Genomic DNA, 111,428 nt, shown 5'->3' with positions numbered 1-111,428 from the left:
TTGGTGTCGGAAATGAACTGGAACACCGGCACCGCCATGTTCTCGGGCGCCGGCCCCTTCCGGATGCGGCCGGCGGTATCGTATACGGAACCGTGGCACGGGCAGAACCAGCCGCCGAAATCGCCTTCCTGGCCGAGCGGGATGCAGCCGAGATGGGTGCAGACCTGGACCATCACCATCCAGGCTTCCTTGCCCGGCGTGGTGCGGTTGGCGTCGGTTGCCGGGGCGTCGGCCGGCAAATTGGCGTTGCGGGCGATTGGATCCTTGAGCTCGGCGAGATTGACCGCCTCGCCGTCCTTCATCTCTTGCTCGGTGCGGTTGCGAACGACCACCGGCTTGCCCCGCCACTTCACAACGAGCGACATTCCTGGCGTCAGCGAAGATACGTCGACCTCAACCGAGGCAAGGGCCAGCGTCGAGGCATCCGGACGCATCTGATCGATGAACGGCCAGGCAACAGCGCCCGCGCCGACCACCGCCGCCATGCCAGTGGCGACGTAGAGAAAATCACGACGGTTGGGATCCTGGGTGTCGGTTGCGCTCACGGGTGCCTGATCCTTTCGCCTCTTCCGTGCCGGCGGCCGAGCCTTGTTCCCCGCTCAATCGCGCCGGCCCGACTGCGCATGGCGAACAGGCTAGCGAATTCCTCCGGCATTTGGGACTTGGGTTTATGCGTGAAGCCTGTTTTTGTCCAGACGGGTGAAGGCACAAGGGCAGATTGTCGCGGGGACGTCATTTGCCCGATGGAATGATTGGAAAATCGCAGGAAAACCAATCGGCTGCGTTCGCCTCGACAGCGGGCGCTGGCCCGGTTTATCCTCGGCCTATGGCGCATGTCATAGACCGCGACAAGTGGGCCGAAGCGCCCGACCACTGGCCCGACCACTGGCAGGGCGAGCTGCAATGCGGCGCCTACGGCTCCAGCATCTGCCTGATCTTCAACTACCTGCCTGAGATCGGCGGCGGCCCCAGGCTGCACAGCCACCCCTATTGCGAGATTTTTATCGTCCGGACCGGGACCGGCCTGTTCACCGTCGGCGACCGGCAGATCGAGGCCACAGCCGGCCAGATCCTGATCGTACCGCCGGACACGCCGCACAAATTCACCAATCTCGGGCCAGGCCCGCTGGAAACCACCGACATACACGAGAACGGCAGCTTCATCACCGAGTGGCTGGAATAGCGCCTCCCAAACCGATTTCGGTTCGGATCATACGCTGGCGCCGAGCCTGGCCAGCACGGCCTTGGGAATGCTGTATTCCCGGATCACCGCGTCGTGCTTGCGCAGGCCGCAGAGTTCGCGCTGGATGAAATACCCGTGCACCGCTTCGGCTGCATCCCTGAGCAGCCGGGCACGGTCGACACTGTCGCAATTCTCGCGCAGCCTCGTCAATGTTTCCTCGACGCGCCGGCCGGCGCGGCCGAGCGCGGCCGCCTTCTCGCCGAGGATTTCATGGCCAAGCAGGTCCAACGCGCTCTCCTGCGCGCCGGACCGTCCGAAATTCGATGGCATTCTCACCGCCATGGTCTACTCCGGTCTTTAGAAACTACTCCGCCGGCCGGGTCTCGGCCAGCGCGCTCTCCTCGTTGAACAGGAAACCGCCGGACTGCCGCTTCCACAGCCTGGCATAAAGCCCGTCGAGCCCGACCAGCTCGTCATGCGTGCCTTGCTCGATGATGCGGCCCTCGTCGAGCACCACCAGCCGGTCGAGTGCCGCAATGGTCGACAGCCGATGCGCGATGGCGATGACCGTCTTGCCTTCCATCAGCCTTGCCAGATTTTCCTGGATCGCCGCCTCGATGTCGGAATCGAGCGCCGAGGTCGCCTCATCGAGCACCAGGATCGGTGCATCCTTGAGGAAGACGCGGGCGATCGCCACGCGCTGGCGCTGGCCGCCGGAGAGCTTGACGCCGCGCTCGCCGACATAGGCCTCGTAGCCGATACGATCGCGATTGTCGCGCAGACCGAGGATGAACTCGTGCGCCTCGGCCTTCTTCGCTGCCGCGACCACCTCGGCGTCGGTCGCTTCCGGCATGCCGAGCTTGATGTTGTCGCGCAGCGAGCGGTGGAAAAGTGCCGTATCCTGGCTGACGACGCCGATATTGGCGCGCAGCGAATTCTGCGTGACCCTGGAGACGTCCTGCCCGTCAATGGTGATCTTGCCGCTCTCGAGGTCGTAGAGGCGCAGGATCAGATTGACCAAGGTCGTCTTGCCGGCGCCGGACGGGCCGACCAGGCCGACCTTTTCGCCCGGCCGCACGACGAGGTCGATGCCGTTGAGCACGCCGGACCCCTTGCCGTAGTGGAACTCGACATTGCTGACGTTGATGCGCCCGCCGCCGACGACAAGCTCTTTCGCGTCCGGCGCATCGGTCAGGCCGAGCGGCTGTGAGATCAGCGCCTTGGAATTCTCCAGCACGCCGAGGTTCCGCAAGATGCCGTTGAGCTGCATCATCAGCCGGCCGAGCAGCATGTTCAGCCGCAGCACCAAAGACAGCGTGAAAGCCACGGCGCCGACTGTGATCGAACCCTCGACCCAGAGATAAACGGCAAAGCAGGCGATCGCCGTGATCATAATGCCCGACAGCATCGTCAGTGCCATGCGCACGCCGGTCAGCCTGCGGGTGAACGGGCGCAGCGCGTCGAGATAGATGTCGAAGCCGTTCCTGATGTAGCGGTCGTCGCCATCGGCCGAGAACAGTTTCAGCGTCTGGACGTTCGAATAGGAATCGACAAGGCGGCCGGTGATCATCGAGCCGGCTTCGGCGGTGGCTTCGGCATGCTTGCGGATCGCCGGCAAATAGCGCCTGGCCAGCAAGCCGAAGGCGGTAATCCAGATCACCACCAGCACCGCCAGCCGGAGATCGAGCCCGGCGACCAGCGCCAGCGTCGTTACCGTATAGACGACCATGAACCAGACGACCTCGATGAAGCTTTCCATCAGATCGCCGGTCGCCTGTCCCGCCTGCCAGACCTTGGTCGCGATACGTCCGGCAAAGTCGTTCTGGAAGAAGGCGTAGGATTGGCGCGAGACATGGCGATGCGCCTGCCAGCGCACCAGATTATAGAAACCCGGCGTGATCGTCTGCTCGTCGACCAGCGCCGACAGGCCGACGACGATGGTGCGGATGACCAGCACCACCGCGATCATGAAGACAAGTTCCGGGCCGGCGGCAGTCCACAGGGCGTGCCAGCTGCGTTCGCCGGGAAGCTGATCGAGGATGTCGACCAGCCGCCCGACGAAATAGAACAGTCCGGCTTCGACTAACGGCGCGATGCCGCCGATCAGCAGCATGGCGAAGAAGGCGATCTTCGCCTGCCCGACATAATGCCAGAGAAAACCCCTGACGCCGGCAGGTGGCCGAAGGTCCGCAGGCTCCCGGAATGGATAGACCCAGTTCTCGAACCAGCGGTAGATGGCAGTCATTCGGCGGCTTCACCCTTGACGAGTGCATCGTTGGCGGCTGCATCGTTGACAGAGGGGCCGTCGTCGAGCAGGAAGCCGCCCGACTGGCGCTGCCAGAGCTGGGCGTAGAGCCCGCCGCTGGCAACCAGTTCCTCATGCGAACCTTCCTCGATGACCCGGCCCTTGTCCATGACGACGAGCCGGTCCATGGCCGCGATCGTCGACAGCCGGTGCGCAATGGCGATGACGGTCTTGCCTTGCATCAGTCTGTAGAGGTTCTCCTGGATGGCCGCCTCGGCCTCGGAATCGAGGGCGGAGGTCGCTTCGTCGAGGATAAGGATTGGTGCGTCCTTCAGCATAACACGGGCTATGGCGATGCGTTGCCGCTGGCCGCCGGACAATTTGACGCCGCGATCACCGACATGCGCGTCGAAACCCTTTCGACCGTTAGAATCCGACAATCCGGCGATGAAATCCAGCGCCTCGGCGCGCCGCGCCGCCTCGATCAGCATCTGGTCACTGGCGTCCGGCCGGCCATAGAGGATATTCTCGCGCACCGAGCGATGCAGCAGCGAGGTGTCCTGCGTGACCATGCCGATCTGCGCGCGCAGCGAGTCCTGCGTCACCGCCGCAATGTCCTGGCCGTCGATCAGGACCTTGCCGCTTTCGAGGTCATAGAAGCGCAACAGAAGATTGACCAGCGTCGACTTGCCGGCACCCGAACGGCCAACGATGCCGACCTTCTCGCCCGGCTTCACCGTCAGCGACAGGCTTTCGATCACGCCCTTCTGCTTGCCATAATGGAAGCGGATGTCCTCAAAACGGATCTCGCCCTTGGTCACGGCAATATCCTTGGCGCCAGGCCGGTCTTCGACTAGGCGCGGCAGCGAGATCGAGGCGATGCCGTCCTGCACCGTGCCGATATTCTCGAACAGCGTGGACATCTCCCACATGATCCATTGCGACATGCCCCAGAGCCGAAGCACGAGGCCGATGACCAGGGCGACGGCGCCGATCGTCACGGCTTGGCCGAGCCACAGCCATAGCGAGATTGCGGTGACCGAAAACAACAGCAGCGAATTCAGGACGTAGAGCAGGCCGTAGAGCTGTGTCACCAGCCGCATCGACCGGTAGACTGTATCGAGAAAGCCGGCCATACCGTCCTTGGCGAAGGATGCCTCGCGCCGCGCATGCGAGAACAGCTTGACCGTCTGGATGTTGGAGTAGCTGTCGACGACACGGCCGGTCATGGTTGAGCGCGCATTGGCCTGCTCCTCGCCGACCTTGCCCAGCCGCGGGATGAAATAGCGCAACAGCAGGACATATCCGGCAAGCCAGACGGCAAGCGGCGCAGCCAGCCGCCAGTCTGCCGAGCCGACGATGAACAGCATGCCAAGAAAATAGACGACGATATAGTTGAGCACATCGATGAGCTTGATGACGCACTCGCGCACCGCGAGCGCGGTCTGCATCAGCTTGGTCGCGATGCGCCCGGCAAACTCGTCCTGATAGAAGCTCATCGACTGCTTGAGCAGGTAACGATGCACCTGCCAGCGGATACGCATCGGATAATTACCCATCAGCGTCTGCTGGTTGAGCAGCGAATGGAACCAGACCGTCGCCGGCAGCGCGAAAACCACGATGAAGGCCATGCCGACCAGCTTCAAGCCTTCGGTCTGCAGGAACGTCTCGCGATTCTGTCCGGACAGCCAGTCGACGATCCGGCCCATGAAGCCGAACATCCACACCTCGGCAAGGGCGATGGCCGTCACCAGTACCGCATCGAGAGCGATGTAGGGCCATGCGCCGCGCGTATAATGCACGCAGAAGGCGATCAGTGTCCGCGGCGGCTCGACCGGCTCCTTGGCAGGGAACGGATCGAGCCTTTTTTCAAACCAGCTAAACATAGAGATGCTCACAATACCTGTTTCCGCTCACGCGGCACGCGAACGGTCGAAGTGCCCAGACCGCATGGCGTCAAGGACCGGCGATACGGAATCGTCCGCCTCGCCGGTCCTGCTTCGCGCTATATAGGTTGTCGCGGGCCTTTCGCCGACAGTCTCGTTTGACGATGCTGACGACGTTTTGACGATCCGGATTTTCGCGCCGGTTTTTGCACCAGGCCGGATCAGCCTGATGATCCGGCGCACCAGCGACGGCCGGCTATAGTCCGGAACGGCGCGTGAGAAATCGACGTCCGGCAGCATGCCGCGATGCGGACGCCGGCGGGCCTCGGCGTGAACCGCCGACGAGTAGGTCTCGCCGATCAAAAGCGCCCAGGTCGCAGTCTTGCGCTCGTGCAGGCTTCTTGAGCCGGGTATTCTACAGGGATCGAACATCGGTCCGTCCTCCAGTTGAAGATGCAGGTAGAAGGGTGAACCAACCCAGGCCGCGGGCACGCGCGGCGCGGCAAAGGTGGCATCGGTCGAAGCGTGTTCAGGTGGGGCGTTCAGCCCCTTCCACAGCTTGAAAAACATCGCAGGATTCCTTCAAAGGCCGAAAAAGGTTTCGGCGGGAATCGGTGCGATTGAAGTCTAGAAGGTCAGGAGAATCGTCGTACCGAAACCGCCGTCGGGCTGCTAAGCCCACGAGAGGGGTGGTGGATGTGCATGGCCATCATGAATTACCCCTCCATCGGTTCGGGTTGACAATGCTGGCCGTATAACCGACTTCGCAGAAAATGACCACCCGCCAGTCCAGGAATTTCCAAAACCGCGAGAGCTCTGTGGCTGATCTGCCACTTATTAGAAAGACGCGGAAATGAACGACCGTCTCCGCATCGCGCTCTACCAGCCTGATATCGCCGGCAACACCGGGACAATCCTGCGCTTCGCCGCTTGCCTCGGTCTCGGCGTCGACATCATCGAACCGACGGGCTTCCCGCTCTCCGACCGTACGCTGAAACGGGCCGGCATGGACTACCTCGAAATGGCGGCGCTGACCCGCCATGTCGACTGGCACGCCTTTGAGGACTGGCGCAGACTCGGCAACCGACGGCTGGTGCTGCTTTCGACCAAAGCCACGACCGCCTACACGGATTTCGCCTTTGCCGGCGACGACATTCTCTTGTTCGGCCGTGAATCCGCAGGCGTGCCGGACGCCGTCCACGAGGCGGCGGATGCGCGACTGATCATCCCGATGCAGCCCGGCGCGCGCAGCATCAACGTCGCGCTTTCCGTTGCGATGGTGGCGGCCGAGGCGATCCGGCAGCTCCGCTAGGATGTGTACGCGATCGCCGGCCGCAGCGACCAAGGCGTCGTCCTCACGCAACACTGCGTCCTCTCCGGTCATTCTCATCCAGACGCCCATCGCCTTCTCCTGCCGTTTGCATCTTCGAGGCTTCTTCGCTACAAGCTCAACTTAACTTGAGGTCAAGCGGAAAATCGGAGATGGCTGCGGCAACGGAATTAACAGTCGGCCAGGTGGCGATGCGCAGCGGCGTGGCGGTGTCGGCGCTACATTTCTACGAAGCACGCGGGCTGATCCGCAGCCACCGCACATCAGGCAACCAGCGGCGTTACGGCCGCGACGTGCTGCGACGGGTGGCGATCATCAAGGTAGCGCAGGAGGTCGGCATTTCGCTGGCCGAGATCGGCACAGCCCTTCGATCATTGCCTGAAGGCCGGACGCCGACGCGCGAGGATTGGAACCTGCTTTCGACTGCTTGGCGCGACGACCTCGACCAGAAAATTAGTCAGCTCAAGAAGCTGCGCGACGGGCTGAGCGACTGCATCGGCTGCGGCTGCATGTCGATCGACAAATGTCCGCTGCGGAATAAGAACGACAGGCTGGCAAGGGACGGCGCGGGCGCCCGCAGGCTGGTCGTGCGTTGAAGCCATGACGGGTCTGGACGGGTTCAGCGAACTTATCCTGTCCGTTAGTCACTATACAGTCTTGTGAAGTTCATGTGCCCGTGCTTGATACGCCCCTGCAACTAACCTTGGGGGGCAGAATTGAAATTTGCATACAAGACTTACGCCGCGTTGCTTGGCGCCATTGTGTTGGCTGGATGCATGCCGAGCGAAGGTGAATGGAATACGGCAAGGACTTTGGTTCAGGGCAGTCCTGCCATGTATAAGAAAGTGCTTACGGAATGCATCAGGCATTCGGAGCAATCGCCTCTCAGTTCGAAGCAGGAAGCTGGCAAGATCATGAATGTCAGCGCAGCCGCGGCGCCACGTGTCTGGTGCGGAAGAACCGTGCGGGCCTTCGCGAATGGGCGCCTGACGTATGCCGAGATGAAAAGAGCGCATCTTGGAACGGGCGACAGAAGCGTGTTTATCAAGATCGTTCAGGGCAGATGAACTAGCCCTGATACGTTCAGCCTCGAGACCGGAGCGTTAATCCGCCGCCGGCAGCCGCCTGATGGTGAATTCGATGACGTCGCCCGGCCGCTCGAACCAGCTTTCGATCTCGGTCCAATAGGCCTGCTTAGGAAAGCGCTCGAACCATTCCTTCGCCTTGAGACGAGCATCGGCGCGCGGCAGCACGAAGGTCTCGCGCAGGAAGCCGTCGCGCGGCATGCGCGCGTTCTCGGCGCGCGAACGGTCGAGCCTCTTCTTCAGGCCATCCAGCGGCGGTCTTGCCGGGGTGCGCACGAAAGAACTACATTCACACTTGACCCTTGCACCCAAGAGATTAGGGATCGCGGCCGGAAAAGACGAGTCATTTGTCGGGCGCGCCCGCAACCGGAGACAGGATTTGCAACGACCCGAGATACCGGCGGGGCTGCCAGCCGACATCGAACAGAAGAAGACGAAGGCACGGCTGTGGTTCGAGACGTTGCGCGAGCGCATCTGTGCCAGCTTCGAGCAGATCGAGCAGGACCTGCAGGGGCCGCAGGCTAGCTGGTCGCCCGGCCGCTTCGAAAAGACGCCGTGGCAACGCGATGCCGGCAAGGGCGGCGGCGGTATCATGTCGATGATGCACGGCCGCGTCTTCGAGAAGGTCGGCGTCCACACCTCGACCGTCCACGGCGAGTTCTCGCCCGAATTCAGGAAGCAGATGCCGGGCGCCGAAGAGGACCCCTCCTTCTGGGCAAGCGGCATTTCGCTGATCGCCCATCCGTGGAACCCCAACGTGCCGGCCGTGCATATGAACACGCGCATGGTCGTCACCTCGCGCCAGTGGTTCGGCGGCGGCGCCGACCTGACACCGGTGCTCGACCGCCGCCGTAGCCAGGACGACCCCGACACGATCGCCTTCCACAGAGCGATGCAATTTGCCTGCGAGAAGAACGCGGCGATCGCCGATTACGTGAAATTCAAAGCCTGGTGCAACGAGTACTTCTACCTGCCGCACCGCGACGAGCCACGCGGTACCGGCGGTATCTTCTTCGACTGGCTGCATTCGGATGAGGACAAAGGCGGCTGGGACGCCGATTTCAACTTCGTCCAGGACGTCGGGCGATCTTTTCTCGTCGTCTACGGACATCTGGTGCGCGCCAACTTCAATGACAACTGGACCGATGGCGACCGTGACGAGCAGCTCATCCGCCGCGGCCGTTATGTCGAATTCAACTTGCTTCACGATCGCGGCACCATCTTCGGGCTGAAGACCGGCGGCAATGTCGCCTCGATCCTGTCCAGCCTGCCGCCAGAAGCGAAATGGCCGTAAAATCTCGGTGAGCACGACGTGAGCCGCAATCGGGTCCAAATCCCCAGAATTTGACGGCGAATGTGGCGCAAGGCGCGCCAGAAAATATCTTTTTCGTCTAATATGCCATTGTAAAGATTGGGCTATTTGTCGCGTCGGGCCGGGAAACGCCGGCGGTTCTTTACTCCCGAGAACCGCGACCCGACGTGACCGGACGGCCCATGATTGAATGGGGCACCTTTCCCAAGCGGTGCCCGCATTTTCCAGGAGAGCATGCCATGCGCAAGCTTATTATGACCGCAGCCGCCGCTGCCGTTCTCGCCTCTGGTACTGCCGCATTCGCTGCGGTCAAGCACACCACCGGCACGATCAAAAGCTTTGATGGAACGGCGATGAGCCTAGTTCTGGATAACGGAGCCACCTTTACGTTGCCCCAGACCTTCAAGGATCCTGGCCTGAAGGTCGGCGAAAAGGTCCGCGTCACGTGGGATATGAGCGGCAAGGATAAAATTGCCGAGGCAGTCAAGATCGTGAAGTGATGTCCTGCCCGCTGGAGCAAGACGAGGTCTTACTCCTGGGTAGCGTAAGAGGGCGGAGCAGCGATGCTCCGCCTTTTCGCAACCCGATCACTAGAGGGTCGCGTGTCGGCTTGGACGCACGGCACTCTAAGGCAACCAAAACCGTTCGATCGTGTTATGCTTAGCTGGCCAGCGTGTAGCCCGGATACCGTACGCGGTTTCCGGATCGCGCAATCAAAGGTCTGGAGCTTCCGTGTCAGTGCGCTGTGCGGCGCTCCAAGGAGGAGATGAGGAGAAGCCGATGAAGGAATTCCATTGCGGGTCGCTCGTACCCGGCTGCGAGTGGCACACACGCGCCGAGGAGGAGGCTGAGGTCATGCGCCGTGCCGTCGAGCATCTGCGCGAGACGCACGGCGAGACGGTGATCCGCGAGACGATGATCGAGGCGATCCGCTCGCGCATCGAAAAGGTCCGCGACGCAGCGTGACGGTCAGGATTCGAGTGCCTCCGCGGCGCGCTTGAGCAGCGCGCCGCGATCAAGCGCAAAACCGGACTCGACCCATTCCTTTTCGAGATTCTTCAACGTTGCACCAAGCTTCGGCCCCGGTGATGCGCCAAGCGTCGTCAGATCGGCGCCCTTGACCGGAAAAACAGGGTTTTGCCATTTTGCAGCGAAGGCAAGCAGGCGCGAGAAGCCGCCGGCTTCGAGCAGTGCGTCATTGTCTTCGACCGCGCGGGCTCGAGCGGAAGCGAGCAACAGCCGCAACCGATCGACAAAGCCTTGGCGGTCGCCAAAATAAAGCCTTTTCGCCAACTCTCCTTCGGTCGTTTTCGGATCGACGGCAGCCGTGATCGCCCAATTCCGCAGCCGGCTTGCTTCGCTCACGGAAAGCCTCAATCTCTCGGCAAGCGTTTTCATGCGCGCGGCATCCGGCGGCACGATGGCTTCCAGCCTGAGCAGCGGGTCCGGCGCCCAGGCCAGGTCCTTCTCGGTCTTGGTCAGCCCGTGGATGGCATCGATGCCCCATTTCTCGCTTTCCGGCAAAACGGCGGTCAGAACGCCGGCCTGGCGCATCCACAGCAGCGCCCGCGACGGATCCGGCGCCGACAGCAATTTCTTCAATTCCCACCAGACGCGCTCGACCGAAAGCTGGTCGAGCCCCTGCTTCAGCCGGGCACAAGCCTTCAACCCTTCGGCATCCGGCCTGCCGTCGCCATACCATGCGAAGAAACGGAAGAAACGCAGGATGCGCAGATAATCCTCGCGGATACGCGCTTCCGGATCGCCGATGAATCGCAGCCTCCGCGCTTCGATATCGGCGATACCGCCGACCAGATCGACGACCGTTCCATCGGCCTCGGCATAGAGTGCATTGATGGTGAAATCACGCCGCTCAGCGTCGGCTTTCCAGTCGCGGCCGAACGACACTTTGGCGCGCCGGCCGTCGGTTTCGATATCGGCACGGAGCGTGGTGACCTCATAGGCCTTGCCGTGGCCGACCGCGGTGACTGTGCCATGCTCGATGCCGGTCGGTACCGTCTTGAAGCCTGCCGCCTCGGCGCGCCGGATGGTTTCCTCGGGCACCGTGGTGGTGGCGATGTCGATGTCGGCGACCGGCTGGCCGATGAGCGCGTTGCGCACCGCACCGCCGGCGATACGCGCCTCCTCGCCGCCATCAGTCAGAGCTGCGAGCAGGCGCTGCAGGTGGTGTTCGCCGAGCCACCCGGCCTTGCCCGCGATCGACACTGGATCGCTCACGAATAGAGCCTTTCATAAAGCGTACGGATGATGCCCGCGGTGACGCCCCAGATGCGCTGGCCGCCATAGGGCATCTCGTAATAGAACCATTCGAGGTCGTTCCACATGCGACTGTCTCTGGTGTGGTTGGCGGGGTCCATCAGAAAGCCCAGCGGCACCTCGAAGACGGCATCGACTTCGTCGGAATTCAGCGTCAGGCTGAAACCGGGCCGCACAATCCCGAGCACCGGGGCGATGCGATAGCCGCTACCGGAAACGTAGTCCGGCAGACGGCCGATGATCTCGATGTAATCACTATCGAGACCGATCTCCTCGGATGTCTCGCGCAACGCCGCCGCTTCCGGGCTCGCATCGGTTGGATCGATGGTACCACCGGGGAAAGCCACCTGCCCCGAATGGTTGCGCAGCTTTTCCGCCCGCCTGCTCAAAAGGACCGTGGCTTCATGGCCATGATCGACCACCGGGATCAGCACGGCGGCATCGCGCAGCGCCTTGGCCAGCTTCAGCCTGGGATGGCCCGGATTGAAGCGGTGGTCGCCAAAATCGTCGCCGGCATGCGCCAGCGGCTGCGCCGCGACGCGCTGGCGAAACCCGGCAGCGGAAAACCGCAACGGCATCACCTGATCCATCATAGGCGGTCCATCATACGCTCAGCCGTTTCAGTTTCTCAGCCGGCATGATCGGATAGACCTCGCCTTTGGAACGGACGGCAAACATCGTCTTGCCACCGATGTCGATCTCTTCGCCGTGCTCGACCAGCTCGTACATCACCGGCCGTGCCACCAGCGCTTCCAGCCGCCCGCGCACCAGCACATAAGGCTTCAGGCCACCTGTCTCGTCCTCATCGACGAAGCGCAGCGGGTGTCCCGCCCCAGCCTCTACCACGTCGCCGACATTGGTGCGAAAGGTGACGATTTGTCCGTCGCCGGCGCCTGACACGTCCATCTCGACGGCAATGAAGGGCGCGTCGGCGACGCGGATGCCGACCTTTTCCACCGGCGTCACCAGGTAGGTTCTACCGTCCGCGTCCTTGCGCAGCACTGAGGAAAAAAGCTGCACCAGCGGCATCCGGCCGATCGGCGTTCCCAGATAGAACCAGGTGCCGTCCTGCTTGATTTCCATGTCGAGATCGCCGCAAAATGCCGGATCCCAGCGTTCCACCGGCGCCGGCCCCTTGCCAGCGCGCGTCGCGCGCGAGACCAGCGCCTCCAGCCCGCGCGCCTCGGTCGCGGCCGTCAGCCTCTCTTCACGATAGTCGGCGGCTTCCGTCATGGTCACGAAATAGTCACTGTTGTTCCGCTTGTCAGCCTAAGTCTGTGATTTAAGTTCATTGCAGGCGCCATGCGAGGCCGAATCGCGGCATTCTCTGCGGCACCAAGGTGCCAAGCGGATTTCCAACCAGAAGGATCGATGCTGCATGAGCGTTATGATCAAGGAAAGCCCGATCAGCGAAAAGGACATGGTGGCGCAGGCCGAGAAAGCGCTGGCCGACATTTCGAAGGTCCGTGACGGCGTCGGCCGGGTCATTTTCGGCCAGGAAAGCGTCGTCGAGCGCACGCTCGTCGCATTGCTGGCCGGCGGCCATGCACTGCTGGTCGGCGTGCCCGGCCTCGCCAAGACCAAGCTGGTCGAAACGCTGGGCATCGTGCTCGGCCTCGATTCGCGCCGCATCCAGTTCACGCCCGACCTGATGCCATCGGACATTCTCGGCTCCGAGGTGATGGAGCAGGATGAATTCGGCAAGCGCTCCTTCCGCTTCATTTCCGGGCCGATCTTTGCGCAACTGCTGATGGCCGACGAGATCAACCGCGCCTCGCCACGCACCCAGTCGGCGCTGCTGCAGTCGATGCAGGAATACCACGTCACCATTGCCGGCGTGCGCCATGATCTGCCGTCACCGTTCCACGTTCTGGCGACGCAGAACCCGCTGGAGCAGGAAGGCACCTATCCGCTGCCGGAAGCGCAGCTCGACCGCTTCCTGATGCAGGTCGATATCCTCTACCCCGAGATCGAGGCGGAGCGCCGCATCCTGCTGGAAACCACCGGTATCGAGGATGCCAAGGCTGAAAACGTGCTGCAGCCGGCGCGGCTGAAGGACATCCAGACGCTCATCCGCCGCATACCGGTGCCGGAAAGCGTCGTCGAGGCGATCCTCAAGCTGGTGCGCTCAGCGCGCCCCGGCCAGGGCAACGCCGATACCGACAAGCACGTCGCCTGGGGCCCAGGCCCGCGCGCCAGCCAGGCGCTGACGCTGTGCACCCGCGCCCGCGCCCTCTATGACGGCCGGCTGGCGCCGTCGGTCGACGACGTCCGCGCGCTCGCCGAGCCGGTGCTGCAGCACCGCATGGCGCTGACCTTCGCCGCCCGCGCCGAGGGCACCACGGTTCGCGATGTCGTGGCGAAGCTCGCGAAAGGGATTTGATGGCGCGCATCGGTGAAGCGCAGGCACCGGCAGCGACGCGCGATGCGCTCGCCAGAGGCCGGTTGCGGGCTTCGTTGGTGCCGGACCTGCTGGTCGAGGCGCGCCGCATCGTCAACACGGTAATTGCCGGCTGGCATGGCCGCCGCAAGCGCGGTATCGGCGAGAATTTCTGGCAGTTCCGGCCCTATGTCGAAGGCGATTCCTCGCGCATTGACTGGCGCCGTTCCGCCCGCGACGATCACACCTATGTCCGCGACCGTGAATGGGAGGCCGCCCACACGGTGTGGCTGTGGGCCGATCCCTCGCCTTCCATGCTCTACAAATCGACCGGAGCCAGCGTTCCCAAGGAATCGCGCGCGCTGGTGCTGGCGCTGGCCATGGCCGAGCTTTTGTCGCGCAGCGGCGAGCGCATTGCCTGGCCGGGCCTGACCGACCCGTTCACCGCCCGCAATGGCGCCGAGCGCATCGCGGCGCAACTGATGCACGCCGGCGACCTGCCGGCAAAGCCCGACCTATCCGGCATTCGCCGGTTCTGCGACATCGTCCTCGTCAGCGATTTCCTCGACCCGGTCGAGGACACCATGGCGTGGCTGGACGTGCTCGCCCGCCACGGCGTGCGCGCGCATCTGGTCGAGGTCGCCGATCCGGCCGAGGAAAGCTTCCCCTATGCCGGGCGCACCGAATTCACCGATCCTGAGACCGGCGACAAGCTGACCGCCGGCCGCGCCGAAATGCTGGGCGAGGAATATCGCCTGCTTTATGCCGCCCGCCGCCAGGAACTGGCCGCCTGGTGCAAACGGCTTGGCTGGAGCTTTACCGTCAATCATACCGACCGTCTTGCCTCCGAGGCGCTGGTGCGCATCCACATGGCGATGACCGGCGAAGGCGCCTTTGCCGGGAGGGCCCGCGCATGAGTTGGCTGCCGCTCTCCTTCGGGGCGCCGATGGTGCTGTGGGGCCTGCTGGCGCTGCCGGTGATCTGGTGGCTTCTGCGGCTGACCCCGCCCAGGCCGCAAACCGAGGTGTTTCCGCCGCTGAGGATTCTCGCCCGCGTGCTGAGGCGCGAAGAAACGCCGCAGCAGAGCCCTTGGTGGCTGACGCTGCTTAGGCTGCTGATGGCCGCGCTTGTCGTGGCAGCACTTGCCGAACCGGTCTTCAATCCGCGCGAAAAGCTGCCGGCCGAGGGCGCTGCCCTGGCGCTGGTGATCGACAATGACTGGGCAAGTGCCGCCGACTGGGGCAAGCGCGTCGCCACCGCCGAGCGGCTGATCGCCGATGCCAATTCGAACGGCGTGCCGGTGCTCATCGCTTTCACCGCCGAGAAGCCGAATGCCGAGATCGGTCCCTTCGATGCCGCTGCCGCGCTCGACCGGCTGCGCGCGGCAAAGCCGCGGCCGATCCCGACCGACCGCCCCGCCGTCTATGCCCGCGTCGCTTCAGCCTTGGAGTCGCTGCCTGGCGCCAGCGTCGCGGTGCTCGCCGATGGTCTGGCGGCGCAAGGCGACGAAGCCGCGTTCAACACGCTGTTGTCGAAGAACGCAGCACGCGTCGTCTGGGCCGTCTCCGACCGGCTGTCGCTGACCGGCCTGACCGGCGCCGACAACCAGGTCGACGGCTTCGCCCTGACCGCCATCCGCGCACCGGGCGATCCGGCACCTGCACAGGTGACGGCCGGCGCCTTCGACGACAAGGGCCGCCGCATTGCCGACGCGACGCTGACCTTTGCCCCGGGCGGATCCACCGCCACCGGCACGATGGCAGTGCCGTTCGAACTGCGCAACGATTTCGCCTATATCGCGCTCGATGGCGAGCGCCAGGCCGGCGCCGTCCGCGTGCTGGATGAGAGTTCAAAACGCCGCCGCGTCGGGCTGCTGTCGCAGGCCGAGGCCGACCAGGCGCAACCGCTGCTGTCGCCGCTCTATTACATCCGCCGCGCCCTGCAGCCTTTCGCCGATCTGGTCGAGCCGTCGAGCGTCGATCTCGCCGACGCCATCCCGCAACTGCTCGACCAGAAGCCGGCGATGATCCTCATGGCCGATGTCGGCACCATTCCGGAACAAGCGCGGCAAAGGCTGGTTGACTGGGTCGACAAGGGCGGCACGCTGGTGCGTTTTGCCGGTTCGCGGCTGGCCGCTGCCGGCAATGACGACGACCTGCTGCCAGTTCGGCTGCGCACGGGCGAACGATCGCTTGGCGGCGCGCTGTCATGGACGGCGCCGCAGCCGGTCACCGAATTCCCGAAAACCGGTCCCTTCGCCGACCTCGCGCCGCCCACCGAGGTCACCGTCACCAGGCAGGTGCTGGCCGAACCGACGCCCGACATCGTCGAGCGCACCTGGGCCACGCTTGCCGACGGTACGCCGCTGGTGACCGGGATGAAGAAGGACAAGGGCACCCTCGTACTGTTCCACGTCACCCCCGAGGCGACGTGGTCCAACCTGCCGATCTCCGGCAGCTTCGTCGAGATGCTGCGGCGCATCGTGCAATTGTCGCGCAACCAGGGCGCGGCTGTCGCCAATGCCGAGGCCGCCGCCACGTCGCTGGCACCCTATCGTATGATCGCCGCCGACGGCACGCTGGTGCCGCCGACGCCGGATGCCAGGCCGCTGGTGCCCGGCGCCGGCCCGCTGCCGGTGACGCTGGAAAACCCGCCCGGCCTCTACGGCTCCGAGACAGGAGTGTTCGCTCACAATCTGCTCGGCGGCGACAGCGCATTCAGGCCGCTGGCCCGGCCTGAAATCACGGTGCCGGTCACCACCATCCAGTATGCCTTCGACGAGCAACACAACCTCAAAGGTCCGCTTGTCACGGCCGCCCTGGTGCTGATGGTGCTCGACACGCTTGCCGTATTCTGGATGGGCGGCCTGTTGTCGCGCCGGCCGCGCCGTGCCGGCGCTGCGGCGACGGCAGCCGTCCTGCTGATTGCGCTCGGCGCCTTGATTGGCCACGCGGACGTCGCGCGTGCCGACGACGCCAAACCGGGAGATACGGAGGCGATCGGGGACATTTCAAAGACCCGGATCGCCTACGTGCTGACCGGCGAGCCGGGTGTCGATTCGATCAGCCGCGCCGGGCTCGAAGGCCTGACCCGCTTTCTTATCGAAAAAACCGCGCTCGAACCCGGAGCACCGGCCGGCGTCGACATCTCGAAGGACGAACTTTCCTTCTATCCGCTGATCTACTGGCCGATCGATCCCTCGGCCCCGATGCCCAGCGAGGCCGCCATCGCCCGCATCGACGCCTACATGCAGCAGGGCGGAACGGTCTTGTTCGACACCCGCGACCAGTTCGCCAATGGCATTGGTGCGGATTCGACCAGCCCGGCGACGGAGCGGCTGCGCGACATCCTCGGCAACCTCAACGTGCCACCGCTTGAACCGGTGCCGTCGGATCACGTGCTGACCAAATCCTTCTACATTCTTCCGGAGTTTCCCGGCCGTTTTGCCGGCAGCCCGCTTTGGGTCGAGGCATCGCTCGAAGCCAGCAACACCGAGAACCGCCCGGTGCGCACCGGCGACGGCGTTTCGCCGATCATGATCACCGCCAATGATTTCGCCGGCGCTTGGGCCGTCGACGAGAATGGCGACCCGCTATTGCCGACGGTGCCTTCGGATCCGATGCAGCGCATCTATGCGCTGCGCGCCGGCGTCAACATCATGATGTATATGCTGACCGGCAACTACAAATCCGACCAGGTGCACGTCCCGGTGCTGCTCGAACGGTTGGGGCAATAGACCATGAACTGGTCGCTCGCCTTCGAACCGCTCATCACCTGGCCGCTGCTCGCCGTGGTTCTGGTGCCGCTGCTGCTGCTGTCCCTCGCCGGCCTTTGGTTTCGCCAGCGCGGCGCGGTCTTCCGCCTGGCAGCCCTGATTGCGCTGGCTGCGGCGCTGCTCAATCCGGTGTTCCTCGACGAAGAGCGCGAGCCGCTGAAAAGCATCGTCGCCGTCGTCGTCGATCGCAGCCAGAGCCAGGATATAGGCGACCGCACCAAGCAGACCGACGCGGCATTGGCCGGGCTTCAGCAGCGTCTCGGCCGCTTCAAGCAGTTCGACGTCCGTGTCGTCGAGGCCGGCAAGTCCGAAGCCGCCGACGAGCGCACCGAGACGCGGTTGTTTTCCTCGCTCGAAAATGCTTTCCGCGACGTGCCGCCATCGCGCATCGCCGGCGCCATCATGATCACCGATGGCGAGGTGCATGACGCGCCGCTTGGCGCACCTGACTTCAATGCCCCGCTGCATGCGCTGATTACCGGCAACGAGCATGAGAAGGACCGCCGCATCCGCTTCGAGAATGCGCCGCGATTCGGGCTGGTCGGCAAGCCGCTCGAAATGACGTATCGCGTCATCGCCACCAACAACGAAACCGGCCCGGTCGATGTCCGCGTATCGGTCAACGGCGAGCAGGTATCGGTCGAGCACGCCAACATCGGCCAGGCGATGCCGCTGCAGGTGACCATTCCCAGCGCCGGGCGAAACATCGTCGAACTCGCCATCAACCACGAGCCGGGCGAACTCACCGACACCAACAACCGCGCCATCGCGCTGATCGACGGCATCCGCGAAAATCTGCGCGTGCTGCTTGTTTCCGGCGAACCGCATGCCGGCGAGCGCACCTGGCGCAATTTGCTGAAATCCGACGCTTCGGTCGACCTCGTGCACTTCACCATCCTGCGCCCGCCGGAAAAGCAGGACGGCACGCCGATCAACGAATTGTCGCTGATCGCCTTCCCGACGCGCGAGCTGTTCGTCGAGAAGATCAAGGATTTCGACCTGATCATCTTCGACCGCTATCAGCACCGCGACGTGCTGCCGATCCTCTATTACGACTACATCTCCGAGTATGTCGAAAAGGGCGGCGCGCTACTGATCGCGGCAGGCCCCGAATATGCCGGCGAAAGCTCGATCGCCCGCACGCCGCTGATGTCGGCGCTGCCGGCAATGCCGACCGGCGAGGTCATCGACAAGGCCTTCTATCCGCGCCTCACCGATACCGGCCAGCGTCATCCGGTAACGCGCGGGCTCGATGGCTCCGCGACCGAGCCGCCGCACTGGAGCCGCTGGTTCCGCACCATCGGCGTTGAGAACCCCGAGGGCGAGGTGGTGATGAAGGGCGCCGACAACCGGCCGCTGCTACTGCTCGATCGCAAGGGCGAAGGCCGCGTCGGCATGCTTCTGTCCGACCAGGGCTGGCTGTGGGCGCGCGGCTTCGAGGGCGGTGGGCCGCATGTCCAGCTCTACCGGCGCATCGCCCACTGGCTGATGAAGGAGCCCGAACTCGAGGAAGAGCGGCTGACCGCCGACGGCCGCGGCATGGTGCTGGAAATCCGCCGCCAGACGATGAGCGACGATCCCGGCCCGGCGCAAGTCATCACGCCGTCCGGCAAGGCACTGATCGTCAGGCTCGAGAAATCCGAACCAGGCGTCTTCCTCGGCAGCGTCGAGACCAACGAAATCGGTCTCTATCAGGTCGGCAATGGCGACCTGACGGCATTGGCCCATGTCGGGCCGGTCAACGCCCCGGAATTCACCGACGTCGTCTCCACCGAGAACCGGCTGAAACCACCGGCTGAGGCAACCGGCGGCAGCGTTCGCCGGCTGGCGCCGGCATCGGCCATTGGCAACCTGACCAGCACCGTCACGCTGCCATCCGTAGTCCCGGTCCGTTCCTCGGGCGCGGCTTCCGGCAATGACTGGATCGGCCTGCGCACCACCGACGACAGCGTACTCAAGGCCGTCTCGCGCGTGCCGCTGTTCGGTGGCTTCTTGGGGCTCGGCCTGCTGCTTCTGGCGATGGGCTCGATGTGGTACCGCGAAGGGCGGTAACGCGGTTTATCCTTCTCCCCTTGTGGGAGAAGGTGGATTGGCGCGCAGCGCCAAGACGGTTGAGGGGTGCTGGACGGAGTGCCGTCCTTGCCAAGCTGGAACACCCCTCATCCGACCGAGCTTCGCTCGGCCACCTTCTCCCACAAGGGGAGAAGGAAGAAAGCGAACCGCCCTACTCCTCCGGCTCCGTCGTGAACATCAGCGGGTAGCCCTTGGCCTTGCCGGCATCGGTTGCCCGCGCCGCCTTGGTCTCGGCGACATCCCTGGTGAAGACGGCGACAACGCAGACGCCGCGCCGGTGCGCGGTGATCATTATCCTATGCGCCTGGTCTTCGCTGAGCTTGAACTCGGCCTTCAGCACCGTCACGACGAACTCGCGCGGAGTGAAATCGTCATTGACCAGGATGACCTTGTAGAGCTTCGGCCGTTCGACCTTCGGCTTCGTGCTGGTACGGGGTTTTGTCGTGATTTCAGGCATTGGACCGGCAATTGCGTACGACAGCTTTGCGGTCATTTTGACATGGGCAAAAGCGGTCGTCCATTCAACCGCGCGCGATCGGCTTCCCGGCAGGCGCAGTTCAAAAGTCCGTGCCTATGTGGGAACTGCCGTCTGGCGTTCAACGGGGGTGTGGGCCGGGACTGGCCCTACTGTCTGCACGCAACAAAAAAGACGACCGCTCCAGGCAAATCGCAACTGGAGCGGTCTTCTCATAGGGTAGAAAGATGTCGCTTGATCAGGCCTTGGGAGCTGCCTTGACCGCGTGCTTCTTGTGCTTCTTGACGGTCTTCTTGGCAGCGACCTTCTTCACGGCCTTGGCCGGCGCAGCGGTCGTCGTTGTCGTCGCAGCCGGGGTGGTGGTCGCGGCATTGGCGCTGCTGGCGCCGAGAACCGGCATCGAGACGGCCAGCGCGATGGCGAGACCGAGGGCGGAGAGGAGGGACTTTTTCATGGCTTCACTTCCTTTTTGTGCAGATCGGATTGTGTCACTGAACGGGATCGATCGGTGTCACTCCAAGCAGCTTCAAAGCGTTCGCGAGCATCCGGATTCCCTGTGCCTGTTTCTTGTTGGCGCAGAACCGGTTTCCCTTTCTTTGAAGTGCTTTCGCCGCGGTGACCTGCGTTGCCGCGGCATGGGTTTCGAGGGCTTCGTCAAACTGGCGGTTCAGATCGATGCAACGCTCGCTGCGGGTGGTCGCCACCTTTGCATCGGCCGCCTTTGCATTGGCCACCTTCGCATCGGCCAGTTTTGCATCGGCATGTTCGACCGCGACCGTGACGAGCGAAATGGAAAGCAACGCACCCATCAGACTGATCGAGAACCTTTGCATTGGTCTGTCCGTAATCCCGTAACGCGTGTCGCAGCCGATGACCTGACCGCCACGGCACCACTTATGCCTTTGATTTTTTTCGGCAGTTTTTCCGGATTGTAGAATTTTGTTTCTGGATTGTTTCTGGGCAGCCCGGATCGGGCCGCCGATCTCCACTGGCCAACTTATGGCCTGAATTCTATCGTCTGGCTGACGGCCGAAGCAGCGCTTGGGCGATCCACAAATGACAGGTTCCCTGTGAAATCCGACCCCCACATACTGATCGTCGACGACGACAAGGGCATTCGCGACCTGCTTCAGGAATTCTTCCAGAAGCGAGGGCTGCACACATCGGTCGCCGCCGACGGCACCGAGATGGAGACCATCCTGCGCCGCGCCCAGGTCGACCTGATCGTCCTGGACGTCATGCTGCCCGGCAAGAGCGGGCTGGAGCTCTGCCGCGAGTTGCGCGCCAATTATTCGACGCCGATCATCATGCTGACCGCGGTTACCGAAACTACCGACCGCGTGGTTGGGCTAGAGATGGGCGCCGACGACTACGTGCCGAAACCCTTCGATCCGCGCGAGCTGCTCGCACGTATTCGTGCCGTCTTGAGACGCAATGGCGCCGCCGAACCGCGACGCGCCGCCTCGCGGCAGATCTACCATTTCGCCGGCTGGACGATGGACTGTTCGCGCCGCCGGCTGATGGCGCCCGGCGACGTCAGGATCGAGCTGACGATGGCCGAATTCAATCTCCTGCAGACCTTCGTCAAGAGCGCGCAGCGCGTACTGAGCCGCGAGCAGCTGATCGAGCTGTCCGGCGGCGACAGCGGCTACAGCTTCGACCGCAGCGTCGACATTCTGGTCAGCCGGCTGCGGCGCAAGATGGAGGACGACCCGAAAACGCCGAAGCTGATCTTGACGGTGCGCAGCGGCGGCTACCAGTTCCTGCCTGAGACGACCTCCGAATGAGACGCATTCTGCCGCAAACGCTGCCGGTCTGGGTGCTGCTCATCGTCATCGCCGGCCTGCTGATCAGCCAGATCGCGACCCTTTACATCGTTTCGCGCGACCGTGCCGCCGCCAATGACGTCGTCGATCTCTACCGGCTGAACGACCGCGCCTTCTCGCTGGTGCAGCTGATGCATGATGCTACGCCGGAACAGCGCAAGGCGACGGCCTCCGGCCTGTTCAACGCCACTTATGCGCTCACCGTCTCCGACACGCCCGCCGTTACTTCGTCGATAGCCGGCGACGACGAACTGGCCGAATTGGAAGACATATTGGTCGGTCGGCTATCGAAGTTCGGCATCACCGACGCGCGGGTCCGCCGCGACCCGGCAACGCACGAAGCCGACGCTCCCGGTGGGACGGTCGCCGGTCCCGATATCGGCCAGGTCGAGCGCGACCTGCTGGTGCTGGCGGCCGATTTCGCCCAGAGCGACAAGCTGACCGCTTCGCTTCGCTTTGCCGACGGCCAATGGCTGAATTTCACCGAGCCGAACACACCGGCCGGACCGATACTGAGCTTCGATAGCCTGCCGCTCTATGCCTTGATCGCCGGGCTGGTGGTGGCTTCCTCGATTTGGTCGCTGCGCCGGCTGACGGCGCCCTACCGGATGATGGAGACCGCGGTGAAGCGGATCGGCGAGGACCTGAAAAGCCCGCCGATCGCCGAGAGCGGCAGCCGCGAGGTGCGTACCGCGGCAAAGGCGGTCAATGCCATGCAGGCGAGGCTGCGCGCCTACGTCGAGGACCGCGAGCATCTTGCGGCCGCACTGGCGCACGACCTGCGCACGCCGCTGACCAGGATGCGGCTGCGCCTCGAACTGCTGAGGAATTCGTCCGTGCGCGCCGCATTGGCGCACGACCTCGCCGACATCGAAGGCATTGCCAGCTCGGTCATCGACTTCGCCACTTTCGAGGTGACCGAGGAGAAGAGCGAGAGGATCGATTTCTGGTCGCTGGTAGAATCGATCGCCGACGGCTTCGACGAGGTCTCCTTCGACAATGAGGACGCGCGCTCGCGCGGCCTGATCTGCGTCGCGCGGCCGGTTGCGCTACGGCGCTGTGTCACCAACCTCGTCCAGAACGCGGTGACCTATGGCAAGAGGGCGCATCTCAGCCTGCGTCAATCAGGCAAGACAATCACGCTGGCGATCCATGACGAGGGTCCGGGCATACCGCAAGCCGAGCTCGACGCCGTGTTCGGCTCGTTCGTGCGCCTGGAACAGTCGCGCAACCGTCAGACCGGCGGCCTCGGCCTCGGCTTGACCATCGCCCGCAACATCGCCCGTAGCGCCGGCGGCGAAGTCAGCCTGTCCAACCATCCCGATGGCGGCCTGATGACGGAGCTGCGCCTGCCGCTGGCGGTTTAGACTAGCTTGCGGTATCGGGCTAAGCCGGCGTTCCTTCGCGCCCCCTCTGTTCTGCTGGACACCTCCTCCACAGGTGGGGAGATTGGCCGTCGTCGCCGATTTCGCCAATTACAAACGTTGGAATGTGAGAGCCGTCCGCGAAACCGCCGATCTCCCCCCAAGTGGGAGAGATGTCCGACAGGACAGAGGCGGGCGCGACAGAACTCGGCGTTTGGTCTTGGTTCTCTCCCCAAGGAGAAAAACTATCTTCGCAGCACCGCGCTCAGCACATCCCTGACGCCGATGGCGCCGACGAAGCGCGACTGGTCGTCGAACAGCGCCACCGGTGCGGTCTGCGAGCGATGCATGGCCAGCATCACGGTCTTCAGCGAGGTGCCGGGATTGGCCCAGAATACCTGAGCCGTCTCCTCCGGCTGGGCTTCGACATCGGCGCAGGACACCCAGACCGCCGGCTTGCCGTCGCGCTCGGCCGCCGCCACCAGCCCATGCTCGTCGATCTTGAAACGCGTCGTCCTGCGCCGGTCGAGCCACACCCAGCCGTTCTCGCCATGTTCGAGGTCGCGTCGGTCGCGCATGACGTTCCACGCGGTCAGCACCGAGAGCGGGTTCACATTGGCGATGAAGTCGCGGACATAGTCGTTGGCGGGCCGCAGCACGATGTCTTCCGGCGCGCCGGTTTGCACGATGCGCCCGCCTTCCATGATGGTGATATGGGTGCCGATCTTCAGCGCCTCCTCGAGGTCGTGGCTGACGAAGATGATGGTCTTCTTCAGCTCGGCCTGGAGCTGCAGCAACTCGTCCTGCAGCTTGGTCCGGATCAGCGGATCGAGCGCCGAGAACGGCTCGTCCATGAGCAGGATCGGCGCCTCGGTGGCAAAGGCGCGCGCCAGGCCGACGCGCTGCTGCATGCCGCCGGAAAGCTCATGCGCATATTTCTTCGACCACTGGTCGAGATGAACCAGCTTCAGTTGCCTGTTCACCCGCTCCTTGCGCTCGGCTTCGGGTACGCCGGCGAGCTCGAGGCCAAGGCCGACATTTTCCTCCACCGTGCGCCACGGCAGCAGGCCGAACTGCTGGAACACCATCGCCACCTGTTTCTGCCGCAACCGCCGAAGCGTCGCCTCGTCGCAGGTGACGACGTCGACCGTGCCGTCGCCGTCCTTGACCAGCACCTGGCCGCGCGAGACGACGTTCAGCCGGTTGACGGCTCTGAGCAGCGTCGATTTGCCGGAGCCGGAAAGCCCCATCAGCACCGAGATCTCGCCCTCGTTCACGGTGAGGCTGGCGCCGGCGCAGCCCAGCACGTTGCCGGTCTGTTCGAGGATCTCGGCGCGGGTGGCGCCGCTGTCGATCAGCGCCAGCGAGCCGGCCTGGTCGGCGCCGAAGACGATGTCGACATTCCTGAAATCGACGGCGACGGTCATTTCTTGCCTCCCACGCCGATGCGCGTCATCCGGTCGAGCACGATGGCGAGCACGACGATCGCCAGCCCTGCCTCAAGCCCGAGGTCGATTTTCCTGGAACCCAACGCGCGGTTGATCTCGGTGCCGAGGCCGCCGGCGCCGATGAGAGCGGCGAACACCACCATCGACAGCGACAGCATGATCGACTGGGTCAAGCCGGCCATGATGGTGGGCAGCGCCGAAGGCAATTCGACCTTCCACAGCAGCTGGCGCCTGGTGGCACCGAAGGCCTCGCCGGCCTCGATGATCGATTTCGGCACCGAGGTGACGCCGAGATGGGTGAGACGGACCGAGGTCGGGATGACGAAGATGATGGTGACGATCAGGCCGGGCGCGTTGCCGAGCCCGAACAATGTCAGCACCGGGATCAGGTAGACGAAGGTCGGTAGCGTCTGCATCAGGTCGAGCACCGGCAGCATGATGCGGTAGACCTTCGGCTTGTGCGCGGCCCAGATGCCGAGCGGCACGCCGATGGCCATCGAGGTGGCGGCGGCGGCAACCACCAGCACCAGCGTCTCCACCGTCTGCTTCCACAGGTTCTGGTTGAGGATGAACAGCAGTCCGAGGAAGACGGCCAATGCCAGCCCCTTCGAACGCTGCAGGGCATAGGCGAGCAATGCGATCAGCGCGATGAGCAGGACGGGCGGCAACAGAAGAAGTCCGTCGACCATCCCGTCGAGCAGGAAATTTAGACCATTGGAAAAGGCCCTCAAGACGGTGTTGAAATTGTCGGTGAGGAAGGTGAAAAACGCCTTCCCCCATGCCCCGATGGGAATCTTGTAACTGACCAGGAATTTGGAGATCGGATCCATCTAGCCCCTCTTCTGCCGGCGCCGTCCTTCGCCGGACGGTCATCTTGTCACAGGATATGAAAAAGGGCAGCCATTTCTACCGTGGCTGCCCCTTGTCTCGTCATGCCAGATGGTCGGGTCAGCTTCCGAGCGCCGTTTTCACCGCAGCCGCCGCATCGCCGCCGTCGAAGGTGGTGACGCCGGCGATCCAGGGAGCGACCGCGTCCGGGTGCTTCTTCAGCCAGTCGGTCGCGACCGTATTGGCGTCGCCGCCCTTCAGGATCGCGTCCATCATCTCGCCTTCCATGTCCAGGTTGAACTTCAGATTGGCGATGAACTTGCCGGCGTTCGGGCATTCGCTCATGTAGCCCTTGCGTACATTGGTATGCACGGTGGCAGCACCAAAGCCGCTATCTCCCATCCCCTCGAGATAGGTGATCTTCATGGCGCCCATCACCGGATGCGGCGTCCAGCCGAGGAAGGCGATCCATTCATTGTTCTTCATCGACTGGTCGGCCTGGGTGAGCATGCCGGCCTCGGAAGATTCGACCAGTTCGAAGCCTTCGAGATTGGTCTTCGGATCCTTGATCATGTCGAGGATGATGCGGTTGCCGTCATTGCCGGCCTCGATGCCGTAGATCTTGCCGTCGAACTTGTCCTTGAACTTGCCGAGATCGGTCAGCGTCTTGACACCGGCATCGGCGACATAGGTCGGAACGACGATGCCGTAGCCGGCACCGCTGAGATTTTCGCTGACGGTCTCGACCGAGCCTTCGGCGGCATAGTCCTTGATGTCGTTGGTCATCGACGGCATCCAGTTTCCGAGGAACACGTCGAGATCTTTGTTCTTCAGGGACGCATAGGTCACCGGCACCGAAAGCTGGATCACCTGCGGCTCGTAGCCGAGCGCCGTGAGCAGCACCGAGGCGACGCCGGTGGTCGCCTGGATGTCGGTCCAGCCGACATCGGACAGACGCACCGTCTTGCAGCTTTCCGGATCGCCGGCGAAGGCCCCAGTCGTGGATAGAAAAGCCGCCAGGCCGAGGCCGGCGACGAATGAACTCATACGCGACATGAAAATTCTCCCATTTTCAGTTCTCGGTGAAGCGAAGCGACGGTTTTATCTCCGCCTTTGTTCTGTCAGCCAAACATCATTCTGCTGCGGTTTCAAGCACTAAGGCAATCACGAACAACGGCGCAGGCTGGCCGATCAGCGACACGCCCGCCGCTTTCCGGATGGAAGTCGCCTTTTCCCGGTGGAATGTAGGCGCTCCCCCTCCCCGCTTTGTTGCAACTCGGCTTAAAAGGACGGTATGGCCAAGCTGTACTTCCATTATGCGACGATGAATGCCGGCAAGACGACGATGCTGTTGCAGGCCTCGTATAATTACCGCGAGCGCGGCATGACGACGATGCTGTTCATCGCCGGCCACTACCGCAAGGGCGATACCGGGCTGATCTCGTCGCGCATCGGCCTGGAGACGGAAGCCGAGATGTTCCGCGACGGCGACGATCTGTTTGCCCGGGTCGCCGAGCATCACGACCACGCCACGGTCCATTGCGTCTTCGTCGATGAGGCGCAGTTCCTCGAAGAGGAGCAAGTCTGGCAACTCGCCCGCATCGCCGACCGGCTGAACATCCCGGTCATGTGCTACGGCCTGCGCACCGATTTCCAAGGCAAGCTGTTTTCCGGATCGCGCACCCTGCTGGCAATCGCCGACGACCTGCGCGAGGTGCGCACCATCTGCCGTTGCGGCCGCAAGGCGACGATGGTGGTGCGCCTCGGCGCCGACGGCAAGGTGGCGAAACAGGGCGAACAGGTGGCGATCGGCAAGGATGTCTATGTCTCGCTCTGCCGCCGCCATTGGGAAGAAGAAATGGGCCGCGCCGTGCCCGACGATTTCATCGGCTTCACCAAAACCTGACCAGCGCTATTGCTTTCATCCGACCTCCCGGCCGACATTCGTTCGCCAATCGCGCCATCATGCGGCGCTTGTTTAAGGCCTGCTTCCTATTTCAGAACCTCTCAGCCAGAGCCGTCGGGGAGTTCCCATGCTTCGAGCCATTTCGTCTGCCGCTGCTTTCCTCATCGCCGGCGCTCTTGCCGCGCATGCCGACGGCGATGCCGCTCTCGGCAAGAAAGTCTTCAACAGATGCATGGCCTGTCATGAGGCAACGAGCGACCACGACAAGGTCGGCCCGCATCTGCTGGGTGTCGTCGGCCGCACCGCCGGCACCGCGGACAGTTATCTCAGCCGCTACTCGCAGGGGATGAAGGACGCCGGCGCCGCCGGCCTGGTCTGGGACGAAGCAAACCTCGCCGAATACCTGCGCGCGCCGCGGCAGAAGGTCCCCGGCAACAAAATGGCCTTCTCCGGCCTGACCAGCGACGATGACGTCGCCAATGTCATCGCCTACCTCAAGGCCGATCCCAAGCCCTGAGCGTCGCTCCCGACCTAAAGTCCAGCCGCGGTTGAAGCGGTGTCTGACCGGACGGCAGTTACACCGTAATCATTGCCTGACTATCCTGCGGTCGGCCTCCTGAAATTCTTTTGTTTTCCTGTAATCCCATGTCTTCCGTCTTTCATTCGCCAAACCCGGCACATATATTCGCGGCGGTTTGCGAAACGAAACCGATGCCGAAGCGGGAGGCCCCAATGGCGACATTGCAGAATTTCGATGCCGAGATTGCCAAGACCAAGCAGGTCGTAGAGGACATGCGCACCAAGATCGAGCAGTCCGGTAGCGTGCTCGACACGCTCGCCACCGCCGACAAGAAGATCGGCGACGCCAATTTCGACATCGAGAATGCCCGCATTGAGGATGTGCTGAAGCAGCAGAAGGTGATGGAAGGCAATATCGCCGACCTGATCATCGGCCTGGAGGACGCCACCAACGTCTTCGGCGCCGAATTCGAGAGCATGAAGAACTACACCGGCTGGGAGAATTTCGTCGGCGTCTTCTCCAGCCAGCGCAAGCAGCGCCTGCGCACCGACCGCGTCCGCAACATGTCGCTGGCCGGCAATCTGCAGGAGCTGCTGGCGAAATCCGACACCATCGTCGGCATCCTCAAGGCGCAGAAGCAGGTTCTCGACACGCGCTACAAGACCTCCGAGGCCAGCCTGTCGCAGGTGATCGAGCGCCGCAAGACCACCATGTCCAATCTCGAGACCGTGCAGAAACGCATCGAAGAACTCAACCCGATGCTGCTCGACATCGAGAACAAGATCGCCGCCTCGACCAGCCAGAAGGAGCGCACGCAGCTGGAAGGCGAACGCTCGAAACTAGCCACGGAATACAACGAGAAGCAGGCCAAGGAGCAGGAATTGCTGGCCGAAAGCCAGACGCTGGAGCGCTACACCTCGATGTTCCAGACCTTCGTCGATTCGCTCAACAACCAGATCGCGGCGCAATCGACGCTGATCAACAAGCTGACCATCGATACCGAGCAGCGCATCGTTCTGTACAAGGCGCTGGAAGATTCGCTGAAGACCGCCGCCCAACAGGATGTCGCCCACAAGATCAACACGCTGGGCAGCCAGGTCGACAACACCGCCGAAGAGACCATGGCCGGCATTGGTGCCGCCTCGCAAAAGCACATCGGCGATCTGCTTGAAATGCACGAGAAGAACATGGTCGCCACCGCCGACATCCAGCGCCGCAAGAAGCTCGCCGACGATGCCTTCGCCCGCCGCTTCGACGATGTGATGAAGAAGCACAATTCGGCAAATTACGTGCAATCGTAATTGCTGCACGTGCACTGCTCCCAAGGGCTGGCAGCATGACCCCCGAAAACGAAGCGGCGGCGCGCTATTTCTCGGCGATCGCGGCGGCACTTGGCGGCCTCGAAGTGTTCATGCGCGACGATCGCTCGCCGCTCTACCGGCACGGCATCGTCGCCAAGGTCGTGGCCGAATATATTGCGCGGCTCGACAAGTCGTTCTCGTGCTGGCGCAACCGGCTGGGCTTCACCGAGACGTTCCGCATCTCGCGCGCCGAAAGCGGTTTTCCGGTCTTCCAGAACCTGCTCGAGTTGGAGAACGACCGGCTCCAGGCCGATGCGCGACTCGCCAACCTTCCGCTGGCCGATGAGTTGCGCGAGGAAATGGCGGACTTCATCCTGCGCCACAAGGAATTTCCCGAAGCGCTGCAGAAGTCGATGGCCGAGCGGCTTTACCTCGAGGACGTCAAGAGCGAGACCACCTTCGGCCCGTTCACGCTGGCCCAGACGGTCAAGGTGTCGGTCAATCCGAAGACGTTGCGGCCCTATTATCTGGTCCACTGGGCCTGCTTCGACGGCAGCGCCAACCTGCCGCTTGTGTATATGGTGACGGTCGAGGATTCCTCGGACGACATGATCCGGCAGCTTGTCGACTCCAGCGGCAAACTTAATGAGAGGGTCGACATTCCGCTGCCGGTCGACGGCTTGCTCAATCCCGAGCTTGCCCACCGTTTCGACGATTTCACCGAGAAGAATTCCGCCTACGCGCTGTCGCCGGCGACCATCGCGGTCAACCTCGACAAGGATTTCGAGCCGCTGCATCCCAAGCAGCTGCGTCGCGTCGTGCTCGGCCCGTTCTATTCTGCAGGGATTACCGATAACAATTCGACGGTGAGCGAAGTGCTGGCCAAAGTGCGCAAGCCGGAAAACGCCTGGCTGCTGACCTGGACCATCCAGGAGGTCTTTTCCAAGGCCGAAAAGCCAGGCCGCAAGGGGCTGTTTTCGAGCGAAAAGACGACGCAGGAATTCTTCATCAATACCGACGATCTCGAGGCCGCGCGGCAAGGCGTGTCGAGCTATGAGAACCATGCGCTGATTCCGCACGAGGCCTATCAGGCGCTCTATGCCGCTGGCGAGGCGCAGAAGATCTTTTCGGGCTACAAGGTCCACATCCTGTCCAAAGGGCAGGTCATCAGCGACGTCTGACCGTCAAATCGCGGAGCATCCTCCATGGACACCGGCCTGACCACCATCCCGGAAGCGGCAATTGAAAAGCACCGTGCCACTGCGCAAAGTTTCATCACTCGCATCGTCGTGCTGGAGGACCCATCGCGCGAGTCCGGCACCGCGCTTGCCGGCACCAACCGCCGCTTCGTCTCTACCGTCTCGGTCGGCTCGGTGCGCCGCACGCGCGAGGTCGAGCTCTCCAAAACCGTCGCCGCCGTCCATTCCGACGACCAGTTGCTGACCATCCCGCAGCACACGCTGTTGTTTCGCGCCCGGCGCGGCACAGCGATAGCGCTGGCCATATCGGATGTCTTCGCCGAGGGCTCGGACCTCGAAAGTCTGCAGGCGAAAAACGCCCGCGCGCCGCTCGAAGGCGATGAAGCTGCCACCTTCAAGAAGCTGCTGTCGGCCTCTGCCTACATCTCCGCCTTCAGCCTTGCCTCCTATTTGTTCCAGCTGATCGACAGCGACGGCGAGGCGCCGAACGACACGCCCGAGCCGGACTTTCTGTTCGACACGCCACAGGATGCGGTGAAGTCGATCGTGGCCGGGCTCGACAGGGCGATAGCAGGTTCGAAGGACGATGCCGACCTGATGACCCGCGCCCGCGCCTTTGCCCGCGTCGCCATCGACGGGCTGTTGGCGCGAAAGGGCCGCTTCGACGGCATCGGTCCGTTCGAGAACGCGCATATCCGCATCGACGTCGACGATTTTACCCTTGACGGCTTCGACGTCGCGCCGGGTAAGCGGGCAAAGCCGCTGGTGATGACCTTCAAAAAACCGGAAGAGGTCGTCGGCAACCACATCGCCAAATACCAGTCGGTCAAGCTTGCCAAGATGCTGATGGCCTATGACTTCGAGCGCGAGCTGAACCCGTTCCTCGAGCTCGGCGGCTTCCTGTTCACTTTTATCGGCGATGGCGCGCCCGGCACCGGCAAGACAACGTTGATCCAGATGATCGCCGGTCTTCTCAATGGTTATTGCCAGGTCGCCGGCTATCCCTTCGCCTACGAGAATTTCGGCGTCGACCAGATCTCCTCCTACCAGGGCAAGTCGGGCCAGAACTGCCGCCAGTTCATCAACAATGTGCTGAACCCGCGCGTCATCGGCTTCGGCACCATCGACGATATCGACCAGGTGGCGGCACGCCGGTCCGACGACCGCGCCTCGGCCGGCCAGCAGGAAATCACCGGCGTCCTGATGGACGCCTTTGGAGGTGCGGCGACCGTGGTGCGCGGCAACTGCTCGTTCGGCATGTTCTCCAACTATCCCGAAAACGTCGACGACGCGCTACGCCAGCGCGCCGGCGCGCGCTGGCTGGTCGACGGCCCGCAGAGCCGCGACGACTACATCGACATCTTCGTTCTGCTCGCCGGCAAGAACCACAAGATCCCGCTCGGCGACCACAAGCTCTATGTGGCGCAAGAGATCCAGCGCGCGGTGATGGAAGCTTACGAGGAGCATGAGAAGCCACAGGAAGACGGGTTGATGAAGGTCTATGAGCGCTACATGAAGGAGAATGGCGCGCCAAAGACGATGGCCGACATCGGCACTTATCTGCATATGATCAAGGATGCCGAGCCGCGCTTTACCGGTCGCGCCATCAAGAACGTCACCGATGCCATCAAGATGCGCGCCATGGACATCGAATTGCCGGACGAGTGGTTCGAAAAGCCGGAAGCCTTCATGCACAAGGGTTACGACGACAAGAAAGCGATGATCGAGGAGCTGCGCGGGCCATTCTCGATGGACATGGTCATGCAGGAGATCAACCGCTACGCGGATTCCGAGTTCCGCTATTCCGACAAGTCCGATGATGCGGCGGTGACCAAGATGATCCGCGACACCCGTCTGCGGGAGCGTGCCGTCCGCGAGATCGAGGATATGAAGAAAAAGGGGCTGTGGAATGCGTGAGATGCGCCGACGCCCCCTTCTCCCCTTGTGGGAGAAGGTGTCGCCGAAGGCGACGGATGAGGGGTATTCGTCAAGCTGGAACACCCCTCATCCGACCGAGCTTCGCTCGGCCACCTTCTCCCACAAGGGGAGAAGGAGCGTTCGCGCCCCTCATCCGCCGTTCGGACACCTTCTCCCCGTGAACGGGAAGAAGAAAGCATGAGCCCCGCCAAGAAACCCGATTTGTTGCGCGACAACGAGCTGATCTACGGCCGGCTGCTGACGATCGACGAGCCGCACCTGATCCAGCGCTACAACAAGGCGATGGTCGCGTTCGGCTTGAAGCCGACCAAGTTGAAAAGCTTCGAGATCGATCGCACCGGCTTCTCGCCGCAGGTCGCCGAGGAATGCGGCGACTACAGCTACCTCGATCCGAACGAGGTCAACCGTCGCTTCATCATCCTGACGCCGTCGCAGATCGACCTGCCGGTGGTGCACACGGCGTTCTCCAACACTTCGCTGCTGATGTACGAGTTCATGTCCAAGAACCAGCGCGCCATCGATGCGCTGACGATCAAGGACGTCATCTACGGCGAGATCGAGGATTCGGTCCCCAAGGTCGACGACATCGAGGACCTGCTGTCGATCAATCAGGTCGAATTCAAGGTGCTGTCGGCCGAGGATGTGCTCGGCAAGGCCGCTGAACTCGGCAAGCTGGTCGACCGGCTGAAGCAGGAACCGGATGCCTGGCGCGACAACGCCATGCTTGCCCACATGGTCGAGCTGGCGAAGATCTGCGGCGACATCCGCGAGAATGCGCTGGTGCCGGACCAGGTGATCTTCCGCCACAATGCCTATTGGACCAGCCATTTCGGCGGACTTTATGTGTTCGTCGATCCCGACGTGACGACGGTGATCAGCGACCCGGCAGCGCCGGGTTTCCGCCGTTCGCGGCCCTGGCAGGTGAGCTACCTCTCGATCCACGACGCCGACAAGGTGTTCAAATTCCTCGCTTCGACCGGCCGCATCGAGCTGCCGCGCGCCTCATGGATCGAAACCTCCGGCTATCTCGAGCATCGCGCCGAAATGGTGGTGCGCGCGCTGATCCGCGACGCCGAGCCCGACCGCAATCTGACCGACGTCGATAAGGTCTGGCTGCAGACCTGGATCCACGGCCATACCGATCTGATCACCAGGGACGGCAATTTTCCCTTCCTCAACGCCGCCAAGCGCGAGATCGCCCAGCTCGGCCATCTCAAGATCGAGGATGTCTTCCCGCAGCAGCGCTTCCTGGTCATCCGCGCCAAGCCGGACCATCCCGACGCCTGGCTGACCAACCAGCTGATCTCGGACTTCGTGCCGCAGGACTTCGTTTCGCGTTACGTCTTCAACAAGCCGGGCCTCTACAGAGACTATGAAGGCTTCAGCGACGCCTGGCGATCGCATGTTGTGGACGTTCTGAAAACCACATATCTGAAGGACAAGGTGGCGTTTCGCACACGCCTCTACGGCTTGACTGACTGAGGGGGTGACATCGCCATGCTTGATCCGATCGTGAATTTCTTCACCCGGATTTTCCAGTGGATTGGCCGCGGCATCGGCCTGCTTATCGGCGCGATCCTGTGGCCGTTCCTGTGGGCGGGGCGCTGGTACACGCAACGCGGCTGGATCCTGAAGGCGGTGCTCGGCCTGGCTGTGCTCGTGCTGATCGGTCTCTATGTCAACTTCTTCTACGCCACTCAGTGGTGGAACAATTTCGACCCGAATTACGTCGACAAATACACGTTCGAAAAACGCAACAGCTCCGCCGGTGAACAGGTTTCCGCCGGCGCCGGCACCGACACGGCCAAGACCTGCGGAAATTCAGCCATTGCCCAGGTCGCTGCCGACCTGACCGACTTCAACGTCAACCAGAATGCCTGGGTGTCGTCGATGATCCTCTACAAGCTCGGCCTGTTCGGCATCGACTGGGACCACACGCCGTTCATGGACAACAAGGCGTCGTTCCAGCGCGGCATCAACCAGGCGGTACGGCGCACGGCGACCGAGCTTGCCGACAATCTCGGCCGCGTCCGCACCACCTCGCAGATCGACGCCGACCTGCAGGACGCCCGCGGCAATCTGCAGTTCGATGAGGAAACCTGGTATTTCGGCTTGAACCCGTTCGGGCCCAAGACGCCGACGCCGAGCTACTATCGCGACGCGGTGCGCAAGCTGCGTTCCTTCAACGCCCGCCTCGCAGCCTGCCAGGCGACGTTCGATGCCCGCGCCGACAATCTCAAGCAGTATATCGACCGCATTTCGTCCGATATCGGTTCGACCTCGGCGATCCTCAAGGAGCGTGCCGAAAACCACAATAATGGCTGGTTCGACACACGCGCCGACGACCGCTTCTGGTTCGCCTATGGCCAGCTCTATGCCTATTACGGGCTGATGAAGGGCGCACAGGCCGACTTCGAGGACGTCATCAAGGAAAAGCACCTGCAGAACCTGTGGGATACGATGGACGCGCAATTCGTCTCGGCGCTGCGCATCCAGCCCTTCATCATCGCCAATGGCCGCGAGGACGGCTGGCTGTTGCCGACACATCTGACGACGATGGGGTTTTACATACTCAGGGTGCGCTCGAACATGGTCGAGATCAGCAACGTGCTGACGCAGTAGCGGATCGTCCCGCACAGCCGGCGCTGGTGAATTTGCGCCGTTGCTTCTGTCGCTTTTCGCGTATTGCGCGGCTGTTTTGAGACGGCGGAACCGCGCCTGCTCTGGCTTCTATACGGCGCGGCAACCGGCGCGAAAAGAACCTGTAGCAGGGCAGCCGGCCGCAGAGGCATTTTCTTCGTAGGAAACATAGTTGCATGAAAGTTGACGTCGCGGCAGCGACAGAGGTAGAACATGCCCGCGCCTGCAATGCCGGGCTATTCTTGCGACCACACTAGTCAAATCCGTCCAATTCAGAGGGAAGTCGTCCATGGCCGAAGTGAAGTCCGACATCGAGATCGCGCGCGGCGCCAGGAAGAAGCAGATCCAGGAGATCGGCCAGAAGATCGGCATTCCGAGCGAACATCTTCTGCCCTACGGCCACGACAAGGCGAAGATCTCGGCCGAGTTCATCAAGTCGGTGAAGGGCAACAAGGATGGCAAGCTGATCCTCGTCACCGCCATCAACCCGACACCGGCCGGCGAAGGCAAGACGACGACGACGGTGGGCTTGGGCGATGGCCTCAACCGCCTCGGCAAGAAGGCCATCGTCTGCATCCGTGAGGCTTCGCTCGGACCGAATTTCGGCGTCAAGGGCGGTGCCGCCGGCGGTGGCTACGCGCAGGTCGTGCCGATGGAGGACATGAACCTCCACTTCACCGGCGATTTCCACGCCATCACCACCGCCCATAACTTGCTGTCGGCGCTGATCGACAACCACATCTACTGGGGCAACGAGCTCGGCATCGACACCCGCCGTGTCGTCTGGCGCCGCGTCATGGACATGAACGACCGGTCGCTGCGCGAGATCATCTGTTCGCTCGGCGGCGTCGCCAACGGTTTCCCGCGCGAGGCCGGTTTCGACATCACAGTCGCCTCGGAAGTCATGGCCATCCTGTGCCTGTCGACCGACCTGAAGGACCTGGAAAAGCGCCTCGGCGACATCATCGTCGCCTATCGTCGCGACAAGTCGGCCGTCTATGCCCGCGACCTCAAGGCCGACGGCGCCATGGCCGTACTCTTGAAGGACGCCATGCAGCCCAATCTCGTGCAGACGCTGGAGAACAACCCGGCTTTCGTCCATGGCGGCCCCTTCGCCAACATCGCGCATGGCTGCAACTCCGTCGTTGCCACGACGACGGCGCTGAAGCTTGCCGACTACGTCGTCACCGAAGCCGGTTTCGGCGCCGATCTCGGTGCCGAAAAGTTCTTCGACATCAAATGCCGCAAGGCCGGCCTGAGGCCCGCCGCGGCGGTCATCGTCGCCACGGTTCGCGCCATGAAGATGAACGGCGGCGTCAAGAAGGAGGACCTCGGCAAGGAGAACGTCGAGGCGGTCAAGAAGGGATGTGCGAATCTCGGCCGCCACATCGAGAACATCCGCCAGTTCGGTGTGCCGGCAGTGGTCGCCATCAACCATTTCTACTCCGATACCGAGGCCGAGGTCCAGGCGATGAAGGACTACGTCGCCTCGATGGGCGAAGAGGCGATCCTGTGCAAGCACTGGGCTCAGGGATCGGCCGGCATCGAGGAACTGGCCAAAAGAGTCGTGGCGTTGGCCGAATCCGGCGCGTCGCAATTCGCCCCGCTCTATCCGGACGCCATGCCGCTGTTCGAGAAGATCAACACCATCGTCCAGCGCATCTATCGCGGTTCCGAAGCGATCGCCGACAAATCGGTGCGCGACCAACTCCACGCCTGGGAGCACGCCGGCTACGGTCATTTGCCGGTCTGCATGGCCAAGACGCAATATTCCTTCTCCACCGATCCGAATCTGCGCGGCGCGCCGACCGGCCACACCGTACCGGTGCGCGAGGTCAGGCTGTCTGCCGGCGCCGGCTTCGTCGTCATCATCTGCGGCGAGGTGATGACCATGCCCGGCCTGCCCAAAGCGCCATCCTCGGAAAAGATTTTCCTGAACGAAATGGGCCAGATCGAAGGCCTGTTTTAGGGATAATCAAGCTTGAACGGCAAAGGGCGCCGCAACGCTGTGGCGCCCTTCTGCCTGTTCGCAACAGTCTCCTACGCCGCGCTTCGCGCCAGCGCGCGCTGGTTGGAGGCATAGGGTGTGTCGTGCTGGGGTACCACGCCGGTCTTCAGGCAATCGATCCACTCGGCGGTTTTGAGAACGGCCGCGAAGCGCGACTGCAATACGATCGTCACGACGCGATGGATTTCCTCCCCCGAAGCGTAGCCGGCGCTGTTGGCGTACGGCAACGACCCCGTTGCGTCCGACAGGAACTCGACCTCAAAACCCATATGCACGGCGTGGATGACCGTCGACAGATCGCAATTGTGCGTCATGTAGCCGATGACTGTGATCGTATCGATAGAGTTGGCGCGCAGCCACTCCTCGAGGTCCGTGCCGGTGAAGGCGCTGGGCAAGTTCTTTTCGATGTAGTGGTCGCGGTTTCGCCTGGCGATTTCCGGGTGCAACTCGGCGCCATGGCTGCCCTTGGCGAAGACCGGTGAGGTTTCCGGCGCCAACTGTTTGATGACCACCACCTTGACGCCTGCCTCGGTGGCCGCATCCATCGCTCGCGCTACATTGACGACGCTGTCGCGGAAGGGCGGATGGTGGATGGCGAGGTTGCCGCCGTCATAGTCGTTTTGAACATCGATGACGATGAGGGCGCGGCGTGGAGCTTTGCCTTTGGCTGGTTGCGACATGGGGTTTTCCTTTCCCGTTCGACATTGACGGGTGGACGATAAGCTTGGCACCGGATTGCAAAAAGTGTCCCGATTGACATTATTCGAAAGAATTGGGACAATCGGCCTCACCCGTTGCTGGAGCTCCCATGACCGATCCTGCCGTTGCCGCTATCGCCTTCGATGGCATCAGCCCGTTTCATCTCTCCGTGCCGTGTCTCGTGTTCGGCGCGGATCGCACGGAGCTCGGCCTGCCGCGCTTCGACTTCCGGGTCTGCGCGATTGAGGACGGGCCGATCCGCACCGATGCCGGGCTGACCATCAGCGTCCCGCACGGGCTTTCCGCGCTCGATGACGCCGACATCGTCATCGTGCCAAGCTGGAAGGATCTCGGGAGCTCGCCTCCAGCCGCATTGATCGACGCGTTGCTTGGCGCGCACGAGCGCGGCGCGCTGATCGTCGGACTGTGCTTGGGAACGTTCGCTGTTGCGGCGACCGGACTGCTTTCGGGGCGGCGAGCGGCGACGCACTGGGCCTACGCGGATCAGCTGCAGGAACTCTATCCCGACATTCTCGTCGAACCGGAAGTGCTCTACATCGACAATGGCGATGTCGTGACATCCGCCGGCGTCGCCGCCGGGCTCGACTGCTGCCTGCACGTCGTACGGGCTCGTTACGGCGCCGAGGCGGCACTTCGCCTTGCCCGGCAGATCGTGCTTTCTCCGCATAGGCAGGGTGGGCAGGCGCAATTCATCGAACGTCCCATCGCCAGGACCGGCAATGCGGACCGCTTTACCCAGGCTCTCGAAACGGTGCGCAAAACCCTGGGTGAGCCGCACAGTCTGGACAGCGTTGCCGGTCTCGCCGGCCTCACCCGCCGGACGTTCACGCGCCGTTTCCAGAAAACGATCGGCACCAGTTTCGGCGACTGGCTGACCGACCAGCGCGTCCAGCTGGCGCAGCGGCTGCTGGAAGCAACGGAAAAATCGATGGACACGGTTGCCTTCGAGGCCGGCTTCGGCAGCGCTACCTCGCTGCGCCAGCATTTCGCAGCGCGCCTCAGAACCTCGCCGGCGCAATACCGGCGCGAATTCTCGAAGAGTGCTCAGGAGGAGCGCGTGGCGCACATGCCGAGGTGAAATTCGGCTCGCGCTCGATTCCAGGGCAATCGCTTCAGTGCCGACGTTGGACTGCCATCTGGCCCGAGTAGGCTATCTTTTCTCTCGAAGCGATTGCCCTGCTCTCGATCCTGTCGTGCTTGAAAGGCTCTGCGTCATCTGTCATATATTAAAGCGACAGATGACGCGAAGAGGGCTCGCCGTGGCGATGGCATTGGAAAAGGCTGCGCCAGCAGCAAAAAACAATGAACTTCAGAAGGTGGCGAAATTGCTAGGCGGCAGCCGCATTCTGGCAAGGCGCCTCAGCAGCGCTTTGGATGCCCACGAGTTGCTTCTGCACGGCCTGCCGGCTTCAGCGCTGGACCATCTTATCGGGCAACTCGTCTTCATCCAGAAGACCGATTCGCTGGAGAAGGCCGTCGGCATGAGCCTGCGCACCTACCAGCGCCGCAAGGATGCTCCGTCCAAGCCTCTCAGTCAGGACCAGAGCGGACGCACCTGGAAGTTCGCGGAGATCCTGTCGAAAGCGACCGACGTGTTCGGTTCGCAGGCGGAGGCAGAGCAATGGCTGGAGCGCCCGGCGATTGGGCTCGACCAGCGTCGTCCAATCGACCTTCTGGCGACGCCGGCGGGGATCGAGCTTGTAGAAGACTATCTGGAACGGCTTGAATATGGCGTTTATGCATGACGCCGCTGCCGGCGGCGCTTGGTGGCTCCGACCTCATCGGATGGCGCCTCGATCGAGCCGCGTTTGCGCCTACATGGGATAGTGGCGAGGGCGCATACAGGGTGGGCGGACGCTGGAACAGCAAGGGCGTGCGCGCCGTCTACTGCTCGATCGATCCGTCGACTGCGATCCTCGAGGTTGCGGTCCATAAGGGCTTCAGGGCGCTCGACACGATAGCGCATGTCATGACGGCAGCGATCGTCAGCGATGTCGCGGATGTGCATATCGTCGACCCCGCCGCCGTGCCCAACCCCAACTGGTTGCGCCCGGGCATTCCGAGCTCCGGGCAACAGGCGTTTGGCGACGATCTTCTGCAACGGCATCGGTTCGTGGTAATTCCGAGCGCGGTATCGCAGCATAGCTGGAACCTGATCTTCGACGCGAGCCTCGCCAGAGGGGCATACGCCATGAAGACCCAGGAGGCGTTTGCGCTCGACACACGGTTGCATCCACCTCCGGCCAAGTGACATAGCCGCCCCCATGTCCATCAGAACGAGGACGTGACCGGCGACAGAAGCACGGTGCTCAGTTGTTGCTGATTACCCGTGCCGGATTGCCGACCACCGTGGTGTTCGCCGCCACGTCGCGCGTCACCACAGCACCGGCGCCGACGATGGCGCCATCGCCGATCCTGACTCCGCCGAGGATGACGGCACTGCCGCCGATCCAGGCATTGTCGCCGATCTCGACCGGCTTGGCGATCTCCAGCCCTGCCCGTCGCCCGGCAGCCTCCTTGTGGTGCTCGGCGCAATAGATCTGCACATTCGGGCCGAGCAGCGTTCCCTTACCGATGCGCACTGGCGCCGTGTCGAGAATGATGCAGCCGGCATTGAGAAAAACGCGGTCGCCGAGAAAGATGTTGAACCCATAAGCGCAGTGGAACTGCGCCTCGATCCGGGCGCCCTCGCCCGCAGCGCCGAGCAGCGTCCGCAATCCAGGCCCGATGTCGCGACGCTGCCGGGGCGGCAGGCTGTTGTGCTCGAACACCGCGTCTCGCGCCGTGATGCGCAACGCCTCCAGTTCCGGATCGAGGCAGCAATACCACTCGCCCGCCGCCATTTTCATGCGTTCGCTTCCGGCCATGGCTGCAACTCCAGTTTCAACTTTGCCAAAGCACAAGTGGTGAAAATACGGAAGCGCCGGCGGCGACACCACCTCTGGTCAAATACCGGACCTATGGTAGCTTGCTCTCTCGGACCTGTCCCAAGCCGGCCATCGAGGGGATCAATCATGCTGTACATTTTTGCACTCCTGATTGGCATCGTTGCCGGGCTTCGCGCCATGACCGCGCCCGCCGCCGTCGCCTGGGGCGCCTGGCTTGGCTGGTTGCCGGTCGCGGACACCTGGGCGAGCTTCATGGGCCACTGGATCGCCGTCGGCATCTTCACCATCCTGGCCATCGCCGAACTGGTCACCGACCAGCTGCCCTCGGCGCCGAGCCGCAAGGTGCCGCAGCAATTCGGCACGCGTATCGTCTTGGGCGCTTTCACCGGCGCGGTGATCGGAGCGACCGGCGGCGCCACCATCGGCGGCCTGATCGCCGGCGCCGTTGGCGCGGTGATCGGCACGCTGGGCGGCGCCGAGGCGCGTAAACGCCTGGCCGCCGCCTTCGGCAAGGACCCGCCCGCCGCCTTCATCGAGGACGCGGTGGCGATCGTCGGCGGGCTTCTGATCGTGGCGGCGGTGGCATGACGGCAAAGACATTCGACGCCATTATCGTCGGTGCCGGGCAGGCCGGCCCACCGCTCGCCGGCAGGCTGAATGCGGCCGGCATGAGCGTGGCGCTGATCGAGCGAAAGCTGGTCGGCGGCACTTGCGTCAACACCGGCTGCACGCCGACCAAAACGATGGTGGCAAGCGCCTATGCCACGCATCTCGCCCGCTCCGCCGCGGATTACGGGGTAACGCTATCCGGTCCCGTCGGCGTAAACTACAAGGCGATCAAGGCGCGCAAGGACAAGGTCTCCAACGACGCCCGCGGCAATCTCGAAGACTGGATTGCCGGCATGGACAAATGCACGCTCTATCGCGGCCATGCGCGCTTCGTAAGCGCCAACACGGTGCGCGTCGGCGACGATCTGCTGAGCGCCGAAAAGATATTCCTCAACACCGGCGGGCGCGCCTCGGTGCCCGACCTGCCCGGCATCGACGGCATTTCTTACCTGACCAATTCCTCGATGATGGATCTCGACGTGCTGCCGCGCCATCTCATTGTTGTCGGCGGCAGCTACGTCTCGCTCGAATTCGCGCAGATGTTCCGCCGCTTCGGTTCCGAAGTTACGGTCATCGAAAAAGGCCCGCGTCTGATCGGTCGCGAGGACGAGGATGTCTCGGACGCCATTTTGTCGATCCTCGAAAACGAAGCCATTGCCGTCCATCTCGGCGCCGACGACATCCGCTTCGCCAGGCGAGGCAACGAAATCGCCGTGACCTTCTCGCCAGGCAAGGCGGCTGCGGTCGGCTCGCATGTGCTGCTGGCGCTCGGCCGCACGCCAAACACCGACGATCTCGGCCTCGACAAAGCCGGCGTCGAGGTCGACAAACGCGGCTTCATCGTCGTCGACGACCAGTTGCGCACCAGCGTGCCCGGCATCTGGGCGATGGGCGACTGCAACGGCAAGGGCGCCTTCACCCACACCTCGTACAACGATTACGAGATCGTCGCCGCCAACCTGCTCGACAACGATCCGCGCAAGGTCAGCGACCGCATCGAGGCCTATGCGCTCTATATCGACCCACCACTCGGCCGCTGCGGCATGACCGAAGCCGCGGTAAGGAAATCCGGCCGCCGCGCCTTGGTCGGCCAGCGGCCAATGACCCGCGTCAGCCGTGCAGTCGAAAAAGGTGAGACGCAAGGCTTCATGAAGATCCTGGTCGATGCCGACACCAAGGAGATCCTCGGCTGTTCGGTGCTCGGCCCGGGCGGCGACGAGGCGGTGCACTGCGTGCTCGACCTGATGTATGCCAAGGCGCCGGTCAGCACGCTGGCGCGCGCCGTGCACATCCACCCGAATGTCTCGGAGCTTCTGCCGACCATCGCCCAGGAACTCAAGCCGCTGGTGTGACGGCCGGGTAGAATCGTGCGCCCATGGCGGCAGCGGCTGGACCAATCGACAGCCCAGCGGCAAAAGGGCATGTGTTCCGCCTCTTCTCCCGGAGGCATCCCATGCAGAAGTCCATCGAACGCGTCGCCGGCGACAGCGAAGGCGTTTCCTACGAATTCCCCGTCTTCCGCTTCGCCGGAACGGACAAGACGGCGCCTTCCGTCTATCTGCAGGCGGCACTTCATGCCGGCGAATTGCCGGGCGTCGTCGCCATCGACACGCTGATGCCGATGCTCAGCAAGGCGGAAGCCGAAGGCCGCATCACCGGCAATATGACCATCGTGCCCTGGGCTAATCCGATCGGCCGCGCGCAATATCTTTACGGCGACCATCAGGGCCGCTTTCATCTGGGCACGCGCACCAATTTCAATCGCGGCTTTCCGCGGCTCGCCGCGCCCGACCTCACGCTGCTGCCGGCGCACGGCACGGTCGACCAGCGGCTGAAAACGCGGCTGCTGCAGCTCTCCATCGGCCACGACATCGTGCTCGACCTGCATTGCGACGATGAGGGCCTCGCCTATCTCTACGTCCACACCAGCCTGTGGCCGGCCATGGCGGATTGTGCAGCGGCCATGGGCGTCGACGCGGTGATGCTGTGGGACGAAGACCCCGACGGCACCTTCGAAGGCGCCTCGATCATGCCGTATCAGAACGTTCCCGCCGACGTCGCGTGCCTCGACCGGCGCGTCGCCACCACCGTCGAATATCGCGGCATACTCGATGTCGACGGCGCCCTCGCCGGCGCCGATGCCGAAGGGCTCTACCGGCTGCTGGTGGCGCGCGACGTAATCCAGGATCAGGCGCTGCCCGCGCCTGGCAGCTTCGTTGGGCTCGTCGCGCCGCTCGAAAACATCGAGATGATGCCGGCGCCCCGCTCGGGCGCGATCCTTTACGACGTAAAGCCGGGCGACCGCGTCACCAAGGGTGCGCGCCTTGCCACCATCGTCCACGCGCCGGGCGAGCCCGACGGCCGCACGGAAGTGTTGGCGCCGCAGGCGGGCCTCATCCTGACGCGGCGTTCCCGCCGCATCATCCGCGCCGGCGAAGACCTCTTGAAGCTGGTCGGCGACGGGACGAGCGCCGATGCAAGGTCGGGAACGCTGGAGGACTGACGCACCCCGCCAGGCTACCCCGAAATCGCCTGTCGCGCCTTGGCCTCCAGCCATTCGGCCATCTGCCGGTACGGCACCGGACCATGGCTCACGCGGGCGACGCCGAGTTCGGCAAGCCTCTGGCGCGGCGGCACATGCGCCAGGGCAATGATGTTGACCGGCAATGCCGTTGCCTCGCAGAGCGCCTCGATCAGGCCTTCATCGGCAAGCCCCGGCGCAAAGAAGCCATGCGCTCCGGCCCTTTCGTAGGCGTGCGCCCGCTCGATCGCCTGATCGAGAAGAGCCTTGTCGTGCGCATTCGGTTTAGTCTTCAGGAAAATGTCGGTTCGGGTGTTAATGAAGGCCGGAATACCCGACGTCTTCACCGCCGCTGCAGCCGCTTCGATCCGCCTCACCTGTATGGCGATGTCGTGCAGCCCACTGCCGCCGACGATCTGATCCTCGAAATTAAAGCCGACGGCTCCAGCCTGCACGGCGAGCGTCACGCTGCGGGCGACAACCTCCGGAGCGACCCCGTAACCCCCCTCGAGGTCCATGGTTACCGGCACATCCACCGCCGCAACGATGCGTTTGATGTTTTCGAGCGCCAGTTCCAACGGGATTTTCTCGCCATCGGCGAATCCGAAAGCGGCCGCGACCGGCCAGCTTCCGGTGGCGATGGCCTTGGCCCCTGCTTTCTCGATGACCTTGGCGGAGCCTGGGTCCCAGGCATTGTAGAGGACAATCGGGTTTCCCTTGACATGGAGGGAATGGAACGTCCGTGCGCGGTCGAACTGCTGGGTCATTTGATGTTTTCCCGTCTTCCTGCTGTTTGATGCAGAGTCTAGGCAGGACTGCCGGTCTTGGCCATGTGCCATGGGTTGCGAAAGCGGCAGCCACCCCACAGACTTTCAAACCTGTTGCGCATACCGCTTTTCGCGGCTATGGATTTCGCCATGAATATGCGTTCGATCAAGACCATTTGGTGGTGGGCTCGCTGACAGCGGCCTGTTCGAACGCGTTCGCGTGACAATAGAGGGTGGCCGCAGCGGAATGTCCGGGCGGCCATTTGTTTTTTCAAGCCATTCCCGGGTCCGTTGCCCCAAAGACGCTGATGGAGACGGCAATGACGACGAAAATTCTGGAGAATGGCGCCGAGCGCTTCGTCACCGCGGGTGGCGTGGCGATTACCCGCCAGCGCCATGACCGGCCTTACGAGGGGGCGATCGACGGCTATGTCGATGGCCTGAATTCGCGCCGCGGCGCCGTGTTTTCCTCGAATTACGAATATCCCGGCCGCTATACGCGCTGGGACACCGCCATCATCGATCCGCCGGTGGTGATCTCGGCACGCGGCCGCGCCATGCGCATCGAGGCGCTGAACCGCCGCGGCGACGTGCTTTTGCCGGTGATCGGCACGGTGCTTGCCGGCCTTGACGATGTCACGATCGCCGAGACGTCCAACAAACTCATCCGCCTCGAGGTCGCCAAGCCCGATCGTATCTTCACTGAAGAGGAACGCAGCCGCGTTCCCTCCGTCTTCACCGTGCTGCGCGCCATCACGGCTTTGTTCAAGACCGAGGAAGACGCCAATCTCGGCCTCTATGGCGCCTTCGGCTACGACCTCGCCTTCCAGTTCGATCCGGTCGACTACAAGCTCGAGCGCAAGCCAAGCCAGCGCGATCTCGTGCTGTTCCTGCCCGACGAGATCCTCGTCGTCGACCACTATTCGACCAAGGCCTGGACCGACCGCTACGACTATTCCGGCGGTGGCTTCTCGACCGAAGGCCTGCCGCGCGACGAAATCGTCGAGCCGTTCAGGACCGCCGACCGCATCCCGCCGCGCGGCGACCACGAGCCCGGCGAATATGCCAAGCTGGTGCGCAAGGCGATGAAGAGCTTCGAGCGCGGCGACCTGTTCGAAGTGGTGCCGGGGCAGATGTTCTACGAACGCTGCGAAACCCAGCCCTCCGAGATTTCCCGCAAGCTGAAGAGCATCAACCCTTCGCCCTATTCCTTCTTCATCAATCTCGGCGAGGGCGAATATCTGATCGGCGCCTCGCCGGAAATGTTCGTGCGCGTCAACGGCCGCCGCGTCGAGACCTGCCCGATCTCCGGTACCATCAAGCGCGGCGACGACGCCATCTCCGACAGCGAGCAGATCCTGAAGCTGCTCAATTCGAAGAAGGACGAATCCGAACTCACCATGTGCTCGGACGTCGACCGCAACGACAAGTCGAGGGTCTGCGAGCCGGGCTCGGTGCGCGTCATCGGCCGCCGCCAGATCGAAATGTACTCCCGCCTGATCCACACCGTCGACCACATCGAGGGGCGGCTGCGCGAAGGCATGGACGCCTTCGACGCCTTTCTGTCGCATGCCTGGGCGGTCACCGTCACTGGCGCGCCGAAATTATGGGCCATGCGCTTCATCGAGCAGAACGAGAAGAGCCCGCGCGCCTGGTATGGCGGGGCGATCGGCATGGTCAATTTCAACGGTGACATGAACACCGGCCTGACGCTTCGCACCATTCGCATCAAGGACGGCATCGCCGAGGTGCGCGCCGGCGCCACGCTGCTCTTCGACAGCATTCCCGAGGAAGAAGAAGCCGAAACCGAACTGAAGGCATCCGCCATGCTCTCCGCCATCCGCGACGCCAAATCAGGCAATGCCGCCAGCACCGAACGCAGCACCGCGCGTGTCGGCGACGGCGTCAACATCCTGCTGGTCGACCACGAGGACAGTTTCGTCCATACGCTCGCCAACTATTTCCGCCAGACCGGCGCCAACGTCTCGACGGTGCGCACGCCGGTGCCGGACGAGATCTTCGACCGGCTGAAGCCAAACCTGGTGGTGCTGTCGCCCGGCCCCGGCACGCCGAAGGACTTCGACTGCGCCGCCACCATCAAGCGGGCCCGTGCGCGCGACCTGCCGATCTTCGGCGTCTGCCTCGGGCTGCAGGCGCTGGCCGAGGCCTATGGCGGCGAGCTGCGCCAACTGCACATCCCGATGCATGGCAAGCCGTCGCGCATCCGCGTGTCGAAGCCGGGCATCATCTTCTCCGGCCTGCCCAAGGAGGTGACGGTCGGCCGCTATCATTCGATCTTTGCCGATCCGGTACGGCTGCCCGATGGTTTTGTCGTCACCGCCGAGACCGAGGACGGCATCATCATGGCCTTCGAGCACCGCAAGGAGCCGATCGCCGCAGTGCAGTTCCACCCGGAATCGATCATGACGCTCGGCCACAATGCCGGCATGCGCATCATCGAGAACATCGTCGCGCACCTGCCGCGCAAGGCCAAGGAAAAGGCCGCTTAGTTCGAGGGCTCAGTGTTGGGATCTTTTCCCCAGTGACCGCGGCGGAAATCAAAGCCGCCGCCAGGCAGAAGGTCGCCAGCCTCGCCTTCTGGTCGATCGTCGTCGCCTGCGTCGTGCTCGGCCTGAAGCTGGTGGCCTGGTACGTCACCGGTTCGGTCGCGCTTTATTCGGACGCGCTGGAATCGATCGTCAACGTCATTGCCTCTGCCGCCGCCTATTGGGCGATCCAGGTCAGCTACAAGCCAGCCGACCAGGACCATCCGTTCGGCCACCACAAGGCCGAGTATTTCTCGGCCGTCCTCGAAGGCGTGCTGATCGTGCTTGCCGCCTTGCTGATCCTCAATGAGGTCTGGTGGTCTTGGCAGCATCCCGCCCTGCTGGAAAAGCCATGGACCGGCCTTGCCGTCAATGGCGTCGCAACGGTCATCAACGCCGTCTGGGCCATGACGCTGATCCGCACCGGCCGAAGCGAAAAATCGCCGGCTCTCGTTGCCGACGGCAGGCACATCATGACCGACGTGGCGACCTCGGTCGGTGTGTTCATCGGCCTGGTCGGCGCCGTACTGACCGGCTGGCAGGTTCTCGATCCGGCTCTTGCGGTGATCGTGGCGCTGAACATCCTGTGGCAGGGCTGGCACGTCATCGGCTCGTCGATGAACGGGCTGATGGACCGCGGCGTCGACACCCAGGAACACATCCGCATACGCGACATCATCTCGGCCAATTGCAAGGGCGCGCTCGAGGTCCACGACCTGAAGACGCGCATCGCCGGCCGCGCCACCTTCATCGAGTTCCACCTGGTCGTCGACGCCGACATGTCGGTCGGCGCCAGCCACGTCATCTGCGACCGCATCGAAGACGCGCTGCAGGCCGAGATCCCTTCCGTGCGGGTCATCATCCATGTCGAACCCGACGACGAAGCGAAACTGCCCAAAGGCACGACGGCCGTGCCGTTCGCGTGAGGCGATAGCGGGACGCCGCCATCCAAAACCTTGAGGTCGGCGGGACAGCACCCCCCTCTGTCCTGCCGGACATCTCCCCCTCAAGGGTGGAGATTGGATGTCGCTTTGGCTTTCGCCAATCTTCAAAGAAGAACGCTGTCGGTGAAGCTGCCGATCTCCCCCTTGAGGGGGAGATGTCCGGCAGGACAGAGAGGGGTGCTGTCTCGCCGGCATCGCGTCTCTGAACTGCTACAGCCCGCAGGCAGCCTGCGGCATCGGCTCCAGCCGGTAGACCTTGTCGTCGGAGCTGGTGTCGCCTTCGGCCGCTTTCGAGCACAGATCGATGATCGGCAGGCCGCTGTTCGGGTTGGCCAGCATCATCGTGCCGTTGGCGCCGCGGCGAAGGAAGACCTCCTGTTGCGCGATATCGCAGGAGGCAGCACCCGTCTTCGCGCTCGCCGCGCAGCGCCATTGGTCGCCCTCGCCCTGGCAGTTGTAGACCTGCGTGACCTTGGCCGATTTCTGCCGCGTGGTAACCGAAACGGCGATATCGGCGCCGCTTGGCCAATTGGCCGGATCGCCCTCCTTGGCGAAAGACGCCAGCTCGACCGGTCCGCGGAACACCCTGATCGACTGGGTCAGCTGGTCGGGATGCGAGCCGAGATGCGCGGCATCGTAGTCGCGTCCGTAGCAGAAGGGCTGGTCCGGCTTCAGCCGCTCGCGCAATGGCGGGCCAAGGGCCGGGTCGATCGGGTCGATGCGCGCGAACTCCGCCTTGCAGGTGGCGGCCGGCATCGGGTCGAGCCTGAAGCCGTTGTCGTCCTTGCCCAGCGCCTGCCTTTCGTATTCCGCCTTGCCGAGCTCGTCTTCCGATCCGGCGTCGAGATAGAGATCGGGCTGCACGTCCGAGACGATCAGCCGGCCTTTGTCGTCGACCTTCAGCGAAGCCATGGTGCGATCGCAGTCCATGCCGCAGCGGATCGGGCCGGTCTTGCCGTCCTCCGACTCATGACTGCACCAGCCGCCGAGCCATTCCGGCGCCTCGGCGCCGCGTACCGTCGTCGCCATGAAGCCATTGTAGGAGGAATCGATGCCGGTGCTTGGCTCCTCGTTTGGTCGGCTGACCGGATCGCGGCCGTAATTGAAGAAGATGCGCGCCACCTTCTGCTGCGGATGCGACTTGAGATGCGCGGCGTCGTAGACGCGGCCGAAGCAAGCGTCCTTGCCGTCGGGGCTGAGCTCGGTGAGTTTGAGCGTGTCGTCGGCGAAAGCAGCACCGGCGACGGCGGCAAGCAAGGCAACCCCAACTCCGGCGCCCATCACGGTCCTTGATATCATGCTGGCTCCCCCTGCCCCGACAAGACGTGGCGTCAACTTATGTTAGGATCGAGGCCGAGGCCACGCAATTTGCGCCGGCCGGATAAATGGGAGATGAAGCCATGCGACGCCGCGATATTTTCCGCGTCGGTCTTGCCGGGGCCGTGGGGCTTTTCGGGCTGCGCCCCACCAAGGCCGCAGCTAGTGAAGTCAAGCCGGCGGCTGCCGAAGAGGAAAGGCAAAAGGTCGCCTATCACCTCAGCGACCTCGACAAGGTCAATTTCGTGCTCGGCAACATCAAGAACCACTTCGAAGGCACCGACGGCAAGGTCGACATCGCGCTTGTCGTGCACGGCCCGGCACTTGCCGCCTTCAAGTCGAAGGGCATATCGGCCGCCATTTCCGGGCGGTTCGCCGGCCTTGTCCAGGATGGGCTCAGCCCGCACGCTTGCGCCAACACCATGCACGGCATGGATATCGGCCTGGCCGACCTGCTCGACGGCTTCCATGCAGCCGACAGGGGCGGCGTCGTCAAGCTCGCCGAATTGCAACGCCAGGGCTATGCCTATCTCAGGCCATAGGGCAATTCCAGGAAAAGTGTGAAACGGTTTTCCGTCCGGAATTGCGTCAAGACAAAGAGGGAGCGGTTCGCCGTTTCCGTGAAACGGTGAACCGCTCTAAACTTTTACGGACTTGAACGCGAGGACTGCGAGGGCCTACGAAGAGCAGGCAGAGTCCCCGGAGGAATAGACGTGCCAGCCACCACCACCCTTGTCAGCCCCTCTCTGGTCATCCCCGACCTTGCCGGAAAGGCGGTGCTGGTCACCGGCGCCTCGACCGGCATCGGCGCGGCGCTCGCACTCGCCTACGCCGCGCAGAAATGCCGCGTCGCGCTGCATTACAATTCGAGCCGCGCGGCTGCCGAAAACCTTGCAGCGACCATTCGCAACGGCGGCGGCGACGTGTTCCTCGCCCAGGGCGATTTCTCGATCCCCGCCGATGTCGAGCGCGTCGTCGAGGACAGTGCGCAACATTTCGGCCGGCTCGACGGCCTCGTCAACAATGCCGGCGGCATGCTCGGCCGCGTGGCCTATGCCGAGCAGACCGAGGCGCATTACGACGCGGTGATGGACCTCAACGCGCGTTCCGTGCTGACAGCTTCGCGCAAGGCAATCCCATGGCTGAAGCGGCAGGGTGGCTTCATCGTCAACACCTCCTCGATCGCCGCGCGCAACGGCGCCGGCGGCGGCGCCGGCCTGTACGGCTCGGCCAAGGCCTTCGTCTCCAACGTCACGCGCGGCATGGCCAAGGAGCTGATCGGTTTCAACATCCGCGTCAACGCGGTGGCGCCCGGCACGATCGCGACACCTTTCCACGAGCGCTACTCGACCGACGACCAGATGAAAGGCATGATCGCCACCATCCCGCAGGGCCGCGCCGGCACCGCCGAGGACTGCGTTGGCGCCTATCTGTTCCTCTCCTCCGATCTGTTGAGCGGCTACATCACCGGCCAGGTGATCGAGGTGAATGGCGGGCAGTTGATGCCGTAGACGGCGAACTGCATACTCCTGGTTGCGTCATCTCAACGGAGCAAAGCGAATGTACGGACTGATCGGCAAGATGCGGGCGATGCGCGGCCAGCGTGACGCAATGATGGATATCCTGCTCGCCAGCACCGGCGCCATGCCCGGCTGCCTGAACTACATCATCGCCACCGACCCGGCCGATGCCGACGCGATCTGGGTGACCGAAGTGTGGACCGACGCCGAAAGCCACAAGGCTTCGCTGCAGCTGCCCGAAGTCCAGGCGGCAATCGCCAAGGCACGGCCGATCATCGCCGGCTTCGAGTTCCAGGTGGAGACGCATCCTGTTGGCGGGTTCGGGTTGGCGGCGGCGAAGGCGGGATAGAGGAGAGGCCGGCGGGACAGCGCCCCCCTCTGGCCTGCCGGCCATCTCCCCCTCAAGTGGGGAGATTGGCAGCTTCGCCGACAGCGCTCTTTTTTGGAGATTGGCGAAGGCCGACGTGACATCCAATCTCCCCACTTGAGGGGGAGATGTCCGGCAGGACAGAGGGGGGCGCGAAGGATCGCTGCGGATGGTTGGTGCCATTACCACCCAAGCCCTTTTCCGCGCAAAAAGGGTTCGCATTTTTTCGCGACCGGTCTAAGAGCCCATCTATGGATTCTTCCCCGAACCCGCCGGCCATCGAGCACCTGGCGCGGATCCACAAGGCTTGGCAGTGGCCGGTCCTGGTGGTGGTCTCGGTGCTGTTTGCCGGCGCGCTGGAACTCGCCGCCCTGCCCGCCGCGCTCTTGATCGGACCGATGCTGGCGGCCATCGCTGCCGGCACCAACGGCGCCACGGTGCGCGTGCCGCGGGTTCTGTTCGGCTCAGCCCAGGCGGTCGTCGGCTGCCTGGTCGCCAGTTCCATCTCGGCCGATATCTTTCCCGTCTTCTACAAGGAATGGCCGCTGTTCCTTGGCGTCGTGATGGCGACGGTCGCGGCATCCAGCCTGCTCGGCTGGCTGATCAGCCGCTGGCGCATCCTGCCCGGCACCACCGCGGTCTGGGGCTCGTCGCCGGGCGCCGCCACCGCCATGGTGCTGATGGCCGGTGCCTTCGGCGCCGACCAGCGCCTCGTCGCCTTCATGCTTTATCTGCGCGTCATCTGCGTCTCGATGACGGCAGCCCTGGTGGCCAAGCTTTGGGTCGACACCTCAGGCATCGAGGTGCCGGCCATCGTCTGGTTCCCACCGGTCGACCCGCAAGGCTTGGCCGCAACATTCGGCGTGGCGCTGGTCGGCGGCCTCGCCGGAAAGCTTTTCCGGCTGCCGTCGCCGTTTTTCCTCGGCACCTTCATTTTCGGCACCGTGATCCATCTCGGACTCGGCGTGACCATGCAGTTGCCACCCTGGCTGCTTGCCTTGAGCTATACGATGGTCGGCTGGAGCATCGGCCTGAATTTCACCAGGGCCATTTTGCGCCACGCGGCCCGCGCGCTGCCGCAGATCGTCGGCTCGATCATTGCCCTGATCGTCTTTTGCGGCGGCCTAGCCTTCCTGATCAGCCGCCTGCTCGGCATCGATCCGCTGACCGCCTATCTGGCGACCAGCCCCGGCGGCATGGACAGCGTCGCCATCATCGCCGCCGCCGCGCAGCATGTCGACATATCCTTCGTCATGGCGCTGCAATCGGCACGCTTCCTGATCGTGCTTCTGGTCGGCCCAAGCGTGGCGCGGCTGGTGGCGAGAAGCCTCAAACCATAGCAGCTTGCCTCTCCCTGATTCGCAGCCGGTTTTCCTGAAACCGGTCGCACTTTGCTGTCGCCGACCGTATCGGGCCAGCACCCGCACGAGCTCAAAAAATAACTTGACTCAAATACTCAGATTTGAGAGCCCCTTCCGTCAATGTACGGGAAGAGTGGAGACGAGTTGATGCGGAAACGGACGATGACATGGCTCCTGGGGTTATCATTGCCGGGCAGCATGGCCCTGCTCGACCTGTCCGGGCCGGCTCACGCCCAGGACCAGGGCGGCGTCACCGTTCTCAACAAGATCGAGGTCGATGCCGAGAGCGACGAGATCCTCGTGCAAGACGGCTACGTCGCCAAGAAGGACCGCATCGGCACCAAGACCGACACGCCGATGGTCAAGATTCCGCAAGCCGTTTCGGTTGTGACGCAAAAGCAGATCGAGGACCAGAAGCCACGCACGCTGAACGAATCGCTCGGCTATGTCGCAAGTGCCAATCCGAACAGCTTCGGCTTCGACACCCGCTACGATGCCTTCTTCCTGCGCGGCTTCCAGGCCTTTTACAACGGCATGTTCCGCGACGGGCTGCGCCAGTACAACGGCCCCTCGGCCTGGTTCAAGACCGAGCCCTACGGCATCGAAGGCGTCACCATCCTGAAGGGTCCGGCCTCCTCGCTTTACGGCATCAGCGGTCCGGGCGGCATCGTCAATCTGGTCACCAAGCGCCCCAAGGAAGAACAGTTCCGCGAGGTCGAAATGCTGCTCGGCGAGCACAATCGCTTCCAGGCCGCACTCGACGCTTCCGGCCCGGTGAACGAAGACGGCAGCATTCTCTATCGCTTCACCAGCCTCGGCCGCACCAGCGACACCGACCTGGTCGGTTATCCCGACGACAAGATCTATCTGGCGCCGGCAGTCACCTTCAAGCCGGATGAGGACACCAAGCTGACCATCCTCGGCGAATATTCGAAATCCGTCACCGGCGGCACCGCTGCCTTCTACAATTCGGGCGGCGCTCTGACGGACCTTTATGAGGGCGATCCCGCCTGGAACGACTTCGACCAGACCCAGGGCCGTATCGGTTACGAGTTCGAGCACCGTTTCAACGACGTGCTGACCGTCCGGCAGAACCTTCGCTACAGCGCCGTCGACAGCGACATCGAGTACAGCGGCCATTACCCGGACGGCCCGGATCTGAAACGCTACTGGGGCCACTACACCGAGACCATGAAGAACTTCGTCGTCGACAACATGGCGCAGTTCGAATTCGATACCGGCCAGGTCAGGCACACCGCGGTAGCCGGCATCGACTACGCCTGGTCTAATTATGACGCCGGCAGCGGTATCTCCTATGTCTCCGTCGACGACATCAAGGCTGCTCCGGTTCCTTACTATGACGGGCAGGAGATGAACCAGCTCGGCGCCTATCTGCATGACCAGATGGAGTGGAACGATTTCACCCTGTTCGCCAGCGGTCGCTACGACTGGGCCGACACCACCTCGACCGCCGCCGACTTCACCAAGTCCAAGCAGGACGACAGTGCCCTTTCCGGCCGGCTCGGCCTGTCTTACCAGACCGAATGGGGCATCACGCCCTATATCAACTATTCGACGTCGTTCTCGCCCAATATCGGCTTCGTCTATGACGATGTCAGCAGCCCTGTCGGTCGCGTCGCCCGTCCGACGATTGCGACGCAGAAGGAAATCGGCGTCAAATACGAGTTTGCCGATTACAACGCCGCCGTCAGCGCCGCTCTGTTCGACATCGACCAGAAGGACGGCGTCGTCTTCGACGCCTCGACCGGCATCAACAAGCAGCGCCAGCTCGACCTGAACTCGCGCGGCGTCGAACTGGAAGCCAGCGCCTCGCTCGACAACGGCCTCAGCATACTCGCCTCTTACACCTATCTGCGCGTGAAAATCGAACGCGGCGCCACGGGAACCGCAGGCAAGGAACTGTCGGCAACGCCAAATCACATCCTGTCGCTCTGGAGCCAATACCAGTTCGAGAGCGGGACGCTGCGGGGGCTCGGGCTAGGCAGCGGCGTTCGCGTTGCCGGCTCGAGCTATGGCGACGACACCAACACCTTCAAGAACGACGCGCGCGCCTTCGTCGACGCCTCGCTCTCCTATGATTTCGGCTACCGCAACCCCAAGCTCGAGGGCGTGAAGCTGCAGGTCAACGCCAAGAACCTGTTCGACACTCAAAAATCCATCTGCTCGGCCGGCTATTGCTACCGCGACGAGGGCCGCTCGCTGTTCGCTAGCCTGCGCTACCGCTTCTGATGTCGATCGCCGTTTCCAGCCGGGCATCGACGCCTGTCGCGATCGTCCTGGCGATCGGCGGGCTCTACGTCGCGCAGAGTGTGATCGGCGGCATCACCTGGGCGGGCCTGCCGGCGGTGATGCGCGACCAGGGCCTGCCGCTCGACCGGATCGGCCTGGTTTCGCTGATCGCGCTGCCATGGGCGCTCAAGTTTCTATGGGCGCCGGCCGTCGAGCGCTATCGGCTGCCGCCGGTCGGCAAGAACCGCACCGGCGCGATCGTCGCCGCCGGTGGGCTCGTGTCCATCGCCGGGCTGTGGGCCGTCGGCGCGCTCGGCCCGGAGGCCTGGTGGCCGGTTCTGGCCTGCCTGACCGTCGTCGCCTTCGCCGCCTCGACCGTCGACATTGCCTGCGATGGTTTCGCCGTGCAGAGCCTGGCGAAGGAAAACTACGGCTGGGGCAATGCCGCGCAGGTCGGCGGCGCCTATCTCGGCTCGGCCATCGGCGCCGGCCTGTTTCTGCTTCTGGTCGACGCTTATGGCTGGCGCATCGCCGTTTGGGCGATGGCCTTGCTGCTCCTGCCGCTCGGCCTTCCCTTCCTGCTCGGCGTGGCCAACCGCGCGCGCGAGGAGACGCGCGAGCATGTTCCCAGCCTCCTCGACGCGTTGAAGCGTCCCGAAATTCGGCGCGGCCTGGCAGCGTCGGCCATCTATGTCCTGGCCCAGAAGGCGGCGCTCGCCATGCTCGGACCATTCCTGATCGACGCCGGGCTCGACCTCTCGATGGTCGGGCTTGTCAACGGCGTCGGCAGCATGTTCGTCGGCCTGGCTGCCGCACTCGCCGGCGGCGCTCTCGTCAAATGGTTCGGCCCGCGCAACGTGCTCGTCCTGGCGCTTTTCCTGCAGGCCGGATCGCTGTTCTTCTTTTCGGTCTTCGATTTTCTTGGTGGCTTCTCGACCACCGCTTTGATGGCCGTCGCGGTGCTCAGCTCGTCCGGCTTCATGGCTCTCGGTTTCGTCGCGCTTTACGCGCAGTTCATGCGCTGGTCAGATCCAAGACAGGCGGGCGTCGACTTCACGCTGTTCCAGTGCATGGACGCACTGATGAGCATGGCCGGCGGGATCGCGGCCGGCTACGCGGCGAAGTATTTCGGCTATGGCGCGTTCTTCGCAGGCGCCGGCCTCGTCGCGCTGCTGGCGGTGCCGGCGATTGCCTTCGTATCCGACCGCCGCTGACCGCGGAGCATCGTCGCGCACTATTCTTCGCCGCCGTCCGCCGCTTGCGTCCCGCGGCGCCAGTAGGCGGTGACCAGGTGCCGGTCGCGCGGCACACCCCATTCCTTGCGGACGATCCTGCGGATCTCGCGGAAATCACCGAACTCGCATCCGGCCCAGACATAGAGATTGTCGATAAGGGCGGTGCGGTTCCGCTGCTGCAGCACCCCCGGTAACAGCCTGGCTGTGCCGGCCTCGCGCCCATGCCGATAGAGCCAGGTGACGGCAACGGTCTCGCCCGCGGCCAGCGCGATCCGGTCGTCCGGGCCGTCGACCTCGATGAACGCTTCGGCGCGGGCTGACGGCGAAAGCTGCTCCAGAATCCTGCCGATCGCCGGAAGCGCGGTGTCGTCGCCGAGCAGCAGCAGGTTTTGCGCCTCGGGCACGCCACCTCCGCCCGGTCCGATCATGCCGATGATCTCGCCGGCAACTGCCTTTTCGGCGAAAGCGGCCGCCGGCGTATCCATACCGGGGTGGAGGACGAAATCGACATCCAGCCAGCCGCTTGCGGCGTCCAGTGCCCGGATCGTGTAGACCCGCACGACGAGCGCGTCCTCGCCCGACGGCCAGACCATCAGGCCGTCGGCGCCCATCGACGGCCACACAGGCAGCCTGCCGCGCGGCGGCAGCAGCAGCCGCACATGCAGGCCGCCACGGCCAAAGCGGCCGAGATCGTTGCCGGTGAAGCGGACGCGCTGCATATGCGGAGAAATCCGCGTCGAGGACAGCACCGTGATCTCGCGGAAGAACACCGGCGTACCGGCGTCGCTGCCGTCGCCCTGCCAGGCGATGCCCCTGGTCGTGCCGAGATGTTGCGAAAAATGGCCCGCGACCGCCATCTTCATGTAGGACAGGCAGGTCTGATCCTCGGCCGCGACGCTAATCAGCACGCTGTCGTCACCGAGCGTCGCCTTCAACGAACCGTAATGCGTGCGAAATTCCCAATGATCGGCAAGGCCGGTAGCGATCTCGGATTCGCCGTGCTCGGCGCGCAGCCTGTCCATCACCGACCGGATGGCGGCACCGCTGATCCGGGTTTGCGCACGCAATTGCTCCATCGCTCAGCCTTTCGATGCCGTTTGAATTCGAGATCGCCCTAGACGTCGGCGCCTTTGCGGCATGCCACAGCCGGCCTGGCGTTTCCACTAAAAGATGATAAAGAGAGTCATGTTTTTGCATCAAGCCAATGAGTCCCGCGCGAGCAACGGCGGCCGTGTCGGCGAGGTGGCCTAAAGGGCCTTCAAAATATCCTTCAGCTGATCACCAGGCTTGAGATGCGGTCGCCGTCCAGGGTGAACGCCATGTCGCCCTCGCCGTCGAAGCCGTTGCCTGTGACGGCAATGCGGACGTGATAGGTCTCGCCCGCCGGTTCGATACGAATGATGCTAAGTTTGGACTGCACGCCGATATTGTCCGACTGGTTCCAGCGCGCAATCTGCTCGCGGCCCTTGAACGACCGGCCCCAGTCGCTCAGGAAGGCATCGGGCGTGAACGTCTCGAGGAAAGCTTTGGTGTCGCCGGCGTTGGTAGCTTCGACAAAGCGGCGGATGGCATCGGGCGTGGTCATTTCCTTCCTCCAGGTGGCCTAATCCAGCCGGTGCATCAGATCGTCGTCCAGCCAGCGGGCGAAGAAATAGACCAGTTGCTTGTGCCACCACGGCCATTCATGGGCGACATCGCCGCCCCAGTAGTCGACCCAGGCCGGAATCGACTTGTCACGCAGGATCTGTTCCAGCGCCTGCGTATCGGCCAGCATCCGTTCCTCCCAGGCACCCTGCCCGCAGCAGAAGATCAGCCGCAGCGCCTTCAGCCGGCCAAGCAGCCCCGGATCGACGATACCCGGCAGGTAGTCGAGCGGCGAGTTGAAGAAAATCTGTCCGTCGAGCGCGCTGCCGAAGAAATCGTGGGTCGAATAAACCCCCGACAGCGCGATGACGCCGCTGGCCAGTTCCGGAAAGCGGAAGACGAAATTCGACGAATGATAGCCGCCCATCGAGCAGCCGCAAAACAGCGGCTTCAGCGTACGCCCGCCATTGGCCTCGGCCGCGACAGACAGGAGTTCCGGCAGCGCCTCTTCGCGCACATAGCGGAAATACGCTTCATGCCGGGCGATGCGATGGGCCGGCTCGGCATGGCGGTCGAAGAAGGATTCCGCATCGATGCCGTCCAGCGTGAACAACTGGATGCGACCGGTGTCGACGAACTCGGCGAGAGCCGAGACGGCGCCGGAATCCTCGAACTGGTAGAACCGCCCTTGCGAAGTCGGGAACACAACCACGGGTCGGCCGGCATGGCCGTAGCGCTTGTATTCCATGTCGCGGCCGAGGTTGCAGCCAAAACCCTTGTGGTAGGAAACGTCCATCGCCTCACGCCTTTTCCGCATGGATGTAGTCGACCGCCCGGCGCAGCGCCTTCGGGTCGGTGGAGCGCAGCTGATAGGCGTAGTTTCCCATGGCGCGGCTGAAAACCTCCTCGATGGCGTGATGATGGACGATCATGTCGCCATGGGCGGCCAGCACGTCGGCATGGCTGTGCACATAGTTGAGATGCCGCTTGCGGCTGGCATAGGCGGTGAAATACTTGCCCTTGTAAGGGCCGCCGGCGGCGTCCTTGACCACCATGTCGGCCCATGCGGCATAGACATCGATATCGAAGGTGTAATTGATGGCATCGGTCATCCAGGCGCCAGGCGGCCGCATGTTGACCTCCAGCGCGATGACCCTGTCGTCCCTGGTTTCGAACAGCTCGATGTGGAAGAAGCGCTCGCGCACGTCGAACGCCTTGAGGATTTTCCTGCCGGCCTCCTCGACCGCCCGGCTGATCTCGGGAAAACAGACATAGCTCATATGGCGGTCGCGGTTGACCACCTCCATGACGCTCTGGTCGTAGCGGTGGCTGGCGGCCAGCACCACCTCGCCGTCACGGTTGACCAGCCCGTCATAGGTCACCACCAGTCCTTCGATGAATTGCTCCATGACGAAGCTGACGCCTTCCGGCTTGTCCCTGAAGAACCTGTCGAGTTCGCCGGCGTTGGAGATTTTGAAAGTGTTCGAGGCGCCGGAGCCGGAATCCGGCTTCACCACCACGGGATAGCCGACACGGCGGATGAAGGTCATGGCGCCGGCGCGGTCGGAGCACTTGCGTTGCGGGATGGTTTCGACGCCGCTCTTGCGGAAGAACGCCCGCATGCGGCTCTTGCGTTTCAAATTCTTCACGAAGTCGAGCTTGGTGCCGAAGATGTTGAAGTCGGTGCGGATATTGGCTTCCAGCTCCAGCCAATGCTCGTTGAGCGATTCGAACCGGTCGATGCGGCCCCATTTGTGGATGAAATGGCCGATCGCCCGGAACACCGGCTCGTACTCCTCCATGTCGTCGATGCGGTAATATTCCGAAAGGGCTGCCTTCAATTTGCCGTCCAGCGCATCGAACGGCGCGTCGCCAATGCCGAGCACGGTGGCGCCGGCCTTCTTCAGCCGGTCGCAGAAATCGGCGCCATTGGCCGGAAAATGCGGCGAGAAGAACACGAAGTTCATGGACGATCCCTCCCGGCGGCGAGCCATCGTACCCCCGCCGACAATCGACTCTGGCGCATTTGCCGGGCTCGGGGAAGAGCAACTGGATCAGGTGAGCGGCTGGGTCCGCGAAAGGTGACGCCAAAACCGTGAAATAAAAAACCCGCCTCGACGGCGGGTCCTCGGCGCCAATCAGCACCATACCCAAATTAGTAGCATAGCTGCCGGCACAAAGCAAGAACAAAGTTGCTATAATCAGCAAAAATCGCTTTCATGTCGGCGCCGCGCCTTCATTGCAGCTTGGGTTCCTCGCCCCACGAAAATGGGGAGAGGTGGCTCGGCGAAGCCGAGACGGAGAGGGGACTGCGCCCTACGAAGGCCCTCTCTCCGGCCGCGGAGCCTGTCCTCGGGCTTGCCGAAGGCAAGACCCGTGGGCGGCCACCTCTCCCCCGTTTCGCGACGGCGAGGAACCCAGGTCTTGAGGCTGGATCGGCAGCTTCTGCGACAGCGAGGCTCCCACTTGCCTCGCTTTGCCCGCTCCTGTATGAAAACCGCCATGAGCCCGCGCGCCACCTCTTTTGCGTCCCGTCCGACCGGCATTGCCGGCCAGACCGTTCGCGCGCTTGCCTCCACCCTGCTGCTTCTCGGCCTTATCGGCGATCGCCGGGTTCGCTGAAGGAGCGCCCGGCGGTCGAATTCGCCGCTCACGCGCACGCTCCTTGGCCAAATTGGCACGTCACATCAAGCGAACGAAATTCTGGTAAAGGCGCCGCTCGCCACCAATCCGCCTGAAGCTGGATCCGCGAGCCGCCGGGAGAAAAGACGATGAACGCACGAGAAGATATCCGTCTGAATGTAGAGGAAACCGCCAAGCCCGCGAGGGGCATGCCGGACGCCGCCCGGAAATACCAGCCCTATCCGACCGTCGGCCTCGCCGATCGCACCTGGCCTTCGAAAGTGATCGACAAGGCGCCGATCTGGTGCTCGGTCGACCTGCGCGACGGCAACCAGGCGCTGATCGATCCGATGGGCCAGGAACGCAAGGCGCGCATGTTCGCCCTGCTGCTCGACATGGGCTTCAAGGAGATCGAGATCGGCTTCCCGTCGGCCTCGCAGACCGACTTCGATTTCGCCCGCTGGTGCATCGAACAAGGCAACGTGCCCGCCGACGTCTCGCTGCAGGTGCTGGTGCAGTGCCGGCCCGAACTGATCACCCGCACTTTCGAGGCGCTGAAGGGCGCCACCAACCCGATCGTCCATTTCTACAACTCGACCAGCGAATTGCAGCGCCGCGTCGTCTTCGAGAAGGACGTCGCCGGCATCAAGCGCATCGCCACAGATGCGGCCAAGATGATCACCGACATGGCGGCCAAGGCCGGCGGCGGCTACCGTTTCGAATATTCGCCGGAGAGCTTTACCGGCACCGAGCTCGACGTGGCGCTGGAGATCTGCAACGCCGTCACCGAGATCGTCAAGCCGACGGCGGAGAACAAGCTGATCATCAACCTGCCCTCCACGGTCGAGATGTCGACGCCCAACATCTATGCCGACCGCATTGAATGGATGTGCCGCAACCTCGACAATCGCGAGAACCTGTTGATCTCGCTGCATCCGCACAATGACCGCGGCACCGGCATCGCCACCACCGAACTCGGCCTGATGGCGGGCGCCGACCGCGTCGAAGGCACCCTGTTCGGCAACGGCGAGCGCACCGGCAATGTCGACATCGTCACGCTGGCGCTCAACATGTACACGCAAGGCGTCGATCCCGGGCTCGACTGCTCCGACATCAACCGCATGAAGGACGTCTACGAATACTCCAACCAGCTGAAGATCCCCGAACGCCATCCCTATGTCGGCGAGCTCGTCTACACCGCCTTTTCCGGCTCGCACCAGGATGCCATCAACAAGGGCATGAAGGCGCTGCGCAAGGCCAACACGCCGCACTGGGAGGTGCCCTATCTGCCGATCGACCCGGCCGATGTCGGCCGCAGCTATGAAGCCATCATCCGCATCAACTCGCAGTCCGGCAAGGGCGGCATCGCCTATGTGCTGCATGCGGATTACGGCCTCAACCTGCCGCGCAACCTGCAGATCGAGTTCAGCCAGGCTATCCAGGCGATCACCGACGCCGAAGGCAAGGAGGTGCCGGTCAAGCGCATCTACGAGCGCTTTCTCGACACCTATGTCGACCAGCCCGGCGCGCGGCTGAAGTTCCTCGACCACCACACCTACCCCGACACCGAGGTCAAGGGCCGGCGTGTGGTCGAAGCGGTGATCCTCGACAAAGGCAAGGAGGTGACCATATCAGGCACCGGCACCGGCCCGATCGACGGCTTCGTCGATGCGCTGTCGCGCCATGTCGGGGTGCCGATGTCGGTGCTGGATTATTCCGAGCATTCCATGCAGCGCGGCTCGAATGCCTCGGCCATTTCCTATGTCGAGATGGAACATCCGGGCGGCAAGCTGTTCGGCGCCGGCATCAACACCAACATCGTCGCCGCCTCGCTAGAAGCCGTGGTTTCGGCCGCCAACCGCATCGTCGGTCGAAAGCGCGGCTAGCCGAAACGGTCAGGCTCCCGCCATCGGCCCACCGGAATTTATCCGGTGGGTACGCTATCGCACCATAAGCACATGCTTGTAAGGCGCCGCCAGCGCGATATGATTGTACCTCAACCTGTGCCGAATTCGAAGGGATCGACACTTGCAGCATACCACGCCTGCCGCCCCCGCAGTGCGCGAAACGTTGGAGCGATTGCTTGCCAGCGAAACGTTCGGACGATCCGAGCGCGCGCGCAAGCTGCTCCGCTACCTGGTCGAGCGCGAGCAGGCAGGCGAAGCCGACAGGCTCAAGGGCTTCTCCATAGCGATGGACGTCTTCGGCAAGGACGGCGATTTCGATCCGTCGACCGATGCGGTGGTGCGGGTGCAGGCCGGCAGGCTGCGCGAGCTTCTGCAGCAGTATTTCGCCAATGAGGGCGTTGCCGAACCGGTCCGCATCGCCATTCCGCGCGGCGGCTATGTTCCGTCCTACGAACTCAACGCCATTCGCTTGCCGGCAGAGGCTGAGGCAGAGAACAAGCCGCAGCCGGCGACAGAGGAGGCGGCGACCGCCCCGCCCGGATCGCCGGAAGATGCCCGCAACCGGGCACATCCGGCTGCATTGCTGAGCGTTCCAGCCGTCGCCCCTGCTGCTCCTTCGCTGCAGCGGCATTTGCAGTTCTTCTGGCTGGCGATCGCGCTGGTCATTCTCATGCTGGGTGTGCTGATCCTTCGCCAGGGTAGCGTGGTGTTGCTGACCGGCGGCGACACGGCGGTCGAGACCGCGGTGGCTACCGGCAGCATTGCAGCGCCTCCGGTTGAAAACCTCCCCCAGGTCTACATCGCCATCAAGGCCGACAGCGACCTGGCTCGCCGTGTCGCCGCATCGCTGCGCGCCGGCCTCAGCGGCTTCGATACCATCAATTTCATCGGCCGTGATGCCGACAGCCCGCCCGATCCAGTGACCGACGCCGCCAGCTTCGTATTCGATGTCCTGCCCGGGCCGCGTAGCGGCGACATCATGCTCGAGCTGCAAAGCGTGGCGACCGGCCGCGTGCTGCTGTCGCGCAACCTGACCGCCGGCGACAGCGCGAACACCGCCATCGAGGACCAGATCTCCGGCATTTTGAGCTCGGCTCTTCCCGCCTCGGGCACGATCTACAACTACATCGAGCAGAGCGGCATCCAGACCGGGCTGACGGCGTGTCTGGTGCTCAACGGCAAATATTATCTCGACCAGAACGCCCAGACGCACGAAGCCGCTTACCGCTGCCTCGAAGATCTTGCCAACCGGGAGGCGAAGTCGTCGCTCGTCTATTCGGAACTCGCTTCCTTGCATCTCGAAGCGGTCACCGACCACTATCCCTACCCCGCCGACGCGACGATCGACAAAGCCATGACGTTTGCCCATCGCGCCATCCAGATGGGCCCGACCAGCCCCTACGCGCACCGCGCCCTTGGTTATCTCAATTCGCGCATGGGCGATTCCGCGGAATCGATCCGCTGGATGCGCAAGGCCTATGAGCTCAATCCCTACGATCTCGCAATGGCCGCCGCCTATGGCTACGGGCTGGTTTTCGCCGGCAGGTACAGCGAGGGCGCCCCGATCCTTGCTCACGCGGTGGACATCGCGAGCGCCCATCCGACATGGTGGGATTACGGGCTGTTCGCCGGAGAGTTCATGATGGGCGACATGAACAAGGCCACGCTCGCCAGCGACGGCTTGCGAACGACGGAAATGAAATCGCATTATCTGGCGGCGCGGCTGATCGGCGCCAAGGCTGCCGGCCGCGAGAAGCTGGCGAGCAGGCTGCTGCAGGAACTGACCGCCAAATTCCCGAAATTCGCAGCCGATCCGCGCGCAACTTTCGTCGAACGAAGATATCCCGCCGATCTGACCAACCGGCTGGTGGAAGCCCTGCGCGCCGCCGGCCTTGGCGGCGCCAGCTGACGTCTCCCGGCGCGTGCACGACGTCAGGTGATCGCGAAGATTTTACTGGCCATCCGGACGGCCAAAGCGCAATTCAGACACAATTTGAACCGGCCAATCTGATCCCACATAGGTCTGATCCCGCATAAGACTGATCTCCGCATAAGTCTGACCTCCCGCAAGACTGATCCGCATAAGACCGCCCCCGGCATCCTGACTGATCCCGGCACCAAGCCATAAAGTTTGCATGACCCCATCCCTTTACGCTGCCGAACGGGGCACCGGCCCGACAACGATTGCCTTCCTGCATGGTTTCGGTGGCTGCCACGACGACTGGCGCGATGTGGCCGAGTCTCTGGCGCCCGGCGCGCGGACCCTGGCCTATGATCTGCCGGGACATGGGCTGTCGCTCGATTTTCCTGGCGGCGGTCCGGCCAGGATTGCAGCCAGTGCCGTCCTTGCCGATCTTTCCGCTCGCGGGATAAAGCGGGCTCATCTCGTCGGTCATTCGATGGGCGGCGCCGTGGCCGCCCTGATGGCATTGAGCGAGCCGGAAAAGATGGCCTCGCTGACGCTGCTGTCGCCGGGCGGTTTTGGTCCTGAGATCAATGGTCCGCTGCTGCGTCGCTACGCCGCCGCTGCCGGCACGGATGAAATCCGCGCCTGTCTTACCGCCATGTCGGGACCGCAAAGCCGGCCCTTGCAGCACAGGGTCGATCTCGTCAACGAGATGCGCCGGCGTCCCGGCCAGTCGCGGACACTTGTCGAGTTCGCAGCCGCCATGACCAGGGATGATCGGCAAGGCGTCATTCAGCGCGAACGGCTGGAAACGCTAAACATGCCGGTCATGGTGGTTTGGGGAACCGACGACGCGGTGCTGCCCGTCAGCCAGGCGGACGGCGTGCCGAAGCATTTTCATCTGCACCACGTGCTGGAAGCCGGCCATATGCTGGTCGAGGAAGCGCCCGGCCTGGTCGTCGAGGCCGTCCGTCGCAATATGCGACGCCGCAGCAGGCGGCTTCGTCGGGGATTCGCCGCTGCGGCGAGCTGATCGGTCTTCGCGCAGGCACGGCGGCGGCGCTGGTGCTCATCCAGCGAACCCTTGCCCGCTCATCGATCTCGCAAGTGCAATTTGCCGGCGGCTGTGTTAATTCGGTGTTAACCAAACCCCGCGAGGCAACGCCGATGAAGGACGCAGGCGAGAACATCACCCAGATCGATCAGTCGCGAAAACTGTCCGATGCCATTCGCGACGTCAAGAACGCCTTCGCCGACCGCGACGACGTCGTCGTCGAGATGCGCGAAGCGCATCGCATGCGGCTCGATCTGCTTGCCGCCGAACTCGCGCCGGTCTTCGGCGACGTACCCACCGACATGGACAGTTTCGACTTCGCCGTCTCGTCCGGCCTGCAGCCACGGCTGTGGATCGACGCGATCAGCCATGTCGCCATGGGACGCGACCGCCGCACCTATCGCTTTCTCAAGGACACGCGCATCGGCCGCGTCGTGCTCGCCGAGTCGACCGAGATGAAGGTCGTTGCCGATCAGGTGACGCGCTATGTCGCCGAGCGCGTCGTCGAACGCCAGAGGATGATGGAAGGCGGCATCGAGCAAGCCGTCGCCGGCCTGAAACGCGCCCTGGTGGCGGAGGCCGAGCCGCCGCTGCATGTCCCTGCACGCAGCAACGGCTGGTCGGCGTTCTTCTCGGGCCTCGGCCTGATCGCCGCCGGCGCCCTGGTCGGCCTAGCGATTTCGCTCGTGTTGTTCTGGGACCGCATCGTTGCAATGAAAATCAGCTTCTAGAGCGGTTCAGCGTTTCACGGAAACGCTGAACCGCACTATCTCTTTGTTTTGACGCAATTCCGGACGGAAAACCGTTTCACACTTTTCCTGGAATTGCTCTAGCCATCGACGCCTCGGCTTCGACGCCAAGCTCCATTGTCTGCAGGTCGCTGGGCGGCAATGCCGGCCCGGTCAGGCCGCGGCGCGTCAGCCTGATCCGCCACTTGTCCTTTTCACCGTCGATGTCGAGCAGATTGTATTGCGCCGGCGCATGCGAACTGCCGGGCGCTTGCCCGGCGGCGGCGACCCCGACCACCGGGATTTTGGCCTTGCGGGCGCCGATGAAGAAGAGCGACGGCACATGCGAATGGCCGTGCAGCACAAGCTCGGCGCCGTGCCGGTGAAGAACCTTGTGGAAGCGGGAGATGCCGAACAGCCGCTTGTTCTGCGAAACGGCGCCGCGCACCGGCGGGTGGTGGATCATGATCACCCGGAACAGGCCGCGCTTGCCTGTGGCGTCGAGCATGTCGCGCAGCCGTTCCGCCTGGCCCTCCAGAAAGAAGCCGTTGGCCATGAATGGAGCCGTGGCGCGCGCCGTCGTGACGCCGACCAGCGCAACATTGCCGCGTACGCGCAAATAGGGAAAGGTGTTGCGGTCGACCGGCGTATTGACGCCGTCGCCGGTCATCCACGCCGCCCAGGACCGGCAGGTCTTGTCGAAGGCGCCCGGCACATAGGCATCATGGTTTCCCGGCACGACCGACACGTCATTGGGCGAGCCCAGCGTCTCAAGCCAGTGCTTGGTCATCTCGATCTCACCGTCGAGCGCCAGATTGACAAGATCACCGGTGATGGCGAGATGGTCCGGCCCGCTGGCCTTCATGTCGGCGACGATCGTGTCGATGACGGCATCGTGCATGTAGCGGCGGCGGTTGCGCTGCCAATTGACGTAACCGACCACGCGCTTGGAGGCGAGATCGCGATAGGTTACATCGGGAAGCGGCCCCAGATGGACATCGGAAATATGCGCGAGCCTGAACATCTTTTCTTCATAGGCGAGGCGCGCGCAGCTTTCCACTCACGGTTTCGCGGACAATGACGACGCCGGATCCGGAGCAAGCCCTGCGTCAGACCGGCTGGCCGGGCTTCAGGGCAAGGCTGTTTCACCTGTACTTCGTACTGCGGCGGCCGATGACGCTCGGCGTGCGCGGCTTGATCCACGACCGCCGCTCCAATTCCGTCTTCCTCATCCGCCACACCTATGTCCCGGGCTGGCACCTGCCCGGCGGTGGCGTCGAGTTGGGCGAGACAATGATCGAGGCGCTGACGCGCGAACTGTTCGAGGAAGGCAACATCGCGCTGACCGGACCGCCGGTGCTGAAATCCCTGCATTTCAACCGCCGCGCCAGCCGACGCGACCATGTCGGCCTCTATCTGGTCGAGGAGTTCGACCAGCCAGCACCCAAGCTGCCCGACCGCGAGATCGCCGAAGCCGGCTTCTTCCCGCTCGACCGCTTGCCAGAAGGCACGACACCGGCGACGCTGCGGCGGATTGCCGAAGTTTTTGAGGGGAATTCGGCATCGCCTTACTGGTAGATCATCTCTTCAACAGCTTTGGCTGCGTCGGTATAGACCGGCAGCATCCATTGTTCTCAGAGAGATAAATGCTGAGCGATGGCGAGAAAAAATGCAACACAGCCAAAACGATAGATTTAGAATCGCGCTCTATGTATCACTTTACACGGGAATTTATGTGATAACATTTTCTGTTATAGCCTTAATTTCGACAATAGTTCTTGCGATAGATCCATATATGTTAGCAAAAGTTGGAAGATTCATCCAATTCGCAATACAATTAGTTGCGGCATTCGTGACATATTTCGTTTTTATAAAGCGACATGCTCAGCTTTTTACTCGCACTGAATTCTGGAAAATGGTCGGCTTCTCAACCCTGATAGAAATGATTTTGGGAATGGCTGTGCTTCTGCCGTCGGGATTGTTGCGCGCAATCCCGCCCCAGATGTCGGTCCTGATCGTCATGATCAGCGGCATCGTTGCGTTCCTTGCAACGTCGCTCGGCTACTCCAATCGATTTGGAAATACCATATTGAAAGCTGAACTCGTTAGAAGGGCAAAGATGGACTCCGAAACCTTCCGCTAGGTCGCCGGTCTCACGCAGCCTTCCTAAATCGCGCGCGGTCGTGCGGCGCGGAATAGTCGAGCTCTGGCCCGACCGGCACGATGCGTGTCGGGTTGATGGTCTCGTGGCTGCCGTAATAGTGCGACTTGATGTGGTGCAAATTCACCGTGCCGGCGACGCCCGGCACCTGGTAGAGATCGCGCAGGTAATTCGACAGGTTCGGATAGTCGGCGATGCGGCGCAGATTGCACTTGAAATGGCCGACATAGACCGGGTCGAAGCGGACCAGTGTCGTGAACAGCCGCCAGTCCGCCTCGGTGATGCGGCCGCCGACGAGATAGCGCTGCCTTGACAGACGGTCCTCCAGCATGTCGAGCGTCGAGAACAATTCGCCGAACGCCTCCTCGTAGGCCGCCTGCGTGGTGGCGAAGCCGGCACGGTAAACGCCGTTGTTGACCGCGGGATAGACCAGCGCGTTGACCGCATCGATCTCACCGCGCAACGGTTGCGGATAGAAATCGAGCCTGGCATCGCCCCATTCGTCGAACGCCGAATTGAGCATGCGGACAATCTCGGCGGATTCGTTGGAAACGATGGTCTGCTCGCGTTTGTCCCACAGCACGGGAACGGTGACCCGGCCCGAATAGCCGGGATCGGCCCTGGTGTAGATCTGGTGCAGGAAATCGAGACCGTAGAGCGTGTCGCCGGTGGCGTCGTCCTCAGCCAGGAACGTCCAGCCGTCGGCGCCCATGAAATGATGGACGACCGAGACGGAAATCACGTCCTCGAGTTTTTTGAGCACGCGAAAGATCTGCGTCCGATGCGCCCACGGGCAGGCGAGCGAGACATAGAGGTGATAGCGGCCGGGCTCGGCCTTGAAGCCGCGTTTTCGCCCTTCGGCCGGCGTGCCGTCGCGGGTCACCCAGTCGCGCCACTGCGACTGCGCCCGCACGAATTTGCCGCCGCTCTCCCCGGTATCGTACCAGCGGTCCTGCCATTGGCCTTCGACCAGCAATCCCATGCAATATCCTTTCGCGTTCCTACCCGATGTAGGGCACCAAGCGGCGCCGCGGAAATCCCCGACGCTGAACAGATCGTCAACGGCTGCGTCGTCGAGTGCGTGTCGGGTGCGCCGGCCGATTGCGGCGGCTGAAAATTGGTGCTAGCGGACAATCCGCATGTTCGACTTTGCCGTGATCCGGTTCGACCGACGACGAAAGAGCGCCCGCGCTTGATGAAGCGCTGACTGGCGAATGCTGCCGCTTGCAGCAAACCTTTCCTCGCATACCGGAACGCAAAGACCATGAGCCTTGCCGACTTGAAATACCTGGCCGACGTGAAATACCTGCCGGAAACTCCGGCGCACGATCCTGAAATCGAAGCCATCAATGACGAGGCCTTCGGGCCGGGCCGTTTCGTGCTCGCCGCCTACAAGATCCGCCAAGCTGGCCCGCACGAACGCGCTTTGTCATTCGTGGCCGTCGACGGCGCAATCGTCGTCGCCTCGGTACGGATGACGCGCATCGCCGCCGGTGCCGGCCGCGCGCTGATGCTCGGGCCGCTCGCCGTGCGGCCGGCCTTCAAAAATCTCGGCATCGGCCGCTGGCTGGTGGCAATCGCGCTGGAAGCCGCCGCCAAGGCCGGCGCACCGGCGGTGATGCTGGTCGGCGACGAACCCTACTACGGCCCGCTCGGCTTCAGGAGGCTGCCGCGCGGGCAGATCTCGATGCCGCGTCCGGTCGACCCCGACCGGCTTTTGGCGCACGAGATCGTGCCGGGCGCGGTGGCGAGGCTGGCGGGCGAGGTTTGCCACGCCGACCAGGCAAGGATTGCCGCGCACATCGCCGCGATGGCATGACCGTGCCGGTGCTGTCGCACGGTGGCTTGGCGGCATAGTCTGGGCACGGAGGAGGACGTCGAGATGAACCCGAACGGCCAGATTGCGATCGTCACCGGTGGCGGCTCCGGCCTTGGCGAGGCGACGGCGCGCGCTCTTGCCGCCGGCGGCGCCAGGGTTGCCGTCCTCGATCTCGGTATCGAGCGTGCGGCCAAGGTGGCGGCTGACATCGGCGGCATCGCCGTCCGATGTGATGTGAGCGACGCCGAGAGCGGTGCCGCCGCAGTCGCGGAAGCGGCAGAGACGCTCGGCGCACCGCGCATCCTGGTCAATTGCGCCGGCATCGTTGTCGGCATGAAGACGATCGGCAAGGACGGACCGCATCCGCTCGATCAATACCGCAAGGTGATCGAGGTCAATCTGATCGGCACCTTCAACATGATCCGCCTGGTCGCCGACCGGATCGCCAGGCTCGAGCCGCTGCAGGGCGGCGAGCGAGGCGTCATTATCAACACCGCATCGGTCGCAGCCTATGACGGCCAGATCGGCCAGGCCGCCTATTCCGCGTCCAAGGCCGGCGTCGTCGGCATGACGCTGCCGGTGGCGCGCGATCTCGCCCGCTCCGGCATCCGCGTCTGCACCATCGCACCCGGCATCTTCAGGACGCCCATGATGGCCGGCATGCCGCAGGAGGTGCAGGATTCGCTCGGCGCCGCTGTGCCCTTCCCTTCCCGTTTGGGCGAGCCTTCGGAATACGCGGCACTTGCCTTGCACATCATCGAGAACCAGATGCTCAACGGCGAGACCATTCGCCTCGACGGCGCCATCCGCATGGCGCCGAAATAAATGCGACGGTGATGCCTTGGACGAACCCAGGAAAGACGTGATCCGCGCGACCGATACCGAGGCGATCAGGCTGGCAAAGACGCTGATCCGCAGCGCCCGTTTCGGCGCGTTGGCAGTGCTCGAACCAGGAACCGGTTCGCCGCTGGCCAGCCGGGTCGGCGTCGCCACAGACATCGACGGCACGCCATTGATCCTGGTATCGATGCTGTCCGCCCATACCGGCGCCATCCTTGCCGACCCGCGCTGCTCGTTGCTCGCCGGCGAACCCGGCAAGGGCGATCCGCTGGCGCATCCGCGATTGATGCTCGTCTGCCGCGCCGTGCGGCTTGAACGCGGATCGAACGAACACGCCCGCGCCGAGCGGCGCTACCTCAACCGCAACCCCAAGGCAAAACTCTATGCCGGGCTCGGCGACTTCTCGATCTTCCGGCTCGAACCGGAGCGCGCCAGCCTGAACGGCGGCTTCGGCAAGGCCTATCTGCTCGACCGCACCGATCTGGTCGCGACGGGAGCGATCGTCGAAGAGCTTGCCGCCGGGGAGCAATCGGCGCTCGACCACATGAACGCCGACCATCTCGATGCGATTGCCCTCTACGCAAGTCATTTCGGCGGGGCCGAGAGCGACGGCTGGATCGTCACCGGGTTCGACGCCGACGGGATGGATCTCATATCGGGCGACAATGTCTGTCGGGTTTTCTTCCCCGAGCCGCTGAGAGCGGCGCGCGACCTCAGGCCTGTCCTGGTCGACATGGCCAAGGCTGCCCGATCGGCAAAATAATCACAGCCGCACGGTTAATCGGCTTGCATGGAAAGCAAGCCTTGAGATTTGAGCGAAATGTTCTACCTTTGCGAGTGACGCTGAATCGCTGGCGTGCATCTATAGGGAAAGTCTATGGAATCCGACGCTATTGCCCCCATAGCGGCGGATGAGCAAGAAGGCATGGGGGATCTATGGTCTCGAACAAACTAGTCGCCAACGCCGGAACCGCGGCTGCGTTTCTGACGCTGATGGGCAACGAAAAACGTTTGTTGATCATGAGCTATCTGGCCGAGGGCGAGATGTCGGTCGGCGCCATAGCCGAGAAGGTGTCGCTCAGCCAATCCGCCCTGTCACAGCATCTGGCCAAGCTCAGGGCTTCCGACCTTGTCGAGACCCGCCGCGACCGGCAAATGATCTATTATTCCTGCAAGTCCGCGGCGGTGCGCGAATTGCTGCACATGCTGGACGGCATTTTCGGCGAAGGTGAACTGTCGCAGATGGCTCACCGGCTGCGTCGCGCCGGGACCTGAGCGGCCGAGGCGGAGAACGCCCCGCCAAATCCGCTTTGCTGCCAAGTCCGCCTTGCTGCCAAGTCAGCCTTGCTACTGAACGCGCTCGTCGGCGGCCTGCGCAATCTCGTCCTTGAACTCGACCTTCGTGCCCGGCTGCACCATCGAGGCAAGGTCTTCGGCATCCCAATTGGTCAACCGGATGCAGCCATGCGAAAAGGTGGTGCCGATCTTGCCCGGTTCGGGCGCGCCGTGGATGCCATAGCTTTCGATTGAGAGATCTATCCAGATCGATCCCACGGGATTGTTCGGCCCGGCAGCGATGGTGAAGGGCCGCTTGGTCTTGACCCCCTTGAAAGCGAAGTCCGGATCGTAGTGATAGGTAGGGTTGTGCACCACGCGCCTGACCTCCGCCATGCCGCTTGGCGCCGGCTTCTCGTCGCTCCCAATCGAGGCGGGGTAGACCGCCAGCCATTTGCCGGCACGGTCGAGCACACGCACCAGGCGGGCGCCCTTGTCGACCTCGATGGCGGCAACGCCCGCGGGAGGGTCGCCCCTGCTGACATCAGGCACCACCAACGTCCTGCCTGGTTTCCTGAGGCTGGTGCCCGGATTGAGCATTCGCAGCAACTGTTCGCTGACGTGGAAGCGCTCAGCTAACCTCTCCACCGCATTGCGGTAGCCGAGCCGCCGCAAGCGGGCCATCCTCTCCAAGCGGGCGGGAATACGCCGGGTGAACGGTCCACGCACATCCTTGCGCATCACCTCATAGGTCACCAGCACCGGCTTGGCGGAGGTTGCGATGAGTTTGCTCCAGGTTTGTGGACTGAGCTTGCCATCGGGCGGAAGTCCGTTTGCCGCCTGAAACGCGGCGACGGCTTTGGCAAAGTTCTGGGAAAGGCGACCGTCGATGAGGCCCGGCGAGAAGCGGGCGCGATCCAGAAGGATCTGCGCCTTCAGCAGCATCGGATCGACACCCTTCGGTTCGCCGAGGGTGAATTGGGCCTGATTGACGGTGGCCGGATCGAGCTTGGCCGCGCGAGCCACGCCGCATGCGAGGGCAAGCGTGGCGGCAAAGACGAGGAGGAGCCTGATCATCGATGTCCTCCCAGGACCGCAGCAGGAGCCCGCCTCTATGACGCGGCATGGCCCTGTGTGGTTCCTTCGCCCATCGAAATTCTGCATTGAAGCGGCTTGGCCGAAGAGCCGTGCCGCGGAAATCAAATATCGCCGTGCCGCCAGGAGGCCAGGCAGGGCGTCTCCGCCCGGCGCCTAGATGGATTTGATCGTTAGAACGGCGTGCATCCATTTGGACGCTGAGATACGGTCTGAACTCCTTCGGATCCGGCATCGTGCCTTCCGAAACCGAATCCCGATTCGCGGCCGACGCCAGGGTCCGCCGAGGAAGCCATGAACCCGATCCGCATAGACGACCCGCACGATCCCCGCGTCGCCGCCTATCTCGACATCCGGGAACGCGATCTTGCCGGCCGGCAAGGCCGTTTCGTCGCCGAAGGCAAGGTGGTGCTCGACACGCTGCTCGCCGCCCGTCGCTTCGAGGCAGAATCGGTGCTGGTGCTCGAGAACCGGCTGGCCGGCCTTGATGACGTCCTGCGCAAGGCGCCTGCCGGGCTTCCGATCTATGTCGCATCCGGCGAAATCATGGACAGGATTGCCGGATTCCACATGCATCGCGGCATATTGGCGATCGGCCGCAAGGGCGCGGCCGTCTCCGCTGAAGCTTTGCTCGGCGCACTGCCCGCCCGCGCGCTGATCTTGGTGCTGGTCGGCATCGCCAATCATGACAATATCGGCTCGATCTTCCGCAATGCCGCCGCCTTCGGCGCGGATGCTGTGCTTCTCGATCCGACCTGCTGCGATCCGCTGTACCGCAAGGCAATCCGCGTCTCGGTGGGCGCGGCCTTGAAAGTCCCCTTCGCCTCCTTTGCCGACGCCGCCGCCTGCACCGCCATGCTCGACCGGCAGGGCTTCAGCCAATTCGCCTTGTCGCCGCGCGGGCAGACCGACATTCGCGATGCCAAGACAAACGAACGGCTGGCGCTCTATCTCGGCACTGAGGGCGAAGGCCTGCCGGAAAGCCTGCTTGCCCGCCTGCAGACGCTGCGGATCGGTATGGCGCAAGGTTTCGACAGCCTGAACGTCGCCGCCGCGTCAGCCATCGCACTTCATCATTTTTCCGGAATTTGAGAGTCGGGCATTTTGCGGCCAAGTGGCGGCATCTCAGTCGGTCGAAGCGGCCTTCTGCAGCGCCCGCACCCGATCGGCAAGGCTGCGTCCGCCGCTCCCCTGCCGCGTATCCTCAGGCGCGGCAAGCGCCCGGGCGATCGGTGAATCCGGCCCGTCGAGCTTTGCCGTCAAGGCCACGACTTGCGCCGCCAGATCGTTCATCTCTTCGCGCAATGCGGCGCTGGCGCTGCCGGTATCGTCTCCGGTCCGCGATTTCGATGTTTCGACGGCAGCAAGATCTGTCTTCAGCCGCCTGTTTTCGCGTGCCAGCGACGTCAGCCTGGCCTCCAGCCGCTCGCGGTCGGCATCGAGCTTGGCGGTTGTCTGTTCGATGGCGCCGTTGGCGGCCACATTGACCTGACTGCCTGGCACGCCGGCAAGACCCGCCGCAAGCGTCCTTTCAGCGCCTTTCGGCTTTTCGCGAAGGCGCACCAGTTCCTTCTCGCGGCGCTCCAGCCTGTCCTCGCGATCGGCCAGCGAGGCGAGCAGGCGTTCGACCTTCTTTTCCAGGTCGCCGGTTCTTTTCTTCTCGGCCTTCAGCGCGTCCCGCAAAACCTTGCTTTCGGCTGCCAATTCCTGGCTGCGCCTGTCCGCCTCCTTGCGCTGGCCGCGCAGCAGCGAAATGTCGCTCGCCAGCTTCTGCAGCTCGGACTCGCGCGCCACCAGCTCGATCTGCCGGCTGCTGGATGAAAAACTGGCGTCGTCATACATGTGCTCCAGTTTCCGCAGTTCGAGCCCGCGCTTTTCGAGGGCGCGCTCGGTCTCCGCAAGCCGTTCCGACAGCTGCTGCAGCTGCTCATCGCGCTTGCGAAGCTCCTCGCCCCTGGCTGTAAGATCGGCGACGACCCGGTTCTTGTCCTGTCGCTCGGCCGCCAATTCCTTCAGGGCTTCGCGGTCGCGGCCGATCTCGACCAGCTGCTCGGCGGCCTTCTCGCGCAATGATTTGACGGTCATTTCAAGCCGGCGCACCGAAACGGCGAACTCGGCGCGGACGCGATCCTTGTCCGCCTGAATCTCGGCCAGCGTCAACGGCATCGAGCCCTCGACGCGCTTGCGCGTCAGCGCCACCGCCCGCCGCCACACGGCCGGAGCAATCATCAGCGCCAGAAAGCCCGCGCAGAGAAAGCCGAGGACAAAGAACAGGATCGACTGGACCAAGATGACTATCCGTTGTGCATGGCAACCGCCAAAGGTCGACTTTGCCATCTTCGCATGACGGAAATCCGGCGCCACGGCAAGAGTATGCCGCGGCAAAGCTCAGACCGTGGGATCACAGCTCCAATCGCAGTGGCGCCATCATGCAGGTCAGAACGGATTCCAGGTCGCGCGCTGGGTGAGCTTGAGGTAGCCGAGATTGACACCGAGACGGGCGCCGACGCCGGTACGGATCGGCACGAGCAGCACATTGTTGTTCTTCAGCACGTTGAAGCCGACGCCGGCGACGACATAGGCGGAGCCGGCGACGCCGCCAAAACGATTATAGAGGCTGCTCACATCGTCGAGATTGTAGACCAGCATCATGACGCGCGAGCCCTCGCCGCCGAAATCCCAGCCGAGCGACGGGCCTTGCCAGAACACTTTGTGGTCGCCGGCATTCTTGGTGTAGAGCGTGCCTTCGCCATAGGTCAGGCCACCGATCAGCGCCCCGGACCCCTCTTCGCCGAGCAGATAGCCGTTCGGCAGGCCATAGGTGGCGAAAATCTTCTCGACGACGGTGGCGAGCCCGCCCGACGTCGCGCCGAAGAATTTATGACCGGAATCGACGATCTCCTGCGCGGTGTATTCCTGCGCCCGCGCGGCCGATGCCGAAAAGGCGACAAGGCCGATGAGCGCGATCGTCATTGAGATGACTCGGAAAAAAGTCCGGTCGTAGAATCGGGAAACCATGCTTCCAATCTCCGTCAGGGAGCACTTTCGCCGACGCCTCGCACCCGTACGGCTCTTTGGCGGCCGTTAAGGATGACTGTTAGGGGCAAACTATGCCGTAATCCTTTTTCAACCATTAAACTCCCACATGAAGATGGCGGTTCGAAGGCTGTTTTCACATCGCCCGCGCAGCACCCTGCTGCGTGAACACGCCATTTTCGACAATCATGATTTCGGATTTGTTGCTGCACGCACAAGCGCTGTGTATTCAGAATGCTTGGGAGAGAGCGTGATTCGTGTGGACAGGCGTGATCATGATCGCCCGGTCATTGTGTTGTGAAATTTGCAGGGATTTTTGCCGATGGCCGAGCTTTTCACCCTTTCCGCACCCGATCTGGCAGCGCTGCTGTGCAGCCGGGTCTGCCACGACATCATTTCGCCGGTCGGCGCCATAAACAACGGGCTTGAGCTGCTCGACGAAGGCGGCGCCGACGAAGACGCCATGAAGCTGATCCGCCAAAGCGCCAAAAACGCCTCCGCCCGCCTGCAATTCGCCCGCATTGCCTTCGGCGCCGCCGGTTCCGCCGGCATGCTGATCGACACCGGGGACGCCGAGGCCGTGGCCATCGCCTTCCTGAAGAACGAGAAGCCGGAACTGATCTGGAACGGAACCCGCGCACTGTTGCCCAAGAACAAGGTCAAGCTGCTGCTCAATCTCATCCTCGTCGCTAACGCCGCCATTCCGCGCGGCGGCAGGCTGGTGGTCACGCTGGAGAACCTCGAGACCGAGCCGCGCTTTGCGCTCGCGGCGAGCGGCCCGATGCTGCGCGTGCCGCCCAAATTCCTGGAATTGCATTCCGGCCACAGGCCGGAAGAGCCGATCGACGCGCATTCGGTGCAGCCCTATTACACGCTGCTCCTGGCCCGCGAAGCCAACATGACGATTTCGATCCATGCGACCGCCGACGAGATCGTCCTTTCTGCAGTCTGAAGTTCTGCTAAGAGCCGCGAAAGTATTTTCTCCAAATCATATTTGCGGCGTCGTCTTAACATCTGTGAGACCGGCTTGCAGATTAATTGCGTGAAGCATTTCGAAAGAAGATTTCGCTTAAAACACCTTCAGGAAAATTTTACCTAACGGCTTTTCGGCTTCTTTACCAGATCGGCCTATGTTCCCCGGCAGATGCCACGACGCTGTCGGTTTGCCGCATGGCAAAGAGGGTCCGGGAATGAAACGCTGCATGTTCGTCGACAATTCGAGCGTCATCAGGAAGGTTGCAAGGCGTATCCTGGGCGGTTCCGGCATGATGGTGATCGAAGCCGCCAGCGGCTATGAGGCGATCGAGATGTGCACGGTCGACATGCCTGATATCATCGTCGTCGACGGCGCCCTGCCGGACATGCAGGCGCAGGACCTCATCCGCCGCGTGCGCGCCATGGAAAGCCCGGTAGTGCCGCAAGTTTTGATTTCGCTGGTCGAGGTCGACGTCGGGGCGATCATGCGGGCAAAGCGCGCCGGCGCCCAGGGCTACCTGCTGAAGCCGTTCAACCGGCCGCAACTGCTCGAGTGCTTCCGCGCCTTGAAGATTGCCGCCTGATCAGAGCCTGTTCCATCTCGATGAAATCGGGATGAGCTCTATCTTATTGTTTTACTGCGTTGTTTTCCGAAAAACGGCGCCCACTTTGGGGTCATGCCCTCAGTTCAGGCGCTGACCCGGATATCTTCAGGCTCACGCAGCACATAGCCGCGGCCCCAGACGGTCTCGATGTAATTCTGCCCGCCCGACGCGGCGTCGAGCTTCTTGCGCAGCTTGCAGATGAAGACATCGATGATCTTCAACTCCGGCTCATCCATGCCGCCATAGAGATGGTTGAGGAACATTTCCTTGGTCAGCGTGGTGCCCTTGCGCAGCGAGAGCAGTTCCAGCATCTGATATTCCTTGCCGGTCAGATGGACGCGCTGGCCACCGACTTCAACGGTCTTGGCATCGAGATTGACCACCAGGTCGCCGGTGGTGATGACCGACTGGGCATGGCCCTTGGAACGCCGCACGATGGCATGGATGCGGGCGACCAGTTCGTCCTTGTGGAAGGGCTTGGTCATGTAATCGTCGGCTCCGAAGCCGAGGCCGCGCACCTTGTCCTCGATGCCGGCCATGCCGGAGAGGATGAGGATCGGCGTCTTCACCTTGGAAAGGCGAAGTGTTCTCAAAACTTCGTAGCCCGACATGTCGGGGAGGTTGAGATCGAGGAGAATGATGTCGTAATCATAAAGCTTGCCTAGATCGACGCCCTCTTCGCCAAGGTCGGTCGTATAGACATTGAAACTTTCTGATTTCAGCATCAGCTCGATGCTTTGTGCGGTTGCACTGTCGTCTTCTATCAGCAGAACGCGCATTTCATTCCCCTTTTCTGCTGCCGGACCATTTCACGACCCGTCCAGGACCGGAGCAGTGATTGCCCTGAGCAGAGGCTGCCATCGAATGGTTAATAAAACCTAATTCCCCGTCCGTGACGGTATCAGATTTTTTAACCCCTTTCTACACCTTGTTGAATCCAATAACGAATCACAGACCCAAACCGTTAATGCGGCACATTAATAAGCCAGACTAAATGACTCTTCGGACTCGTTGGCCAGGTTTCGCGACGAGAAGCAGAATTTTTACCCGCCCTTAAGTCCTGAGCCGTATGATTAACAATGCCCGTAAACGAATGGTTACCGCCGGCAAAAAACTTTAGGAGTTTGTTTCCCATAGTTCGGGGAAAGCCGGTGGAAACGGGTCAGGCCTGGGCCTTGCCGGGTGAATTGGACGATATGTGCAGGTGTGCGTTTCCGGGAGTACCGAATCATGAAGTCACGTGAAAACCTCGTTCGGCTGAAGCAATTTCAGGTGAGCGAGAAGCGGCGGCAGCTGCTGCAGCTCGACATGATGATCGCCGAGTTCGAGCGCATGGCCGTCGAGCTGGAACTTCAGATCGCCGCCGAAGAGAAGAAGGCCGGCATCACCGACATCAATCATTTTGCTTATCCGACCTTCGCCAAGGCGGCACGCCTGCGCCGCGACAACCTCAGGAATTCGCAAAGCGACCTCGCCCAGCAGCGAAATGTCGCCGAATCATTGCTGAGCGAAGCCGAAGCGGAGCTTTCCAAGGCCGAGATGCTGGAATCGCGCGACACCAAGGCGCGCGACTCGGAAGCCGGCGGCCGCAGCGCCATGATCGGCTGAAAACAAGACTTTAACTCGCGTCGCGCTTGCGCGCTATTGCTGCGCACCGAACTGTGCCCGCCTCAGGCATCCAGATCTTCTTGCTGTTCCGCCGCCCGTGCGCGCGCATTTTTGATGTCGGGCACATGCTGCTCCGACCAGGCTCTGATCTGATCGAGCAGTCCTGCCAGGTTCTGGCCGAGTTCGGTCAGCTCGTATTCGACCCGCGGTGGAATGACCGGGAAGATTTCGCGCCGCACAAGGCCGTCGCGTTCGAGGATGCGCAGCGTCTGCGTCAGCATTTTCGGCGTGACGCCTTCGAGCTTGCGCGCCAGTTCGCCGTTGCGAAGCCGGCCGCGGCGCAACGCACAGATCACCAGGTGGACCCATTTGCTGGCGAGCGTCTCGAGCACGGCGTGTGACGGGCACGACCGCCGAAAGGCGTCATAGCCGAAAGGGGAAACATCTTCACTATCCATGAGGTGCGTATATATCAAAAAGGTACATACTAGACAAGAGAATGTAACTATCCAAATGATAGTGGTACATCAAAACCAGCAGGAGAGCCTTCCATGCGTGCCATTATCCAGAATTCCTTCGGCGGACCCGACGTCCTCGTCATTGCCGATCGCCCCGCGCCATCACCCGAGGCCGGCGAAGTGCTGGTCCGCATCGAGGCGGCCGGCATCAATCCGGTCGATGGTGCGGTGCGCGGCGGCCACTATCCGCTGCTCGGCGAGCCGCCTTTTGTCCTTGGCTGGGACGTTTCGGGAGTTGTCGAGGCGCTGGGCTCCGGCGTCTCCGGCCTCAAGGTCGGCGATGCCGTGTTCGGCATGACGCGCTTTCCCAAACAGGCGGCAGCCTACGCCGAACTCGCCGCTGTCCCGGCTGATGAGCTTGCGCCGAAACCTGAAGGCATAGATCACGCGCAAGCCGCCGCGCTGCCGCTGGCCGGCCTGACGGCCTGGCAAGGCCTTGTCCGCCATGGCCGGCTCGATTCTGGCAAGCGCGTGCTGATCCACGCCGGAGCCGGCGGCGTCGGCCATCTGGCGGTGCAGATCGCCAAGGCGCACGACGCTTACGTCGTCGCGACCGCCAGCCCGGAAAAGCTCGATTTCGTCCGCTCGCTCGGCGCCGACGAGGTGATCGACTACACAAGGGATGATTTCACCGGGAAGGCCCGCGACATTGATCTGGTTCTGGACCCGTTCGGCGGCGTGCATGCGGAGCAATCACTGAAAGTGCTCACGGCCGGCGGCGTTCTGGTGTCGCTGCTCGATGTCAGCGATGCCACCAAGGCAAAGGCCAGGACGCGAGGCATCCGCGTCGAGCGCATGTCCGTAGTGCCCGACCGTGCCGCTCTGGTGGAGCTCGGCAAATTGATCGACGCGAAAAAGCTGGCCGTCCACGTGGCAAAGGCGTTTCCGCTCGAACAGGCCGGTGCCGCCCATGCCTTTCTCGCCACCAGGCCGATCGGCAAGGTGGTGCTGACGGTCTGAAATTGCAGATCGTCGCCCCTCGCAAACGTAAGGGCGCTGATCAGCGCCCTTATCGGCCTAATGCCGGTATTGCTGGATGCGCGTGGTGCGCAGGCCGGCAAGGCCGTATTCGTCGATCGACGCTTGCCAGGACAGGAATTCCTCGGTGGTGAGCTTGTAGCGCTGGCATGCCTCTTCGAGGCTCAAAAGCCCGCCACGCACCGCCGCCACCACTTCCGCCTTGCGCCGGATAACCCAGCGACGTGTGTTTGTCGGCGGCAGATCGGCGATGGTAAGTGGGCTGCCGTCTGGCCCGATAACATATTTGACTCGCGGTCTAATTAGATCGGTCATCGTACTCTCTACAAAAAACTCAAAGACCCAATCCCCACCACATTACCACCACAGCTTTAAAATTTGCCTAAGCAGACCCTAATGGTTAGGTAAGGATCATGAACGCGGCGTTAGCCTTTTCATCGGCATTTGAAACATCTGCCGGCAAGCGCATTGAACCCGGCAGGAAAAATGAGCCGGCCCGGCAAAGCTGGCGCAGCCGAGACGCTTGACCTATATTCCGGCCATTGGCATTGAAGCGCCGCGCAGAACGAAAGAACCATGAACAGCCTCGATCTTCCCGGACGCCCCGAAAACACCCGCGTCGTCGTCGCCATGTCGGGCGGTGTCGATTCGTCGGTCGTTGCCGGCCTCCTGAAGCGCGAGGGCTACGACGTCGTCGGCGTCACGCTGCAGCTTTATGACCACGGCGCGGCAACGCACCGGGCCGGCTCATGCTGCGCCGGCCAGGACATCGACGATGCCCGCCGCGTCTCCGAGACGCTCGGCATCCCGCATTACGTCCTCGATTACGAGGAGCGCTTCCGCAAGGCGGTGATCGACCCGTTCGCCGAGAGCTATGTCGCCGGCGAAACGCCGATCCCTTGCGTTTCCTGCAATCAGACGGTGAAATTCGCCGACCTTCTTGCGACTGCCAAGGAACTCGGCGCCGACGCGCTGGCGACCGGCCACTACATCCGTTCCGGCGCCAATGGCGCCCACCGCGCGCTTTACCGGCCGGTCGACGCCGACCGCGACCAGAGCTACTTCCTGTTCGCCACCACCCAGGCGCAGATCGACTATCTGCGTTTTCCGCTCGGCGGCCTGTCGAAGCCTGAGGTTCGCGCCATCGCCGAGGAGATGGGACTGACGGTTGCGGCCAAGCAGGACAGCCAGGACATCTGCTTCGTGCCGCAGGGCAAGTATTCCGACATCATCGCCAAGCTGAAGCCGGCTGCCGCCAATCCGGGCGACATCGTCCATATAGACGGGCGCGTGCTTGGCCGCCACGAGGGCATTTTGCGCTACACCGTCGGTCAGCGCCGCGGCATCGGCATCGCCTCGGGCGAGCCGCTCTACGTTGTTCATCTCGACGCCGACCGGGCCCGCGTCGTCGTCGGCCCGCGCGAGGCGCTGGAGACCCATAAGATCTTCTTGCGCAACATGAACTGGCTGGGCGATGGCCCGCTGACCGCTATCCCGGCGGCCGGGCTTGAGCTTTTCGCCAAGGTGCGCTCGACGCGGCCGCCGCGCCCGGCCGTGCTGCATCACCGCGCCGGTGTCACTTCGGTGGAACTGGTCGACGGCGAATCCGGCATCGCGCCCGGTCAGGCTTGCGTGCTCTATTCCGACGATGGCAACGAGGCGCGCGTGTTCGGCGGCGGCTTCATCGAGCGCTCCGAGCGCGGCGCCGAGGCCGAGGCGATGCTGACGCGGCTTGCCGTCCAGCCGGCGCGGGTTCCCGCCGAATAGACGGCGTTTTCTCTTAGGGCCTTGTATGGGCGGGCCTTGTATGGGCGACGGTGCCGGCGGTCAGGATGCGCAGCACGCGGATGGCCTCCTCGCCGCTGGTGCGCGGTTCGGCCCGCGTCTCGATGCAGTGGATGAAATGCTCCAGCTCGCGCGTCAGCGGCATGCCCTCACCGACCGCGACATAGGACGGCTCGTTGGCGGTGAACGCCCATTGGCCGCTGTCCTGCCACACCGCGTGGCGATAGACGGCAAGCTTGCGCTCCCACGGCTCGACATCGTCGAACACCGCCATCGCCTTGGTGCCGACAACGGTCAGCCGCCGTTCGCGGTAAGGGTTGAGCCGCGAGGCGAACAGATGGCCGCGCAGGCCGTTGGGAAAGCGCATGTGCAGATGCGCGAAGTCGCTGAGATTGTCGAGAAGAGCAGCGCCTTCGCCGCGCACTTCGACCGGTTCGGTGCCGGTGATGGCCAGGATCATCGACAGATCGTGCGGCGCCAGATCCCATAGCGCGTCGTTTTCGGTGTGGAACTTGCCGAGGCCGAGCCGATGCGAATGGATGTAGCGGACTTCGCCGAGTTCGCCATTGTCGATCAGCGCCTTCAGCGTCTCGAAGGCGGGATGAAAGCGCAGCACGTGGCCGACCATGAAGACACGGCCATTATCGGCGGCCGCCTGCACCGAGCGTGCGGCATCGGCCACCGTCAGCGCGATCGGCTTCTCCACCAGCACGTCCTTGCCGCCGAGCACGGCGCGCACCGCCATGTCGGCATGGAACTGCGGCGGCAGCGCCATGACAATGGCGTCGACATCGTCGCGGGCAAACAGCGCCTCCGGCTCTATCGCCAGGCAATCCTGCTCGCTGGCAAAACCCTCCGCGCGCGCGGGGTTGACGTCCGAAACCGCATGCAGCGCGCCGAGCGCCTTTAGGGTGCGGATGTGGTTGCTGCCCCAGTATCCGCAACCGAGGACTGCAATGCGCGGTTTCATCAATTCATGACCATGGCTTTCGTGGCCGAGACATAGCGACGTGCCTCGCTGAACTCAACCCCGGCCTGTGCGCCCAAATGTCTGCCCGGCAAAGCTTTAGGCGCCAGCAATATGCCGGCGCGGCAGCCACTTCGATGCTTGACAGGCTTGGCCTCGCAACCTTATATCCGCGCGACCTTGGCGAACGCGCCGATATGCCTGCCGATTTAAGCTGGATTTCGGGCCTTCGCCGCCCTGGCGGGGTAGCTCAGTTGGTTAGAGCACGGGAATCATAATCCTGGGGTCGGGGGTTCAAGTCCCTCTCCCGCTACCAAATTCCAAAGATAAATCAGACACATAGAGATGTGCCGGTGCCAGTCGTCTCATTGTAGCGGGTCGCGCGATTTTGCAATTTTGACACCCGGTTTTGCAGCAGGGCGCTTCTCTCAAGACAGGGCGATCCGATAGCTGCGAGGGCCATGACGTTCCGGTGCTCTAGATTGCACTCCCGTACAAGCCTCGAGACAACATCCCATCGAAGCGGTGGCTCTCCTACGCTTTCTTCAGAAATTCCGTCCGCAGAACCAGATTGCCTTTGCGCATTCAGCCCGTTGAGGAGATCGGCGAGTTCCTCGGGATCGTGCTGGTTCATTCCAACGATGGTTCGGCTGCCCATCTCGGCGGGCCGCCCGGTACGAGCATCATTAACGGTCCAGGTGCCGGTCGGATCCTGAAAAGGCCTGTAGCCCGCGGCGGCTCCAATCGAGTGGCCGAGATAAGGCCCATTGCCAGCCCCATCACGCGCAAATCCGAGACGGCTGGCGACAAGACTGGCCGCGACGGGAATGGCCGCATGGCTTTGGTTCGAGGCGCAGGGCGTATCGCCCGGTTTTCTACAGCCTCAAGACAGATGCGCCACGCATCACTAATTGAATACGCCGCATTTTAATATATGCTGCAAGACGTAGAGATAATATCTCAAAGCTGATCAAAAAGGGGGATGCGACCGTGATAACTGCTCCACAGTTGCGTGCCGCGAGGGCGCTCCTTGGCATCGACCAGCGCAGGCTTGCCGAATTGTCCGGTCTTTCCGTGCCGACAATTCAACGCATGGAAGCCAGCGAGTCGATTATTCGGGGTAACGTCGATTCTCTCATGAAGCTGATCGGGGCACTTGACCTCGCCGGCGTGGAATTGATCGCTGAAGGCGCCTCCAGCCAGATCGGTGGGCGCGGCGTGCGACTGAAAGCGGATTTTGACCCCGCCAAAATCCTTGGCGGGGTCGACACGGATGCCAAACTCCCCGTGAGGAGCGTGGCGTGATTTCGGGGGCCGCGGTCCTCCTGTGGGGCGTTGCTGCGCTCCTGGGGACTGCGGTGCTTGCGATTGCGGAAAGCCGCAGATCGGACTCGGGAACACGCCTGATCTACGGCTTGACGCTAGGTATATCGGCGGCCGTGCTCATGGTTCTCGCGAGCCGCATCGCCGACAATCCCGTCACCCCGTCGACTGTGGTGTTGCCTCTTGGATTGCCATGGATTGGCGCTCATTTCCGTTTGGATGCGCTCTCGACTTTCTTCCTCATCGTCGTCTACTTCGGCGGCTCCATGGCCAGCCTTTATGGCCTCGGCTACGGCAGGCATGAGTCTGCGCCGCATCGGGTGCTGCCGTTCTTCCCGGCTTTCCTAGCCGGAATGAACCTTGTCGTGGTGGCCGACGACGCCTTCACTTTCCTGCTTTCTTGGGAATTCATGTCGCTCGCCTCCTGGGCGCTCGTCATGGCGCACCATCGCGAGCAGGACAATGCGCGGGCGGGCTACATCTATCTCGTGATGGCGAGCTTCGGCACACTCGCGCTGCTGCTTGCGTTCGGCCTGCTCGCCGGATCCGATGGAACCTACACATTCGACGCGATGCGAGCCGCCGACCCCACCCCGTTCGCCGCTGCTTTCGTCCTGGTTCTCATGCTGCTGGGCGCCGGCTCCAAGGCTGGACTCGTCCCGCTGCACGTTTGGCTGCCACTCGCCCATCCGGCCGCGCCAAGCCACGTCTCGGCTCTCATGAGCGGCGTGATGACCAAGGTCGCAGCCTATGGCTTCATACGCGTTATTTTCGATTTGCTCGGTGAGCCGGCATGGTGGTCGGGCGTTGCCGTGCTTTTCCTTGGCGGCCTGACGGCGGTTCTCGGCATCCTCTACGCGCTGATGGAAAAGGACCTGAAGCGACTGCTTGCCTATAGCACCATTGAAAACATCGGCGTCATCTTCGTAAGCCTTGGTCTCGCGCTCGCTTTCAAGGCGAACGCCATGCCATCGGCTGCAGCGCTGGCGCTCACCGCCGCGCTGTTCCACGTCCTCAACCATTCCTTTTTCAAGAGCCTGCTGTTTTTCGGCGCGGGCGCCGTGCTGACGGCAACCGGAGAGCGGGATATGGAGAAGCTGGGCGGTCTCATCCACCGCATGCCCTTTACAAGTTTTGCCTTTCTCGTCGGTTGCGTCGCGATCTCGGCACTTCCACCCTTCAACGGCTTCGTCTCCGAATGGCTGGCCTTTCAGGCCATATTGCAGAGCCCCGATCTGCCACAATGGGGACTGAAGGTCATGGTGCCCGCCGTTGGCGGTCTGCTGGCGCTGTCAGCGGCACTGGCCGCGGCCTGCTTCGTAAAGGCGTTCGGGATTACATTCCTCGGCCGGCCACGCTCGGCCGCGGTGGAACTGCCGCATGAGGTCGACCGCTACTCGCTGGCGGCAATGTTCATTCTCGCTGCCCTTTGTCTCCTGGCCGGCATTCTGCCCGGTCTTGTGATAGACGGCCTCTCATCGGTGACACTGCCACTGATCGGCAGTCGGATGCCTGTGCAGATGGCCCAGCCCTGGCTGTCTATCGTGCCGATTGCAGCGAGCCGCAGTTCCTACAACGGCCTGTTGGTGTTCCTGTTCATCGCCTTTTCCGCATCCGCTGCGGCATATGTGATCCATCGCTTTGCATCACATGCACTCCGTCGGGGTCCCGCCTGGGGTTGTGGCTTCCCGGATGTGGTCCCGAGCTCGCAGTACACGGCCGTCAGCTTCGCGCAGCCTATCCGCCGCGTCTTCGGCACGTTCGTATTCCGTGCAAGGGAAACCGTCGAAATGCCGGCACCTGGCGAGACCGGTCCGGCTCGTCTGAATGTCGAAATGCATGATGTGATCTGGGAGACGCTGTATCTGCCTATCGGCCGGGCCCTCGACTTTGCGACCGACCACCTCAACCATCTGCAGTTCCTGACGATCAGGCGCTACCTGACCCTCGTCTTTCTCTTTCTCATTGTCCTGCTCCTGGTGCTCGCACTATGGCCGTGATTCTCGAGTTGGCCGTTCAAGGCGCGCAGATGGCGCTGGTGCTTTTGCTGGCGCCGCTCCTGACCGGATTCGTGCGCAAGGTGAAGGCACGGCTCTTGCGCCGCCAGGGTCCTTCCCTGATCCAACCTTACCGCGATCTCTTGCGGCTGATGCGCAAGGAAGTCGTTCTGGCGGACAACGCATCCTGGCTGTTTCGCGTGACGCCCTATCTGATCTTTGCCACCACCTGGGTCGGCGCGGCGCTCATCCCGACATTCGCCGCCGGCCTCACATTCAGTTGGACCGCCGATCTCATAGCCATTGTCGCACTGCTGGGAAGCGCCCGGTTCTTCTTGGCGCTGGCAGGCATGGACGTCGGCACGAGCTTCGGCGGCATCGGCTCGAGCCGCGAGGTGATGATCGCTTCGCTGGCCGAACCCGCCATGCTGCTCATCGTGTTCAGCCTGGCGCTCGTCGCGGGTGCTACGCAACTCTCAACGGTCGCCGCCTTCATGGGGTCACCGGAGGTTGGCTTGCGGGTGTCGCTCGGGATGTCGCTCATCGCCCTCGTGATGGTGGCGATCGCCGAAAACGCCCGCATACCCGTGGACAACCCATCGACCCATCTGGAACTCACCATGGTTCATGAGGCGATGGTGCTGGAATATTCCGGTCGCCATCTGGCGATGATCGAGTTTGCCGCCTTCCTCAAGCTTCTGCTCTATGTGTCGCTGATTTCCTGCGTCTTCCTACCTTGGGGACTGGCGAGCGCCGGGGCAGGACTGGAATCCCTTGCTCCGGGTGTCGTCGCCTATGTCGGCAAGCTTGCCGTCTGTGGCGTTCTCCTCGCCGTGTTTGAGACTGCCATTGCCAAGATGCGCGTCTTCCGCGTCCCGGATTTCCTCGGGGCAGCGCTGATGCTGGCCCTGCTCGGCACGCTCCTGCTGTTCGTCTCACGGAGCCTCTGATGAACGGCCTCACCTTCGACATCGCTCACCTGCTCGCCGGCGGCCTGGTGCTGGTCAGTTTCATGATGCTGTATCAGGATCGCCTCTTTGCTCTGATCAACGTTTTTGCGCTTCATGCAATCGTGCTGGCCCTGTCCGTAGCTTGGCAGGCATACATTCAGGACGCGCATCATCTCTACGTCACGGCGGCGATCGCCCTCGTCTTCAAGGCGATCGTCATTCCTGTCGGGCTTCATCGCATCATTCAGCGGCTCGGCATCCATCGTGACGTCGAGACCGCCGTCGGCATCGGTACGACGATGCTTGCGGGGATAGGCCTGGTGACCTTGTCCATGGTCCTGATGCTGCGCGTCACTCCCGAGGCTGATCCCCTCGCCCGCGAGGACCTGGCTTTCGCGCTGTCCATCATTTTGCTGGGGCTGCTGGTGATGGTCACCCGCCGCAACGCCGTCAGCCAAGTTGTCGGATTCATGTCGCTCGAGAACGGTCTGGTCCTCGCCGCCACGGGGGCCAAGGGCATGCCTCTGGTCGTCGAGATCAGTGTCGCCTTCTCGATCCTTATCGCCTTCATCGTCATCGGAGTCTTCCTGTTCCGCATTCGCGAGAGGTTCGACTCGGTGGATGTCGGCGCGCTCGACGACTACAGGGGAGAACACCGTTGACCGCGTTTTCCCTCGATGCGGTGGCCGCCATTTTGCTGATACCGGTCTTCGCGGCCGCACTTCTGGCGGCGCTGCCGAAATACCGGATATCGGCGGGCGTCAATGTCGCTGCGAGCTTGCTGACCTTGCTCGCCGCACTGTCCCTTCTTGTCACCGACCGCCCGCAGCCTGGGCAGTATCTGCTCGTCGACGATCTCAATATCGTCTTCATCGTGCTCAACACATTCGTCGGCTTCACCACCAGCGTCTTCAGCGCTTCCTACATTGCCCACGAACTGGAGAGCGGGCGGCTGACAGTCCCGAACTTGCGGTTTTATCACGCAATGTACCAGGTCATGATGTTCGGCATGAACCTGGCGTTCGTGTCGAACAATATTGGCTTGATGTGGGTGGCGGTGGAGCTTGCCACGCTGACCACCGTGCTCATGGTCGGCATCTACCGCACGCACGAAGCGCTGGAGGCCGCCTGGAAATATTTCATTCTGGGCAGCGTCGGCATCGCGCTCGCACTGTTCGGCACCATCCTCGTCTACATGGCTGCACAGCCGGTTGTTGGCGAGGGGACGAATGCGATGGTCTGGACGGTGCTCATCGCTCACGCCGCGCGCTTCGATCCGGCTCTGCTCAATGTCGCCTTCATCTTTCTGCTGCTCGGCTACGGGACGAAGGTCGGCCTTGCGCCCTTACATGCCTGGCTGCCAGACGCGCATGCTGAGGGTCCAACGCCGATTTCCGCAGTGCTGTCGGGCTTGCTGTTAAACGTCGCACTCTATGCCGTGCTGCGCTTCAAGCTATTGCTCGCGGCAAGCCCGGAAGCGATCGCACCTGGGCCATTGATGATCACGATGGGACTGACGTCGCTTGTCTTCGCGGCCTTCATGCTCTACCGCCGCCGCGACATCAAACGCCTGTTCGCGTACTCCTCGATCGAGCACATGGGCATCATCGTGTTCGCCTTCGGCATAGGAGGCCCGCTCGCCAATTTTGCCGGGCTGCTGCACATGGTCATGCACAGCCTGACCAAGTCGGCGATCTTTTTCACGGTCGGCCACATTGCCCAGGTCAAGGGGACACAGAACATCGCCGAAATCCGGGGACTGACGGAGACACATCCTGCCCTTGGCTGGGCGCTCGTCATCGGCGTCGTTGCCATTGCCGGCCTCCCTCCGCTCGGTATCTTCATGAGCGAATTCCTGGTCGTGAGTTCGACATTTGCAAGACACCCTCTTTTGGCGATGCCGTTGGTTTTCGGGATTCTGCTCGCTTTCGGCGCCCTGCTGCTTCGACTGACCGGCGTCGCTTTCGGCGAACCGCGCGGCAGCACTGCACCCGCCGAGGCGTCCTACATTCCGATGTATTCCCACTTGGCGTTGGTGTTTGCCGCCGGCATCTATCTGCCGCCACCGCTGGTCACATGGTTCCAGCACGTCGCAAGTATCCTGGGGTGAGCAGAGGAGAGAAAGAGCATGCCCGCGCTGATCGACCTCATCCTTGCTGGCCAACGTGTCGAATATCATTTCCCGTGGTCGCGCGCCGTGGTGACTCCGAAAAAATGGGGCTTTGCCGTCGAGCAACTGGCCGAGGGCCACTGGAGCTTGCTCGGCCTATGGGGTGAGCCAGGCGCCGTCCACATGGCACTTCTCGATGAAAGCGCCGGGGACATCGGCGTTGTCAGCCTGGAATGCCCCAGTGGCCGCTACCCATCGGTCGGCCGGCTGCATCCGCCCGCATTGCGGCTCGAACGTGCGGCTGCTGACCTGTTCGGGCTCCTGCCACAAGGCGCGCCTGATACGAGACGGTGGCTTGATCATGGCCATTGGGGTGTCAGCTATCCGTTGAGTACCCGCGTGCGGACGTCTGCTGCGACAGCCTTCCCGTACAGTTTCCTGCCTGCCGAGGGGGAGAGCCTGCATCAGATCCCGGTCGGGCCCGTGCATGCCGGCATCATCGAGCCGGGCCATTTCCGGTTCACGGCGAGCGGTGAAACGGTCGTCCGGCTGGAGCAGCGCCTCGGATACGCGCACAAAGGTATAGAAGGCCTGATGGCGGGGGCCGACATCGACCGTGCAGCCAAATTGGCGGGCAGAACCTCTGGCGACAGTACCGTGGCATACTCCCTCGCTTTTGCCCGCGCGGTCGAGGCGGCGCTGGGTGTCCAGGTTCCCCCTCGCGCGGTCTGGCTGCGAGCGCTCATGGCCGAGTTGGAGCGCCTGGCCAATCATCTGGGCGACATCGGCGCTATCTGCAATGATGCCGCCTTCGCGCTCATGCATGCCCACTGTGGGGTGCTGCGTGAGCGCGTATTGCGGGCAAGCGATGCTGCCTTCGGTCATCGTTTGATGCGCGACTGCATCGTGCCCGGAGGCGTGGCAAGCTTCCTGAGCGATGAGGGCACGACAGCGCTCAGGTCCCTGATCGCAGAGATCAGGCAGCGGTTTCCCGCGCTGGTCGAGCTCTACGACAACACGGCGTCGCTGCAGGATCGGACTGTCGCGACTGGCCGGCTGAAGGTGGAACTCGCTCGTCAATATCGCGCCGGAGGCTACGTTGGCCGGGCCTCCGGTCGGGACTTCGATGCCCGACGCAATCTCGCTTATCCACCCTATGGCGAACTCGCCTTCGATGTACCTCTCCTCCAGGAAGGCGATGTGAACGCCCGTGTATGGATTCGTATCCACGAGGTCGAACAGAGCCTGTCCCTGATCGAACAAGTCCTGCGACAGCTGCCAGACGGGCCGATCCGCGTCGATTTCGCGCAGACAAACCGATCGCATGAAGGCATGGCGCTCGTCGAAGGTTTCCGCGGCGATATTCTGGCCTGGCTGCGCATTGGCAAGGGCGGCTTGGTCGAGCGCTGTCACCTCCGTGATCCGTCATGGTTTCAATGGCCGCTCCTTGAAGCGGCGATCGAAGGAAACATCGTTGCCGACTTTCCGCTGTGCAACAAATCGTTCAACTGCTCTTATTCGGGCCATGATCTCTGAAGGCACGCTGTCATGCGCAAGCTTCTTTTTGAAAGCCTGATACGCCCCCCTCTCACCGAGCGTCCGCCGTTGGCAAGCAGCACGGCAGTCGACGAACTCGCACGCGCGCTCGATGGGGCTGCTCACAAACGATTGGGGCGAAGCCTGTCGATCCGGGCGGTCGATGCCGGTTCCTGCAACGGCTGCGAACTTGAGATGCACGCGCTGAACAACGCCTTCTATGACATCGAGCGTTTTGGGATCCGGTTCGTCGCATCACCGCGCCATGCCGATGTACTGCTCGTCACCGGGCCGGTCACAAAAAACATGCGCGAGGCATTGAAGCGGACCTACGACGCAACACCCAACCCAAAATGGGTGGTCGCACTGGGAGATTGCGCAGGCAATGGCGGCTGTTTCGCCGGCAGCTATGCGGTGGTGCGCGGAGTGTCCGAGGCCTTGCCTGTCGATCTGCACATTCCAGGTTGTCCGCCGCCGCCAATCGAAATTCTGAAAGGCCTGCTCGCCTTGCTTGAGGGCGTGAATTCCAAGACTGGTGCTGCCCGAAGGTGACTATGTAGAGGCTTTGCCAAGGTTGGCCTTGTCGCTGCATAGATCCAACCAATGCGTAGCCGTGAGTTTAAGGGCATCAGCCAACCTCTGTCCCAAAATTGGAAGGCGCTCGGCCGCGAGAACGGTTAAAACGCCTGCTTTTTCGCCGGCAGCCCAGCGCTTTCGATCGAAGGGGAACCCGTTCCCTAGTCCGAAATGGTTACTTGCGCTGCAGCTAATGTAGTTACAATCTTGTGCAGTCGGAAGCTGCATGGGCCGGCCAGGCGCGAATACCGCCTTCGCCGGCGTCTCAAGGCAGTCGACCACATTTTTGCGGTGCTCTAAGGGGGAAACAATGAGATTGACGATTGTTTGCGCGGCAATTGTGATGGCCGTATCCACCGCCGCCATTGCGCACGAGAAAAAGAGAGTGGTCAGTACAGAAGTAACGTCGGCCGGCGCCGACCTGTCGGGCAGCACGATCAAGAAAAACAGGGAAACAAAATTGGATTGCAGTTCAACCGGAACTGTCTCCAGCGCGATTTCGAAAGACAAATCGGAGCCGCGCCTGGGCTATGAAACGGTTAATCCTGCAATCATATCGATCTATTAGCTGAGGAAATAGCAGGCAGGTCTATCGGCGCTCAGGCTTCGGGAGCAGGGCACGAACCGAGGCGCGGCCATGGCCTGCGGACCATATTCAAGCATCGATCAAGTCGGACGCCGCCGCGAAATCAGCCGTTAATCGCTTGGTGGCGGCGCTCGGCCTCATTGCGCATGCCTGCGCTCAATGTTTGATGCGGTCACGCATTGCGTACCAAAGCATGCCGAGCACATAGAGCGGGCCGCGCAGCGCCGTGCCGCCGGGGAACGGCAGCGGGCTTAGGGTCGAAAACAGATTGAGCCGCGAAGCATCCCCGGTGATCGCCTCAGCGAGCAGCTTGCCCGACAGCGTCGACAGGATCACCCCCTTGCCCGAATAGCCATGCACAAAATAGACGTCGCCATAGCGACCGACATGCGGCAGGCGCGATGTCGTCACCTGGCATTTGCATCGAAATCGCAGCCGAATGCAGCCATATCGGGCGTGGCGCTGTAGCCGAAGGCTGGTGAGGTCGGAATCAGAAAGGCCACCTGCGCTCAACGGCCATTCGCCCGGCGGACCCGCCAGATGACATTACCGACGTCGTCGGCGACGAGCAGTGCGCCAGTCTGATCGATAGCGACGCCGACCGGCCGGCCCATCGCCTCGCCATTACGCCCGATGAAGCCAGTGAGCACATCTTCCGGTGGACCGCTCGGTTTGCCACCATGGAACGGCACGAAGATGACCTTGTAGCCGCTGTGCACGCTTCTATTCCACGAGCCGTGCTGGCCGACGAAGGCGCCGTTGCCGTAGGCCGGACCGAGCCGCGCGCCTTTGGAGAAGGTCAGTCCCAGCGAGGCGGTATGAGAGCCCAGGGCGTAATCGGGCTTGATCGCTGCCGCCACGAGATCGGGGCGCTGCGGCTTGGCACGTTCGTCGACGTTCTGTCCGTAGTAGCTGTAGGGCCAGCCGTAGAAAGCGCCGTCACGAACCGAGGTCATGTAATCCGGCACAAGGTCGTCGCCGATCTCGTCACGCTCGTTCACGGCGACCCAAAGCTGGCCAGTCTCAGGATTCCAGGAGAGCCCGTTCGGGTTGCGCAGGCCCGAGGCGAAGACCCGAGTGCGGCGGGTAGACCGATCCACTTCAAGGACAGCAGCGCGGTTCTTCTCCGCGGCTATGCCGTTTTCTCCAACGTTGCTGTTGGAACCAACGGTGACATAGAGCTTGCGTCCATCCGGAGTTGCGATCACGTCCTTGGTCCAATGATGGTTGAGGTCCCCGGCCGGCAAGTCGATGATCTTTTCCGGCGACGTGCTGACTCGGGTCTGGCCATTGGAGTAGGGGAAAGCGACGAGCGCGTCGGTATTCGCGACAAAGAGTTTGCCTTTGGACAGCGTCATGCCGAAGGGCGAATTGAGGCCTTCCGCGAACGTCGTGCGCACATCCGCAATGCCGTCGCCATCGGTGTCGCGCAGGAGCGTGATGCGGTTGGCGCTTTTGGTCGCGGCGCCAGCCCGCTTCATAGCCAGGTCCATGAAGACCTTTCTAAGACTGAAGCCTTCGTCATGCTTGGCAGGGGCATTGGTTTCAGCAACCAGCACATCGCCGTTCGGAAGCACATGTAGCCAGCGCGGATGGTCGAGGCCGGTGGCGAAGGCGTTCACTGTCAGCCCCTTCGCCGGGGTCGGCATACCTTCTTTCTGCCAGCCTTTCGCCTCGGCGATGTTAACAGTCGGGATCAGCGTCGGTCTTGGTTTCGGTAAAGTGGGGTTGGGGCCATAGCCGGATATTGCCCCGGTTTTTTGCGCCGGAATGCCAGCGCAGCTTGCCATGACGGTGCCCAACACCGCTACGAGTACGCTTCCTGGGAAGCCGGCATGCATCGGACGTCCTCCGCATGGATTTGTGTCGCGCTCTTTGTGCAAACGGAAGTCAGTGGCTTATTCTTCCAATTGCTTCGAAACAGCGGCGCTCGTAATCCGAGGGCCAGGAATTCGCGACAGATCTGCGCTCGGTAGAAATATGGCGCGAGAAGATTGTGGCAACCGCGCGAATATCTGTCGCGCAATATAAATCTCACATTCGTATCGCGCGAAATCGGTACGGCTTGCGCTTTTCGGTATCGAGTTGCTCATGGGCCAACGTGCGTTCGAATGGAAGGAGACCGTGAACGGCGGGACCCACAATGACCCACCGATTGCACCAGCTGGTGAAACAGCTGTTGTTGCTGCTTAGCAAGACGCTGCAAATCTGCTAAAGTCTGCGGTGGGAGGAGACGGATATCCAATCGCTGCCGATAGCACATCCAAGTGTAGCGAAGGCGACACCCGGCGCATCACTTCCGCTCGCCTATTCCCTCGCGACGCTCTGCTGGCTCCTGTCGGCCGGCGTCTATATCGCCGCCAAGTGGGTTGCCCCCGAGATGCCGCCTTGGGCGCTCTGCTTCTGGCGGCTGACGCTCGCGTGCGCGATCCTGCTGCCTATCGTCCATCGTCATCACGGGGCGATGCTCGTGCTGATCCAATCCCGGGTGATCGAGGTGCTGGTCATCGGCACTATCGGGTTAGCCTTGTGTCAGGGCATGATCTACACGGGCCTCAACTACACCAACGCGACAACCGCCGGCATCATCATGGCGCTGTCGCCGATCATGACCATGGTGCTTGCCCGCTTCGTGCTCGGCGAGCCCCTCGGTGTCTGGAAAGCGCTTGGAGCGCTGGTCGCTCTGGCCGGGATGGTGGTGATCGTGGCGCGCGGCGACCTTGCCGCGCTGATGCAGCTGCAGTTCAATCCCGGCGAGTTGTGGATCGTCGGCAGCGCGTTTTGTTGGGGCCTCTACACCGTGCTGCTGCGTCGCGCCAAATTCGCTATCGAGCTTCTGCCGATGGTGGTCCTGCTGCTGGGAGCCGGCGCGCTGGCCGCACTGCCCTTCTATCTCTGGGAACTGTTTTCCGGGGATCGTTCGGCGCTGCATGCGAACGGCCTTCTGGCTCTCGCCTATGTTGCCGGCCCCGGCGGCGCTCTGATGTACTATCTCTACAACCGTAGCGTCGAGACGCTTGGTGCGGGGCGCGCCAGCATGCTGCTCTATCTCCAGACCGCCTTCGTCGCCGTTCTCGCTTATCTGGTCCTTGGCGAAAGCTTGCACGACTACGATCTCGCCGGCGCCGCCTTCATCATCGCCGGCCTGCTGCTCGCCACCGCGATCAAGCCGAGGCAGCGCACGGTGCGTGTCGCGTAGGCAAACATCAGTTCCGCTGCTTCGGCGAGCAGCTCGCAAAATCAGAGCGCCACCCGAAGCAAGCCGGGTCACTGAAGCCGGCTGTTGTGGCGCAGCACGAGGCCGACCGCGCCGAGCAATGCATCGTTCTCCGTGTGCTTGCCAACGATTATCCGCGTGCGCAGCGCAGGCGCCACATCGCGGGACTTGATGAGCGTGTGGCGTTCATATGATGCGATCAGTGGCGCCAGGAGAATGCCGCCCGCCAAGGCCATGCGGCCGCTGATGATGATGAGCGGCGGATTGAGAACCGAACCGATCAGGCCAAGGCCACGGCCGGCGAACTCGGCGGTGTCCTCGATCATCCGCAGCGCCCTCACGTCGCCCTCCTCGGCCATCATGATCACGTCGTCCATCGTGACCGGCCGCCGCACGATGCGCGAAATCTGCTCGAGCGGTCCGGCAAAGCTGGCATAGAGCTCCAGGCATCCTCGATTGCCGCACCGGCAAAGGTCGCCGCCGGGATCGATGCTGATGTGCCCGAATTCGCCGGCGCCGCCGGCGATGCCGCTCACCAGCCGACCGTGCTGGACAATGGCCCCGCCGACGCCCAGATCGACCTTGAACAGCACGAAATCGTCCTGGCCGACGGCCGCACCCCACATCAGCTCGGCAATGGCCGAGCAGTTGCTCTCATTGTCGGCGAAGATCGGCTGTTCGAGGACCGGCCCGAACACATCGCGGATGTTGACCCCGGCCCAGGTCGGAACGATACTCGCGCGCAGCACCACTCCTTCGCGGCTGACTGGGCCCGAGACGGAGACCCCAACCCCCAGGAGCCCCGCCATCGGCAGACCGTTCTCTTCGTAGCATCGGGCAATTACTGACTTGGCGAGCTGGGCCGCCTGCTGTGGCTGGTAGTCCAGACCCATGGGGATAGTTTGTTCGGCAACGAAAGAATGCGAGACGTCGGCGACGACGCACCGCATCTCGTCGAGGCCCAGATGGATGCCGACGCAGGTGCCCGCAGCGGGATTGAGCGTCAATGTCGTGGCAGGCCTGCCAATACCCCTCGCCGCGTCATGATGGGCCGGGGATTCGATTACCATCCCCGACTTTCTCAAGCCATTGAGCGCGGTTGAAACCGTCGACCGCGCCAAACCGGTAATGCGGGTAATTTGCGACGCAGAAAGCACGCCGCGCTCGCGCAGGCATCGGACGATCAGGCTCTCCGGCGACGCGGACGGCCTGTCGATCAGCCAATTTCTAAGCGAAGGTTTGTTCATGATGAGCACAAAGCACGTTGACTGATAGCCCAAATATGTCATCTTGGAAAGAACGGAGATTACTGCATCTCGCCGGCCACGACCTCAACTCGCGGGCCACAAGCGGTCGATACGAACCGTGCTCACATATGGGAGTGAAACGATGAAATACCTGAGGACGGCCTTTGCGGCCGCTACCGCCTTCACCTTGATTACCGGAACAGCCCTCGCGGAGCCGAAGACCAACCTCTTGCATCAATGGGCCACCGGATCGGACGCCCAGGCTATCGCCAAGCTCGGCGAGATGTTTACCGCCAAGGGTGGCACCTGGCAGCAGACCTCCATCGCAGGCCATACGGCCAATACCCTGGCCAAACTGCGTGCTGATGTGATCGCCGGCAACGCACCTCCCGCTGTGCAGCTAAAGGGCCCCGAGATCGCCGAATGGAACGAGACGGGCATGACAGCCAATCTCGACGACCTGGCGAAGGCGGAAAATTGGGAGAAGGTCGTCGCTCCCGAATTGCTGCCGGTGATGAAGCCGACCGGGAATTGGGTGGCCGCGCCGATGAACATCCACCGCATCAACTGGCTGTGGGCATCGCCGAAGGTCATGAAGGACGCGGGCGTCACCGAGCTGCCGACGACATGGGCGGAATTCAACGCCGCCTGCGACAAGATCGTGGCCAGCGGCAAGATCTGCATTTCGCACTCGACCGCCGACTGGACCGACTCGACCGTCTTCGAAGTGGTCGTGTACGGTCAGGACCTCGATCTCTACAAGAAAGCTTTCGTCGAGGGCGACGTCGATGCCATGCGCAGCGACGGCATGGTCAAGGCCTTCGAGCAGTTTCGCACCATGACCTCGAAGTACATGGACCCCGGCATGAACGGGCGTGACTGGGATACCATGTCGCATCTCATCGGCCGAGGCGAGGCCGCCTTCCACATCATGGGCGACTGGACGATCGGCCTGCTGACGGCCGGCGGCTTCAAGGAGGGCACCGACTATGTCTGCGCTCAGGCGCCGACCGATTGGGGCAAGCCCGGTTTCATCTTGAATTCAGACTCGGTCGTGTTCTTCAAGCAGAAGGACCCGGACTATATCGAGGGACAGAAGCTGCTTGCCAGCATCATCCTGTCGCCCGAATTCCAGACCATTTTCAATCAGACCAAAGGGTCCATTCCGGCCCGCCTCGACGTCGATCTTTCGAACGGCTTCAATCCCTGCCAGCAACTCTCGCAAAAGGATCTGCAAGCCTCGATCGCCGCCGGAACGCTCGTCCGTTCGATGGCGCACAACATGACGGTTCCGCAAAAGGTCCGCGGCGCAATAATGGATAGCATCACGGAGTTTGTAGCAACGCCGGATATGAGTGCGCAGGACGCGGCCAACGCGATGGCGGATGCGGCCGAAGCGCAGAAGTGACGCTGCCGATGATGGCCGGGGGCGAAGCTCCCGGCCAGACCTCGCCGGAGCAGCCCGATGTCCACCCATGATCTGATTGTACCAGCCGCAGCTGCCGCGGCCCGTCCGTGGCGCGAGCGCCTGGGCACGATGGTGCCCATTCTGGTGCTGGCGCCGTCGATAGCGGCGAGTTTCATCTATGTTTTCGTCTTCACGCTCTGGACGCTCTACATCTCGCTGTCCAATTCGTCGCTGTTGCCGACCTATGGGTTCGTCGGCCTGGACAATTACGCTTCGCTCTGGGCAAACCGGCGCTGGAACATCGCCTATACCAATCTCTTCCTGTTCAGCGGCTTCTATATCGTTGGCTCGATGGCCGTTGGCCTGTTGCTCGCGATCGCGATCGACCAGCGCGTCCGCGGCGAGGCGGCTTGGCGCACCATCTTTCTCTACCCGTTGGCGGTGTCCTTCATCGTCACCGGTACGGTGTGGAGTTGGCTCTATAATCCTGTCGACGGTATCCAGGCCTTCGTTCGCGGGCTTGGCTGGACCGACTTCAGCTTCGCCCTGACGGCCAACCGCAACACGGCGATCTATGCGGTGATCATAACCGGTATCTGGCAGTCGTCCGGCTTCGCGATGGCACTTTTCCTGGCCGGTCTGCGGTCGGTCGATCCGGATCTCGTCAAAGCCGCGCAAATCGACGGCGCGTCGGTTTTCCGGACCTATCGGAGGGTCATCCTGCCAACCATCGCTCCGATATTCCTGGCGGTGGCGGTCATTCAGATACAATTCGCCATCAAGACCTTCGACCTGGTGGCGGCGTTGACGCGAGGCGGCCCAGGTGTGTCCACCACCTTCCCCGCCATCTATGTCTACGATCTGATGTTCCAGCGCGGCCAAATCGGCGAGGGTGCCGCCGCGGCGATGATGATGCTCGCGGCGGTCGCGGTGGTGCTGGTGCCTTACTCCTTGTGGATCGTCTGGCGCCGGCGGGCGGAGGGCCGCAATGGCTGAAATTGCCCGTAACGCCCGTTTTGATCCGGAAGAAGCCGCTGCCACGCGCCGGCATTTCTGGAGTCGCTTCCTTGTCTATGCCGTGCTGACGCTTTTCGCGGTCGTCTATCTCGTGCCATTGCTGGTGGTGATCTTCAACTCATTGCGCGAGCAGTCGGAGATTGCCCGCAACGGCCTCATCTCCGTACCGCGCAGCTTCCGGTTCGATGCGTGGGCGCAGGCCTGGGGATCCTACTGCGTCAGCGGTACCTGCGAGGGAATGAAGCGCAATTTCTTCAACTCCCTGGCGATGACGATCCCCGCCACCATCATCTCGACCATTCTCGGCGCCATGAACGGCTACATCCTCTCCAAATGGCGCTTCAGGGGCTCTGAACTGATCTTCAATCTGATGCTGCTCGGCGTATTCATGCCCGGCCAGATTTCGCTGATGCCGTGGGCGTTCCTGCTCGGCAAGCTCGGCCTGACCAATTCCACATATGGGCTGGTGTTGATCCACGTCGTCCAAGGCATCTCGTTCACCACCCTGTTCTGCCGCAATTTCTACGTCAGCATACCGGACGACCTGATCAAGGCGGCACGCATCGACGGCGCCGGCTTCTGGCGGATCTTCCGCAAGATCATCCTGCCCCTGTCGCCGCCCATCCTGATTGTCACTGTCATCTGGCAGTTCACCGGCATCTGGAACGAGTATCTGTTCGGCGTCGTCTTCACATCGGGCCAGCAGCAGCCGATCACGGCGGCGTTGGTCGCGCTCACGGCCGGCGGCACGACCGCACGTGCTTACGATGTGATGAGCGCAGCCGTGCTGATCGGCGCGTTGCCTCCGCTGCTGATCTATCTGTTTGGTGGAAAATACTTCGTGCGCGGCCTCACCCAGGGCGCCATAAAATGAGGCGTCGCCGATGTCCGCGTTGATGATCCGCAACCTTCACAAGAGCTACGGCTCGCTCGAGATTCTTGCCGGCATCGATCTCGAGGCTAAGACCGGAGAATTCGTCGCCCTTGTCGGCCCGTCGGGTTGCGGCAAGTCAACCTTGCTCGCCATGATCGCCGGACTGGAAACCGTCACGTCGGGCGAGATATGGATCGGCGACCGGCTGGTGAACTCGGTGCAACCCAAGGACCGCGATATTGCGATGGTGTTCCAGTCATACGCCCTCTATCCCACCATGACGGTGCGCCAGAACATCACTTTCGGCATGGAGAGCCGCGGCGTGCCAAAAGCGGCGCAGGCGGAAGCTGTCCAGCGGGTTGCCGCACTCCTGCAGATCGAACAGCTGCTTAAACGCAAGCCCGGCCAGCTCTCGGGCGGCCAGCGGCAGCGCGTTGCGATGGGGCGTGCCCTCGTGCGCGACCCGAAGCTGTTTTTGTTCGACGAGCCCTTGTCCAACCTCGACGCCAAGCTGCGCGTCGACATGCGTACCGAAATCAAGAAGCTTCACCATCGCGTCGGCAAGACCACGGTGTATGTCACCCACGATCAGGTCGAGGCGATGACGCTTGCATCCCGCATTGCGGTGATGAACCAGGGCTCGGTACAGCAGTTCGACACGCCGAAGCGGATCTACGACCGCCCGACCAACATGTTCGTTGCCGGTTTCATGGGATCGCCGGCGATGAATTTCATTCCCGCCCGGCTTACGGGCTCGACCAGCATCTCGGTACGCGCCGCTGACGGCAGCGACGCCAGCCTCGCCCTTGCCGCGCCGATGCCCGCCGGTGCGCCAAAGGACGTCGTGCTCGGTATCCGGCCGGAACACATCTACCGTTTCACGACCGATCTGAAGTCGCGCAAACCTGCTGTGGCGTCCATGCAGGCGCCGGTCGAATTGGTCGAGCCTACCGGGGCCGAGACGCTTGCCGTGCTCAGGCTGGGTGACCTGGAGATCACCGGCCGTTTCGAGCCGGACGACGCTCCCGTCATGGGCGAGACGATAACGCTCGGCATCGACATGTCGCGCGCCTGTCTGTTCGATCCAACAACCAAGGCGCTTCTGTAGTTTGATGTCTGTACAATTCGCGACTTATCCGAGCTTGACCGATCGGGTCGTGCTGATCTCCGGCGGCGCCTCCGGCATTGGCGCCGATATGGTCCGCGCCTTCGCCTCGAATGGCGCCCGGGTTGCCTTTCTCGATGTGCAGGACGAACCAGCGGAGGCGTTGGTGCGCGAGCTCGCTGGTGCCGCCGGGCAGGCTCCGTTATATCTCCATTGCGATGTGACCGACGTCGATGCGCTAAAGGCGTCGGTAGCAGGCGTGCGCGCGCGGCTTGGTCCGGTCGCCGTCCTGGTGAATAACGCAGCCAATGATCAGCGCCATCCCATCGACGCGGTAACGGCCGACTATTGGGACCGCAGCTTCGACGTCAATCTGAGGCATCACTTCTTCGCCGCGCAGGCAGTGCATCCGCATATGAAGGAACTCGGCTTCGGCTCGATCATAAACTTCTCCTCCATTGCCTGGCGGTTCGGAGCGGACCAGATGGTGGCCTATGCCACCGCCAAGGGGGCCGTAGTGGCGCTGACGCGTGCGTTGGCGCGGTCGCTCGGACCGGATAACATCCGCGTCAATGCGATCGAACCCGGCGCCGTCATGACCGAGCGGCAGCGCGAGCTGTGGTTCAAGACGCAGGAGGCAGTCGACCAGACGGTGCAGCGGCAATTGATCCGCCGCGTCCTGCTGGGCGAGGAGATTGCACGCACCGTGCTCTTCCTGGCGGCCGACGACAGCCGCATGATCACCAAACAGTCCATAACCGTCGATGCCGGTCTGCGCTAGTGACGCCTCTCCGCTCTCCATTGGAACCGCCAAGCTGATGTTTCGTCTCGGCCTCAACCCTTACGGACTGACCTACTATCTCGGCCTGCAGGGCCGCGGCACGCCGCGGCACAATCCGGACGGCGTGGGGCTGGAAGGCTTCATCACGCTGGCGCAGGAACTGGGCGCACGCACGCTCGAGATCTACGAACCCTGGTTGACCGACTTGACTGACGCCGAAATCGTCGCCCTGCGCAGGCGTCTTGCCGCGCTGGACATCGTCCCGGTGGTGAGCGGCGGACTTCTAGTGGCAGGTCCGCTGGACAACGCCTTTCGGGCTGCGCGCCTGCTCGAGGCGACGACGATCCGTATCGCACTGACGCCTGTCCTGTGCGGCGACCGCAATGCGTGGGGTCCGAAATGGCGCGAGTTCAACGCAACGATTCGCGCTGCCTTGACGGAATGGGGGCCGCGTGCGGCGGCCGAGGGACGCGTGCTCGGCATCGAGAACCATCAGGACTTCGGCAGCGACGAACTGGTTGCGTTCTGCGAACTCGGCGGGCCGGGTGTCGGCATCACCTACGACACCGGCAATACCTTTCCTGTCGGCGAGGCGCCGCTTGCCTTCACGCGCCGGATCGCGCCCCATGTCCGCCACGTTCACCTCAAGGACTATCGCGTCCAGTTCACGGATGAGGGCTACCGCCTGGTCCGCTGCGCGATCGGCGACGGCGCCGTGCCTTTCGCCGAACTGGCAGCCCTCCTTGGCGAGCACCACGACACGCTGACGGCGGTGCTTGAGCCCGGCGCGCTGGAGGCCCGTCACGTTCGCTGTCTCACCGACGACTGGTGGAACGGATATGCGCCGAAGACCGCCCGCGAATTCGCGGCCTGCCTGAGTGCTGCGCGCCTGAACCGCCTTGCGGACGACGCCGACTACCGCACGCCATGGGAGCGCGATGATGACGGTGCGCTCGTTTCGTACGAGCTCGACATGATCCGGCGCAGCGCCGCCAACATGATGAAATTCGATTTCATTGCAATGGAGAAATCAGCATGACTGCCCGAGAACTCAGCGGCCTGACCGCCTTCGTCACCGGCTCGGGACGCGGCCTCGGCCGCGTGATGGCCGACCGCTTGGCCGAACTTGGCGCAAACGTCGCGGTCCACGACCTCGATTGGGCCCGGCCATCTCAATATGGCGAATTCGCGGACCTCGGCGACTCTGCCAGGGGCTTGGAGAAGCATGGGACGCGGGTGACCGCGGTCACCGGCAACATCGGCGACAAGCAAGCTGTCGCCAAAATGAAGAGGAAGATCGAGGCGGAGCTCGGCGACGTGCACGTCTTGGTAAACTGCGCCGGCGGCGACATCGGCGCCAAGGGCGTAAAGCCCAATCCCAACAACGCACTGGACATCGCCTACGAAGACATCAAGGTTCTAACCGAGAACAACCTCATCGGCACGATGCTGGTCTGCCAGGCGTTCGTTCCGCCGATGGTCAAGCGTGGCTCAGGCTCGGTGATCAACATCGCCTCGGCGGCAGCGCATATCGGATGCTCGCCCGAGGTGGTCTACTCGACGCTCAAGGCGGCTGTCGTCCATTATACGCGCTGCCTCGCCAAGGAACTGATCGACGATGGCGTACGCGTCAATGCGGTGAGCCCCGGCGCCACCAAGACGGCACGGTTCCAGGCGAGCCGCGTGGTCGATCCGCAGCGCATGGATTCGAGCAAGAAATCGCTGAACCGGTATGCGGAGCCTGAAGAGATCGCCGAAGCGGTGGCCTTCCTCGCCGGTCCGCGCGCGCGCTTCATCAACGGGCAGGTAATCCGAGTCGATGGCGGTTTCACGATCTTTCCAGGTTAGGCCGCGACCATTGCCGGTTTCGGATGAGTATTTGATTGTGCCGCGACCCGATAAAGCTGTTATCGTGCCCTCGCATCGGGGGCGAAGCCATGCAGATCGCGGGGATGGGTTCAGGCAGCATCGGCCGCTGTTCGGCGGTTGTCCGCTGGCCAAGGCGTTACGCTGATGGCGTTGGTGCCGCCTCGAAGCGCTGCTCCGGCGCTAGCACCCGGATCCGCGGCAAATGACGGATGACGCCAACATCCTTGATGCGGTGGTGGTCGGGGCCGGTTGGGCCGGCCTGGGCGTCAGCTATTCGCTGGCACGGCAAGGCTTGCGCCATGCCGTACTGGAGCGAGGCCGCATCGGAGAGACCTGGCGCACGCAGCGGTGGGATTCTTTCCGGATGAATACCCCAAACGTTCAGACCGTCATGCCAGGCGACTTCTATGACGGTTCAGATCCGTTCGGTGCCCTGACGCGCGACCAGTTCGTCGCCCTGCTTGAGGATTTCGCCAGGCGAAACGAACTACCGGTCGAACCGGACACTGTTGTGACCGAGCTCTCCGGTGGGAACGGGAATGGCGTCTATCGGTTGACCACCTCGCGCGGCACAGTTTTGGCACGCAACGTGGTGATCGCAAGCGGCGACTTGAATTGTCCGGTGCGCCCAGTGTTCGCCGCTGCCTTGCCGCCAGGCCTGCGCCAGTTCGATGCTTCTGATTACCGCAGCACCGCCGATCTTCCGGCTGGAGCGGTGCTGGTGGTCGGAAGCGGCCAGTCTGGTGTCCAGATCGCGGAGGACCTGGCAGAAGCAGGCCGAACAGTCTTCCTTGCCACCAGCCGCGTCGGGCGGCTCTCGCGGCGCTACCGAGGTCGCGACATCATGATCTGGCTCGTCGAAAGCGGGTTTCTCGACGTACGTCGAGACGAGATCATTCGACTTGCGGGGCGCATTCCACCTCGTGGTCTGCTTGGCGTGGAACACACGATAAGCCTGCAAGCGCTCGGCGCCCGAGGCATCGTGCTGCTAGGGCGACTCGCGGGCGTCGAGGACGACGGCCGTCTGTCGTTCGCCGACGATCTCGAAGAGCATATTCGTTTTGCGGATGAAGCCTCCGCCAACGTTAAACGCTATATCGACGAATACATCAGCCGCTCTGGAATCGATGCTCCCGTGTCGGAGCCGGATCCAGCGGATACTGTCACAGCGCATCGGCCGGACCCGGCTATCGTTTCGCTTGACCTCGCCGGGTCCGGCATCACGACCGTGGTGTGGTGCACCGGCTTCAAGGGCGATTTCAGTTGGGTGAGGCTTTCCGGTCTGCTCGACCCGGAAGGACAGCCTGTTCACGAGGATGGCGTGGCCGCCCTGCCAGGCATTTACTTCGCCGGGTTGGACTTCGCCTCCACACGCAAGTCAGGCACAATATTGGCAGTCACCGAGGAGCCGCCCCGCCTTGTCGAACACATCGTGCGGCGTTCGTAACGACCTGGACACCGTCGGCGGGTTTCTAAACCCCAAGGCCATTGATGACGACTAAGTCTCAGCTTGACAAAAACTGCGGTATAGCGGGTATATTAATCGAATAATATAACGCCATCCATTGTGAGGAAGGCGGTTGGCAAACCAGGGGAGGAGACCAAGATGAGCCGCTACAAGTCAGTCGGATTCCTGCACGGCATGGTTTTGGGCGTGGCCCTGACGACCGCGACTGCGGCCCATGCCGAGACCTTGACGCTCTATTGGAACGCCGGCCACGCCTATCAAGCTTATGCCGATGCAATAGCAAAGTTCGAGGCCGATCATCCCGGATGGTCGGTGCAGTGGGAGAAATTCCAGTGGCCGGATATGCGCACCAAGCTGGTGGCGGATTTTGCTGCGAAGAGCCCGCCCGATCTCGTCGCCGAACCCGGCGGCTGGGTGCAGGAATTCGGCCAGCGGAATCTGCTGCGGCCGCTGAACGACTTCATCGAACAAGACGGCAAGGCGATCGGCTATCCCGACGACTGGCAAGCCTATTCCGTCGAGCGCAACAAACTCGGCGACCAGTACTATGGCGTCCAGATCCACCTCACCTGCGCCACCCTCGTGTACAACGTCGATATGCTTAAGCAGGCGGGCTTCGACACGCCGCCTGCGACCTGGGAGGAGTTCCTGAAGGTTGCCAAGGCGACGACGACCGGCGCCCGCTTCGGCTTCGCTCCCAACCCCAGCATCGGATATTATTCGTCGTGGCTGCTGCAGAACGGCGTAAGCTATTACGATCCCAAGACAAACAAGGTCAATCTCGACAGTCCTGAGGCGATCGAAGCGATCCAGTTCCTCGCCGACCTGATCCACAAGGAAAAAGCAGCGACCAAGCCGGCGGCGGGTGCTGACTATGAGGGTCCGCAAAAGCTGTTCACGGCCAACCGGGTCGCAATGATCATAACCGGTCCGTGGGACGTGAAGCCGATCCGCTCGGGCAACCCGAAGCTCAACTGGGCGGTTGCGCCATCACTCAAGCACAAGGTGCAGGCGACGTTCGCGGGCGGCGTCAGCGTGATGATCCCTAAGGACGCCAAGCACCCGAAGGAGGCCTGGGAGTTGTTGAAGCGGCTCGTCGCGCTCGACACGGAACTAGCGGCTACCAAGGAAGCGGGCATGACGATGCCGCGCAAATCCTGGGCCGAAAACGCCGAGGTTCAGGCCGATCCGGTCATCGGCAGCTTCAGCAAATGCCTGCCTTACGCGCAAGACGTCACCGCCGAGCTGCGCCTCACAGGCAAGCACGCGCGAATCGAGAAGCTTCTGCAAAGTGCGCTCGAGGATATCATCTACAATCAGAAGCCAGCAGCCGAGATCATGCCGAAATTCGCGGCCGAGGCCAACGTCATCCTGGCCAACAACTAGGCCGATGTTTATCAGCGGCAGCACCGATACGGCCGATACGGACATTCGCGTCGGCGCGATGCCGACCCGGCGAGTTGCCCGCTTCAGCCGGCGCACCAGACAAACGCTTCTCGCTTACCTGCTGCTGTCGCCAGCAATCCTCTATTTCTCGGTCTATTTCTTCTATCCGATAGGACTGGAGTTTTGGGCGAGCCTGTACAGCGGCCAGCCGCTGATCGGCGAGAGCCGATTCGCCGGACTGGACAACTACGTTGCTGCCCTCGGCGACGCGCGCGTTCGGCAGTCGCTCTTCGTGACGCTGGCCTTCGCGATAGGCGTCACCGCGGCCAGCATCGCCATTGGCCTCGGACTGGCGGTCGTGCTCAACCGGCCGATCCCGGGGCGCACTCTGATCCGCGCAATCATCTTCTTTCCCTACATCACCTCCTTCGTGATCGTCGCGTTGATGTGGCAGGCAATTCTCGATCCCTACACTGGCATCTTGAACAGCTTCCTTGCCGAGCTTGGGCTGCCGACCCAGAATTGGCTCGGCGACACCTCGACCGCGCTACCGACCCTCATCGCCATCACGGTCTGGAAGGATGTCGGCTATGCCATGCTGATCTACCTCTCCGCGTTGCAGTCGATCCCGTCCGACTTCTATGATGCCGCATCCATCGACGGCGCCACGCCGACGCAGCAATTCCGCTATCTGACTTGGCCGTTGTTGACGCCGACCACGCTATTCATCGCGGTTGTCAGCACGATTAGCCAGCTGCAGGAGCTGGCGCCGGCCTACCTGATAACCAAGGGCGGACCGGCCGACGCGACGCGGTTCTTCAGCCTGCACGTGTTCGAGGCAGCCTTCTTCGAGCTCAACATCGGCTACGCCTCGGCGCTGTCTTTCCTGATGTTCCTGCTGATCCTGGCCATCACCTTCGTTCAGTTCCGCCTGCTCAACCGCGAAACCACCTATTGAGGTTGGCATGACATTCGCAAAAACGCTCCCGTCCTACCTACTGCTGCTCTTCTGCGTGGCGCTGTCGATCTTTCCGTTCCTCTACATGCTTTCGCTGTCGCTGCAGAGCGATGCCGACGTCTTCAGCGGCATTCCGATTCTGATCCCCGAGACGTGGCAATTCACGAATTACATCGACATCTGGCAGAAGGCGCCGTTCGCGCGTTTCACGCTCAACAGCTTCATCATCGCCGGCGGGATTACCTTCCTCCATCTGATCTTCGATCCGTTGATCGGCTACGTCTTCGCGAAGATGGAATTCGCCGGTAAGCGCGTCATGTTTGTCGCCGTGCTGTCGACGCTGATGATCCCATTCTTCATCCGCATGATCCCGCTCTATGTGCTCACCGCGCGGATGGGATGGCTCAACACCTATCAGGGCCTTATCCTTCCATTCGCCATGAGCGCCTACGGAATCTTCCTGATGCGGCAGTTCATCCGTCCGATTCCCGACGAGTTGCTTGACGCTGCACGGATGGACGGCTGCTCGGAACTCGGCCTTTACTGGCGCATCGTGCTGCCGCAGGTCCGTCCGGCACTGGCGACGCTGGCCCTCCTCACCTTCGTGTTCCAGTGGAACGAATTCCTCTGGCCGCTGGTCGCCGTCAACACCACCGAAATGCGGCCGATCACGACGGGACTGACGCTTTTCAACCAGGAATTCTTCACCCAGTGGAACCTGACGGCGACGGGCGGGATCATTCTCTTCATCCCGAGCCTGCTGCTGTTCCTCTTCACGCAGCGCTACTTCGTCCGCAGCGTGATGCTGGCAGGCATGAAATGACCATTCGGAGTTATTGCATCCCATGACGTCTCGCCGACCGAACGTGATCGTCTTCTTCACCGACCAGCAGCGTTGGGACACCGTTGGCGTCCATGGCAATCCGCTCGAGCTTACGCCAAATTTCGACCGCCTCGCCGGGACCGGCACGTTCGTGGCGAATTCGTTTACCTGCCAGCCCGTTTGCGGCCCCGCCCGCTCCGTGTTCCAGACGGGGCGGTACCCGACCATCACCGGCTGCTACCGCAACGACATCCCACTGCCGAAGAGCGAGCCCACGCTCGCGCATCATTTCGTAGCGGCAGGTTATGACACCGCCTACATCGGCAAGTGGCACCTGGGGTCCGCCGAGCCGGTCACCCAGGAAGAACGCGGCGGCTATCGCCACTGGCTGGCCTCCAACATCCTGGAGTTCACTTCCGGCCCCTTCGACACCGTCGTCCACGACAATGACGGCAAGGCGGTTAAGCTGCCGGGATACCGCGTCGATGCCCTAACCGACGCTGCAATCCGCTATGTCGCATCGAGGGAAGACGAGCCGTTCTTTCTATTCCTGTCCTTCCTCGAGCCGCATCACCAGAACCAGACGGACAACTACCCTGCCCCGCTCGGATACGAGGACAGGATCCGCAAGAAGCTCGCCATTCCCGGCGATCTCGCCGCACTTGGCGGCACGACAGCCGAACATTTCCCCGGCTATCTGGGCATGGTCGCACGCCTCGACGAGGCGTTTGGACGGCTGATCGAGGCGCTCTACAGCCTTGGCCGGCTTGACGACACGATCATCCTCTTCACCTCCGACCATGGCTGTCACTTCAAGACCCGCAACAACGAATACAAGCGTTCCTGTCATGAGGCGTCGATCCGCGTGCCGACGCTATTCCACGGCCCCGGCTTCCAGCGCATCGGCACATATGAAGGCCTGGTCAGCCTCGTCGATCTCGCGCCGACCCTGCTCGCCGCGGCCGGCCTGAAAGTGCCCAATTCGATGCAGGGCGTCTCGCTGCTCGACGCGCTGCAGGGCGAACGGCCGCCGCGCGACGAGATATTCATTCAAATCAGCGAGCACCATGTCGGCCGCGCCTTGCGCACCAGACGGTGGAAATATGAGGTCGAGGCGCCGGGAAAAGACGGCTGGCGGGATTCCGGCAGCGATTTCTATGTCGAGGCGAGGCTCTACGACCTCGATGCCGATCCAAACGAGCTAACCAATCTCATAGCTTCGCCCGATCACGCAGAGACGCGTGCATGGCTGCGAGGCCGCATCGTTGCCCTGATGGAGGAGGCCGGCGAGGCAAGGCCCGAGATCCTTGCCGCCGGGCATGGAAGCCGGAATGAAATCCGGCTGAGCGACAGCTGATCATGTCATGTCGCGCAGCGGATCCAACAATGCACGAGAGAAGTTCCGATCGCAGAAAGGCGCCGACCATGGCCGATGTCGCCCGGCGCGCCAATGTATCGACCGCTGCCGTGTCGTACCTGCTCAGCGGCGACAGCACGCGCCTGAAGTTCGTCGGCAAGGAGGCGCGGCAGCGCATCCTCGAGGCCGTCGCTGAGCTCAACTACGTGCAAAACCGCACCGCGCGGCAGCTGCGCCGCCAGCAGGCCGAGCGAATCTGCCTTGTACTGCCTCGTCTCGGCGTGCCGTTCAGCGACCGGATCGCGCAGGATATCCAATCTGCAGCGGCGCTGAGGGGATTTTCGACAATTATCACCGCGGGAGACACCTTCGAGCGAACCGACCGGATCGTGAGGGAAATCGAGAGCGGGCTGGCAGACGGCATTATCGCCGACTGGCAGCATCTCTCCGAGCCCGAGGTGATGGTCTTGGCCGCGCGCCTGGCGGCCGCGGGCCGGCCAGCGGTGATCTTCCATCCGACCATCGAGCCGGCAGGCTTCTCGGTTGTGCGCCAGCATACCGGCAGGGCCGTCTTCGAGGCACTCGACTACCTCTACCGAGCCGGCCATCGCTGCATCGCCTATATTGTGCATGAGCAAGCTGTGGACGGGAGCCGTCTCGCCGCCTATCGCAGCTTCCTGCAAGCACGCGGCCTTCCGCTGCGAGACGACCTGGTGATCGGCGGTGCAGAGGCGCGCAAGGCTGCGTTTGCCAATGCTACGGCGCTGGCCGCCCGCAAGGATCGGCCGACCGCGCTTTTCGTCGAATCCGATCTTGCCGCCGTGACCGCCCTGCACGCATTCGAGGAGGCCGGCCTCTCCGTGCCCGGCGACATTGCAGTCATCGGCTGCGGCAATATCGACGAGGGCGAATTCAGTCATCCGGCATTGACGACAATCGGCCCCGAAACTGCCCACTACGACCATCTTGCCGATCATCTGATCTCATTGATCTCGGCAACACCGGGCGCAATACCTACCCTTTTCAGCGTTTCGTGGCAGTTGGTCCGTCGCGCGTCCGCATGAGCAGGATCGCCGCTATTTGACGCCCACGCTTTCAGGCCACAGGACCTGGATTTCCTTTGGCAGCGCATCCCGCACCTTTGCCGACTGGCCAAGGTCGATATGCCGTGCAAGCACACGCAGCACTGAGCGTGCCGCATCCTCGGGATCGACAGGACGGGTCGATTTCAATTCATCGGCGATGTGTTGCAGGAACTTCTCGAGCGAGCTGTCAGGCATGTCGGCGGGCCGATAGCGATCATAGTAGGCGCCGCGCACGAGCAGCGGCAGTT

General features: G+C 62.8%; 108 protein-coding genes, 1 tRNA gene and 2 pseudogenes (2 of these 111 only partly in view). 72 read left to right on the top strand and 39 right to left on the bottom strand.

Going from position 1 to position 111,428, the window contains the following annotated elements:
* Positions 1-545, bottom strand: partial view of a ubiquinol-cytochrome c reductase iron-sulfur subunit gene (gene petA / locus NKI18_RS04585; protein ID WP_023719206.1) — the 5' portion only. 16 nt of this gene lie to the left of the window's left edge; only the first 545 of its 561 coding nucleotides appear in the window; its start codon is at positions 543-545; the stop codon falls past the left edge of the window.
* A gap of 281 nt (positions 546-826) precedes the next feature.
* Between petA and NKI18_RS04580 the strand changes: the two genes are divergently transcribed.
* Complete coding sequence (locus tag NKI18_RS04580) at positions 827-1,183, top strand: cupin domain-containing protein (protein WP_352615544.1); 357 nt, start codon at positions 827-829, stop codon at positions 1,181-1,183.
* Between the two features lie 27 nt (positions 1,184-1,210).
* Here the strand turns inward: NKI18_RS04580 and NKI18_RS04575 are convergent, their stop codons facing one another.
* Genes NKI18_RS04575 through NKI18_RS04560 form a run of 4 tightly spaced genes read right to left on the bottom strand, consistent with a single transcriptional unit; the run spans position 1,211 to position 5,884 of the window.
* Entirely contained in the window at positions 1,211-1,525 is a 315-nt protein-coding gene (locus NKI18_RS04575) for a DUF6665 family protein (protein WP_352615542.1), read from the bottom strand.
* 22 nt (positions 1,526-1,547) lie between these two features.
* The gene (locus NKI18_RS04570) at positions 1,548-3,428 is read right to left on the bottom strand and encodes an ABC transporter ATP-binding protein (RefSeq protein ID WP_353018933.1); all 1,881 of its coding nucleotides are present in this window, start codon (positions 3,426-3,428) and stop codon (positions 1,548-1,550) included.
* Positions 3,425-5,314: an ABC transporter ATP-binding protein gene (locus tag NKI18_RS04565; RefSeq protein WP_352615537.1), complete on the bottom strand. Its 1,890-nt coding sequence runs from the start codon at positions 5,312-5,314 to the stop codon at positions 3,425-3,427. The genes NKI18_RS04570 and NKI18_RS04565 overlap by 4 nt, the downstream gene beginning before the upstream one ends.
* Positions 5,315-5,341: 27 nt before the next feature.
* The gene (locus tag NKI18_RS04560; RefSeq protein ID WP_352615535.1) at positions 5,342-5,884 is read right to left on the bottom strand and encodes a hypothetical protein; all 543 of its coding nucleotides are present in this window, start codon (positions 5,882-5,884) and stop codon (positions 5,342-5,344) included.
* A 283-nt stretch (positions 5,885-6,167) separates the two neighbouring features.
* On the opposite strand from NKI18_RS04560, the gene NKI18_RS04555 reads away from it, so the two are divergent.
* The 3 genes from NKI18_RS04555 (at position 6,168) to NKI18_RS04545 (ending at position 7,711) form a co-directional block, all read left to right on the top strand.
* Entirely contained in the window at positions 6,168-6,626 is a 459-nt protein-coding gene (locus tag NKI18_RS04555; protein WP_352615532.1) for a tRNA (cytidine(34)-2'-O)-methyltransferase, read from the top strand.
* A 170-nt stretch (positions 6,627-6,796) separates the two neighbouring features.
* Positions 6,797-7,240, top strand: coding sequence for a redox-sensitive transcriptional activator SoxR (gene soxR, locus NKI18_RS04550; protein ID WP_023679485.1), 444 nt, complete (start codon positions 6,797-6,799; stop codon positions 7,238-7,240).
* A 120-nt stretch (positions 7,241-7,360) separates the two neighbouring features.
* Positions 7,361-7,711: a hypothetical protein gene (locus NKI18_RS04545; protein ID WP_156937440.1), complete on the top strand. Its 351-nt coding sequence runs from the start codon at positions 7,361-7,363 to the stop codon at positions 7,709-7,711.
* A gap of 36 nt (positions 7,712-7,747) precedes the next feature.
* Here the strand turns inward: NKI18_RS04545 and NKI18_RS04540 are convergent, their stop codons facing one another.
* A complete protein-coding gene (locus tag NKI18_RS04540) occupies positions 7,748-8,005 on the bottom strand; it encodes a hypothetical protein (protein WP_352615528.1) in 258 nt (85 codons plus the stop codon).
* Positions 8,006-8,108: 103 nt separating this feature from the next.
* Here NKI18_RS04540 and hemF point away from each other — a divergent pair, with 103 nt between their 5' ends.
* The 3 genes from hemF to NKI18_RS04525 all read left to right on the top strand — a co-directional run bounded on the left by hemF (position 8,109) and on the right by NKI18_RS04525 (position 10,007).
* Positions 8,109-9,023, top strand: a complete 915-nt coding sequence (hemF, locus tag NKI18_RS04535; protein ID WP_352615526.1) for an oxygen-dependent coproporphyrinogen oxidase — start codon at positions 8,109-8,111, stop codon at positions 9,021-9,023.
* A gap of 257 nt (positions 9,024-9,280) precedes the next feature.
* Positions 9,281-9,541: a DUF1344 domain-containing protein gene (locus NKI18_RS04530; protein WP_023679489.1), complete on the top strand. Its 261-nt coding sequence runs from the start codon at positions 9,281-9,283 to the stop codon at positions 9,539-9,541.
* A gap of 280 nt (positions 9,542-9,821) precedes the next feature.
* A complete protein-coding gene (locus tag NKI18_RS04525; RefSeq protein WP_023679490.1) occupies positions 9,822-10,007 on the top strand; it encodes a DUF1059 domain-containing protein in 186 nt (61 codons plus the stop codon).
* Between the two features lie 3 nt (positions 10,008-10,010).
* Here NKI18_RS04525 and NKI18_RS04520 read toward each other — a convergent pair whose 3' ends face one another.
* The 3 genes from NKI18_RS04520 to NKI18_RS04510 are packed head-to-tail and all read right to left on the bottom strand — an operon-like array spanning position 10,011 to position 12,551.
* Positions 10,011-11,279: a CCA tRNA nucleotidyltransferase gene (locus NKI18_RS04520; protein WP_352615524.1), complete on the bottom strand. Its 1,269-nt coding sequence runs from the start codon at positions 11,277-11,279 to the stop codon at positions 10,011-10,013.
* Positions 11,276-11,908 carry a CoA pyrophosphatase gene (locus NKI18_RS04515; protein WP_352615522.1) on the bottom strand — a complete coding sequence of 211 codons (633 nt, stop codon included), beginning with the start codon at positions 11,906-11,908 and terminating at the stop codon, positions 11,276-11,278. The genes NKI18_RS04520 and NKI18_RS04515 overlap by 4 nt, the downstream gene beginning before the upstream one ends.
* A gap of 13 nt (positions 11,909-11,921) precedes the next feature.
* The gene (locus NKI18_RS04510) at positions 11,922-12,551 is read right to left on the bottom strand and encodes a DUF1285 domain-containing protein (RefSeq protein WP_352615704.1); all 630 of its coding nucleotides are present in this window, start codon (positions 12,549-12,551) and stop codon (positions 11,922-11,924) included.
* Between the two features lie 145 nt (positions 12,552-12,696).
* On the opposite strand from NKI18_RS04510, the gene NKI18_RS04505 reads away from it, so the two are divergent.
* From NKI18_RS04505 to NKI18_RS04490, 4 genes are read left to right on the top strand one after another with little or no spacing between them, the layout of a single operon-like run.
* Positions 12,697-13,701, top strand: a complete 1,005-nt coding sequence (locus NKI18_RS04505) for an AAA family ATPase (RefSeq protein WP_352615521.1) — start codon at positions 12,697-12,699, stop codon at positions 13,699-13,701.
* Positions 13,701-14,615 (top strand): DUF58 domain-containing protein, encoded by a 915-nt coding sequence (locus NKI18_RS04500; RefSeq protein WP_352615519.1) that lies wholly within the window; start codon positions 13,701-13,703, stop codon positions 14,613-14,615. Before NKI18_RS04505 ends, NKI18_RS04500 begins: the two co-directional genes overlap by 1 nt.
* On the top strand, positions 14,612-17,434 hold the full coding sequence (locus NKI18_RS04495) for a DUF4159 domain-containing protein (RefSeq protein WP_352615518.1): 2,823 nt from the start codon (positions 14,612-14,614) through the stop codon (positions 17,432-17,434). Before NKI18_RS04500 ends, NKI18_RS04495 begins: the two co-directional genes overlap by 4 nt.
* Before the next feature lie 3 nt (positions 17,435-17,437).
* A complete protein-coding gene (locus NKI18_RS04490; RefSeq protein ID WP_352615517.1) occupies positions 17,438-19,525 on the top strand; it encodes a hypothetical protein in 2,088 nt (695 codons plus the stop codon).
* A 172-nt stretch (positions 19,526-19,697) separates the two neighbouring features.
* On the opposite strand, the gene clpS is transcribed toward NKI18_RS04490, so the two are convergent.
* The 3 genes from clpS to NKI18_RS04475 form a co-directional block, all read right to left on the bottom strand.
* Positions 19,698-20,003 carry an ATP-dependent Clp protease adapter ClpS gene (gene clpS, locus NKI18_RS04485; RefSeq protein ID WP_023679498.1) on the bottom strand — a complete coding sequence of 102 codons (306 nt, stop codon included), beginning with the start codon at positions 20,001-20,003 and terminating at the stop codon, positions 19,698-19,700.
* 256 nt (positions 20,004-20,259) lie between these two features.
* Positions 20,260-20,475, bottom strand: coding sequence for a hypothetical protein (locus NKI18_RS04480; protein ID WP_352450529.1), 216 nt, complete (start codon positions 20,473-20,475; stop codon positions 20,260-20,262).
* Between the two features lie 34 nt (positions 20,476-20,509).
* Positions 20,510-20,854, bottom strand: coding sequence for a hypothetical protein (locus tag NKI18_RS04475; RefSeq protein ID WP_352469825.1), 345 nt, complete (start codon positions 20,852-20,854; stop codon positions 20,510-20,512).
* A gap of 237 nt (positions 20,855-21,091) precedes the next feature.
* Here NKI18_RS04475 and NKI18_RS04470 point away from each other — a divergent pair, with 237 nt between their 5' ends.
* A complete protein-coding gene (locus tag NKI18_RS04470) occupies positions 21,092-21,808 on the top strand; it encodes a response regulator (protein ID WP_352478004.1) in 717 nt (238 codons plus the stop codon).
* Positions 21,805-23,214, top strand: a complete 1,410-nt coding sequence (locus NKI18_RS04465) for an ATP-binding protein (protein WP_023679502.1) — start codon at positions 21,805-21,807, stop codon at positions 23,212-23,214. Before NKI18_RS04470 ends, NKI18_RS04465 begins: the two co-directional genes overlap by 4 nt.
* A 242-nt stretch (positions 23,215-23,456) precedes the next feature.
* Here NKI18_RS04465 and choV read toward each other — a convergent pair whose 3' ends face one another.
* From choV to NKI18_RS04450, 3 genes are all read right to left on the bottom strand, one after another.
* The gene (choV, locus tag NKI18_RS04460; RefSeq protein WP_023679503.1) at positions 23,457-24,638 is read right to left on the bottom strand and encodes a choline ABC transporter ATP-binding protein; all 1,182 of its coding nucleotides are present in this window, start codon (positions 24,636-24,638) and stop codon (positions 23,457-23,459) included.
* Positions 24,635-25,489 carry a choline ABC transporter permease subunit gene (choW, locus tag NKI18_RS04455; protein ID WP_023679504.1) on the bottom strand — a complete coding sequence of 285 codons (855 nt, stop codon included), beginning with the start codon at positions 25,487-25,489 and terminating at the stop codon, positions 24,635-24,637. The genes choV and choW overlap by 4 nt, the downstream gene beginning before the upstream one ends.
* A gap of 118 nt (positions 25,490-25,607) precedes the next feature.
* On the bottom strand, positions 25,608-26,543 hold the full coding sequence (locus NKI18_RS04450; RefSeq protein WP_023679505.1) for a choline ABC transporter substrate-binding protein: 936 nt from the start codon (positions 26,541-26,543) through the stop codon (positions 25,608-25,610).
* Between the two features lie 238 nt (positions 26,544-26,781).
* On the opposite strand from NKI18_RS04450, the gene NKI18_RS04445 reads away from it, so the two are divergent.
* From NKI18_RS04445 to NKI18_RS04410, 8 genes are all read left to right on the top strand, one after another.
* Positions 26,782-27,393: a thymidine kinase gene (locus NKI18_RS04445; RefSeq protein WP_023679506.1), complete on the top strand. Its 612-nt coding sequence runs from the start codon at positions 26,782-26,784 to the stop codon at positions 27,391-27,393.
* 127 nt (positions 27,394-27,520) lie between these two features.
* The gene (locus NKI18_RS04440; RefSeq protein WP_352615512.1) at positions 27,521-27,910 is read left to right on the top strand and encodes a c-type cytochrome; all 390 of its coding nucleotides are present in this window, start codon (positions 27,521-27,523) and stop codon (positions 27,908-27,910) included.
* A 215-nt stretch (positions 27,911-28,125) separates the two neighbouring features.
* Complete coding sequence (locus tag NKI18_RS04435) at positions 28,126-29,214, top strand: hypothetical protein (RefSeq protein WP_352615510.1); 1,089 nt, start codon at positions 28,126-28,128, stop codon at positions 29,212-29,214.
* Between the two features lie 35 nt (positions 29,215-29,249).
* A complete protein-coding gene (locus tag NKI18_RS04430) occupies positions 29,250-30,395 on the top strand; it encodes a hypothetical protein (protein WP_352565770.1) in 1,146 nt (381 codons plus the stop codon).
* Between the two features lie 24 nt (positions 30,396-30,419).
* Positions 30,420-32,330: an ATP-binding protein gene (locus NKI18_RS04425; protein ID WP_353018927.1), complete on the top strand. Its 1,911-nt coding sequence runs from the start codon at positions 30,420-30,422 to the stop codon at positions 32,328-32,330.
* A gap of 198 nt (positions 32,331-32,528) precedes the next feature.
* Positions 32,529-33,833, top strand: coding sequence for a DUF6638 family protein (locus NKI18_RS04420; RefSeq protein ID WP_352456447.1), 1,305 nt, complete (start codon positions 32,529-32,531; stop codon positions 33,831-33,833).
* Positions 33,834-33,848: 15 nt separating this feature from the next.
* Positions 33,849-34,973 (top strand): DUF2333 family protein, encoded by a 1,125-nt coding sequence (locus tag NKI18_RS04415; RefSeq protein WP_023679513.1) that lies wholly within the window; start codon positions 33,849-33,851, stop codon positions 34,971-34,973.
* Between the two features lie 307 nt (positions 34,974-35,280).
* Positions 35,281-36,960 carry a formate--tetrahydrofolate ligase gene (locus NKI18_RS04410; RefSeq protein ID WP_352456446.1) on the top strand — a complete coding sequence of 560 codons (1,680 nt, stop codon included), beginning with the start codon at positions 35,281-35,283 and terminating at the stop codon, positions 36,958-36,960.
* A 71-nt stretch (positions 36,961-37,031) separates the two neighbouring features.
* Here the strand turns inward: NKI18_RS04410 and NKI18_RS04405 are convergent, their stop codons facing one another.
* Positions 37,032-37,679: a cysteine hydrolase family protein gene (locus NKI18_RS04405; RefSeq protein ID WP_352456445.1), complete on the bottom strand. Its 648-nt coding sequence runs from the start codon at positions 37,677-37,679 to the stop codon at positions 37,032-37,034.
* Between the two features lie 128 nt (positions 37,680-37,807).
* Between NKI18_RS04405 and NKI18_RS04400 the strand changes: the two genes are divergently transcribed.
* The 3 genes from NKI18_RS04400 to NKI18_RS04390 all read left to right on the top strand — a co-directional run bounded on the left by NKI18_RS04400 (position 37,808) and on the right by NKI18_RS04390 (position 39,970).
* Positions 37,808-38,797, top strand: a complete 990-nt coding sequence (locus NKI18_RS04400) for a helix-turn-helix domain-containing protein (RefSeq protein WP_352456444.1) — start codon at positions 37,808-37,810, stop codon at positions 38,795-38,797.
* Between the two features lie 187 nt (positions 38,798-38,984).
* The gene (gene parS / locus NKI18_RS04395; RefSeq protein ID WP_352638288.1) at positions 38,985-39,464 is read left to right on the top strand and encodes a type II RES/Xre toxin-antitoxin system antitoxin; all 480 of its coding nucleotides are present in this window, start codon (positions 38,985-38,987) and stop codon (positions 39,462-39,464) included.
* Complete coding sequence (locus tag NKI18_RS04390) at positions 39,461-39,970, top strand: RES family NAD+ phosphorylase (protein WP_352456443.1); 510 nt, start codon at positions 39,461-39,463, stop codon at positions 39,968-39,970. Before parS ends, NKI18_RS04390 begins: the two co-directional genes overlap by 4 nt.
* A 58-nt stretch (positions 39,971-40,028) precedes the next feature.
* On the opposite strand, the gene NKI18_RS04385 is transcribed toward NKI18_RS04390, so the two are convergent.
* Positions 40,029-40,586 carry a sugar O-acetyltransferase gene (locus NKI18_RS04385; RefSeq protein WP_352456442.1) on the bottom strand — a complete coding sequence of 186 codons (558 nt, stop codon included), beginning with the start codon at positions 40,584-40,586 and terminating at the stop codon, positions 40,029-40,031.
* Positions 40,587-40,733: 147 nt separating this feature from the next.
* On the opposite strand from NKI18_RS04385, the gene NKI18_RS04380 reads away from it, so the two are divergent.
* The 3 genes from NKI18_RS04380 (at position 40,734) to NKI18_RS04370 (ending at position 43,719) form a co-directional block, all read left to right on the top strand.
* Complete coding sequence (locus NKI18_RS04380; RefSeq protein WP_352456441.1) at positions 40,734-41,195, top strand: DUF4126 domain-containing protein; 462 nt, start codon at positions 40,734-40,736, stop codon at positions 41,193-41,195.
* Positions 41,192-42,568 carry an FAD-containing oxidoreductase gene (locus tag NKI18_RS04375; RefSeq protein WP_352615505.1) on the top strand — a complete coding sequence of 459 codons (1,377 nt, stop codon included), beginning with the start codon at positions 41,192-41,194 and terminating at the stop codon, positions 42,566-42,568. The genes NKI18_RS04380 and NKI18_RS04375 overlap by 4 nt, the downstream gene beginning before the upstream one ends.
* Positions 42,569-42,669: 101 nt before the next feature.
* On the top strand, positions 42,670-43,719 hold the full coding sequence (locus NKI18_RS04370) for a M14 family metallopeptidase (RefSeq protein ID WP_352615503.1): 1,050 nt from the start codon (positions 42,670-42,672) through the stop codon (positions 43,717-43,719).
* Between the two features lie 14 nt (positions 43,720-43,733).
* Here NKI18_RS04370 and NKI18_RS04365 read toward each other — a convergent pair whose 3' ends face one another.
* Positions 43,734-44,504: an isocitrate lyase/PEP mutase family protein gene (locus NKI18_RS04365; RefSeq protein WP_352615501.1), complete on the bottom strand. Its 771-nt coding sequence runs from the start codon at positions 44,502-44,504 to the stop codon at positions 43,734-43,736.
* Positions 44,505-44,824: 320 nt separating this feature from the next.
* On the opposite strand from NKI18_RS04365, the gene NKI18_RS04360 reads away from it, so the two are divergent.
* Both NKI18_RS04360 and NKI18_RS04355 read left to right on the top strand, forming a co-directional pair.
* Complete coding sequence (locus tag NKI18_RS04360) at positions 44,825-47,014, top strand: anthranilate synthase (RefSeq protein ID WP_352615499.1); 2,190 nt, start codon at positions 44,825-44,827, stop codon at positions 47,012-47,014.
* Positions 47,015-47,046: 32 nt separating this feature from the next.
* Positions 47,047-47,976, top strand: coding sequence for a cation diffusion facilitator family transporter (locus NKI18_RS04355; RefSeq protein WP_502900651.1), 930 nt, complete (start codon positions 47,047-47,049; stop codon positions 47,974-47,976).
* Between the two features lie 228 nt (positions 47,977-48,204).
* Here the strand turns inward: NKI18_RS04355 and NKI18_RS04350 are convergent, their stop codons facing one another.
* On the bottom strand, positions 48,205-49,293 hold the full coding sequence (locus NKI18_RS04350) for a hypothetical protein (RefSeq protein ID WP_353018920.1): 1,089 nt from the start codon (positions 49,291-49,293) through the stop codon (positions 48,205-48,207).
* Positions 49,294-49,394: 101 nt separating this feature from the next.
* Between NKI18_RS04350 and NKI18_RS04345 the strand changes: the two genes are divergently transcribed.
* From NKI18_RS04345 to NKI18_RS04320, 6 genes are all read left to right on the top strand, one after another.
* On the top strand, positions 49,395-49,853 hold the full coding sequence (locus NKI18_RS04345) for a DsrE family protein (protein ID WP_352615495.1): 459 nt from the start codon (positions 49,395-49,397) through the stop codon (positions 49,851-49,853).
* Between the two features lie 171 nt (positions 49,854-50,024).
* Positions 50,025-50,822 carry an SDR family NAD(P)-dependent oxidoreductase gene (locus NKI18_RS04340; RefSeq protein ID WP_352450552.1) on the top strand — a complete coding sequence of 266 codons (798 nt, stop codon included), beginning with the start codon at positions 50,025-50,027 and terminating at the stop codon, positions 50,820-50,822.
* Between the two features lie 49 nt (positions 50,823-50,871).
* The gene (locus tag NKI18_RS04335; RefSeq protein WP_023679530.1) at positions 50,872-51,180 is read left to right on the top strand and encodes a putative quinol monooxygenase; all 309 of its coding nucleotides are present in this window, start codon (positions 50,872-50,874) and stop codon (positions 51,178-51,180) included.
* 269 nt (positions 51,181-51,449) lie between these two features.
* Positions 51,450-52,538: an AbrB family transcriptional regulator gene (locus NKI18_RS04330; protein WP_352615493.1), complete on the top strand. Its 1,089-nt coding sequence runs from the start codon at positions 51,450-51,452 to the stop codon at positions 52,536-52,538.
* A gap of 183 nt (positions 52,539-52,721) precedes the next feature.
* Positions 52,722-54,809: a TonB-dependent siderophore receptor gene (locus NKI18_RS04325; protein WP_352615491.1), complete on the top strand. Its 2,088-nt coding sequence runs from the start codon at positions 52,722-52,724 to the stop codon at positions 54,807-54,809.
* Positions 54,809-56,023 (top strand): MFS transporter, encoded by a 1,215-nt coding sequence (locus tag NKI18_RS04320; protein WP_352615490.1) that lies wholly within the window; start codon positions 54,809-54,811, stop codon positions 56,021-56,023. Before NKI18_RS04325 ends, NKI18_RS04320 begins: the two co-directional genes overlap by 1 nt.
* Before the next feature lie 20 nt (positions 56,024-56,043).
* On the opposite strand, the gene NKI18_RS04315 is transcribed toward NKI18_RS04320, so the two are convergent.
* The 4 genes from NKI18_RS04315 to NKI18_RS04300 all read right to left on the bottom strand — a co-directional run bounded on the left by NKI18_RS04315 (position 56,044) and on the right by NKI18_RS04300 (position 59,595).
* A complete protein-coding gene (locus NKI18_RS04315) occupies positions 56,044-57,120 on the bottom strand; it encodes a siderophore-interacting protein (protein ID WP_352456431.1) in 1,077 nt (358 codons plus the stop codon).
* Between the two features lie 194 nt (positions 57,121-57,314).
* Positions 57,315-57,629, bottom strand: a complete 315-nt coding sequence (locus NKI18_RS04310) for a nuclear transport factor 2 family protein (RefSeq protein ID WP_352456430.1) — start codon at positions 57,627-57,629, stop codon at positions 57,315-57,317.
* 18 nt (positions 57,630-57,647) lie between these two features.
* Positions 57,648-58,424: an esterase family protein gene (locus NKI18_RS04305; RefSeq protein WP_352456429.1), complete on the bottom strand. Its 777-nt coding sequence runs from the start codon at positions 58,422-58,424 to the stop codon at positions 57,648-57,650.
* Between the two features lie 4 nt (positions 58,425-58,428).
* The gene (locus tag NKI18_RS04300) at positions 58,429-59,595 is read right to left on the bottom strand and encodes an ATP-grasp domain-containing protein (RefSeq protein WP_352456428.1); all 1,167 of its coding nucleotides are present in this window, start codon (positions 59,593-59,595) and stop codon (positions 58,429-58,431) included.
* A gap of 804 nt (positions 59,596-60,399) precedes the next feature.
* Between NKI18_RS04300 and leuA the strand changes: the two genes are divergently transcribed.
* The 4 genes from leuA (at position 60,400) to NKI18_RS04280 (ending at position 65,848) form a co-directional block, all read left to right on the top strand.
* Positions 60,400-62,136: a 2-isopropylmalate synthase gene (gene leuA / locus NKI18_RS04295; RefSeq protein WP_352456427.1), complete on the top strand. Its 1,737-nt coding sequence runs from the start codon at positions 60,400-60,402 to the stop codon at positions 62,134-62,136.
* Between the two features lie 142 nt (positions 62,137-62,278).
* The gene (locus tag NKI18_RS04290) at positions 62,279-64,066 is read left to right on the top strand and encodes a tetratricopeptide repeat protein (RefSeq protein WP_352615487.1); all 1,788 of its coding nucleotides are present in this window, start codon (positions 62,279-62,281) and stop codon (positions 64,064-64,066) included.
* Positions 64,067-64,292: 226 nt separating this feature from the next.
* Complete coding sequence (locus NKI18_RS04285; RefSeq protein ID WP_352456425.1) at positions 64,293-65,096, top strand: alpha/beta fold hydrolase; 804 nt, start codon at positions 64,293-64,295, stop codon at positions 65,094-65,096.
* Positions 65,097-65,230: 134 nt separating this feature from the next.
* Positions 65,231-65,848, top strand: coding sequence for a hypothetical protein (locus NKI18_RS04280; RefSeq protein WP_352456424.1), 618 nt, complete (start codon positions 65,231-65,233; stop codon positions 65,846-65,848).
* A gap of 76 nt (positions 65,849-65,924) precedes the next feature.
* Here NKI18_RS04280 and NKI18_RS04275 read toward each other — a convergent pair whose 3' ends face one another.
* On the bottom strand, positions 65,925-66,869 hold the full coding sequence (locus NKI18_RS04275; protein ID WP_352615484.1) for a metallophosphoesterase family protein: 945 nt from the start codon (positions 66,867-66,869) through the stop codon (positions 65,925-65,927).
* A 53-nt stretch (positions 66,870-66,922) separates the two neighbouring features.
* Between NKI18_RS04275 and NKI18_RS04270 the strand changes: the two genes are divergently transcribed.
* On the top strand, positions 66,923-67,423 hold the full coding sequence (locus tag NKI18_RS04270; protein WP_352615483.1) for an NUDIX domain-containing protein: 501 nt from the start codon (positions 66,923-66,925) through the stop codon (positions 67,421-67,423).
* A 306-nt stretch (positions 67,424-67,729) separates the two neighbouring features.
* Here the strand turns inward: NKI18_RS04270 and NKI18_RS04265 are convergent, their stop codons facing one another.
* Positions 67,730-67,879 (bottom strand): hypothetical protein, encoded by a 150-nt coding sequence (locus NKI18_RS04265; protein WP_352615481.1) that lies wholly within the window; start codon positions 67,877-67,879, stop codon positions 67,730-67,732.
* Positions 67,880-67,998: 119 nt separating this feature from the next.
* On the bottom strand, positions 67,999-68,988 hold the full coding sequence (locus NKI18_RS04260; protein WP_352615480.1) for a glutathione S-transferase family protein: 990 nt from the start codon (positions 68,986-68,988) through the stop codon (positions 67,999-68,001).
* 282 nt (positions 68,989-69,270) lie between these two features.
* Here NKI18_RS04260 and NKI18_RS04255 point away from each other — a divergent pair, with 282 nt between their 5' ends.
* The 4 genes from NKI18_RS04255 to NKI18_RS04240 all read left to right on the top strand — a co-directional run bounded on the left by NKI18_RS04255 (position 69,271) and on the right by NKI18_RS04240 (position 71,940).
* Entirely contained in the window at positions 69,271-69,825 is a 555-nt protein-coding gene (locus tag NKI18_RS04255) for a GNAT family N-acetyltransferase (RefSeq protein ID WP_352615478.1), read from the top strand.
* Positions 69,826-69,888: 63 nt separating this feature from the next.
* The gene (locus NKI18_RS04250) at positions 69,889-70,650 is read left to right on the top strand and encodes a 3-hydroxyacyl-CoA dehydrogenase (RefSeq protein WP_352615476.1); all 762 of its coding nucleotides are present in this window, start codon (positions 69,889-69,891) and stop codon (positions 70,648-70,650) included.
* 16 nt (positions 70,651-70,666) lie between these two features.
* Positions 70,667-71,428: a HugZ family pyridoxamine 5'-phosphate oxidase gene (locus NKI18_RS04245; RefSeq protein WP_352615474.1), complete on the top strand. Its 762-nt coding sequence runs from the start codon at positions 70,667-70,669 to the stop codon at positions 71,426-71,428.
* A 173-nt stretch (positions 71,429-71,601) separates the two neighbouring features.
* Positions 71,602-71,940 (top strand): ArsR/SmtB family transcription factor, encoded by a 339-nt coding sequence (locus tag NKI18_RS04240; RefSeq protein ID WP_023679553.1) that lies wholly within the window; start codon positions 71,602-71,604, stop codon positions 71,938-71,940.
* 72 nt (positions 71,941-72,012) lie between these two features.
* On the opposite strand, the gene NKI18_RS04235 is transcribed toward NKI18_RS04240, so the two are convergent.
* On the bottom strand, positions 72,013-73,017 hold the full coding sequence (locus tag NKI18_RS04235) for a L,D-transpeptidase (protein WP_352615471.1): 1,005 nt from the start codon (positions 73,015-73,017) through the stop codon (positions 72,013-72,015).
* A 312-nt stretch (positions 73,018-73,329) separates the two neighbouring features.
* On the opposite strand from NKI18_RS04235, the gene NKI18_RS04230 reads away from it, so the two are divergent.
* The gene (locus NKI18_RS04230) at positions 73,330-74,127 is read left to right on the top strand and encodes a TrmH family RNA methyltransferase (protein WP_352615469.1); all 798 of its coding nucleotides are present in this window, start codon (positions 73,330-73,332) and stop codon (positions 74,125-74,127) included.
* A gap of 33 nt (positions 74,128-74,160) precedes the next feature.
* Here NKI18_RS04230 and NKI18_RS04225 read toward each other — a convergent pair whose 3' ends face one another.
* Both NKI18_RS04225 and NKI18_RS04220 read right to left on the bottom strand, forming a co-directional pair.
* On the bottom strand, positions 74,161-75,324 hold the full coding sequence (locus NKI18_RS04225) for a coiled-coil domain-containing protein (RefSeq protein ID WP_352615467.1): 1,164 nt from the start codon (positions 75,322-75,324) through the stop codon (positions 74,161-74,163).
* A 147-nt stretch (positions 75,325-75,471) separates the two neighbouring features.
* Positions 75,472-76,053 carry a DUF1134 domain-containing protein gene (locus tag NKI18_RS04220; protein WP_023679557.1) on the bottom strand — a complete coding sequence of 194 codons (582 nt, stop codon included), beginning with the start codon at positions 76,051-76,053 and terminating at the stop codon, positions 75,472-75,474.
* Between the two features lie 340 nt (positions 76,054-76,393).
* Here NKI18_RS04220 and chpT point away from each other — a divergent pair, with 340 nt between their 5' ends.
* On the top strand, positions 76,394-77,023 hold the full coding sequence (gene chpT, locus NKI18_RS04215; RefSeq protein ID WP_023679558.1) for a histidine phosphotransferase ChpT: 630 nt from the start codon (positions 76,394-76,396) through the stop codon (positions 77,021-77,023).
* Positions 77,024-77,261: 238 nt separating this feature from the next.
* Entirely contained in the window at positions 77,262-77,630 is a 369-nt protein-coding gene (locus NKI18_RS04210; protein ID WP_352615465.1) for a response regulator, read from the top strand.
* Positions 77,631-77,734: 104 nt separating this feature from the next.
* Here the strand turns inward: NKI18_RS04210 and ctrA are convergent, their stop codons facing one another.
* Entirely contained in the window at positions 77,735-78,430 is a 696-nt protein-coding gene (gene ctrA / locus NKI18_RS04205; protein ID WP_006203583.1) for a response regulator transcription factor CtrA, read from the bottom strand.
* A 451-nt stretch (positions 78,431-78,881) separates the two neighbouring features.
* On the opposite strand from ctrA, the gene NKI18_RS04200 reads away from it, so the two are divergent.
* Positions 78,882-79,259, top strand: a complete 378-nt coding sequence (locus tag NKI18_RS04200) for a flagellar export protein FliJ (protein WP_352615463.1) — start codon at positions 78,882-78,884, stop codon at positions 79,257-79,259.
* Positions 79,260-79,321: 62 nt separating this feature from the next.
* Here NKI18_RS04200 and NKI18_RS04195 read toward each other — a convergent pair whose 3' ends face one another.
* Positions 79,322-79,717, bottom strand: a complete 396-nt coding sequence (locus tag NKI18_RS04195) for a winged helix-turn-helix transcriptional regulator (RefSeq protein WP_352456414.1) — start codon at positions 79,715-79,717, stop codon at positions 79,322-79,324.
* A 93-nt stretch (positions 79,718-79,810) separates the two neighbouring features.
* On the opposite strand from NKI18_RS04195, the gene NKI18_RS04190 reads away from it, so the two are divergent.
* The gene (locus NKI18_RS04190; RefSeq protein WP_352615461.1) at positions 79,811-80,737 is read left to right on the top strand and encodes an NADP-dependent oxidoreductase; all 927 of its coding nucleotides are present in this window, start codon (positions 79,811-79,813) and stop codon (positions 80,735-80,737) included.
* A gap of 57 nt (positions 80,738-80,794) precedes the next feature.
* On the opposite strand, the gene sciP is transcribed toward NKI18_RS04190, so the two are convergent.
* Positions 80,795-81,070 carry a CtrA inhibitor SciP gene (sciP, locus tag NKI18_RS04185; protein ID WP_023679563.1) on the bottom strand — a complete coding sequence of 92 codons (276 nt, stop codon included), beginning with the start codon at positions 81,068-81,070 and terminating at the stop codon, positions 80,795-80,797.
* Between the two features lie 261 nt (positions 81,071-81,331).
* Between sciP and mnmA the strand changes: the two genes are divergently transcribed.
* Positions 81,332-82,522, top strand: a complete 1,191-nt coding sequence (gene mnmA, locus NKI18_RS04180; RefSeq protein ID WP_023679564.1) for a tRNA 2-thiouridine(34) synthase MnmA — start codon at positions 81,332-81,334, stop codon at positions 82,520-82,522.
* 13 nt (positions 82,523-82,535) lie between these two features.
* On the opposite strand, the gene NKI18_RS04175 is transcribed toward mnmA, so the two are convergent.
* Positions 82,536-83,510, bottom strand: a complete 975-nt coding sequence (locus tag NKI18_RS04175; protein ID WP_352615458.1) for a Gfo/Idh/MocA family protein — start codon at positions 83,508-83,510, stop codon at positions 82,536-82,538.
* A 236-nt stretch (positions 83,511-83,746) separates the two neighbouring features.
* Between NKI18_RS04175 and NKI18_RS04170 the strand changes: the two genes are divergently transcribed.
* From NKI18_RS04170 to NKI18_RS04135, 8 genes are all read left to right on the top strand, one after another.
* Positions 83,747-83,823, top strand: a tRNA-Met gene (locus NKI18_RS04170).
* 674 nt (positions 83,824-84,497) lie between these two features.
* Positions 84,498-84,812, top strand: coding sequence for a helix-turn-helix domain-containing protein (locus NKI18_RS04165; RefSeq protein WP_023675522.1), 315 nt, complete (start codon positions 84,498-84,500; stop codon positions 84,810-84,812).
* Positions 84,809-86,830, top strand: a complete 2,022-nt coding sequence (hyfB, locus tag NKI18_RS04160; protein WP_502900650.1) for a hydrogenase 4 subunit B — start codon at positions 84,809-84,811, stop codon at positions 86,828-86,830. The genes NKI18_RS04165 and hyfB overlap by 4 nt, the downstream gene beginning before the upstream one ends.
* Entirely contained in the window at positions 86,821-87,777 is a 957-nt protein-coding gene (locus NKI18_RS04155) for a respiratory chain complex I subunit 1 family protein (protein ID WP_023675520.1), read from the top strand. Before hyfB ends, NKI18_RS04155 begins: the two co-directional genes overlap by 10 nt.
* The gene (locus NKI18_RS04150; protein WP_023675519.1) at positions 87,777-88,439 is read left to right on the top strand and encodes a hydrogenase-4 component E; all 663 of its coding nucleotides are present in this window, start codon (positions 87,777-87,779) and stop codon (positions 88,437-88,439) included. Before NKI18_RS04155 ends, NKI18_RS04150 begins: the two co-directional genes overlap by 1 nt.
* Positions 88,436-89,887 carry a hydrogenase 4 subunit F gene (locus tag NKI18_RS04145; RefSeq protein ID WP_023675518.1) on the top strand — a complete coding sequence of 484 codons (1,452 nt, stop codon included), beginning with the start codon at positions 88,436-88,438 and terminating at the stop codon, positions 89,885-89,887. Before NKI18_RS04150 ends, NKI18_RS04145 begins: the two co-directional genes overlap by 4 nt.
* Positions 89,888-89,905: 18 nt before the next feature.
* Positions 89,906-91,423 (top strand): hydrogenase large subunit, encoded by a 1,518-nt coding sequence (locus NKI18_RS04140; protein ID WP_352615452.1) that lies wholly within the window; start codon positions 89,906-89,908, stop codon positions 91,421-91,423.
* Positions 91,424-91,435: 12 nt separating this feature from the next.
* Complete coding sequence (locus NKI18_RS04135; RefSeq protein WP_352452927.1) at positions 91,436-91,975, top strand: NADH-quinone oxidoreductase subunit B family protein; 540 nt, start codon at positions 91,436-91,438, stop codon at positions 91,973-91,975.
* On the opposite strand, the gene NKI18_RS04130 is transcribed toward NKI18_RS04135, so the two are convergent.
* The 3 genes and pseudogenes from NKI18_RS04130 to NKI18_RS04120 form a co-directional block, all read right to left on the bottom strand.
* Positions 91,976-92,509 (bottom strand): hypothetical protein, encoded by a 534-nt coding sequence (locus tag NKI18_RS04130; protein ID WP_352615450.1) that lies wholly within the window; start codon positions 92,507-92,509, stop codon positions 91,976-91,978.
* 232 nt (positions 92,510-92,741) lie between these two features.
* A pseudogene (locus NKI18_RS04125) lies at positions 92,742-92,996 on the bottom strand (FAD-dependent oxidoreductase); the annotation flags it as partial.
* A gap of 98 nt (positions 92,997-93,094) precedes the next feature.
* The gene (locus NKI18_RS04120; RefSeq protein ID WP_023675512.1) at positions 93,095-94,426 is read right to left on the bottom strand and encodes a PQQ-dependent sugar dehydrogenase; all 1,332 of its coding nucleotides are present in this window, start codon (positions 94,424-94,426) and stop codon (positions 93,095-93,097) included.
* Between the two features lie 398 nt (positions 94,427-94,824).
* Here NKI18_RS04120 and NKI18_RS04115 point away from each other — a divergent pair, with 398 nt between their 5' ends.
* Complete coding sequence (locus tag NKI18_RS04115) at positions 94,825-95,784, top strand: DMT family transporter (protein ID WP_352615692.1); 960 nt, start codon at positions 94,825-94,827, stop codon at positions 95,782-95,784.
* A gap of 68 nt (positions 95,785-95,852) precedes the next feature.
* On the opposite strand, the gene NKI18_RS04110 is transcribed toward NKI18_RS04115, so the two are convergent.
* Together NKI18_RS04110 and NKI18_RS04105 are read right to left on the bottom strand one after the other, a co-directional pair.
* Positions 95,853-96,872 carry an ROK family protein gene (locus NKI18_RS04110; RefSeq protein WP_352615689.1) on the bottom strand — a complete coding sequence of 340 codons (1,020 nt, stop codon included), beginning with the start codon at positions 96,870-96,872 and terminating at the stop codon, positions 95,853-95,855.
* A 3-nt stretch (positions 96,873-96,875) separates the two neighbouring features.
* A pseudogene (locus NKI18_RS04105) lies at positions 96,876-97,049 on the bottom strand (ArsR family transcriptional regulator); the annotation flags it as partial.
* Positions 97,050-97,191: 142 nt separating this feature from the next.
* Here NKI18_RS04105 and NKI18_RS04100 point away from each other — a divergent pair.
* From NKI18_RS04100 to NKI18_RS04040, 13 genes are all read left to right on the top strand, one after another.
* Positions 97,192-98,457: an ABC transporter substrate-binding protein gene (locus NKI18_RS04100; RefSeq protein ID WP_353018906.1), complete on the top strand. Its 1,266-nt coding sequence runs from the start codon at positions 97,192-97,194 to the stop codon at positions 98,455-98,457.
* Between the two features lie 57 nt (positions 98,458-98,514).
* Complete coding sequence (locus tag NKI18_RS04095) at positions 98,515-99,453, top strand: carbohydrate ABC transporter permease (protein ID WP_352568061.1); 939 nt, start codon at positions 98,515-98,517, stop codon at positions 99,451-99,453.
* Positions 99,446-100,348 carry a carbohydrate ABC transporter permease gene (locus NKI18_RS04090; protein WP_352615445.1) on the top strand — a complete coding sequence of 301 codons (903 nt, stop codon included), beginning with the start codon at positions 99,446-99,448 and terminating at the stop codon, positions 100,346-100,348. The genes NKI18_RS04095 and NKI18_RS04090 overlap by 8 nt, the downstream gene beginning before the upstream one ends.
* 10 nt (positions 100,349-100,358) lie before the next feature.
* A complete protein-coding gene (locus tag NKI18_RS04085) occupies positions 100,359-101,456 on the top strand; it encodes an ABC transporter ATP-binding protein (protein ID WP_023675506.1) in 1,098 nt (365 codons plus the stop codon).
* Positions 101,457-101,460: 4 nt separating this feature from the next.
* Positions 101,461-102,234 carry an SDR family NAD(P)-dependent oxidoreductase gene (locus NKI18_RS04080; protein WP_352615443.1) on the top strand — a complete coding sequence of 258 codons (774 nt, stop codon included), beginning with the start codon at positions 101,461-101,463 and terminating at the stop codon, positions 102,232-102,234.
* 37 nt (positions 102,235-102,271) lie between these two features.
* The gene (locus NKI18_RS04075) at positions 102,272-103,273 is read left to right on the top strand and encodes a sugar phosphate isomerase/epimerase family protein (RefSeq protein ID WP_352615441.1); all 1,002 of its coding nucleotides are present in this window, start codon (positions 102,272-102,274) and stop codon (positions 103,271-103,273) included.
* The gene (locus NKI18_RS04070; protein ID WP_352615440.1) at positions 103,270-104,082 is read left to right on the top strand and encodes an SDR family NAD(P)-dependent oxidoreductase; all 813 of its coding nucleotides are present in this window, start codon (positions 103,270-103,272) and stop codon (positions 104,080-104,082) included. The genes NKI18_RS04075 and NKI18_RS04070 overlap by 4 nt, the downstream gene beginning before the upstream one ends.
* 223 nt (positions 104,083-104,305) lie before the next feature.
* Positions 104,306-105,550 (top strand): flavin-containing monooxygenase, encoded by a 1,245-nt coding sequence (locus NKI18_RS04065; RefSeq protein ID WP_352615438.1) that lies wholly within the window; start codon positions 104,306-104,308, stop codon positions 105,548-105,550.
* Between the two features lie 159 nt (positions 105,551-105,709).
* Entirely contained in the window at positions 105,710-106,957 is a 1,248-nt protein-coding gene (locus NKI18_RS04060; protein WP_352615436.1) for an ABC transporter substrate-binding protein, read from the top strand.
* Positions 106,958-106,961: 4 nt separating this feature from the next.
* Positions 106,962-107,915 (top strand): carbohydrate ABC transporter permease, encoded by a 954-nt coding sequence (locus tag NKI18_RS04055; protein WP_352615434.1) that lies wholly within the window; start codon positions 106,962-106,964, stop codon positions 107,913-107,915.
* A gap of 7 nt (positions 107,916-107,922) precedes the next feature.
* On the top strand, positions 107,923-108,738 hold the full coding sequence (locus NKI18_RS04050; RefSeq protein WP_023675500.1) for a carbohydrate ABC transporter permease: 816 nt from the start codon (positions 107,923-107,925) through the stop codon (positions 108,736-108,738).
* 22 nt (positions 108,739-108,760) lie between these two features.
* Positions 108,761-110,095, top strand: coding sequence for a sulfatase family protein (locus NKI18_RS04045; RefSeq protein ID WP_352615431.1), 1,335 nt, complete (start codon positions 108,761-108,763; stop codon positions 110,093-110,095).
* Between the two features lie 68 nt (positions 110,096-110,163).
* A complete protein-coding gene (locus NKI18_RS04040) occupies positions 110,164-111,159 on the top strand; it encodes a LacI family DNA-binding transcriptional regulator (protein WP_352615429.1) in 996 nt (331 codons plus the stop codon).
* 12 nt (positions 111,160-111,171) lie between these two features.
* On the opposite strand, the gene NKI18_RS04035 is transcribed toward NKI18_RS04040, so the two are convergent.
* Positions 111,172-111,428, bottom strand: partial view of a DUF2267 domain-containing protein gene (locus tag NKI18_RS04035; protein ID WP_352615427.1) — the 3' portion only. Its footprint extends 178 nt past the window's final position; only the last 257 of its 435 coding nucleotides appear in the window; its start codon lies beyond the right edge, outside the window; it ends in the stop codon at positions 111,172-111,174.

Source organism: Mesorhizobium sp. M0800, assembly GCF_040320095.1.
Taxonomy (GTDB): Bacteria; Pseudomonadota; Alphaproteobacteria; order Rhizobiales; family Rhizobiaceae; genus Mesorhizobium.
This window is presented reverse-complemented; position numbering and strand designations above follow the sequence as displayed.

What these genes read in the sequence shown, in the direction of transcription:
- NKI18_RS04190 (WP_352615461.1), top strand. Translation starts at nt 79,811, where the DNA reads ATGCGTGCCATTATCCAGAATTCCTTCGGCGGACCCGACGTCCTCGTC.
- NKI18_RS04475 (WP_352469825.1), bottom strand. Translation starts at nt 20,854, where the DNA reads ATGCAAAGGTTCTCGATCAGTCTGATGGGTGCGTTGCTTTCCATTTCG.
- NKI18_RS04275 (WP_352615484.1), bottom strand. Translation starts at nt 66,869, where the DNA reads ATGTTCAGGCTCGCGCATATTTCCGATGTCCATCTGGGGCCGCTTCCC.
- NKI18_RS04140 (WP_352615452.1), top strand. Translation starts at nt 89,906, where the DNA reads ATGCCCGCGCTGATCGACCTCATCCTTGCTGGCCAACGTGTCGAATAT.
- NKI18_RS04405 (WP_352456445.1), bottom strand. Translation starts at nt 37,679, where the DNA reads ATGTCGCAACCAGCCAAAGGCAAAGCTCCACGCCGCGCCCTCATCGTC.
- NKI18_RS04410 (WP_352456446.1), top strand. Translation starts at nt 35,281, where the DNA reads ATGGCCGAAGTGAAGTCCGACATCGAGATCGCGCGCGGCGCCAGGAAG.
- NKI18_RS04310 (WP_352456430.1), bottom strand. Translation starts at nt 57,629, where the DNA reads ATGACCACGCCCGATGCCATCCGCCGCTTTGTCGAAGCTACCAACGCC.
- NKI18_RS04430 (WP_352565770.1), top strand. Translation starts at nt 29,250, where the DNA reads ATGACCCCCGAAAACGAAGCGGCGGCGCGCTATTTCTCGGCGATCGCG.
- NKI18_RS04450 (WP_023679505.1), bottom strand. Translation starts at nt 26,543, where the DNA reads ATGTCGCGTATGAGTTCATTCGTCGCCGGCCTCGGCCTGGCGGCTTTT.
- NKI18_RS04500 (WP_352615519.1), top strand. Translation starts at nt 13,701, where the DNA reads ATGGCGCGCATCGGTGAAGCGCAGGCACCGGCAGCGACGCGCGATGCG.
- NKI18_RS04075 (WP_352615441.1), top strand. Translation starts at nt 102,272, where the DNA reads ATGTTTCGTCTCGGCCTCAACCCTTACGGACTGACCTACTATCTCGGC.
- NKI18_RS04480 (WP_352450529.1), bottom strand. Translation starts at nt 20,475, where the DNA reads ATGAAAAAGTCCCTCCTCTCCGCCCTCGGTCTCGCCATCGCGCTGGCC.
- NKI18_RS04510 (WP_352615704.1), bottom strand. Translation starts at nt 12,551, where the DNA reads ATGACGGAAGCCGCCGACTATCGTGAAGAGAGGCTGACGGCCGCGACC.
- NKI18_RS04370 (WP_352615503.1), top strand. Translation starts at nt 42,670, where the DNA reads ATGCAGAAGTCCATCGAACGCGTCGCCGGCGACAGCGAAGGCGTTTCC.
- NKI18_RS04465 (WP_023679502.1), top strand. Translation starts at nt 21,805, where the DNA reads ATGAGACGCATTCTGCCGCAAACGCTGCCGGTCTGGGTGCTGCTCATC.
- NKI18_RS04305 (WP_352456429.1), bottom strand. Translation starts at nt 58,424, where the DNA reads ATGGACGTTTCCTACCACAAGGGTTTTGGCTGCAACCTCGGCCGCGAC.
- leuA (WP_352456427.1), top strand. Translation starts at nt 60,400, where the DNA reads ATGAACGCACGAGAAGATATCCGTCTGAATGTAGAGGAAACCGCCAAG.
- sciP (WP_023679563.1), bottom strand. Translation starts at nt 81,070, where the DNA reads ATGACCGATCTAATTAGACCGCGAGTCAAATATGTTATCGGGCCAGAC.
- NKI18_RS04555 (WP_352615532.1), top strand. Translation starts at nt 6,168, where the DNA reads ATGAACGACCGTCTCCGCATCGCGCTCTACCAGCCTGATATCGCCGGC.
- NKI18_RS04300 (WP_352456428.1), bottom strand. Translation starts at nt 59,595, where the DNA reads ATGAACTTCGTGTTCTTCTCGCCGCATTTTCCGGCCAATGGCGCCGAT.
- NKI18_RS04055 (WP_352615434.1), top strand. Translation starts at nt 106,962, where the DNA reads ATGTTTATCAGCGGCAGCACCGATACGGCCGATACGGACATTCGCGTC.
- NKI18_RS04220 (WP_023679557.1), bottom strand. Translation starts at nt 76,053, where the DNA reads ATGGTTTCCCGATTCTACGACCGGACTTTTTTCCGAGTCATCTCAATG.
- NKI18_RS04570 (WP_353018933.1), bottom strand. Translation starts at nt 3,428, where the DNA reads ATGACTGCCATCTACCGCTGGTTCGAGAACTGGGTCTATCCATTCCGG.
- NKI18_RS04400 (WP_352456444.1), top strand. Translation starts at nt 37,808, where the DNA reads ATGACCGATCCTGCCGTTGCCGCTATCGCCTTCGATGGCATCAGCCCG.
- NKI18_RS04120 (WP_023675512.1), bottom strand. Translation starts at nt 94,426, where the DNA reads ATGCATGCCGGCTTCCCAGGAAGCGTACTCGTAGCGGTGTTGGGCACC.
- choW (WP_023679504.1), bottom strand. Translation starts at nt 25,489, where the DNA reads ATGGATCCGATCTCCAAATTCCTGGTCAGTTACAAGATTCCCATCGGG.
- NKI18_RS04365 (WP_352615501.1), bottom strand. Translation starts at nt 44,504, where the DNA reads ATGACCCAGCAGTTCGACCGCGCACGGACGTTCCATTCCCTCCATGTC.
- parS (WP_352638288.1), top strand. Translation starts at nt 38,985, where the DNA reads ATGGCATTGGAAAAGGCTGCGCCAGCAGCAAAAAACAATGAACTTCAG.
- NKI18_RS04415 (WP_023679513.1), top strand. Translation starts at nt 33,849, where the DNA reads ATGCTTGATCCGATCGTGAATTTCTTCACCCGGATTTTCCAGTGGATT.
- choV (WP_023679503.1), bottom strand. Translation starts at nt 24,638, where the DNA reads ATGACCGTCGCCGTCGATTTCAGGAATGTCGACATCGTCTTCGGCGCC.
- NKI18_RS04195 (WP_352456414.1), bottom strand. Translation starts at nt 79,717, where the DNA reads ATGGATAGTGAAGATGTTTCCCCTTTCGGCTATGACGCCTTTCGGCGG.
- NKI18_RS04530 (WP_023679489.1), top strand. Translation starts at nt 9,281, where the DNA reads ATGCGCAAGCTTATTATGACCGCAGCCGCCGCTGCCGTTCTCGCCTCT.
- NKI18_RS04420 (WP_352456447.1), top strand. Translation starts at nt 32,529, where the DNA reads ATGAGCCCCGCCAAGAAACCCGATTTGTTGCGCGACAACGAGCTGATC.
- NKI18_RS04080 (WP_352615443.1), top strand. Translation starts at nt 101,461, where the DNA reads ATGTCTGTACAATTCGCGACTTATCCGAGCTTGACCGATCGGGTCGTG.
- NKI18_RS04255 (WP_352615478.1), top strand. Translation starts at nt 69,271, where the DNA reads ATGAGCCTTGCCGACTTGAAATACCTGGCCGACGTGAAATACCTGCCG.
- NKI18_RS04060 (WP_352615436.1), top strand. Translation starts at nt 105,710, where the DNA reads ATGAGCCGCTACAAGTCAGTCGGATTCCTGCACGGCATGGTTTTGGGC.
- ctrA (WP_006203583.1), bottom strand. Translation starts at nt 78,430, where the DNA reads ATGCGCGTTCTGCTGATAGAAGACGACAGTGCAACCGCACAAAGCATC.
- NKI18_RS04050 (WP_023675500.1), top strand. Translation starts at nt 107,923, where the DNA reads ATGACATTCGCAAAAACGCTCCCGTCCTACCTACTGCTGCTCTTCTGC.
- NKI18_RS04375 (WP_352615505.1), top strand. Translation starts at nt 41,192, where the DNA reads ATGACGGCAAAGACATTCGACGCCATTATCGTCGGTGCCGGGCAGGCC.
- NKI18_RS04325 (WP_352615491.1), top strand. Translation starts at nt 52,722, where the DNA reads ATGACATGGCTCCTGGGGTTATCATTGCCGGGCAGCATGGCCCTGCTC.
- NKI18_RS04095 (WP_352568061.1), top strand. Translation starts at nt 98,515, where the DNA reads ATGTCCACCCATGATCTGATTGTACCAGCCGCAGCTGCCGCGGCCCGT.
- NKI18_RS04445 (WP_023679506.1), top strand. Translation starts at nt 26,782, where the DNA reads ATGGCCAAGCTGTACTTCCATTATGCGACGATGAATGCCGGCAAGACG.
- chpT (WP_023679558.1), top strand. Translation starts at nt 76,394, where the DNA reads ATGGCCGAGCTTTTCACCCTTTCCGCACCCGATCTGGCAGCGCTGCTG.
- NKI18_RS04360 (WP_352615499.1), top strand. Translation starts at nt 44,825, where the DNA reads ATGACGACGAAAATTCTGGAGAATGGCGCCGAGCGCTTCGTCACCGCG.
- NKI18_RS04580 (WP_352615544.1), top strand. Translation starts at nt 827, where the DNA reads ATGGCGCATGTCATAGACCGCGACAAGTGGGCCGAAGCGCCCGACCAC.
- NKI18_RS04525 (WP_023679490.1), top strand. Translation starts at nt 9,822, where the DNA reads ATGAAGGAATTCCATTGCGGGTCGCTCGTACCCGGCTGCGAGTGGCAC.
- NKI18_RS04280 (WP_352456424.1), top strand. Translation starts at nt 65,231, where the DNA reads ATGAAGGACGCAGGCGAGAACATCACCCAGATCGATCAGTCGCGAAAA.
- NKI18_RS04230 (WP_352615469.1), top strand. Translation starts at nt 73,330, where the DNA reads ATGAACCCGATCCGCATAGACGACCCGCACGATCCCCGCGTCGCCGCC.
- NKI18_RS04435 (WP_352615510.1), top strand. Translation starts at nt 28,126, where the DNA reads ATGGCGACATTGCAGAATTTCGATGCCGAGATTGCCAAGACCAAGCAG.
- NKI18_RS04200 (WP_352615463.1), top strand. Translation starts at nt 78,882, where the DNA reads ATGAAGTCACGTGAAAACCTCGTTCGGCTGAAGCAATTTCAGGTGAGC.
- NKI18_RS04240 (WP_023679553.1), top strand. Translation starts at nt 71,602, where the DNA reads ATGGTCTCGAACAAACTAGTCGCCAACGCCGGAACCGCGGCTGCGTTT.
- NKI18_RS04045 (WP_352615431.1), top strand. Translation starts at nt 108,761, where the DNA reads ATGACGTCTCGCCGACCGAACGTGATCGTCTTCTTCACCGACCAGCAG.
- mnmA (WP_023679564.1), top strand. Translation starts at nt 81,332, where the DNA reads ATGAACAGCCTCGATCTTCCCGGACGCCCCGAAAACACCCGCGTCGTC.
- NKI18_RS04565 (WP_352615537.1), bottom strand. Translation starts at nt 5,314, where the DNA reads ATGTTTAGCTGGTTTGAAAAAAGGCTCGATCCGTTCCCTGCCAAGGAG.
- NKI18_RS04265 (WP_352615481.1), bottom strand. Translation starts at nt 67,879, where the DNA reads ATGCCGCTGATCATGACGATCAGGACCGACATCTGGGGCGGGATTGCG.
- NKI18_RS04085 (WP_023675506.1), top strand. Translation starts at nt 100,359, where the DNA reads ATGTCCGCGTTGATGATCCGCAACCTTCACAAGAGCTACGGCTCGCTC.
- NKI18_RS04385 (WP_352456442.1), bottom strand. Translation starts at nt 40,586, where the DNA reads ATGGCCGGAAGCGAACGCATGAAAATGGCGGCGGGCGAGTGGTATTGC.
- NKI18_RS04070 (WP_352615440.1), top strand. Translation starts at nt 103,270, where the DNA reads ATGACTGCCCGAGAACTCAGCGGCCTGACCGCCTTCGTCACCGGCTCG.
- NKI18_RS04135 (WP_352452927.1), top strand. Translation starts at nt 91,436, where the DNA reads ATGCGCAAGCTTCTTTTTGAAAGCCTGATACGCCCCCCTCTCACCGAG.
- NKI18_RS04515 (WP_352615522.1), bottom strand. Translation starts at nt 11,908, where the DNA reads ATGGATCAGGTGATGCCGTTGCGGTTTTCCGCTGCCGGGTTTCGCCAG.
- NKI18_RS04040 (WP_352615429.1), top strand. Translation starts at nt 110,164, where the DNA reads ATGGCCGATGTCGCCCGGCGCGCCAATGTATCGACCGCTGCCGTGTCG.
- NKI18_RS04575 (WP_352615542.1), bottom strand. Translation starts at nt 1,525, where the DNA reads ATGGCGGTGAGAATGCCATCGAATTTCGGACGGTCCGGCGCGCAGGAG.
- NKI18_RS04345 (WP_352615495.1), top strand. Translation starts at nt 49,395, where the DNA reads ATGCGACGCCGCGATATTTTCCGCGTCGGTCTTGCCGGGGCCGTGGGG.
- NKI18_RS04155 (WP_023675520.1), top strand. Translation starts at nt 86,821, where the DNA reads ATGGCCGTGATTCTCGAGTTGGCCGTTCAAGGCGCGCAGATGGCGCTG.
- NKI18_RS04320 (WP_352615490.1), top strand. Translation starts at nt 54,809, where the DNA reads ATGTCGATCGCCGTTTCCAGCCGGGCATCGACGCCTGTCGCGATCGTC.
- NKI18_RS04250 (WP_352615476.1), top strand. Translation starts at nt 69,889, where the DNA reads ATGAACCCGAACGGCCAGATTGCGATCGTCACCGGTGGCGGCTCCGGC.
- NKI18_RS04210 (WP_352615465.1), top strand. Translation starts at nt 77,262, where the DNA reads ATGAAACGCTGCATGTTCGTCGACAATTCGAGCGTCATCAGGAAGGTT.
- NKI18_RS04380 (WP_352456441.1), top strand. Translation starts at nt 40,734, where the DNA reads ATGCTGTACATTTTTGCACTCCTGATTGGCATCGTTGCCGGGCTTCGC.
- NKI18_RS04350 (WP_353018920.1), bottom strand. Translation starts at nt 49,293, where the DNA reads ATGATATCAAGGACCGTGATGGGCGCCGGAGTTGGGGTTGCCTTGCTT.
- NKI18_RS04065 (WP_352615438.1), top strand. Translation starts at nt 104,306, where the DNA reads ATGACGGATGACGCCAACATCCTTGATGCGGTGGTGGTCGGGGCCGGT.
- NKI18_RS04285 (WP_352456425.1), top strand. Translation starts at nt 64,293, where the DNA reads ATGACCCCATCCCTTTACGCTGCCGAACGGGGCACCGGCCCGACAACG.
- NKI18_RS04150 (WP_023675519.1), top strand. Translation starts at nt 87,777, where the DNA reads ATGAACGGCCTCACCTTCGACATCGCTCACCTGCTCGCCGGCGGCCTG.
- NKI18_RS04490 (WP_352615517.1), top strand. Translation starts at nt 17,438, where the DNA reads ATGAACTGGTCGCTCGCCTTCGAACCGCTCATCACCTGGCCGCTGCTC.
- NKI18_RS04390 (WP_352456443.1), top strand. Translation starts at nt 39,461, where the DNA reads ATGACGCCGCTGCCGGCGGCGCTTGGTGGCTCCGACCTCATCGGATGG.
- NKI18_RS04335 (WP_023679530.1), top strand. Translation starts at nt 50,872, where the DNA reads ATGTACGGACTGATCGGCAAGATGCGGGCGATGCGCGGCCAGCGTGAC.
- NKI18_RS04495 (WP_352615518.1), top strand. Translation starts at nt 14,612, where the DNA reads ATGAGTTGGCTGCCGCTCTCCTTCGGGGCGCCGATGGTGCTGTGGGGC.
- NKI18_RS04090 (WP_352615445.1), top strand. Translation starts at nt 99,446, where the DNA reads ATGGCTGAAATTGCCCGTAACGCCCGTTTTGATCCGGAAGAAGCCGCT.
- NKI18_RS04175 (WP_352615458.1), bottom strand. Translation starts at nt 83,510, where the DNA reads ATGAAACCGCGCATTGCAGTCCTCGGTTGCGGATACTGGGGCAGCAAC.
- NKI18_RS04440 (WP_352615512.1), top strand. Translation starts at nt 27,521, where the DNA reads ATGCTTCGAGCCATTTCGTCTGCCGCTGCTTTCCTCATCGCCGGCGCT.
- NKI18_RS04235 (WP_352615471.1), bottom strand. Translation starts at nt 73,017, where the DNA reads ATGATCAGGCTCCTCCTCGTCTTTGCCGCCACGCTTGCCCTCGCATGC.
- NKI18_RS04330 (WP_352615493.1), top strand. Translation starts at nt 51,450, where the DNA reads ATGGATTCTTCCCCGAACCCGCCGGCCATCGAGCACCTGGCGCGGATC.
- NKI18_RS04100 (WP_353018906.1), top strand. Translation starts at nt 97,192, where the DNA reads ATGAAATACCTGAGGACGGCCTTTGCGGCCGCTACCGCCTTCACCTTG.
- NKI18_RS04260 (WP_352615480.1), bottom strand. Translation starts at nt 68,988, where the DNA reads ATGGGATTGCTGGTCGAAGGCCAATGGCAGGACCGCTGGTACGATACC.
- NKI18_RS04315 (WP_352456431.1), bottom strand. Translation starts at nt 57,120, where the DNA reads ATGGAGCAATTGCGTGCGCAAACCCGGATCAGCGGTGCCGCCATCCGG.
- NKI18_RS04560 (WP_352615535.1), bottom strand. Translation starts at nt 5,884, where the DNA reads ATGTTTTTCAAGCTGTGGAAGGGGCTGAACGCCCCACCTGAACACGCT.
- NKI18_RS04110 (WP_352615689.1), bottom strand. Translation starts at nt 96,872, where the DNA reads ATGGTAATCGAATCCCCGGCCCATCATGACGCGGCGAGGGGTATTGGC.
- clpS (WP_023679498.1), bottom strand. Translation starts at nt 20,003, where the DNA reads ATGCCTGAAATCACGACAAAACCCCGTACCAGCACGAAGCCGAAGGTC.
- NKI18_RS04270 (WP_352615483.1), top strand. Translation starts at nt 66,923, where the DNA reads ATGACGACGCCGGATCCGGAGCAAGCCCTGCGTCAGACCGGCTGGCCG.
- NKI18_RS04425 (WP_353018927.1), top strand. Translation starts at nt 30,420, where the DNA reads ATGGACACCGGCCTGACCACCATCCCGGAAGCGGCAATTGAAAAGCAC.
- soxR (WP_023679485.1), top strand. Translation starts at nt 6,797, where the DNA reads ATGGCTGCGGCAACGGAATTAACAGTCGGCCAGGTGGCGATGCGCAGC.
- NKI18_RS04505 (WP_352615521.1), top strand. Translation starts at nt 12,697, where the DNA reads ATGAGCGTTATGATCAAGGAAAGCCCGATCAGCGAAAAGGACATGGTG.